Below are 112,579 nucleotides of genomic sequence, written 5' to 3' on the forward strand. Positions count from 1 at the left end.
ACATGGCGGGCTACCTGATGGACAAGTTCGCCTTCGACGACATCATCTTCAACGTGGGGGTCCGGGTGGACCGCTTCGATGCGAACCAGAACACCCTGAAGGACAAGTTCCTCTGGCGCCCGGCGTACACAGCAGGGACCGAGGTTCCTGACAGCGACATCCGCGAGTCTCTGGCCAACGGCCGTCCGAGCAATATCGGGGACGACTATGTGATCTATGTGGACCGGCTGGTCGACCCCACCCGCATCGTGGGCTACCGCGATGGCAATGTGTGGTACAGCGCTACGGGTGAGGAGCTCGCCGACCCCTCGGTGCTGCGCAGTGCGGAAGGCATCGCGCCCTACCTCATCGATTATGAGTCGGACCCCAACGGTGACCTGCCCGGCAGCCGCCTGAAGAAGAGTGCCTTCGAGGACTACCAGCCGGCCGTGAACATCATGCCCCGCGTGGCGTTCAGCTTCCCGATCAGCGACGAGGCCTTGTTCTTTGCGCACTACGACATCCTCACCCAGCGCCCCACCAGTGCCATTCGCCTTGATCTGCCTGGGCTGGCGTACATCGAGACCACGGGGGACATCATGAACAACCCCTCGCTGAAGCCCAGCAAGACCATCGACTACGAGCTCGGCTTCCAGCAGGTCCTGAGCAAGAGCAGTTCCTTGAAGATCGCCGCCTTCTACCGCGAACTGCGGGACATGATCGCCATCCGCAACGTGCAAGAGGCCTGGCCGCGCACCTACCGCACCTACGACAACATCGACTTCGGTACCGTGAAGGGCCTGAGCCTCACCTACGACCTGCGCCGCACCGGCAACATCTGGATGCGCGCCAATTACACGCTGCAGTTCGCCGAAGGCACGGGCAGCGACCCCAACACCTCTCTGGCCCTGATCAATAGCGGCCAGAGCAACCTGCGGGTGATCAACGGTCTGAACTTCGACCAGCGACACCGCATTCAGGTCACCACCGACTTCCGCTATGGTGCCGGCAAGGACTACAACGGTCCGATGCTGTTCGGGAAACCCATCCTGCAGCGCACCGGTGTGAACCTCGTGACGATCTTCGGCAGCGGCACCCCCTACAGCAATTCCGCTCAGATCGTGCAGGAGGGTGCCATTGCCGGTGGTCAGGGCTCCTACCGGCTGGATGGCAGCGTGAACGGTGCCCGCCTGCCCTGGCAGTTCACCGCCGACATGCAGTTGGACCGGGACATTCCGCTGAACATGGGCAAGAAGGAGGGCGACAAGGCCAAGGCGGTGGACCTGAACATCTACCTGCTGATCACCAACCTGTTGAACACGCGCAACATCACCGGGGTGTACCGCGCCACCGGCAGCCCCACCGACGATGGCTACCTGGCCGCTGCCCAGTACCAGAACGACATCGCGCTGCAGACCGACCCGCAGAGCTACGCCGACCTGTACAACGTGAAGGTGAACGACCCCGGCAACTTCGGCGCCCCGCGGACGATCCGCCTCGGTCTGCGCCTCAGCTTCTGAACCGAATTCCTTTCCGCACATGAACCGCACGGACCGCATGACCCCCACCAGGATCCTCGCGCTCGCGTCCCTTTTCCTGTTCGGCACGCTGGCCGCTCCGGCCCGCGAGTCGCAGGACCGTGGCCCCCAGGGCCGCGCCAACGGCCAGGCCGTCCAGGCCAAGGCCGCCGGCTGCTCGCCGTCCACCGCACGCGACGAGCTGGACCTCAACAACGTGCGCGCCCTGATCGAAACGGGCGGCAACATGTGGCAGCGCCGCGATGGTGCAGGAGGCCCGGCCTACGAGGTGCCCAAGACAGAGGACCGCTCCGGCCCGGACGCGCTCTTCGCCGGTTCGCTCTGGCTGGGCGGCGTGTCCCCGGACAACCAGCTCAAGCTGGCCGCCGTGCGCTTCCGCCAGGTGGGGAATGATTACTGGCCCGGACCGCTCACCAACACAGGCGATGCGTCCATCACGCCCGAGGTCTGTACCCAGTTCGACAAGACCTGGAAGACGCTCCGTCAGGATGCCGAGCTGCATCGGGCCTATCACCGCTGCCGTCTGGACCCCGCGTGCGACGAGAACGTGGAGTATCCCAACTACGTGATGCCCACGATCTATGAGGAGTGGCCCGCGCACGGGAACATCGACCTGAACCAGGACTACAACCTGGCACCCTATGCCGACGAGGACGGCAGCGACGACTACAACCCCGAGGAAGGGGATTATCCCGGCTATGACCTGGACGGGGAGATCGATTGCACGGCGCGCAAGCGCGAGGATGCCATTCCCCTGTTCGGCGACCAGAACATCTGGTGGGTGTTCAACGACAAGGGCAACGCGCACACCGAATCCGGTGGTCTGCCCATCGGCATGGAGATCCGCGCGCAGGCCTTCGCCTTCGCCACGAACGACGCGGTGAACAACATGACCTTCTACAACTACGTGCTCATCAACCAGGGCACGCAGACCCTTCTGAACACGTACATGGGCCAGTGGGCGGACGTGGACCTGGGCTGCGCCGATGATGACTATGTGGGATGCGACGTCCAACGCGGTCTGGGCTATGCGTACAACGGCGACAACAACGACGAGAACTGCAACGGTCATCCGGGCTACGGCGTGCAGCCGCCGGCCATGGGCATCGATTTCTTCGAAGGACCCTTCCAGGACTATGATGGTCTGGACAACCCGGGCCCTGCCACCAACGCGGAGATCTACAACTGCCAGAACGCCCGCGATTCGTTGGGCATCCCGTACAAAGGGATCGGCATCGGGTATGGCGACGGCAAAGAGGACAATGAGCGCTACGGCATGCGTGCCTACCTGTACCACAATAATGATGGAACTGTGCGTGGTGATCCTTCCATCGCCATTCACTATTACAACTACCTCAGGGCGATCTGGAAGGACAACTCACCGAACCTGTACGGTGGCACCGGACATCAGGCTGATCCTGATGCCGATCCGAACACCCCGGCGCGGTACATGTTCCCGGGCGACAGTGACCCGACCGGCTGGGGCACGGATTGCGTACCGCAGGCCCCCTGGACCGAGGAAAGTTCGGGCAACCAGCCCTTCGACCGCCGCTTCATCCAGAGCGCGGGTCCCTTCACCCTGGAGCCGGGCGCGTACAACAACGTGACGGTGGGCGTGGTGTGGGCCCGGGCCACCGGCGGGGGGCCGTTCGAGAGCGTGCAGGAAGTGCGCCGCGCGGACGACAAGGCCCAGGCCCTGTTCGACAACTGCTTCCGGATCCTCAATGGTCCGGACGCCCCCGAGTTGGGCATCGTGGAACTGGACCGCCAGTTGATCCTGACGATCGAGAACCTGGAACTGGGCAACAACTTCAACGAGAGCTACAACGAGCTCGATCCCACCATCCCCGAGGACGCCCTGGACCGCGAGTACCATTTCCAAGGGTATCAGGTCTACCAGCTGCGCGACGGGGAGGTGAGCGTGGCCGACCTTGGCGATGTGAACCTGGCCCGCCTGGTCTTCCAGTGCGATGTGGAGGACGGCGTGAAGAACATCGTCAACTACATCGAGAACCCGACCATCGCGCTGCCCGTGCCCACGCTGATGGTGACCGGTGCGGACGAAGGGATCGCCCACTCCTTTTCGATCACGGAGGACAAGTTTGCCCAGGGCGACCCGAAGCTGATCAACTTCAAGACGTACTATTTCATGGCGATCGCCTACGGGTACAACAACTACCAGGACTTCAATCCCGACCCGCAGCTGCTCACCGGTCAGGCGCTTCCCTATCTCGCCGGCCGCAAATCGGCCGCCGGGGCCATCAAGGCCTTCTCGGGCATTCCGCACAAGAACACCCCGGAGAACGGCGGCACGGTGCTGAACGCCGGTTACGGCGACCAGTTCACGCTCACCCGCCTGGAGGGCGTGGGCAACAACGACCAGCCGGTGATGCTGAGCAATAGCACCATCGACCTGATCATGAACGGACAGCCCTGGCGGCAGGACCAGCTCACCTACGCCCAGGACATGGGTCCGGTGAACATCAAGGTCATCGATCCGCTGGCGGTGAAGCCCGGCAACTTCGAACTGTGGTTCACCGACTCGATCACGGACGGCGATCTGGACGACGCGAGCTGGATGCTGGTGTACGTGGACGAGCAGGACACCATCCTGAGCGACCGCACCATCGAGGCCCGCAACGAGCAGCTGATCCCGGAGTACGGCCTGTCCGTCACGGTCCAGCAAGGCTTCTTCAGCGGTCAGGGCTCCCTGTTCACGGACTTCCTGGAGGCGGAGATCACCTACGCCGATCCGTCCATCCCCTGGTTGAGCGGCATCCCCGATGGGGAGGGTGAGGACGCGCTGAACTGGATCCGCGCCGGCCTGGCCGAGGGTGACGAGGTGCTTTATCCGGACCGGGTGAGCAAAGGCGATGTGGACGAACAGTACGAGGGTGTGGTGGTGCAGGTGTTCGATGGGTTCTCCGGCGGTACCTGGGCCCCCTTCGCATTGGTGGGTGATACGGCCTTCCAGCCCGGTGGGCCGAACGTGGCCGCTTCCTTGAGCTTCGCCCAGATCCGGCAGTTGGGCAACACCTTGGTGGTGCTGACCGCGGACCGGAACAAGTGGACGCGGTGCGGGGTGATCGAGATGGAGGACAACCCGGGTCTGGCGGTCGGCAATGTGCAGAAGCACGCCCTGCGAGCCAGCGCAAGCGTGGACAAGTACGGTCGGCGGAGCGGCACAGCAGGCTGCAATGAGGATGAGGCCACCTTGTTCGGTGCCCAGCCCAACGGCATGGGCTGGTTCCCGGGCTATGCCATCGACCTGTTGAGCGGCGAGCGCCTGAACATGGCGTTCGGTGAGGCCAGTTTCTGGGGTGGTGGTTACGGCAAGGACATGATCTGGAACCCGAGCGATACGCTGATCACCGCCTTGGGGTCACCGGTCTTCGGAGGACAGCACTGGATCTTCGTGTTCCGCAACGCGCAGCGCGAAGAGGCCAACCCGGAGCTTCATGCCGCAGTACGACCAGGGGCAGTTCATCTACGACAAGCTGACCTCGGGCACCGTGGCCGACCGCAACCGGGTGTACCGCGCCTGTTCCTGGGTGGGCTCCGCGCTTCGCAACCACGGCTTCCAGTTCCGCTCCATGGACGATGGCCTCATCCCTACGGAGACACGGATCCGTCTGAACGTGGTGAAGCCATACGAGACCTACCGCGAGCCGTTCGCCGGCTACACCCCCACGATCGCTCCGCAGCTCAACGACGGCCTGCCGCTGTACCGCTTCAACACGGGCGAGCGCGCACCGGTGGTGCAGGACGCCGAGGCGGCACAGACCGCCTGCGACATGATCGATGTGGTGCCCAATCCGTACTACGGCTTCAGCAGCTACGAGACGAGCCGCCTGGACAACCGGGTGAAGTTCATCAACCTGCCCCAGCGCTGCGACATCTCCATCTACAACGTGAGCGGCACCCTGGTGCGCCGGTTCAAGAAGGACAACGCGTTGACCTTCCTGGACTGGGACCTGCGCAACCAGGTGAACGTGCCGGTGGCCAGCGGGGTGTACATCTGCCACATCGAGGTGCCCGGCGTGTGTGAGCGCGTGGTGAAGTGGTTCGGCGTGATGCGCCCGACGGATCTGCAGAACTTCTGATCGGTGGAGGTCAACGAAGCGACGAGAACGACATGAAGACGATGATGCAACGAACTACCTCCGCATCCCTCCAGGCTCTGGGGTCCGCGGTGCTGCTCACCCTGTTGGCCCTGCCGGCGCATGCGGGCAATCCGGACCGGGCCGGTTCGGCCGGGGCCGCACAGCTGCTGATCAACCCTTGGGCGCGCAGCGCCGGATGGGGCCTGGCCAATACCGCGGCCCTCCGCGGGGTGGAGAGCATGTTCGGCAACGTGGCGGGCCTGGCCCACACGCGCAAGACAGAAGTGGCCTTCTCCACGAGCCGCTGGCTCGAAGGGTCCGGCGTCACGGTGAACAGCTTCGGCCTGGGGCAGCGCGTGGGCAGCACCGGTGCCTTGGGCATCAGCGTGATGTCCATGGGCTTCGGTGACCTGCCGGTGAACACGACGGACCAGCCCGAAGGCGGACTGGGCACTTTCCGTGTGAGCTACGCCAACATCAGCGTGGCCTACGCGAAGGGCTTCTCCAACAGCATCTATGGCGGCCTGCTGGTGCGGGTGGTTTCCGAGTCCATCGCCGATGCGCGTGCCTCCGGGGTCTGTTTCGATGCCGGAATCAACTACGTCACCGGGGAGCGCGATCAGGTGCGTTTCGCCATCGCCCTGAAGAACGTGGGTCCCACGATGCGCTTCGACGGCGACGGCATGGCCGTGCAGGGGCTCTTGGTGAGCGGAAGCGATCAGCTCACCCTGGCCAACCGGTCGCAGAAGTTCGAGCTGCCCTCCATGTTGTCCATCGGGGGCTCGTACGACTTCAAGCTCGGTGAGATGCACCGCCTGACCCCGGCGTTGAGCTTCTTCTCCAACTCGTTCACCCGCGATCAGTTCGTGCTTGGCCTGGAGTATGCGTTCCGCCGCATCTTCCACCTGCGCGGCGGATACCTGTGGGAGGAGAACATCACCAGCGATGAGGAGCGCGCCACCGTGTTCACCGGGCCTTCGGGGGGCCTCAGTGTGGACCTGCCCTTCGGCAAGGAGAAGCAGAGCGCCATCGCCGTGGACTACGCGTACCGGGCGACCAACCCCTTCAGTGGCGTCCACCAGATCGGCATCCGCGTGAGCCTCTGATCCGGATCGTTTATCTTTGAAGGAAGGGGACCTCTCGGGGTCCTCTTCCATTCTGCAATACCCCATCGACCATGTCAGGTCCGGCCTATTACACCGAGGAGGGCTTCCGCAAGCTCCAGGAAGAGCTGCATCACATGCGCAGCGTGGAGCGCCCCCACATCAGCCAGCAGATCGCCGACGCCCGCGATAAGGGCGACCTCAGCGAGAACGCGGAGTACCACGCCGCCAAGGAGGAGCAGGGCTTGCTGGAAGCGCGCATCGCCAAGCTGGAGGAAGTGCTGGCCAATGCCCGCATCATCGACGCCTCCCAGCTCGACGCGTCAAGGGTGTACATCCACTGCAAAGTGTTGGTCCGCCATGTGGACAATGACTCGCGCCGCGAGTTCATCCTGGTGGCCGAGAGCGAGGCCGACATCAAGCTGGGCAAGATCAGCGTGAGCTCACCCATCGGCAAGGGCCTGTTGGGCAAGAGCAAGGGCGAGGTGGCCGAGATCGTCACCCCGGCCGGCAGCACCCGCTTCGAGATCGTGGAGATCAGCCGTTGAACCCCGGTCGTTCAAACCGTTCCATCTACCCGATGGCCAGCCTCTTCACCCGCATCATCCAAGGCGAGATCCCCTGCCACAGGGTGGGCGAGGACGCGCGGTTCCTCGCCTTCCTGGACATCAACCCTCAGCGCGAGGGCCACACCCTGGTGGTGCCGAAGCTGGAGGTGGACCGCTTCCTTGAGCTTCCGGAGGACCTGCTGTCGGGCATTCTGCCCTTCGCCAGGGAGGTGGGCGCGCGCATCCAGCGGGTGGTGCCCTGCGACCGGATCGGGCTGTGCGTGATCGGCCTGGAGGTGCCGCACGCCCACCTTCACCTGGTGCCTCTGGACCGCATGGCGGACATGGACTTCACGCGGCCCAAGCTGCGACCCACCGCCGAGGAACTGGCGGCGCTGGCCAAGCGGATCCGCGAGGCCTGACCCTCACCCCTTCACCCGCCCCGGGTTGTTACGCACGAACTGCGACCAGCCGGCCCCGCCGCCACCGCGACCTCCACGCGCAGGCACCGGTGCGGCGTGCCCCTGGCTGAACTGATGGCACACCGCCACGGCCAGCGCATCCGTGGCGTCCGTGCTGGCCGGTAGTGCGGACACACCCAGGATGCTGAGCAGCATGGCGGCCACCTGTTCCTTGGTGGCGCCGCCGTGCCCGGTGATGCTCTGCTTGATGCGCGTGGGGGCATACTCCCGCACGGCCACCTCGCGCTGGATCGCGGCTGCGATGGCCACACCCTGGGCGCGGCCGAGCTTCAGCATGCTCTGCACGTTCTTGCCGAAGAACTGGGCTTCGATCGCCAGGTCGTCCGGTAGGTGCCGCTCGATCAGTTCGGTGGTGTGGCGGTGGATGGCCTGCAGCTTCAGGGTGTGATCATCCCCGGCGGCGAACCGGATGCTGCCCGCCTCCACGAGCGTGATCCGCGGGCCTTCGGCCCGGATGACCCCGAAGCCCATGACGGTCGTCCCGGGGTCAATACCAAGAATGATGCGCTCGGCCCGGGCCACCCCGCTATTTTTGGCCGTCTTCAGGCCATGGAGTTCACGATCGTTCGGCATCCGGTGTGGAGGGCATGGGCCCGGTGGGCGGTCTTCGTGGCCACCCTGGGCTGGCTGGCCCATGCCGCGTCCAGCGCCCAAGGTACGCCCTGGGCCGTGGCCGCTGTCAGCCCCTGGGCCTGGCTGATCATGCCTGTCGTGGCCGTGCTGGCCGTGGTCAACTGGTGGCTCGAGTCGGTCAAGTGGCGCCGGCTGATGCGCCCGTTGGTCCGCCTCTCCGGGACCGAGGCGTTCCGTGCCACCCTCAGCGGTACCACCCTGGGCCTGGTGACGCCCAACCGCACCGGAGAGTTCCTGGGCCGCATCGCTCATTTACCAGCCCCCATTCGCACCCACGCCGCGCTCGCCTCCCTGCCCGGCAGCATCGCCCAGTTCACCGTCACCCTGGTGGCCGGAGCACTGGGGCTCATGGTGCTCTGGGGTCCTGCTATCACCGACCTGCCCGTGCATCCGGCCTCGCTGCTGGTGCTGGCGGCCGTCATCGCCGTGCCGTCCATGCTGCTCATGCGGCCGGGGCGCTTGGCCGCGCTCCTGCTGCGTCTGCCCCTTCCGCGTACCTGGCGGAATGGTGCCGGCGCCCTTGGCGAAGGGCAGGGTCGACCCGCTCCGGCCATCCTTGCGCTTAGCGCCGCACGCTACCTCGTCTTTTCCCTGCAGTTCGTGCTCTTGCTTCTGCTGTTCGCCCCCGAGGTGGCCTGGCCCTATGCCTGCGGGGCGGTGCCGGTCATCTTCCTCATCACCACCCTGGTGCCCACCGCAGTGCTCACCGAGCTTGGTGTGCGCGGTTCGGTGGCGGTGGCCGTGCTGGCCCCACTGCAGGTGGAGGCCCTGCCCGTGTTGTCGGCCACCTTCACCCTTTGGCTGGCGAACCTCGCTTTGCCGGCCATCGCGGGCGGGGTGGTGCTGTTGGCGGCCCGGCGGGGCGACCAGGCATGAACGGCTGGCTGCTCTGGTTGCTGGGCTTGCTGGGCCTGGCCTTGTTCTTCGCAGCGCTGATCCGCCAATGGACACAGGTGTTCCGCATGGCGCTGCGCCCGGTCGTCGGCTCCATGGACCCCGTGCGCGTGAGCGTGCTGGTGCCTGCTCGGAACGAGGCCGGACGCATCACCCTCGTGCTCCAGGACCTCGCCGCACAGATGCCCGCACCGCCGGATGAGGTGATCGTGGTGGATGACGCTTCAGAGGACGGCACGCTGGCACAGGCCCGGTCGATGGCCGCTCGATGGCCCGTGTTGCGCGTGTTGGCCCTGCAGGGCGCCCAAGGCAAGAAGGCGGCGCTGGAAGCGGGTATGGCCGAGGCGGGGCATCCGGTCGTGTTGTTCACCGACGCGGACGTCCGCTTCGGACCGGGGCGGGTCGCCGCCTTCGAACGGGCCTGGGCGTCCACGTCCCCCGACCTGCTTCTGGGCCCGGTCTTCTTGCGCGAGGCCCATGGTGCGTGGGGGCGGTTCCAACGGGAGGAGCAGGCCGTTCTGCTGGGCGTGTGCGCCGGCAGCGCCCTCAGCGGAACGGCGGTGCTGGCCAATGGGGCGAACATGGCCGTGCGCCGTTCGGTGTTCGAAGCGATGGGAGGCTACGCAGCGGACCGGCAGTGGGCCAGCGGCGATGACATGTTCCTGTTGCGGCGGGTGCAGCGCGCCGGTGGCCGGGTCGCCTTCGTGGCGGCGCCGGACGCGGCGGTGGAGGTGGAGCCGGCGTCGAACATGCTGGGCTGGCTGCGGCAGCGCCTTCGCTGGGCCGGCAAGCTGCGCGCCTACCCGGCGCCGGGGGCCTTCGCGTTCGGCACCCTGGCCATCGGGTTGCCCTGGGCATTGGCGGCGACCACGCTCGTGAGCCTCGATCGGCGCATCGGAGACGACCTGGGCTGGTCCTGGGCCTTGTTGCTGCTGGGCTGGTCGGCCTGGCTCGGACCCGCACTGGGTCTGATCGAAGTGGCCAAGGAGGCCCAGGGCCTCCGGCACAGGCCGATAGGCACGCTGGTCGCGTTGTTCGGCATGGCGTTCACCGCACCGTTCCTTGCGGCGATCGCCATGGTGGTACGTCCACGGTGGAAAGGGAGGCGGACCTAGGGCCGCTTAGAACGGAAGGTCGTCCTCGTCGCCGGCCGGCATGTCCGCCATGGTGGGCGGCGGTGCGGCCTGGAACCCGCCTCCTGCAGGCGCCGATGGTGCCGCGGCGCCGGTGCGGTCGATCCGGTTGCCGCTCAGGCTCAGGAAGTATTTCGTCACCCCGTCGCGCCCGGTCCATTCGCGGCCGTTCACGTAGCAGGTCACGCTCACTTCATCACCGGGTTTGTACGGATCGAGCAGGCCGGTGCGGTCCTGGGTGAACTCGATGGGGATGTGCTGCGGCCGTTGACCGGACGGTTCGGTGATCACGAGCTCGCGCTTGCGGAAGGAGGGGCTGACCTCCTGCGTCTTGCCGACCACCTTGACGGTGCCGGTGATGGTGACTTGTGCCATGGGACGAAGTTGCGTTATCGGTCGTTGAAGGCCAGCACGGTGAGCAGGGCTTGCTCCACCTGGCCGGCCAGAAGGAGCTGGTGAGCGCGGTGGTGCAGAGCGGTGCGCAGCTCATCGCTGCGACCCTGGTGCTGGATGAAGAGCTCGGCGAGGTCCGTGAGCTTGTGCTCGTTCACCCGGGTCTCATCGGGCAGGGCCAGGACGGAGCCGAGCCGGCCCAGGTCACTGCCGGTGAGGACGGCGCTTTCGCGCACATCCCGGGGCAGTGCGTCCACCCCGATGCCGATCTCGCGGGCGGGCTGGGGCAGTTCGAACAGGGCTTCCCCGTGGGCGCGCACATAGAAGTGGCCGCCCATGCGACCCACCAGGTCGATCCGTCGCTGATCGATCCGGCCGCGGGCGTCCAGCACACGCTCGTCGATGTGGAGGAGCACCACCTCGCAGAGCACCAGGTTGCCGGCTCCGCCGCCCGTGCCTGTCTCGATCACCTGCTTCACCACACATTCGAACTGCACCGGGCTCTCCTTCACCCGGAAGGGGCGCACCTTCTCGGAGGGCAGCATGGTGAAGCCGGCCTTCTCGAATTCGTTCACCCCGGGCGGGTATTCGGTGCTCGCCAGCGAGGCCTGGTGCACCATCGCGTAGGTCACCACGTTGATCACCACCTCGGGACGGGCCTTCACGTTGTGGTAGCTGTCCTTGGTGCTGTTGTCGCGGCCACGGCGGGCGGGACTGAAAATGAGCAGCGGCGGATTGGCCCCGAAGACGTTGAAGAAGCTGAACGGGCTCAGGTTGGGACGGCCTTCGGCATCCACGGTGCTGGCGAAGGCCACGGGACGCGGCCCTACGGCCCCCACGAGGTGGGCGTGCAGGTCGGGCACCGCCAGGTCGGCGGGGTCGAAGCGCTTCATCATGGCGGAGCGCGAAGGTAAGGGTACCCCTGATCGGCTACCTTTGCCGCCCTTTTCGGAACCACGGACGTGGCGGAATTGGTAGACGCGCCAGACTTAGGATCTGGTACCGCAAGGTGTGGGGGTTCGAGTCCCCCCGTCCGTACCTCACCACGCGGCCATCGTACCCGCCAGCGGAACAAAACCCAGTGACCATGCAGATCGAACGCGAAGAGACCGGCACCCTCACCGCCAGCCTGAAGCTCACCCTGAAACCGGAGGACTACACCCCCGGTGTGGAAAAGGCCCTCAAGGAACAACGCAGGACCGCCTCGTGGCCGGGTTTCCGCCCCGGGCAGGTGCCCATGACCATCGTGAAGAAGCGGGTGGGCAAGGCCGTGCTCGTGAACGAGGTCGAGCGCCTGATCGGCGAGCAGCTCAACAGCTACATCCGCGAGAACGGCATCCGGGTGCTGGGCCAGCCGCTGCCCAGCAACGGCGGCATGGAGGGCAACGACTGGGACAACCCCGGCGAGTTCCGGTTCCGCTATGACATGGGTCTGGCGCCCGCGCTGGACGTGGAACTGGACCCCAAGCTGGGCGTGGAGATGCCGGTGGTGGACGTCACGGACGAGCTCGTGGGCCGCGAGGTGGCCGACATGCAGCGGCGCTTCGGAAAGCTGACCACGGTGGACCGGAGCGGCGACAAGGACATGCTCCTGGGCGACCTGATCGAGCTGGATGCCGCCGGCGCCATCGTGCCGGGCGGCCTGATGAACCGCACCACCATCAGCCTGGAGTTCCTCAAGGACGAGGCGGTCCGCGAGTTGCTGACGGGCAAGGCCGTGGGCGACGAGGCCGTGCTAGCGCCAGGGACCATCAGCGATGGCCATGACGACCTGGCGCGCATGTTCAACACCGACCACGAGCGGGTCCACCAGCTGGCCGGCCAGGTCCTGTTCCGCATCGCCGAGATCAAGCGGATGGAACCCTTGCCCCTGAGCGCTGAGCTGTTCGATCGGGTGTACGGCCAGGGCGCGGTGACCGACGAGGCCGCTTTCCGCGCCAAGGTGAAGGAGGGCCTGGAGGCCATGTTCCGCCGGGACAGCGAGCGCCTGTTCAAGCGGTTGGTGATGAAGCGGCTTCAGGACCAGGTCGCCATCGACCTGCCCGATCCGTTCCTGAAGCGCTGGATCATGGAGACCAGCGAGAAGCCCATCACGGCGGAGGAGCTCGAACAGGGCTACACCGGGTACGCGGATGGTCTTAAACGCCAGCTCCTCGAGGACCGGGTGTTGGAGAAGTACGGGCTGGAGGCCAAAGGCGAGGAGCTGGATGCGTTCGCGAAACGGTACATCGCCGACCAGTTCGGTCAATATGGCATGCCCGCCCCAGAGGGAGAGGAGATGCAACGGATGGCCGGCCGTTTGCTGGGCGACCGCGAGCAGCTCAAGCGCATGCGTGATACCATCGTCGACCAGAAGCTGACCGTGCATTTCCGCACCCTCCTCCAGCCCCGGGAGCGGCGTGTCAGCTACGAGGAGTTCGTAACCTTGGCCCGGACGGCATAGCGCACGACGGCTGCCGCACCACCTTCGCTCCGGCACCGATGCATCCACCCGACGAGTTCCTCAAGTACGCCGTGAAGCATCGCGGCATCCCCGGCACCACGCTGGGCGACTACATCACCGCATCCCTCACCCCGTACATCATCGAGGAGCGCAAGCTGAACGTGGCGCAGATGGACGTGTTCAGCCGGCTGATGATGGACCGCATCATCTTCCTGGGCACGGCGGTGGATGACGAGGTGGCCAACATCATCCAGGCACAGCTGCTCTTCCTGGAGAGCGTGGATGCCAAGAAGGACATCCAGATCTACCTGAACAGCCCGGGCGGCGGGGTGTACGCGGGGCTTGGGATCTATGACACGATGCAGTACATCAACCCCGATGTGGCGACCATCTGCACCGGCATGGCCGCCAGCTTCGGGGCCGTGCTGCTGTGCGCCGGCGCCAAGGGCAAGCGCAGCGCCCTGAAGCATGCCCGGGTGATGATCCATCAGCCGCTGGGCGGCACCCAGGGCCAGGCCTCGGACATGGAGATCGCCATCAACGAGGTGCGGAAGGTGAAGAAGGAGCTCTACACGATCATCAGCGAGCACACGGGACAGCCCTATGAGCGCATCGAGAAGGACAGCGACCGCGACCACTGGATGACCTCCGCGGAGGCGAAGGACTACGGGCTCATCGACGAGCTGCTCGTCCGGTCGCGCTGAGCACACGAACGAACCCAACAGAACGCATGTTCCCCAAGGACGAATTCCTCAAGTACGCGGTGAAGCACCGCGGCATCTCCAGCACCACGCTGGGAGGCTACATCACCAGCTCGATGACCCCGTACATCATCGAGGAACGCCAGTTGAACGTGGCGCAGATGGACGTGTTCAGCCGGCTGATGATGGACCGCATCATCTTTCTGGGCACGGCCATCAACGACCAGGTGGCCAACATCATCCAGGCCCAGTTGCTGTTCCTGGAGAGCGTGGACGCCAAGAAGGACATCCAGATCTACCTGAACAGCCCGGGCGGTGGCGTGTATGCCGGGCTGGGCATCTACGATACGATGCAGTACATCAACCCCGATGTGGCCACCATCTGCACGGGCATGGCCGCCAGCATGGGTGCGGTGCTGCTGTGCGCCGGGACCAAGGGCAAGCGCAGCGCGCTGAAGCATGCGCGGGTGATGATCCACCAGCCGATGGGCGGGGCCGAGGGCCAGGCCTCGGACATGGAGATCACCGTGAACGAGATCAAGAAGCTCAAGAAGGAGCTGTACGAGATCATCAGCAATCACAGCGGCCAGCCGTTCGAGAAGGTGGAGAAGGACGGTGACCGCGATTACTGGATGGTCGCCGAGGAGGCCAAAGCCTACGGAATGATCGATGAGCTGCTGGTGAAGCATACGAAGTAAGGCCCTGAGCGGCAGGTACATGCGGCGGCCGGGTGCAACTTCACCCGGCCGCCGACGTATCTTGGCCGGGCTGCCCGCGGGCGTCCCCCCTTCACATGGAGAAGAAAGAGATCAAGTGCTCGTTCTGCGGGCGCGACAAGCAGGACACCAATGTGCTGATCGCCGGCATCACCGGGCACATCTGCGACAGCTGCATCACCCAGGCGCAGAACATCATCAGCGAGGAGCTGAGCCAGCGTTCGCGCACCGAGATCGAAGGCAGCCTCATCCTCCAACGGCCCGCGGACATCAAGCGGATGCTGGACGAGTACGTCATCGGCCAGGACGAGGCCAAGAAGGTGCTGAGCGTGGCGGTGTACAACCATTACAAGCGCTTGCTCCAGAAGCCGGCCGCCGGGCATGACGATGTGGAGATCGAGAAGAGCAACATCATCCTGGTGGGGGAGACGGGCACGGGCAAGACCCTGCTGGCGCGCACCATCGCCCGCATGCTCAACGTGCCCTTCTGCATCGCCGACGCCACGGTGCTCACCGAGGCCGGCTACGTGGGCGAGGACGTGGAGAGCATCCTCAGCCGCCTGCTACAGGCAGCCGACTACGACGTGAGCAAGGCCGAGCGCGGCATCGTGTTCATCGACGAGATCGACAAGATCAGCCGCAAGAGCGACACGCCCAGCATCACCCGTGACGTGAGCGGGGAGGGCGTTCAGCAGGCCTTGCTGAAGCTGCTCGAGGGAAGCACCGTGAGCGTGCCTCCGCAGGGCGGCCGCAAGCACCCAGAGCAGAAGCTCATCCAGGTGGACACCCGTAACATCCTGTTCATCTGCGGAGGTGCCTTCGATGGCATCGCCAAGATCATCGCGCGCCGGGTGAAGAGCACCGCCGTGGGCTACAGCGCCAGCCGCGATAGCGCCCGGGTGAACGACGAGCACCTGCTTCAATACGTGAGCCCGCTGGACCTGCGCAGCTATGGGCTCATTCCCGAGCTCATCGGGCGCTTCCCGGTGCTCACCTACCTCGACCCGCTCGACAAGGAAAGCCTGCGACGCATCCTCACCGAGCCGAAGAACGCGCTCATCAAGCAGTACGTGAAGCTCTTCGAGATGGACAAGGTGAAGCTCAGCTTCGACAAGAAGGTGCTGGACTTCATCGTGGAGAAGGCGATCGATTACAAGCTGGGCGCCCGCGGCCTGCGCAGCATCTGTGAGGCCATCATGACGGATGCGATGTACGAGATGCCCGGTTCGGGCGAGCGCCCCGCCGATCTGCGCATCACCTTGGGTTATGCCCGCGAGAAGTTCGACCGCTCGCGGATGAGCCAGTTGAAGGTGGCCTGAGGACGGGGTGGGCCGGGCGGGCTACCTTCGCCTCTCCCAACGAGAACCCCGTCATGCAACGCATCCTCTCCTTTCTGGCGACGGCCCTGCCGGTCGCGCTCTCCGCTCAACAACTCCCTCAGTCCAGCCCGCCCGGTGAGGTGGAGCAGGTCATCGGCCTCACCGAGGTGGAAGTGGACTACTCGCGCCCGAGCGCGCGCTCGCGCAAGGTCTTCGGGGACCTCGTACCCTTCGGGGAGATCTGGCGGACCGGCGCCAACGCCTGCACACGGGTGGAGCTGGACGGCCCGGTGAACGTGGGCGGCAAGGCCGTGGCCAAGGGCACCTACTGCCTCTTCACCATCCCTGGCGCCAACGAATGGACCTTCATCCTAAATACGGATACGGCCTTGTGGGGCACCGACGGCTACACGGCCGACAAGGACGTGCTGCGGGTGTCGGCCAAGCCGGTGACCACCACGGACCATGTGGAGACCTTCACCATCGGTTTTGAAGGAGTGCGGGATGACAAAGCGATGCTGGAGCTGCGGTGGGAGAACACCCGGGTGGGCATCGAGCTCTCTGCGGACGCCACCGAGCAGGCCCTGGCCAACATCAAGGCCACCATGGCCAAGCCCGACCTGAAGGCCGGCAATTACAACCGCAGCGCACGGTACTGTGTGGACAAGGGCGTGATGCTGCCCGAGGCGCTGGTGTGGGCCGAGAAGGCCGTGTCGATGGACAAGAAGTATTGGACGTTGCACACCCTGGCGCTGTGCCAGGCCGCCAACGGAAAGTACAAGGAGGCGGTGACCACCGCCAACGAGAGCATGACCATGGCCCAGAAGGAGAACGACCCGAGCTACGTGAAGATGAACAAGGCGCGGATCGAGGAGTGGTCAACGAAGTGAGCGCTGCCGGAACGAACGGAAAGGCCCCGCTGCGGCGGGGCTTTTTCATGCGCGCCCTTATAGTCCCAGGCTCAGCAACCCGCCATCAGCCACCAGACAATGCCCGGTGATGAAGGAGGCCTTGGTCATACAGAGGAACGCGATGGCCGAGGCGACCTCGGCAGGTTCACCGACGCGTTTCAGCGGGGTGCGCTGCAGGATCCGCTCCAGGCGCTCGGGCTGCGACAGGACCGGTTCGGTCAGGGGCGTGCGGATGTACCACGGGGCCACGGCGTTCACCCGGATGCCGTCAGGTGCCCACTCCACCGCAAGGCTCCGGGTGAGCTGGAGCAGGGCGGCCTTGCTCATCGCGTACGCGGCGCCACTGCCCACGTCCACGAAGCCGGCCACACTGGCCACGTTCACCACGGCCGGTGCCGAGCCCTTCCTCAGCAGAGGATGCAAGGCCCGCAACAGCTCCGCGGGTCCGAGCAGGTTGGTGCCGACCACGACCTCCTGCTCCCCCGGACCTAGCTGTGACCACGGTTTGCGCACGTTCGTGCCGGCGTTGTTCACCAGGATGTCCAGCGCTCCCCAGCGTTCCCGCACCACCCGCACGATGCGCGGACGGCCCTCCGAGGTGGTGATATCAGCGGCGATGCAGGCCGGGTCGTCCGGGGCGTTGCGGACCGCAAGGATCACGTCGGCGCCCAGGTCCCGCAGCTCCTCCACGGTGGCCGCGCCGATGCCGCGCGTACCTCCGGTCACCAGGGCGCGTTTTCCGTTCAGGTCCCAGCCGGACATGGTGCGAAGCTAGGCGGCCCGGAAACAGAAAGCCCCCGGCTGCGGCCGGGGGCTTTCTCGAAACGGTGTGTGTGGCTTACTGACGGTTCACCAGACGGGTGGTGGAACCGTTGGCATCGCTCACACGGATGGTGTACATGCCGCTGGCGTATGCGCCCAGGTCCACAGTGGTGCGGCCGGTGAAACGGCTGTTCTGCAGGGTCTGGCCCAGCGCATTCAGCACCTCGATGGAGTGGTTCTCCGAGGTGGCGGTGATCACCTGCACCAGACCGTCGTTGGTCGGGTTGGGGAACATGCTGAACTCCGGACCGGCCACTTCGCTGAAGCCGATGGTGGGGTCGAAGATCATACGGATGGCGAAGGCGTTGCCGTTGGTGAAGGAGCCCGGGTCCGTGCCTTGGATGTTGATGAGGCCGACGACGGACGGCTGCGGGACCGTGGCATCATCAACCACGGTCACGTTGGCGGTTCCGCCATTGCTGAACAGCTCCACGCCTGCGTAATACGCACCCGGGGCAAGGGCGACCGGGTTCAGGAACGTGATGCTGACCTCCCCGGCGATGGTGTCGGCAGCGGAAAGGGTGTAGTCCTGGCTGGTGGCGAGGGGGTTGAACACATCATCACTTCCACCCAATGCGTTGGGCAGGATGGCGAGCGAATCGCCATGCACGCTGGCGATCATCAGGGCGCCGGTGCGGCTGTTCGCGCCAATGTCCACGTTCAGACCATAGAGCGTGGTGGGCGCATTGATGCGGAAGTAGTTCAAGCAGAACACGTTGTCCGTCGCATCCGCGAAGGAAGCCGTACCGATCAGGGAGGTCACTTCCGTGCCGCTGTGCACACCAAGGCCGTCCAACGCATACTCCAGGTCGTTCAAGGCGAAGGTCCGCTCAGCGGTATCGTCGCTAGGGTCATCCTCGAGGGCATCCTCACTGGAGGTGACCGTCAAGGTCATCGTGTAGGTGCCTTCGGCGAGGCCGCCCGGAAGGGTGACAGGCTCTTCCATCGTCACCGTGTCGCCAGGGTTCACCGTACCGGCATTCAGCGTGGCGCTGAACGCCGTACCTCCGCCAGGGGCGGTCACCGTGGCGGTCATCACCAGGTTGGTCTGTGGGTTGAGCCCGATGTTGCGCAGCTGACCACCGAGGAAGAACGTGCTGCCCAGCTGGGGACGGGGGATGGTGCCGAACTCCACGCCACCGCCCACATGTGACACGTAGCCGAAGTCGACCACGCGGCCGTAGTCAGGCACATTGCTCAGGGCCAGATCATCAATGGCCCAGAAATACTCCCAACCACCCAGCCACTGGAAGCGCAGGTACACGCTGGACTGGTTGGCGGCCACGGAGGTGATGTCCAAGGCGATGCCTTGCGGGTTGGCGCTCCAACGCGAGCAGGGCGGTTGCGCAGAACCGGTCACCAGGCAGGTGAAGGGAATGAAATCCGTCCATGTGGTCAGGTCAGTGCTGACCTGCACCTTCACGTTCGTATTCGCATTGTAATCGAATACGCCGATCAGGCTTTCGAAGGTGAGCAGCACGGTGGGCTGTCCACTGCAGTTAATGGCAGTAGTGGTGAGCTCCGTGAGGTGGTCCGCACCAGGGGACTGCGAGAGGCCCCGGTCCGAGTTGGCCCAGAGGTACCCGTTCGACGCATCCGAGGCGCCGAACACCGAGGACGGCTGGTAGCCCAGCGCGGCCACACCCACGGCGTTCGGGTCATTGCTCCACACGAAGTACACGCTATCGGTGCCGAGCGGGGTCAGGTTGTCCTCGTTCGTCCAACCGGCGGGCACGGATCCTCCGGAGAAGTCCTCGGTCCAGAACGGCGCCGCGCGGAGCGCTTCAAAGCTCGGGGGCAGGTGACTGGGGGCCGGGGCCGTGTAGGAACCTGCGGGGTGCTGCTTGGTGTAGCCCTTGAAGTCGTGCGTGTTGCCGCCGGCCGATTGGGCCATCACAGCAACGGAGCCGACCATCAGGGGAAAGGAGAGGAAAGTCTTCTTCATCTGAGGTAGGTTAGGGGATTAGCGTCCGTTGAGGCCGAAAGGTAACACCGTCCGCGGAAGATCGAACGATCCGTCCCGCGCCCACTGCGACCAGGAGATCGACCAACCTTGTGTGCCTGTGGAGGTTCGAGCGAGTTCGTCGATCGGATCGCCGGATACGTCGATCAAAAGTCCTCCGGATCAATGTGCCCCGGGGTACCGATCACGGAGTGGATCACCGCCGCCAGCACCACCACGATCGCCGGCGCGATCAAGTTGTACCAGAGGAACGCGATCTCGATGTGCGAGAAATGCAGCGCAAGGATGGTCGCCTGCGCCACCAGTGCCGCGACGAACACCGCCGTGCCGCCCACGCGCTTCAGGAAGAAGGCCACCAGGAAGATGCCCAGGATGGTGCCGTAGAACAGCGAGCCGATGATGTTCACCGCCTGGATGAGGTTCTCGAAGAGCGAGAACAGCGCCGCGAAGGCCAGCGCCAGCAGGCCGAAGAGCACCGTGGCCCATTTCGTCGCCCGCACCTGCTCGCCGTCCGTGCGTTCCTTCTTCACCACATCCACCACGCTGGTGGTGGCCAGCGCGCTCAGTTCCGCGCTAGTGCTGCTCATGCCGGCGCTGAAGATCATGGCCAGCAGCAGCCCGATGATGCCGATGGGCATGTGGTCCATGATGAAGGTGATGAAGATGTAGTCCTTGTCGTTGGCCTCGGCGTCGGGCAGGAGGTGCTTCAAGCGCTCGTGGTATTGAGCTTCCAAATGGATCATCCCATGCTGGTGGATCTGTAGCCTCGTCAGTGCTGAATCGGCGGTTTGCGTGTGCCCTCCTCGAATGGCATCCACCCATGCGTGTGCTGCTTCCGATCGACCTGCGCTCGCTTCCGTGTGCTGAGCTTCCAATGTCTGAGTAAGCTGGATGCCATCCTTTGCTCGCGTCTCTTGCAAGTTCGTCGAGTTCCAGTGGATGGGCGCCGCATTGAACAGATAGAACACGAACACCAGCACACCGGTGAGCAGGATGAAGAACTGCATCGGGATCTTCAGCAGCGCGTTCATCCACAGCCCGCGCTGGGCCTGCTGCACGTTCTGCCCACTGAGGTAGCGCTGCACCTGGCTCTGGTCGGTGCCGAAGTAGGCCAGCTGCAGGAAGAAGCCACCAATGAGACCGCTCCATAGCGTGTACTTGTTGCTCGGGTCGAAGCTGGTGTCGATCACTTCGGTCTTGCCGAGTGCGCTGGCCAGTTGCAGGCTCTCCACGAAGCCGATGTGCTCGCGCAGGTACCACACCACAAGTCCGAAGGCCACGAAGAGCCCGCCGAAGATCACGGCCATCTGCTGTTTGTGCGTCACGCCCACGGCCCTGGCGCCGCCGGTGGTGGTGTAGAGGATCACCAGCGCGCCGATGAACACGCAGGTCCAGCTGAGCGGCCAGTGCAGCACCTTGCTGAGGATGATGCTGGGCGCGTAGATGGTGATGCCGGCCGCCAGTCCGCGCTGGATGAGGAAGAGCCCTGCCGTGAGCAGCCGCGTGCGCGCATCGAAGCGCCTGCCGATGAACTCATAGGCCGTGTACACCTTCCACTTGTAGTAGAGCGGGATGAACACCCGGTTGATCACCAGCATGGCCAGCGGCAGCCCGAAGTAGAACTGCACGAAGCCCAGGCCATCGAGGTAGCCTTGGCCCGGTGTGCTGAGGAAGGTGATCGCGCTGGCCTGCGTGGCCATCACGCTCAGCCCCACCGCCCACCAGCGTTCATCGCTGCCACCGCGCAGGTAATCCGCGCTGGTGTTGCCGGCCCGCGTGCGCCACACCCCGTAGCCCACGATGAAGCCCAGGGTGCCGAGGAGGATGAGCCAGTCTAGCCAGTGCATGTGTCAGGGAGTGAATGGGAGTTGGTGAATGGCGAATGGTGAATACCAGCATTGGAGCCATTCACCATCGACCATTCGCCATTCACTTTGCATTAGTCCCTCTCGGCGAGATCAGATTCGCGAACAGCCGATACGCGCCCGGCACTCCCGCTGGCAATTGCCGGAAGAAGCTGATGCCCGTGTAGATGAAGCGCCCTTGGCCATGGTCGCAGGTGATGAGGCCGCCGGTGAGCGGTTGTTCGCCGGGATCGTTCCACGCGATGAGCGGTGTGTACTTATCGCCAAGCTCGCTGGCGAAGTAGAGGCCGCGTTCCTGCACCCAGCCCTCGAAGTCCTTCGCGGTGATGGTGTTCGGTGTTGTGAGCAGCGGATGCTTCGGGTCGAGGAAGGTGGGCGGCGCTTCCTCCACGGTCACGCGGTCGCGGGTGATCTTGAAGGGGTGGGGGCCGAGCGTGGCGGGATCGATCTGGAAATCCTCCACCCCGGAGACCGAGAAGCGCGGCGTGGTGTTGTACTGCACGACGAGCGTACCGCCCTGCTCCACGTATTGCAGCAGCAGCGGGTGCAGCTCCTTCATGCCCTTGGTGGTGTTGTAAGCACGGATGCCGGTGACGATCGCGTCGTAATTCCGGAGACTTTCCAAGCTCGCCGTGGCTGGATCCACGATTTCGACCTTCACCCCAAGCTGTTCGATGGCCTGTGGCACCTCATCGCCAGCTCCCTTGATACAGCCGACGGTCTTCGCGGTGGTCTTCACATCCAGCGGTACCAGCTTCACCTCGGCCGGCGTGTAGTACACCTGCGGCATGATGTGCGGGTAGTCGATCTCGTGCAGGGTGCGGTCAGCCTTTCCCTTCGGACCGGTGAACTCGAACTTCACGGCACCTGCTTTCGTGTTATCGCTGGGAATGATCTGATAGGTGAAGCTCTGCCGATCGTTGCGCTTGGCGATGTTCACCAGCTTCAGGTCCTTGGTGGTGGCCCAACCCTCGGGCAGCGTCACGTTCAGTTGACCGGTGAGGCTGTCGGTGAGCGCTTCCACCTCCACGGTGATGGTCTGCGGACCACCGCGAGCGATGAGCACATCGGTCTTGGGGATCACCGAGGCCACGGGGGTAACGTACACCGGGCGGATGCGCTCGCCAGCCACACGGTCGACCCATTTGTGCATGATTCCTCCGCTAACGCGGAAGTGCAAATGATCAGTTGTATCCAATTCTGGGCTGAAGGCTACCGCTACATACGGTTCAGGTATCATAACGGGAATGATGTTGGCGTTTCCTGATGGAGTTTGATACAGGTTCCCATGCGGACGCTCCAGCCAGAAGGGTTCATTGACGGTCTGATGAACCACACGGAGAGTAGTGTCGATCCGATCAGTGAGACGTATGTCTTTCGAACCGAATGAACGTCGATCCCAATCAACACCGGAACTCCAGCCATAAGTACTTAGGTAGAGTTCTCTTCGGATGCGCGGAAAGCCAGTGACCTTGACTTCTACGGTATCAATAGTGCTCGAGTAACTCTTGTTGCTCAAGGCATCAAAGGACACTCCTAAACATGCTGATGCGAGATCATTTAGCGCCTCTGATTTGATCTGGCCCCACCGCCACTGGTCATGTGTTGGCTTGTTGTCATTCACCCATGAGGCTATGGTCCGTTCAAGAGATTGAATTTTAGCGAAGCTCTTTTCCGGTGCACTGACATCAAAGCTTGTGACCAGTTCTGCGCTCTTGATACCTATGCTACTCGGAGCCTTCACCCGCCCCCAAGTCATATCGATCCCCTCAAAAATGTCCTTCGTCTTGGGCCGGTCACCCTTCACCAACTTGAGGTACTCCAGCATCTCCCCCCGCGTTTCCGCCGCGCCGAAGCCCTGGCTCTTGTGCATGCTGCGGCTGCGCCCGGCGATCTCCGTGTAGCTCAGGCCCAGCAGCGGGTCGTAGCCGCCCACATCCACACTGAACCAGTCGGGGTCGTTCTTCGCGATGTCGGCCAGGTCCTTCTTCCACCAGGTGCTGCCGTTGAAGAAGAGGCGGCGCGGCTGCCACACCTCCAGCCCTTGCTGCAATTGCTCAGGAAACGCCTTGGGGTCGCCGGCCAGGTCGAAGGCTTCTTCGGCAAGGATGGCGCTGGCCTCGTGGTGACCGTGCCCTGCACTGCGGTCAGGGGCGAACCGCGTGATGATGATGTCCGGCCGGAACATCCGGATGACGCGCACCACATCGCTGAGCACCTCCTGCTTGCCCCACTTCGCAAAGCTCTCCGCGGCGTTCTTGCTGTAGCCGAAGTCCACCGCGCGGGTGAAGAACTGCTCGCCACCATCGATGCGGCGCGCCTCCAGCAGCTCCTGTGTGCGGATGATGCCGAGCGCATCGCCCAGTTCGGGACCGATGAGGTTCTGTCCGCCGTCGCCGCGCGTGAGGCTGAGGTTGCCGGTGCGCACCTTCTTGCCGTTGGCGAGCCAGGCGATCAGACGCGTGTTCTCGTCATCGGGATGCGCCACGATGTAGAGCACGCTGCCCAACACGTTGAGCTTCTGCATGCGGTGCAGGATCTCGGCGGCGTGGGGCTGTGCGGGAGGACGTTGAGCGAAGGAGAGGGTCGAAATACCAAGGAACGCACCGAGGATAAGCCCTGCGCGGAAGGAACGAATGTGCATGCGTCGAAGGTAGAACGCGCGCCTCAGGCTTCAGGCCACAAGCTGCAGGCTTGTATACGGGGGGTAGCAAGCTTGAAGCTTGAGGCTCGCAGCCTTTTCAACTCTTCGTTCCCTCCCACGCGCTCGTATCCACGCCCAACTTCTTCAGGCATTTCAACGAGTTCGCTTTCACACCTTCCGGCGGGTTCATGCTCAGGCTCTTCTTGAAGGCCTTGATCGCGGCTTCCTTGTTGCCGGCCATCATATAGCCCTCGCCCAGGCTGTCATGGACGTTCGGGTCTTCCGGATGTCGCTTCGCGTTCAACTGGAACATCTTCAACGCATCCTCGACCCTGCCATCACTCATCAGCCTGTAGGCCATGGTGTTCAACTGGGCATTGGTGGCCTCGTCGATCATCTTCTTGCGCAATGCGGCAGCTTCTTCGGCCTTGCCGCTTTCTTCGAGCAACTTGGCCTTGAGCGTCTGGTTCTCGAAGTTGGCGCCGCGGGCGATGCTCATGTCCACCCACTGCATGGCACGTTCCGGTTCGATCCCTTCTTGATGGCAGTAGTGAGCGGCCTCGTACCACACCTCCCAGGCGAACGACTTCAGGCCGTGCAGGTGCTCATCCAGGTAGGCCAGCACGGCCGCCTGCGTGTTCACCGAGATGCGGATGGGCACTTCGAGCTTCTCCCAGCGCATCACCAAGGTGCCGCCGTCCTTGCCCACGTCCATGAGGTCATAGGTGAGCTGTTCGCTCATGGCGCCGGCGTGTGGTGTCACCTCCACGCGCAGGGCTTCGTTCGCCGGCTTGTGGAAGAACGATCCCCAGGCCGTGTGGTCCGTGCTGAAGATGATGGTCCACTTCCCCGGGCCGGGGATGGCATGCACGCCGTACGTGCCGGCGGCAAGCGCCTGGCCTTCCACGGTGATGTCGTGCGTGCAGGAGAAGATCGTGTTCTCGTTCGCGCCCATCCGCCACACTTCCCCGTAGGGTACCACCTCACCCCAGATCACGCGGCCCTTCACGCTGGGGCGGCTGTAGTTCACCGAGAGGTCGGTGACCCCGATACGCTGCGTGACCGTGGCCATCTGGCTCTCGCGGGGCAGGTCGAGCTGTGAGTATTGGGCTTCGGTGGCGAAGGGGTGCAGGACGACGAGCAGTCCGCACAGGCCGGGCAGGATGGTGTGGCGCATGACAAGGGGGTTGGTCCGCATGAAGCTAGGGCCTTCACGGCCTGCCGGGATAGGCGTGCGGCCGGACCGTTCGGTGCGGGACCGACCGCAGGCCTACACCACCTGCTCGGCCAGCACCTTGGCGATCTGCTCCTTGTAGCTGCGGCCGCTCACGATGCGTTCGTTGTTCGCCATCGTGAAGATGAACTCGTTGTTGCCGCTGTACCGGCTGTTGCGCACGTGGGCCATGTTGACGATGTAGCTGCGGTGGATGCGCAGGAAACGACCGGGGTCCAGCTCGGTCTCCACGGCGTTCATCGTCATGCGATGCAGGAAGTGCCGGTCCTTGAGCTGTAGGCAGAGGTAGTTGCCCTCGGCGCGCATGTACACCACGTCGGCCACGTTCACCTTGTGCTCGCGCCCCTTCTCCTTGATGGTGAAGTGCTCGATGAACTCGCTGTTGGCGTGCATGTGCTCGCGCACCAGGTCCATCAGCTTGCCGGTGAGGCGGCTGTTGACGTTCATGTCCAGGTGGCGCTTGGCGCGCTCCAGCGAGGTGAAGAAGCGCTCGTCGTCGTAGGGTTTCAGCAGGTAGTCCACGGCGTTGACGTCGAAGGCCTTGAGCGCGTACTGGTCGTGGGCGGTGACGAAGACCACGAAGGGGAGGCGTTCGCGCGGGATCTGCTGCACCACCTCGAAGCCGTTCATCTGGGGCATTTGGACATCGAGGAACAGCAGGTCGGGGCGGTGCTTGGCGACGGACTCCAGGGCTTCGTGGCCGTTGCGGCATTCGCCCACCAGCTCGATCTCAGGGTCCTGGGCGAGCAGGCGTGCAAGGCGCGCGCGGGCGATGGGTTCATCGTCCACGATGAGGGTGCGGATGTGTTTCATGACGCGGGGTCGTTGCGCTTGAACGGGAGGGAGAGGTGCACGGTGAAGCCTTGACCGCCGGGGGAGGACACCTGCATGTCCGCCGCATCGCCATAGAGCAGCCGAAGCCGTTCACGGACGTTGCGCAGGCCGATGCCGCTGCCTGCCACCGCACGTTCGACGTCGGGGCAGCCCCGGCCGTTGTCCCGCACGGCGATGTGCAGGCTGCCGTTCCGGCGTTCGGCGCTGACGGCGATGTCGACGCGCTCGCTGGTGAAGCCGGGGCCGTGCTTGATCGCGTTCTCCACGAGCGGCTGAAGGATCATGCTGGGCACCTCGGCGTCCGCGCAGGAAGCGGGGATGTCGTAGTCCACGTGCAGGCGGTCCTGGAAGCGCACGGCCTCGATGCCGAGGTAGTGTCCGATGTGATCGATCTCCCGCGCCAGCGGCACACGTTCGCGTTGTTCCTTGTCGAGCGTGATCCGGAGCAGCTGGCCCAACCGGCTCAGTACGGTTCGGGCCCTGTCGGTGTCCTGGTCCATCAGGGCGCTCACCGTGTTCAGCGTGTTGAACAGGAAATGCGGTTGCAGCTGCTTCTTGAGGGCGTTGAGCTGGCTCTTCTGCAGCTCGTTCTGCAGCTTCATCAGCTGGGTCTGTTTCTCGCGCATCTTGCGCGCGTTGTCCAGGGCCACGAGCACGCCCATCAGCACGCCGTACTCCATGAAGCGGCTGAGGATGGCGGGGGGCAGCGCGCTGAGGGCCCAGCTGCGCATGCCGGGGTCGCCGAAGTCGAACTCGCCGCGCCAGTGCAGGATGCCGTAGTAGATGCAGGAGGTGGAGGCCTCATGGACCGCGGCGATCAGCAGGGCCAGGCCGAGGTGCAGAAGCACCACCGGCCCCCAGGGCCGGCCGCTGAAGGGCCAGCGCTTCAGGATGGTGTACACCAGCGGGGTGAGCAGCGCCCAGAACAGGAAGTTGAGGTAGGGCACGGGGGCTTCCCGCCACCACCGGAATTCGCCCATGTCCTTGAGCTCGGCATACACATAGTGGTGCATATAGGCCTGCAACAGGAACAGGGTGGCCATCACCAGGGCGCTGCCCAGCACGATGCGATAACTGATCGGCGTACGCTTGAAGTAGTTCATCGGGTCGGCCGGGGAGGCGGCGCTCACAGGATGCGCGTGCCGTTCATCGGAAGGCCAAGCTATCCCCGTGCACAGGCCGCACCAACCCGAACGTGATGAACGGCGCCCGAAGGGACGGACAGGGACGAACGGTTGGATGGCCGGAGAACAAGGAAGGCCCCGAAGGGCCTTCCACACTTCCGGGAGAGGTGGCGCGCTAGCCGAAGGTGAAGGTGAACCCGTTCACGGTCACGGTCACCGTGCCGTCGCAGGAACCGTTGCCGAAGTCGACGTAGCGCGTGGCCAGGCCCTGCGGGGTGATCTCCAACTTGCCGCTCACCACGTGCCAGCAGCCCACCTCCACGCGCAGGGCCTGGGTGATGGTGAGCGTGTAGGGCACGCCATTGCGGTTGGTGCCGCTGCCGTTGCCGGTGATGAGGTACACGTCGTCCCACGGCGTCAGCGTCTCCTCGCCCTGGATCCAGGTGCGCACGCGGCTCGCGGTGTGGGTGCTGGTCCACGCGTTGTTCGGCGCGGTGATGGTGCCGTTGACGGCGATGGCGAACTGGGTATGGCCATCGTTGTTGGGGCCCAGGTTCGTCACCGTCTTGCTGCCCTCCACCTTGTGGTCGTTCACGTAGTAGTCCTGCGGGGTGATGGTGATCACGGTGCCCACGGCGCGGTAGGGACCGGTGAAGGTCACCAGGATGCTGCCGCGGCGTGCACGGCCGTCCTGCCCGGTGCAGTTCACCGAGCCGAAGTCGATCAGCATGGTGCGGGGCATCACGGTGGTGTCGATGACGATGGTGTCGATGCAGGCGTCCATCATGCCGCGCACGCCGCCCTCCTCGGCGGCCTGATCGGCCTGCTTCAGCATGTCATTGAACATCGATTCGCCGAAGCTGTTGTCCACAGCGGAGGTGTAGTCGTTGTTCACCGGGTCGGTGGTCTCCTTACGGCAGGCCGTGAGGGCCAATAGGGCAAGGGCGGAGGTGGCGAGCAGGTGGCGCTTCATGTCGGTGTGGTTGGTTCGTCCTTAGGACGGTATAACGGGATCTTGGTTTGATCCGTTCATGCCGGCTGTTCTTCCCGCTCGAGCCGCAGGAAGGTGAAGGGGTGGGCATGGTGGTGGTCGGCCGGGTGCTCCTCCCGCCATACCTCGCGCCAGCCAGCGTCCAACATGGGGAAATGGGTATCGCCCTCGATCTCGGCATGCACCCGGGTGAGGTAGATGCGGTGCACCAGTTCCTTGGCCAGGGCCTCGCGGTACAGCTGGCCACCGCCGATGATGAAGGCCTCGGGTTCGCCCAACGCGCGTGCATGGTCCAGTGCGGCCTCCAGGCTGTCCACCACCACGGCGCCGGGCGCGTTGTAGGCGGGGTTGCGGGTCACCACGATGTTGGTGCGGTGCTTCAGGGGGCGGTAGCGCACGGGGATGCTCTCCCAGTTCAGGCGTCCGGTGATGACACAGTGGCCGCGCGTGGTGCGCTGGAAGAAGGCCATGTCATCCGGCAGGTGCCAGGGCAGGTCACCATCCCGGCCGATGACCCCGTTCGCGCTGACGGCGGCGATGGCGCTGACGATCATACGGCGACCTCGGCCTTGATGTGCGGGTGCGGGTCGTAGTCCTTCAGCGTGAAGTGCTCGAAGCGGAAGGCGAAGAGGTCGGTCACGGCGGGGTCCAGCTCCATGCGGGGCAGGGCGCGCGGTTCGCGTGAGAGCTGCAGCCGGGCCTGTTCCAGGTGGTTGGTGTAGAGGTGCACGTCGCCGAAGCTGTGCACGAACTCGCCGGGCTTCAGCCCGCACACCTGCGCTACCATCAGGGTGAGCAGGGCATAGCTGGCGATGTTGAAGGGCACACCGAGGAAGACGTCGGCACTGCGCTGGTAGAGCTGGCAGCTGAGGCGGCCTTCGGCCACATAGAACTGGAACATGGTGTGGCAGGGCGGAAGGGCCATGCGGTCAACGTCGGCAGGGTTCCAGGCGGTGACGATCAGTCGGCGGCTGTCGGGGTTGCGCTTGATCTGCTCCACCACGTTGGCGATCTGGTCGATCACACGGCCATCGGGCGTATGCCAGCTGCGCCACTGGTAGCCGTACACCGGTCCGAGGTCGCCGTTGGCATCGGCCCATTCGTCCCAGATGCGCACCCCGTTGTCGCGCAGGTACTGCACGTTGGTGTCGCCGGCCAGGAACCAGAGCAGTTCGTGGATGATGCTTTTGACGTGCAGCTTCTTGGTGGTGACGAGGGGGAAGCCGTCGGCGAGGTCGAAGCGCATCTGGTGGCCGAAGCAACTGAGGGTGCCGGTGCCGGTGCGGTCGTGCTTCCCGACGCCGTGGTCCAGGATGCGCTGCAGGAGATCGTGGTAGGGCTTCATCGGGTCATGGACGGCTGGGCCGGTGGTCCGGGTCGCCGCGAAGTTAGCCCAGGCCATAGCCCGGTGTGGGCGACGGGGGCTCTTCGTCATGCGGGTCGTGCTCCGGCGGCCGTTTGGAGCCGTTGCGCGCGGGCCGGTCGCCGACCGGTTCCCTTCCGCTGTTGCCGGGAAGGGCGGCCAGCAGGCGCAGCTTCATGCGTTCGTAGTAGCTGCGCTTGTCGATGCCGTGGCTGATCAGGTAGGCCACCATGGCCGCGTACATCAGTTGGAAGATCACGCTGTGGCGGTCGGTCATCTCCAGCACCAGGATGGCGCTGGTGAACGGTGAGCGGGACACACCGGTGAGGAAGGCGGTCATGCCGGCGAGCACCAGCACGTTGAACTCGCCGCGGCTGGGCTCGAACCACTGGGCGATCCAGCCGCCCACGGCCGCGCCACTGGCCAGGCTGGGGGCGAAGATGCCTCCGGCACCGCCCGCGCTGAAGCTGAACAGGGGACCGAGGATGCGGGCCGCGATGTCGCGCCAGCCGGGATCCACCGTGGCATCGAAGAGGTAGCTCTCCAGCAGGTGCTTGCCGCTGCCCAGGGCGAAGGTGCCGGTGAGCTTCACGGTGACGGCGAAGGCCAGTGCGCAGCCCACGGCGAAGAAGGCCTGGGCGATGTTGCCCTTGAGGGTGCGTCGCCATTTGTCGAGCAGCAGCACCGCCTTGCAGAAGAGGGCACCGGCGGCACCGGCGCACAGGCCGATGGCGAGCACCTTGTACATGAAGCTGAAGCCGACGGGCTCCAGCTTGGGATAGCCCAGGAAGAGGTAGGGGCCGAGCAGGAGCTGGGCCGTCATGCCGGCCAGGATCACGGCGGTGAGGACGGCGGTGCGGAACTGGGCGATGTGGGTGCGGGTGAGCTCCTCCACGGCGAAGACGATGCCGCCGAGCGGGGTGTTGAAGGCGGCGCTGAGACCGGCGGCACCGCCGGTCACCATCATCACCTTGCGGCTCACCTGGGGCCAGAAGGGGGGCAGCAGCTTGTGCACGGTGCGGTACACGCTGCCGGCGATCTGCAGGGTGGGCCCCTCGCGGCCCACGGCGCCGCCGCCCACCACCATGGCCAGGCTGCTGGCGATCTTCACCAGGATGATCCGCACGTTGAGGAAGCGCCAGCTGCGGTCCGTGGCCTTGTCGTTGGCCACCTCGATGGCGGCCATGAGCTGCGGGATGCCGCTGCCGCCCGCCATCGGCGCGAAGCGCCGCACCAGCCACCAGCTGAGCAGGAAGGCCAGCGGGGCGCTGACGAAGATCCAATCGGGGTGGAGGCCGATGACCCAGGCGTGGACCTCCTCCACCAGTCCGAAGAGCTTCGCGTAGCCCACGGCGATGAGGGCGGTGATCACCGCGGCCACCTGGTAGGGCAGCGTCAGGAGCGTGAGCTCCTTCATGCGGCTGTTCATCACCTTGCGGCCCAGCCAGGCGAGGGCCGAGGTCACCTGCCGCTGCAGGCGCTCGATCAGGCGGGACGGGGCCGGGGGCGGTGTGGGCGGCACGGGGCAAAGTTGCCCTGCCGATCCGCCGCGCCGGTCCTGTGCGCCGGTGCGCTACCAACAACGCGGCATGGACAGCGGCTCACTCGGCGCCCACGCGCTCCAGGTCCACCAGCACATAGCGGTAGGTGGTGCCCCGGTCATAGGCCTTCAGCAGGGCCTGCGCACCGGAGGAGTTGAACACGGCGGTCATCGGGCAGGCCACCAGGCCGCCCTCGGGCATCCACGCCGTGCCCTGGCGCGCCACCTGCCCGGCGCGGTCGATGCGCATGGTCTTCAGCACGCCGGGTTCGGCCAGCGGCGCCTTGCCGTCGCCTTCGCCGCCGCTGGCCAGGATGCCCGCAAGGCCCTTGGGGGTGTGGCCGTAGAGCAGAGTGAGCCCGTCGTTGTCCATCCGGAGGCCGGCCGTCTCGTAGGCCTGCCCGGCAGTGGTGAGGTAGGCCCGGTCGATGGTGCGTTGCCAGCGCACGGTGTCGGTGGCATCCAGGTAGCTGGCGCGCAGCATGCCGCAGAAGTGGCGCATGGCGATGGCGTCGCCCACCGGCAGCTGGAACTCGTTGTCGACGAAGGCTTCCACCAGCACGGTGCCGCCGTCCCACGCGGGCAGCAGGGTCACCACCTCGTCAGGCAGCTTGGCCCGCACGGAGGCCGCTTTGTTCGGGTCCCCGTCCACGCTGCCGAAGCCGGTGAGCTTCACCTTGCGCACGCCGGCCAGGCGTTGATCCACCAGCGGGGTGGGCTTCAGCTTGGGGTCCTGCGGATCGAAGGTGACCACCTGGCCGGGGATGCCCGTGAGGGCGCCGTAGCGCAGGGCCAGGGTGATGCGGCCGTCGGGGCGTTCGCAGAAGCGGGCGGTGCTCACGAAGTCCTTGTCCACGAGCACATCCTTCACGGTGCGGCCCTTGTCGCTGATGGTGGTGAAGTGCAGCTCGTGGCAGTTCTTGTCGCCCATCTGGGCCTGTTCACAGCGGAACACGTAGACGAGCAGCAGCACGCGGCCATCGTTGGTGAGCTGCATCTGGTGGATGCGGGCCTGCCCGGCGGGCCAGGGCAGGGTGGCCAGCGCGCTCCATTCCTCGCGCAGGTCGCGGTCCAGGCAGGTCATCCATAGCTGCTTGCCGTCCTTGCCCTTGCTGTCGTACATGTTCAGCAGGTGTCGGCCGCCGTCCGGCGAGGTCAACAGGCGTTCGGTGTAGGCGCTGGTGAGGCCGAGGCTGAAGAGGATGGGATCGGGCAGCGGACGCCGCGCCAGGCTGCTGGCGGCATCCACGGCCCAGGCATGGCCGAAGGAGGCGATGCGGCGGAAGCCGGAGAGCGCGAGCGGCGAACCTCCCACGGTGGCCAGGCCGAGGTCGGCGCCCTTTTTGCCCGGGCTCACCAGCAGGACGTCCATCGCGTCACCGCGCAGAAGCGGCATCACGCCGTTCCACTTCACACCGTCCAGCAGCACGTCCTTCAGCACCACCTCCTCGGCGGGCTTCAGCTGGGCGTCCAGCCGCACCACTTTGTGCGCGGGCCCTTCCTCCACGTAGAGCAGGGCGCGGCCATCGGCGGGCAGCAGCCCGTCCACCACGGCGTGCTGGTCGCCCTGGGCGTTCTTGAAGCTGCGGGTGAAGGGTTCGCCGACGCGTGCGGCGGGCTGACCGTGCGCGGCGGAGGTGAGCAAGGCCGTGGCGACCAGGAGGAGGAGGCGGGTCATGGGCAATGGACGAAGGCGGGGGCGATGGGTGGCCGCGGGATCAGATCATCATGCCCACGATGGTGGCGCTGAGCAGGCTGGCCAGGGTGCCGCCGAGCAGGGCGCGGAAGCCGAATTCGCTGAGCCATTGGCGTCGGCCGGGCGCCAGCGAGCCGATGCCGCCGATCTGGATGCCGATGCTGGCGAAGTTGGCGAAGCCGCACAGCATGTAGGTGGCCATCACGATGCTGCGTTGGTAGGCGAACGCGCCGGTCGATTTCAGTTGGGCAAGGCTCTCGTAACCGACGAACTCACTGGCGATGAGCTTCTCCCCCACCAGCCGTCCGGTCAGGGTGATGTCCTCCCCGGCCACGCCCATCAGCCACATCAGCGGGGCGAAGGTGTAGCCGAGGATGAACTCCAGGGAGAGCGACCTGAAGTTGCCGTGCGACACGGAGGCGACCCAGGTGTTGAGGCCGGTGGCATCGCCGATGCGCAGGAACACATAGTTGAACAGGGCGATGAACGAGAAGAACACCAGCAGCATGGCGGCCACGTTGGCGGCGAGCTTCAGGCCCTCGGTGGTGCCGTTGGCCATGGCGTCGAGGAAGTTGCTGCCCACCTGGTCCATGCCCACGCGCAGCTCGGAGTCGAAGGCCTCGGTCTGCGGATAGAGGACCTTCGCCACCACCACGGCGCCGGGTGCGGCCATCACGCTGGCGGTGAGCAGGTGCTTGGCGAAGAAGAGCCGCTGCACGGGGTCATCGCCGCCCAGGAAGCCCACATAGGCCGCCAGCACGCCGCCCGCCACGGTGGCCATGCCGGCCACCATCACCAGGAAGATCTCCGAGCGGTTCATCTTGTCCAGATAGGCCTTCACCATCAGGGGGGCTTCGGTCTGACCCAGGAAGATGTTGCCCGCGGTGCTCAGGCTCTCCGCGCCGCTGAGCTTCATGCTCTTGTTGAGCGCCCAGGCCAGGGCGTACACCACCTTCTGGATGATGCCCAGGTAGAACAGCACGCTGGTGAGCGCGCTGAAGAAGATGATGGTGGGCAGGATCTGCAGGGCGAAGATGAAGCCGAAGCTCTGCACGTCCATCAGGTCGCGGAAGAGGAAGGTGCTGCCGGCCTTGGTGAAGTCGAGGACCTTCACGAACATGCGGCCCACGATGTCGAAGCCGGCCTGCACGAAGGGCACGTAGAGCACGCCGAGGGCCAGCACGAGCTGGAAGGCGAGGCCGATGCCGACCACCTTCCAGTTGACGTGAGCACGCCGCGCGCTGAAGGCCCAGGCGATGGCGATGAGGGCGGCCATGCCGAGCAGGCCGCGGCCGATGCCCATGGCGCTGGGCCCGGTGAGCGGTGCGGGCCCTCCGCTCTGCGCGGCCAGGGGCAGGGCGGTGATCAGCAGGAGCACGGTCACGGCCAGGAGGCGTGCGGGGGAGAGGGAGCGGATCATGGGTCGGGAGGTGGTCATGCGCCTTTGCCCAGGTGCAGCAGGTTGCGGCGGATCCAGCGCGGCAGCAGGATGGCGCCGGCCAGGATGTAGGGGTAGTAGCTGATGAGGCGCCACAGCAGGGCCAGCGCGGGGGCCAGGCCGAGCGGGATGAACATGCCCAGCAGGTCGTTGAAGAGGAACTCCGCCAGTCCGCTGCCGCCGGGGGTGGGGCTCACCAGCACGAGGATGCCCATGATCACCTGCTTGCCGAAGAGCAGCAGGTCGTCCACCGGCTGGCCGTCGCGGAAGGCATGCACCAGGCAGTTGACGATGCTGTAGCGGGCGGTCCAGCTGGCGAAGGTGGCCAGCAGGGCGGGCCACCAGTAGCTCCAGCGCTTGCTGCGCAGGCCGGTGGCGGCGGTGATCAGCTGGTCGCCGGTGGTGACCGCATTGCGGCGCCAGCGCTTCAGGACGGGGATGCTGAAGAGGCCCACCAGCCAGCGCTTCACGATCACCGGGTTGATGAAGAGGGCGTAGGCCACGAAGAGCTTGTAGGCCAGGATGATGATGTACACCGCCCAGAAGGCCACGAACACGCTGCTGCCCCAGAGGCTGGAGCCCACGCCCACGCCGCTGAAGAGCGCGTCCTGCCCCAGCAGCAGCACCATCAACGGCGCCATCACCGCCAGGAAGATCCCGTCCAGGAAGCTGGTGAAGGTGATGACGGTGATGCTGCGACCGGCGTCGACGCCCTCGCGGTTGAGGATGAAGATGGCGAAGAGGAAGCCACCACCGATGAGCCCGGGGGCCAGCGCCGAGCTGAACTCCCAGAGCATGATCACCACGAAGCTGCGCCACCAGGTGAGGGAACGCTCGGTGAGGTGTCGGATCCGCACCATGTACGCGTAGTCGCGCACCACCACACTGCCGAAGGCCAGGCCGATCCACAGCGTGCTGGCCCAGGTCCAATGCACGCCATCGAGGGCGCTGAGGTCGCTGCCGCGGAAGATGAGCACGGCCGTGATGCCCAGGCCGATGAAGACCGGCAGCAGCACCTTGCCCAGGCTGAAGGAGCGGAGGAAGGAGCGGACGTCGTCCGACATGCGGTGGGCTTGGGGACGGCGATGGTCGGCCTACGGCTCGGGGTCGTTGTCGCTGAAGCTGTCCGGCTCGGGCTTGGGAGGCGTGGTCAGCACGCGGTAGAAGAAGTACAGCGTGAAGCCTGTGACGGTGAGCACGGAGGACAGCATCAGCACAAGGGCGGAGGTGTTCATGGTGCGTGCGGATCAGACCATCCCGTGGGCGTGGCGTTTGCGTTTCAGGTAGGCCTTGCGCACCAGCAGGGCGATGCCCAGGTACAGGGCCAGCAACAACAGGCGCGAGGCATGAAGGTAAGGGCTGGCCGGGGCGGTGATCTTCTCCCAGATACCGGGCAGGGAGGCCAGGAAGACCACGGCCAGGATCACGGGGGTGATGTACTTGATGATGAACCGGTAGATGGTCGGTGGGCGCAGGTCGGCACCGAGGTTGATCTCCGCCCAGCCCTTGTCCATGCCGAACACCCAGGCGAAGAGGATCACCTCGAAGAGGGCGAACACCACCAGGCTCACGGTGCCGGCCCAATAGTCGTACTCGTCGAACACGCCATGGTGGAAGAAGAGCACCGTGGGCAGCCCGAGCACCAGCACCACCAGGCCGAACATCCAGGCCGAGGGTCCACGTTTCCAGCCGAACTCGTCCTGCAGGAAGCCCATCACCGGTGTGCCCATGGCCAGGCTGCTGGTGATGCCGGCGAAGAACAGCAGGCCGAACCAGCACACCCCGGCGATCGCCGACAACCAGGGCCCCCACTGCGTGAACAGGTAGGGCAACGTCTTGAAGCCGAGGCCCAGGCCACCGGTGGCGGTGAGCTCCTTCACCTTGTCGATGCCCAGGTAGCCGATGGCGATGGGGATGATGATGGCGCCGCCGAGCACCACCTCCACGAACTCGTTCATCCACCCGGCGCTCATGGCGTTCAGGGCGATGTCGTCCTTCTTGCGGACGTAGCTGGCGTAGCACTGGATGCTGCCCATGCCCACGCTGAGGGTGAAGAAGATCTGCCCCGCGGCGGCGAGCCACACGCTGGGTTTCCAGATGCTGCCGTAGTCCGGCGTCCATAGGAAGTTGAGGCCCACGGTGCCGTCGTGGATCGCACCATGCTCACCGGCCTTCAGGGTCACGCCGCGGATGGCGAGGAACAGGCCGAAGAGGATCAGGAGCGGCATGCCCACCTTGGCCGCTTTCTCCACACCGCCGCTCAGCCCCCTGCTCAGGATCCACGTGTTCAGCAGCAGGCAGAGCAGCCAGAACCAGATGGCCTCGTAGGGGATGCCCGTGGTGCTGACGCCGATGTCGATGTAGCTGCTGAAGAAGGCCGCGACCCCATCAGCGCCCATGTCCAGGAAGGTGCCGGAGATGCTGTGCCAGATGTAGCTCAGCGTCCAGCTCTCCAGATAGCAGTAGTAGGCCGCCACGGCGATGTTGGTGAAGATGCCGAACACGCCCACATACTTCCACAGAGCCCGCTTGGGGTCCATGTTGTGCAGGATGAACGGTGTGCTGTGGTGGCCCGAACGCCCGCCGAAGCGCCCCATGCTCCACTCGATCCACAGCAGCGGAATGCCCATCAGCAGGAAGCAGACCAGGTAGGGGATGATGAAGGCACCCCCGCCGTTCTGGATGGCCTGCACCGGGAAGCGGAGGAAGTTGCCCAGCCCCACGGCGTTGCCCGCCATGGCCAGGATGAGCCCCACGCGCGATCCCCACGATTCGGTCTTGGACATGCGGTCGTGTTTCGTGGGCGACAAGATAGAAGTTCGGTCGAACGGCGGACGGTGCCGGCCGGAGGCCGATCACGCGGCCCCGGCGCCTTCGTCCGCTCTTGGTCTAGTTGGTCTGCTCGCGCCGCTTGATCTCGTCGCGGATCTTGCTGGCGCGCTCGTAGTCCTCGTCGTGCAGCGCCTTCTCGAGCAGTTCCTTCAGCTCCTCGATGCTGCTGCCCTTGATGCCCTTGGCGGGTTTGCCGCGCTCCACGGGTTCGGCCGCGCCTTCCTCCTTGCCCTCTTCGCCCTCCTCCACCTTCAGCCCGGCCGCGCCCATGATGAACTCGTAGGTGTGGATGGGGCATTGGAAGCGCAGCGCCAGCGCGATGGCGTCGCTGCTGCGGGCGTCGATCTCCACTTCGTGCCCGTTCTGCTCCAGCACCAGCTTGGCGTGGAAGATGCCCTCCACCAGGTCGTTGATGATCACCTCCTTGAGACCCACCCCGAGGGTGTCGCTCAGGTTCTTGAACAGATCGTGCGTGAGGGGACGCGCCGGCTTGATGTTCTCCACCTGGATGGCGATGGCCTGGGCCTCCACCCCGCCGATGATGATGGGCAGGCGGCGTTCGCCGTGGGCCTCCGCCAGAATGAGCGCGTAGGCACCGGCGTGCGTGTGGCTGTACGTGATGCGCAGGAACTTCAGCTCGACCTTGTCCATCCTCTCCGTGCGGGGCCGTGAAGATAGGCAGCGGCCGCGAGTTGCTCGCCGTGCCGGATGTCCGGTGCGTTACCGCTCGGCGTTCAGCTTCTTCGCTGCGGCGATCAGTTGGGGCAGCACCTCGAAGGCATCGCCCACGATCCCGTAGTCCGCGGCCTTGAAGAAGGGCGCCTCGGGGTCCTTGTTGATCACGCAGATCACCTTGCTCTGGTTCACCCCGGCCAGGTGCTGGATGGCGCCGCTGATGCCGATGGCGATGTAGAGGTTCGGGCGGATGGCCACCCCGGTCTGTCCCACGTGCTCGTGGTGCGGGCGCCAGTGATCGTCGGCCACCGGACGGCTGCAGGCGGTGGCGGCGCCCAGTTCGCGGGCCAGCTCCTCGATGGGCCCCCAGTTCTCCGCGCCCTTCATGCCGCGGCCGCCGCTCACCACGCGCTCGGCCTCGGGCAGGGGGATGCCGGCTCCGGCCTTCCGAAGCTCCTTCACGGTCACGCGCGAAGTGCCGAGGTCACCGGCGAACTCCTCCACCGATGCAGGGGCGCCGCCCGTGGTGATGGGCACGCTGTTGGGGCTGAGGCTCACCACGCGCATGGGGCTGCTCACCTCCACGAAGGCGCGGGCCTTGCCGCTGAACACGTTGCGGCGGAAGCGGCCGCCCTCGGGCAGGCCGGTGGCACCGGCCACATGGCCGGCCTTCAGCCGCGCCGCGACGCGCGGAGCCACGGCCTTGCCGGTGGCGTCGGACACGCACACGATGGTGGTGGCACCGGTCGCCTCGACCACGGAGCTGACCAGCTTGGTGAGCTGCTGGCTGTCCACGGTCTTCACAGCACGGGCCACCACCACCTTGGCCGCGCCGTTGGCGCCCAGGGCCTCGAGCCCCTGCGCATCGCCGAAGGTGACGGCGGTCACGGGGCCGCCGGCCAGCTGGCTGGCGTAGGTCACGGCCTCCTGGGCCGCCTTGGGGAGCTTCTCACCCCGGGTGTCGATGAAGACGATGGTGCTCATCTGGGTTCTTCGTATGGAGGGCCTGCCACAGGGGCCGGCTTCAAGTTCATTTCTTCAGTTGCGCTCTGCGCCTTTGCGGCCTCGTTCGCTCAGATCACCTTGGCTTCGGTGTGCAGCAGTTCGATCAGGGTGCCGGCCTGGTCGGCGGGGATGAGCTTCACCGCGCCCTTGGCCGGCGGCAGCTCGAAGCGCACCGTGGCGGCCAAGGGCCCCTGCCCGGAGGCGGGCACCACCTGCAGCGGCTTGGTGCGGGCGGCCATGATGCCGCGCATGTTGGGGATGCGCTGCTCGGCCATGCCCTTGGCGGCCCCCAGCACACAGGGCAGGGCCACCTCCAGCACTTCCACGCCGCTGGGCACATCGCGCTCCATGGTGGCGGTGGTGCCGCTGACGTCCAGTTTGCTCACGAGGGGTACATAGGGCAGGTCCAGCAGTTCGGCCAGCATGGCGCCCACCTGGCCGCCATTGTGGTCGATGGTCTCCTTGCCGGCCAGGATCAGGGTGAAGCCCTTGTCCTTGGCGTAGGCGGCCACTTCAGCGGCCACCTGGAAGGCGTCCTCCGGCCGGGCGTCCACGCGCACGGCCTCATCGGCGCCGATGGCCAGGGCCTTGCGGATGGTGGCCTCGGTGTCGGCCGGGCCCACGGTGATGGTGGTGACGCTGCCGGCCCCTGCAGCCTCCTTCAGTTCCAAGGCACGGACAAGGGCATACCACTCATCGTAGGGGTTCACGATGAAGGTGACGCCGTTGCCGTCGTACTGGGTGTTGTCCGCCGTGAAGGCGATGCGCGCCGTGGTGTCGGGCACCTGGCTGATCAGGACGAGGATCTTCATGGTCGGGGAACGTTGCCGCAGCGGGATGGTTCGTGGGGTCCGGCAGCGGGGCGCGAAAATAAGGGGTGGTCCGATAGCCCAAGGGGCGGTTACCTTACCGCCTCCTGATCCCGAACCTCATGCGAACCCTCTGCCTATCCGCGATCGCCCTGTGCCTGCCCCTGCTGGCGCCGGCCCAACTGTTCGTGAACAACGCCCTCGACCTGGACGGGCTCGACGACCAGGCCCAGCTGGCCAATGCCTCCGCGTTGGTGGCCGGCGCCCCGGGCATGACGCTGGCCTGCCGGGTGAAGCCGCGCAACACGGCGCCCGCCTTCCCCGACCTGGACGGCTTCTGCGGCATCCGCAACAACGTGGACGCCGATCTTTATTTCATCCAGGTGGGGCCGCAGGCGCTGGAAGGGCGCTTCCGCAACAGCGTCGGCACTGACTTCACCATCACCGCGCCGGTGCTGGAGGTGGGAGCGTGGCAGTCCCTCGCGCTCACCTACGACGGCGACACGCTGCGCATGTACCACGACGGCGTTGAGGTCGGCAGCATCGCTGCTTCGGGCACCATCACCAACACGGTTGAACCGCTCCACTTGGGCACCCTGCCGTTCCAGTTCACCGACTTTCTGCTCAATGGCGTGCTGGATGAGGTGATGCTCTGGGAGCGGGCGCTCTCCGCCGACGAGGTGCGCTGTTTGGTCAGCGGCGTCATCGATGGCGGCGACCTGACCTTGAAGGTGCATTTCGACATGGACCAAGGCACGCCCGGAGGCAACAACACGGCCATCACGGCGGCGATCGATGTGGTGGCCGGGGCCCAGGCGCCGCTCACGGGCTTCGCGCTCAACGGGCCGGGAAGCAACTTCGTGGCCGGCGCGGAATGGGGCTATGTCCAGGAGCTCACCCTGTGCCAGGGCGAGACCTTCGACTTCGGTGGAACGCTGATCGATACGGCCGGCACCTGGGTGAACGCGCTGCAGGGGGCCATTTGCGACAGTCTGATCACCCTCATCGTCGACCTGACCCCGGTGAACGTTACAGTGGTGCAGTTGAACGCGAACCTCTTCGCACAGGCCACCAACGCCACCTTCCAGTGGCTCGACTGCGGCAACGGGTTCGCGCAGATCCCGGGGGCGGTGGGGGCCCAGTTCACCGCCACGGCCAACGGCCAGTTCGCGGTGGAGGTGACGCAGAGCGGATGCACGGACACCTCGGCCTGCTTCACGGTCACGGGCGTGGGCATCGGGGAGCAGGCGGTGCCAGGAGGCCTGCGGTTGGAAGGCGACCCGGCGTCCGGCCAGCTAGTGGTGCTCAACGGCCGGTCGGGCACGGCGGCGTTCCGGCTGGTGGATGCCGCGGGCCGGGTCCTGAGGCAGGGGCGGCTCGCCGGCACGCGCACCGTGGTCCCGGTGGAGGGCCTGGCCACCGGACCGTATGTGCTCGTGGTGGAGCTGCCGGAACGACCGGTGGCCCTGCGCTTCACCCGGCCCTGACCGACGCCTGCCCGCGCCACCTACTTTTGGGGCCCATTTCCACGCCCATGCGCACCATTCAGTACCGCGAGGCCCTCAACGAGGCGATGTCCGAGGAGATGCGCCGTGACCCGTCCGTCTTCCTCATGGGCGAGGAGGTGGCCGAGTACGACGGCGCCTACAAGGTGAGCAAGGGCATGCTCGCGGAGTTCGGTCCGCAGCGGATCATCGACACGCCCATCAGCGAACTGGGCTTCACGGCCATCGGCGTGGGCGCCGCCATGAACGGCCTGCGTCCCATCGTGGAGTTCATGACCTGGAACTTCGCCATCCTGGCCAGTGACCAGATCATCAACCACGCGGCCAAGATGCTGCAGATGAGCGGTGGCCAGTTCCACATCCCCATCGTGTTCCGTGGGGGCAACGGCAGCGCCGGTCAGCTGGCCGCCACCCACAGCCAGAGCTTCGAGGCCTTCTACGCCAACATCCCCGGCCTCAAGGTGGTGACGCCCAGCAACCCCTACGATGCCAAGGGCCTGCTCAAGAGCGCCATCCGCGACGATGATCCCGTGCTGGTGATGGAGAGCGAGCGCATGTACGGCGACAAGGGCGAGATCCCCGACGGCGAGTACCTCGTGCCCATCGGCCTGGCCCACGTGGCGCGCAAGGGGACCGACGTCACCATCGTGAGCTTCGGCAAGATGATGAAGGTGGCTCTGGCCGCTGCGGAAGAGCTGCAGAAGGAGGGGGTGAACGCCGAGGTCATCGACCTGCGCACCATCCGCCCGCTGGATACCGCCACCATCCTGGCCAGCGTGAAGAAGACCAACCGCCTGGTGGTGGTCGACGAGAACTTCCCGATGGTGAGCATCGCCAGCGAGGTGGCCTACCGCGTGCAGAAGGACGCCTTCGACTTCCTCGACGCGCCCGTGCTCCGCATCAACCAGGCCGACACCCCGCTGCCCTTCAGCCCGCCGCTGATCGAGGCCAGCCTCCCCAACCCCACCCGCGTCATCGCCGCCGTGAAGGAGGTGATGTACCTGCGGAAGTGAGGGGAGCGGCGAGCAGCGAGTGCCCGCGCACAGGACCTGCGTACTGAGTGGCGAGTGGCTGCGCGCAAGACCATACGCGCCGAGTGGCGAGTGAATGCCGCCCGGACCGACCACGGTCGTGGTGCTGGGATTCACTCGCCACTCGTTCCTCGCCACTCACCGCTCAGCACTCCGTCAGGACTTTTCTATTTTCGCGGCCCTCTTCCGTCCGATGGGGGTGGAAGGCGCTGAAGGACAAGACCATACACAACACAGAACGAGATGGGAGTTGAACTGATGTATTACCTGCCCGTGCTGGGCGTGGTGGGCCTGGTGGTCATGGTGGCCAAGGCCATGTGGGTGAGCAAGCAGGACGCCGGCGATGCCAACATGCAGGAGCTGGCCGGCTACATCGCCAAGGGGGCCAGCGCCTTCCTGAAGGCCGAGTGGAGGGTCCTCATCATTTTCGCAGCGATCGCGGCAGTCCTTCTCGCGTGGAGCGCCGAGCTTGAACGGGTACAGGACCACACCGACTGGGTGATCGCCGTCGCCTTTCTGATCGGGGCCTTCTTCAGCGCGTTCGCGGGCTGGATCGGGATGAACATCGCCACCAAGGCCAACGTGCGCACCACACAGGCGGCCCGCACCAGTTTGGCCAAGGGCCTGCAGGTGAGCTTCAACGGAGGTACGGTGATGGGCCTTGGGGTGAGCGGCCTGGCCGTGGTGGGCCTCAGCGTGCTCTTCATCGTGTTCTACAAGATGTATGTCAACGGCGCCAGCCCCAATGGCGAGGAGATGATGAAGGCCCTCGAGGTGCTCGCGGGCTTCAGCCTGGGTGCCGAGAGCATCGCGCTCTTCGCCCGCGTGGGCGGTGGCATCTACACCAAGGCCGCCGATGTGGGCGCCGACCTGGTGGGCAAGGTGGAGGCCGGCATCCCCGAGGACGATCCGCGCAACCCCGCCACCGTGGCCGACAACGTGGGCGACAACGTGGGCGATGTGGCCGGCATGGGCGCCGACCTCTTCGGCAGTTACGTGGCCACCATCCTCAGCACCATGGTGCTGGGCCGCGAGGTGGTGAGCGCCGACAACTTCGGTGGCATGGCCCCGATCCTGCTGCCCATCCTCATCGCCGGCCTCGGCATCCTGTTCAGCATCATCGGCACCTTCTTCGTACGCATCAGCAAGGACACGGACAGCGTGATGGCCGCCCTCAACAAGGGCAACATCGGCTCCATCCTTCTTACGGCCATCGCCAGCTTCTTCGTCATCGGCTGGATGCTGCCGGAGACCATGACCTTCCAGCGCGGCGAGGTGGTGCTGCAGATCGAGCGCATGAACGTGTTCTATGCCATCGTGCTCGGCCTGGTGGTGGGCTTCCTGATGAGTTACATCACCGAGTACTACACGGCCATGGGCCGCAAGCCGGTGGACAGCATCGTGCAGAAGAGCGGCACGGGGCACGCCACCAACGTCATCGGCGGTCTGGCGGTGGGCATGGAAAGCACCTTCCTGCCGATCCTCGTGCTGGCCGCGGGCATCTTCGGCGCGTTCCAGCTGGCCGGTCTCTACGGGGTGGCCATCGCCGCTGCGGGCATGATGGCCACCACCGCCATGCAGCTCGCGATCGACGCCTTCGGTCCCATCAGCGACAACGCGGGCGGCATCGCCGAGATGAGCGGCCTGCCCAAGGAGGTGCGTGAGCGCACCGACATCCTCGACGCCACCGGCAACACCACGGCCGCCACGGGCAAGGGCTTCGCCATCGCCTCGGCCGCCCTCACCGCCCTGGCGCTCTTCGCCGCCTATGTGGGCCTCGCCGGCATCACGGCCATCGACATCTACAAGGCCGATGTGCTGGCCATGCTCTTCGTGGGCGGCATGATCCCCTTCCTGTTCAGCAGCATGGCCATCAGCGCGGTGGGCAAGGCGGCCATGGACATGGTGAAGGAAGTGCGCCGTCAGTTCCGGGAGATCCCCGGCATCATGGAAGGCAAGGCCAAGCCCGAGTACGAGAAGTGCGTGGCCATCAGCACCCAGGCCTCGATCCGCGAGATGATCCTGCCCGGCGCCCTGGCGCTGCTCAGCCCGGTGATCGTCGGTTTCGCCTTCGGCCCCGAGGCGCTCGGCGGCCTGCTGGCCGGCATCACCGTCAGCGGGGTGCTCATGGGCATCTTCCAGAACAACGCGGGCGGTGCGTGGGACAACGCCAAGAAGAGCTTCGAGAAGGGTGTGCTGATCGACGGGCAGACCTACAAGAAGGGCAGCGACCCCCACAAGGCGGCCGTGACCGGCGACACCGTGGGCGACCCCTTCAAGGACACCAGCGGCCCCTCGATGAACATCCTCATCAAGCTGACCTCGATCGTAGCGCTGATCATCGCGCCGCACATCGCGGAGACCGGTCATCACGCTGCCACACCGGCGCCGGTGATGCAGAACATGCCGGCCGGCAGCAGCGATGCCAGCCTGCCCGAGGCGCCTGCGACGGACCGCGTGACCGCCGCATTGGACCTCGGCGACCGGTTCTGAACGAGGGGCCCCGAACGGAGAACGCCGCGCTCTTGAGCGCGGCGTTCTCCGTTGATAGCAGCATGTGCTCCGAACGCCTGTTCAGGTGATCAGTGCAACGGCCGCAACGAGAAGTAGCAGGACCAACGCACCCACCCGCCTGTTCCAGCTACCGCGTAATGCTGAGCGGTAGGTCAGCTTGGGGATGAGCAGGCTACGCACCCAAGCACCCAGCCTGCGCACCAGGCCCAGCAGTCCTTCCAAAGCACCCTGTGCGAACACTTCCGCGATGAACTCCGCGATCGCTTCGCCAACGGGCATTCTCAGCGCTTTTTCGCGGTCGCCTTGGCCGGCGCTTTGGTGGTTGCCTTCGCGGGTTTGGCGTGGCCGTTGGTGGAGGGTGTCTCCGTCGGGAACAGGCCGTGGATCTCCGCGTCGATGGACTGGATGATCCTGCCCAGGTCGTCGGGCTTCACGTGGAACGCATTGTCGTCCACATCGATGATGAGCAGTTTGCCCTTGTCGTAGGTGCTGATCCAGGCCTCGTAGCGCTCGTTGAGGCGCTTGAGGTAGTCGATGCTGATGCCGTTCTCGTACTCCCGGCCGCGCTCGGCGATCTGCTTCACCAGGTTGGGCACGCTGGCGCGCAGATAGATCAGCAGGTCGGGCGGCATGATCGCGCTGTCCATGTTCTGGAACAGGCGGAAGTAGTTCTCGAAATCGCGCGTGGTCATCAGCCCCATCGCGTGCAGGTTGGGAGCGAAGATGAAGGCGTCCTCGTAGATGGTGCGGTCCTGGATGACGCTGCGCCCGCTGCGGCGGATCTCCAGCAACTGCTCGAACCTGCTGTTGAGGAAGAAGATCTGGAGGTTGAAGCTCCAGCGCTGCATGTCCTTGTAGAAGTCGAAGAGGTACGGGTTGTTGTCCACGGCCTCCTGCAGCTGGTCCCACTTGTAGTGCTTGGCCAGGAGCTGTGTGAGGGTGGTCTTGCCTGAACCGATGTTGCCGGCGATCGCGATGTGCATGGTGGCGGTGCTGAAGCGGGATGGCGAAGATATCCGCCGCCCGACGCGCCGTGCGCCGTTGTGGAAAAGTCAGGGCGAAGGCAGCCGGGCGATGACGATGCGGTCGGGCAGGAGCAGCATCATGCGGCCCTGCTCCACGCGGGCGTCGCGCAGCACCTCGCCCTCGCGCAGTGCAGGGAGCGGCAGGGGCGAACTGTCCAGTGCACGCAGGTCGAACCGCTCGAACCGTCCCTCGCGCACCAGGTACAGCGAACGGTGGCGCACCTCGAACCGTTCCACCCCGGTGAGGGGTATGGTGCGGGCGTAGGTGCCGAAGATGTCGAACACCAGGATGCCATGCTTCGGCGAGTTCACGTACAGCCAGTTGTCCAGTTCCTGCATCTGCACGGGCTCGGGGGTGAGGCCGATGAGCTGGTCGATGCGGCCGGTGGCCGCCACCGGCCGCAGTTGCGCGTCCACGCGGATCAGCTCACCCTCGCGCTGGTCGAAGAACCAGAAGTGGTTCTGCACGCTGGCGCAGGCCAGCACCACCTGCGGGAAACCGCTGCGCGGCAGGTTGATCACGCTGCCCTGCAGGCTGAGGGTGTTGTCCAGCATGGCCAACTGACCCTGTTCGGCGCTGAAGAGCAGGGGCTTCAGGCTGTAGAACGCATCGAGGACGGCGATGCGGCCGAAGGTCTTCACGCTGTTGCGCAGCCAGCTCTCCCCGCGCGGGTTGAACAGGGCGAGCTCGTCGCCGCGTAGGGCATACACGTTGCCCAGCTCATCGGTGGTGAAGGCGTCGTAGCGCCCCTCGATCACCGCCTCCACCACGGGCAGGCTCTGGGGTGTGACCTGCAGTGCGGCCAAAAGGGCGAAGGCGGAAATGGTGCGCAGCATCACGGCACCGCTTGTGGCAACAACTGTTCCAGATAGCTGCGGTCGTTGGCCAGGCGCGGCACCTTGTGCTGGCCACCGAGCTTGCCGCGCTGCTTCATCCATTCGTGGAAGGTGCCCGACGGCACGGCATGCACCAGGGGCCGGGCAAGGATGCGATCCCCGGTGCGCTTGGCATCGTAGTCCGAGTTCACCTCACGCAGCGTGCCGTCCATGATGGCGGTGAACGCGTGAAGGTCCTGCGGCGCGCGCTCGAACTCGATGAGCCACTCGTGCCCCCCGCGTCCGGTCGCGCTCTGGTAGATGGGCCCGGCGGTGTACTCGCGCACCACGGCGCCGTGCGCACGGCAGGCGGCCTCGATGGCCCGATCGGCGTTCTCCACGATGAGCTCCTCGCCGAAGGCGTTGATGAAGCTGCGGGTGCGACCGCTCACCTGGATGCGGTAGGGGCGCACGCTGGTGAAGCGCACGGTGTCGCCGGGCACGTAACGCCAGAGGCCGGCATTGGTGCTCGCCACCAGGGCGTACTGCCGCCCGACCTCCACCTCGTGCAGCAGCTTGGTCTCCGGCCGTTCGCGCCCCACCTGGTCCAGCGGCATGAACTCGAAGAAGATGCCGTAGTCCAGCATCAGGAGCAGGTCGTCCGCACCGTGCCGGTCCTGGATGGCGAAATAGCCCTCGCTGGCGTTGTAGCTCTCCAGGTAGTTCATGGTGGGTGAGGGGAACAACGCGGCGAACTGGTCGCGGTAAGGCCGGAAGCTCACCCCACCGTGCATGAACAGTTCCAGGTTGGGCCACACCTCCAGCATGTGGCTCTTGCCGGTGAGCTCCAGGATCCGGCGCAGGATCACCAGGGTCCAGCTGGGCACACCGGCGATGCAGCGCACATCCTCGCGCATGGTCTCGCGCGCCATCTGCTCGATCTTCTCCTCCCACTTGTCCAACAGCGCCACCTCGATCGCGGGTGTGCGCCGGAACTCCACCCAGATGGGCAGGTTGCGGATGATGATGGCCGACAGGTCGCCGGCATAGGCGTCCGGTCGCAGCCGTTCGATGGTGCTGCTGCCGCCCACCACCATGCTCATGCCCATGAACAGCTTGCTCTGCGGGAACTGCTCGTAGTGGAGCGCGATCAGGTCCTTGCCGCCCTTGTAGTGGCAGTCCTCCAGCGCTTCGCGCGTCACGGGGATGAACTTGCTGCGGTCCTGCGTGGTGCCGCTGCTCTTGGCGAACCACTTCACGTCCGTGGGCCAGAGCAGGTTCTGCTCGCCCTGCCGCATGCGCTCCACATAGGGACGCACGTCGTTGTAGTCCTGCAGGGGCACCCGCTCGCGGAACACATCGGGGTCGCGCACGCTGCCGTATTCATGGCGCTTGCCCCATTCGGTATGGCGGGCGCTGCGCACCAGGTGGTGGAACACCTCCAGCTGGGCCTCGTGCGGGTTGTCGCGGAAGAGGTTGATCTGCTGCAACCGCTTCTTGATCAGGAACGAGAACAGCGCGTTGACGGGCATGTCGGGGTCGGGTGGGGACCGTTGGCGCGGCTATCTTGTGCCGAAAAGGTAAGGACCCGCCGCCGACATGCACGCCGGACCCCTCCGCAAGCTCAGCGCCGCCTTGGTCACCGGCACCTCCCCGCACACCGGCGAGGTGCGCTACGCCATGCGCTTGGACGGGTCCACGGTGGACCTCAACGCGCGTGTGGGAACCCCGCTGACGGTACGCGCCACGGGCGCCAAGACCTGTGTGGTCTGCGGGCGGAGCGTGACGAAGTTCTTCGGCCAGGGCTTCTGCTTCCCCTGCTTCCGCGATGCGCCGGAGGCTTCCGAGTGCATCGTCCGGCCCGAACTGTGCCGGGCCCATCTGGGCGAGGGGCGCGACCCGGCATGGGAGCGCGAACATCACGATCAGGAGCACATCGTCTACCTCAGCTGGACCGGCGGGGTGAAGGTGGGCGTCACCCGCAGCACGCAGGTGCCGGTGCGTTGGATCGACCAGGGCGCGGTGCTGGCCCTGCCCATCGCGCGCACGCCCTACCGCCAGCTCGCAGGCCTGATCGAAGTGGCCCTCAAGCGCGTGCTCGCGGACCGCACGGACTGGCGGGCCATGCTGCGCCCGATGGATCCCGCGCCCGATGCGCTGATCGCCGAACGGCCCCGGGCCTTGGGCGCCTTGCCGCAGGAGTTGATGGCACACGCCCTGCCCGATGACGCGGTGTGGGTGCTGCGCTATCCCGTGGACCACCTGCCGCCCAAGGTGAAGAGCATCAACCTGGACAAGGAAGCGGAGGTATCGGGTACGCTGGCCGCCATCAAGGGCCAATACCTGGTGTGGGCGGACGGCCGTGTGCTCAACGTCCGGAACCACAGCGGGTTCCACGTCGAACTGGTCTGAGGACCGGATTTTTTTTCCTGCGCACTGCAACCTGCCGCCCGGGGTCGCCGTACCAACCTCAGGTTTTGGTCAGTGGACCGATCGTTAGGGCAGTCGAGGGGTCGTTCTTCGGAACGGCCCTTCGCTGTTTCAGGACGGGTCAGTGCACCTCGATGCTGAACGGCATGCGGGCCTGGATGCCGGTGGCCTGCTTCACCCGTTGCAGCTCGCGGGCCTGACGCACCACATCGGGGTCAAGCCCCAGCACCTCGCGTTCCACATAGGTCGAGGCCTGGGTGTTCAGGCTTTTCATCAGGCTCTTGAAGAGGTCCTCCTGTTCGGGATAGCCCACGGTGCGGTAGCTCTCCAGCCCGGCCATGTGGGCGGCGGCGGTGATGGCGTCCTCCAGCCCGCCCAGTTCATCGACCAGACCGACACGCTTGGCGTCCGTTCCGGTCCACACCCGGCCACGACCCACGCTGTCGACCTGGGCCACGGTCATCTTGCGACCTTCGGCCACGCGGGCCTTGAAGTTCTCGTAGAACCGGTCCACCAGCTCCTGGATCAGGGTCCGTTCATCGGCACGCAGGGGACGCGACACGTCGAACAGGTCGGCGTAGTGGTTGGTCTTCACCCCGTCCACCGTCACCCCGAGGTGCTCGTTCAGCAGCTCCTGCATGTTGGGGATGATGCCGAACACGCCGATGCTGCCGGTGATGGTGTTGGGCTCCGCGTAGATGGTGTTGGCGTTGCAGCTGATGTAGTATCCGCCGCTGGCGGCCACATCGCCCATGCTCACCACCACGGGCTTGGCCGCGCGGGCCAGCTCCATCTCGCGCCAGATCACATCGCTGGCCAGGCCGCTGCCACCGGGGCTGTTCACACGCAGCACGATGGCCTTCACGGTGCTGTCCTCACGCGCCGTGCGGATGGCCTCCGAGAGGGTCTCGCTGCCGATGCTCTCCTCGTCGCCCTTGCCGCTGCTGATGCCGCCGGTGGCGTACACCACGGCCACCTTCGCCTTGGCGGTCGCCGTGCCCGTGATCACGTCGTCGCCCTTCACCCTGGCGCGCTTGTAGGTGCCCAGGGTCACGAGCTCCAGGTCGTGGCCTTCCTCCACGCCGAAGCGCTTCTTCATCAGCGCGAGCACCTCGTCGCGGTAAAGGACGCCGTCCACCAGTCCGAGGCGATGGGCATCGGCCGCCTGGCGGATCTCAAGGCTGTCGGCGATGCGGTCGAGCCGGGCCTTGTCGAGGTGGCGCGAGGCGGCGATGGCCTCCAGGTACTGGTCCCAGATGCCGTCGATCAGCGCGCCGAGCTGCTCCTCGTTGGCCGGGGTCATCTCCGTCTCGGTGTACGACTCCCCGAAGCTCTTGTACCTGTTGTTGCTGCCCTTGATGAACTGGATGTCCACCCCGGCCTTGTCGAACAGGCCTTTGAAGAAGGTGAGCTGCGCCTGCAAGCCTCGGAAGTCGAGGTCGCCTTCCGGCACCACGAACACTGAATCGGCCGCGCTGGCCAGGAAGTAGGTGCCCTGGGTGAGGAACTCCGAATGGGCGTAGATGGGCTTGCCGCTGGTGGTGCGGAACTCCATCAGCTTGCGGCGGATCTCCTGGGCGGTGGCGCTGCCGGTGTTCAGCATCGTGGGCTCCAGGAAGATGCCGCTGATGCGTTCATCGCGGCCGGCCTTGTCGATGCTCTCCAGCAGCTCGTCGAGCCCGGTGCGCCCGGCACCTTGGAAGGGGCCGAAGTCCAGCTCCAGGTCGTCCTTGCGGCCGCGGTCCACGATCTGGTCGTTGAGGCGGAGATGCAGCACCGAACCCTTCTTCACCGTGGGCGCCTTGTCGCCGAAGGAGGCGCCCGCAGCGGCCACGATGCCGAGCAGCAGGACGAAGAGCAGCACGCACACCAGCAGAAAGCCCAGCATGGAGGCGAAGACGTACTTGAGGAACTGGCCCATGGTCAGGAGGTCGTTTCGTTCGGAGGCCGAAAGTACCCGAGCCCGCAAGTGGTGCGCGTCCGCGATCACACCAGCGGTGGGCGGGGGGGATGGAAGGTGCCGGATACCTTCGCCGCATGGGGGCCGAGGTGTTGTTGTTGCTGGGTGCCGACCAGGGCGATGTGCGGGCCACCTTCGCCCGGGCCGAAGAGGCCATCGCCGCACGCTGCGGCCCGGTGCTGGCCCGCAGCCGCGACCACTGGACCGAGCCGTGGGGCTTCGCCGGTACCGCCCTCTTCCTCAACCGCGCGCTGCTCATCGGCACGGAGCTCGCTCCGGAGGAGCTGATGCACCGGCTGCTGGGCATCGAGCGCGAGCTGGGACGGGTGCGCGGCGTCGAAGGCTACACCTCGCGCCCCATCGACATCGACATCCTGTTGTGGGGCGCCGAGCGCATCGACCGGCCCGGGGTGCAGGTGCCGCACCCACGCCTGCATGAGCGCGCCTTCGCGCTGGCCCCGGCCGCCGACCTGCTACCGCTGGCCGTACCCCCCGGCCGGGACCGCACCCTGCTGCAGGTGCTGGACGACCTGCGGCGCTGATCGCCCAACTTCGCGGCGCCATGCACCACGGCTACATCGCGCTGGAGGGCCTGATCGGCGCGGGCAAGACCACCCTTGCACGGCGGCTGGCCGAACGCTGGGGCGCCCGCCTGGTGCTGGAGGAGTTCGACGACAACCCCTTCCTGCCGCGCTTCTATGCCGACCCGCAGCGGTACGCGTTCGCCGTGGAGTTGAGCTTCCTGGCGCAGCGCTACCACCAGCTGAAACGGGCCAGCGAGCAGGACCTGTTCGCGCCGCGCACCGTGGCCGACTACTCCATCGGCAAATCGCTCGTGTTCGCCAGCGCCACCCTGAACCCCGAGGAGAACACGCTCTTCCGCGACCTGTACCGCATCATGTTCGGCTCGCTGCCACGCCCCGACCTCATCGTGTACCTCCATCTGCCGCTGGAGCGGGTGCGCGACCGCATCCGCGAGCGGGGCCGCAGCTACGAGCAGGACATCCGGCCGGACTACCTGGAGCGCCTCCGCGAGCTGTACATGGACCACCTGCAGAAGACCGACGGCTCGCAGGTGCTCGTGGTGGACCTGGGCGGGCACGACCTGCTGCGGGACCAAGGCGCGTACGAAGCCCTGTGTACCCGGCTGGAGGGCCCGCAGGTCAAGCCGTTCGACGTCGTGCAGCTCTGATCCACAGGGCGCCGTGGAGAATTGGCCGGATCATCCCGGTCCGCCCACGGGGGCGTTGTTATGTTTGCGCCCGGAACCTCCTGACCATCAGCATCCCGAACGCATGAAACACGTCCCCCTGCGCGGCATGGCCTTCCTGGCCTGCTCAGCCCTCCTTCTGGCCGGCTGCGGCGGATTGGGCAAAATGACCAAGTACGCCGAGACCATCAAGTACACGGTCGACCCCAACCCCCTCATCGTCCAAGGCGACAGTGTGGCCGTGAACATCCGAGGCAACTTCCCCGGCAAGTACTTCTACAAGAAGGCCCAGGTGGAGCTGACCCCCGCCATCACCTATGCCGGGGGCGAGACCCCGCTGAAGATGGCCGGGTTCCAGGGCGAGGGCGCCGCGGGCAACTACACCGTGATCCCCTACGAGAGCGGCAAGGACTTCAACTACACCGACAAGGTGGCGTACGCGCCGAGCATGGAGACCAGCGAGCTGATGATCAAGATCCTCGGCAAGCAGGGCAAGAAGGAGAAGCCCTTCGACCCGGTGAAGATCGCCGACGGCGTCATCACCACGCCGTACCTGGTGAAGAGCGACGACAAGGTGATCATGGCCAAGGATGCCTTCCAGCGCATCACCCAGCACAGCCAGGACCTGCAGCTCAACTACAACGTGGCCAGCGATGGGCCGGTGAACGGGGACATGAAGGATGCCGATGTGAAGGCCATGCAGGACTTCCTGAAGGCCAACGCCAAGAACCCGAACGTGGTGATCAAGGGCGTCCGCATCGATGCGTACGCGTCGCCGGAAGGGGAGGTGGACATGAACGAGGGCCTCGCCAACAAGCGGGACAAGCATGCCATGCGCTGGCTGCAGGCCGAACTGGGCCGCAACAAGCTGGCCAAGGGCGACTCGCTGTTCACCAGCACGAGCCACGGTGAGGATTGGGACGGCTTCGAGCGGGAGATGAAGGCGAGCAGCTTCGCGGACAAGGACCTGGTGCTGCGTGTGCTGGGCATGTACCCCGATGTGAACAAGCGCGAGAGCGAGATCAAGAACATGGCGGCCACCTACACGGAGATCCGCGAGAGCATCCTGCCGAAGCTGCGCCGCAGCGAGGTGAAGCTGAACTACGAGCGCGTGGGCAAGACCGATGAACAGCTCACGGCCATGAGCCGCACCATGCCGGACAGCCTCACCATCGAGGAACTGCTCTTCTCCGCCACGCTCACCACGGACATGAACGAGCAGCTCCGCATCTATAAGGAAGCCGAGCGCATCCACCCCACGGACTACCGCGGGGCCAACAACGTGGGCTACATCCACTTCCAGCAGAACCGCCTGGCCGAGGCCGAGGCGCAGTTCCAGAGGGCCAACAGCATCCAGGACAACCCCATCAGCACCAACAACCTGGGGGCCTGCGCCCGCCTGAAGGGCGACCGCAAGAAGGCCATGGAGCTCTACAAGAAGTCCACCGCCGCCGGTCCGGAGGTGAGCTACAACATGGGCATCGTGCACATCCAGAACGGCGACTACGGCAGCGCCAACAGCAGCTTCAGCGGGGTGAACGACTTCAACAGCGCCCTGGCCAAGCTGCTCAGCGGCGATGCCGCCGCCGCGCAGCGCATGCTGGAGGGCAGCCCGGACAAGGACAGCGCCGAAGGCCACTACCTGATGGCCATCTGCGGCGCCCGCCAGAACAACGGCGACATGGTGCGCAACAACCTCGCTTTGGCCGTGCAGAAGGACGCCAAGCTGGCCGACAAGGCCCGCAAGGACCTCGAGTTCCGCGCCTTCAAGGACAACCTGGGCATCTAAGCCCGGACGCGATCGATCGAAAGCCCTCGGCCACCGGCCGGGGGCTTTTTTCGTTAGCTTCGGGTATGCGGTCTACGGGGCGATGCCAGGACTATGAGCCCTTCGGATCACTGATGCCCGGGAGGCACTGGCCGGGGGACCTCGCCGGTTACAGGTTCGGGTTCAACGGCAAAGAGAACGACAACGAGGTCCACGGCGCCACGGGTACGTTCCAGGACTACGGGATGCGGGCCTACGACACGCGCGTGGGCAGGTTCTTCAGTGTGGATCCGATTGCAGCTGAGTACCCTTGGTATACACCCTATCAATTCGCGGGGAACACACCAATCATGGCTGTTGACCTTGATGGCAAAGAGCCAGACGTAATCGTCGGTGAGAAGTTCGAGGTCAGAGATGGCCCCAAAGTGTACACGTATTACAAACTACTGAGCCGGTGGTGAAGATCCGGTTTCATGCGGCATATCGAACATCGGGGTGACCGAAGTAGCTTTTGATGTGCTTGGGCTTCTTGGACACGCTTCGGTAATGGGCCAAGATGTTCTCAACGAGTTGCTCCTCGGTGCGCGGCGGCGGAGCGCTGGTCACGTTCTTCTTCAGGTCGGCATTGGCCACCTCCACGGGGTTGAGTTCGGGTGAGTAGCCCGGCATGAAGAACAGTTCGATGCGCTCCTTGTGCTTTTCCAGCCATGGGCGCAGGACTTTGGCATGATGCACCGGCAGGTTGTCCAGGATGAGGAACACCTTGCGCTTTGCCCCTTTGATCAAACGTGCGAGGAAATCCTGGAAGATCTCCGCATCAAGGGCGCCCTTGAAGACCATCCACCGCATCTGGCCGCGATTGGTGATGGTGGAGATGATCGAACGGCCGAAGCGCTTGTTCAGCACACGCACCACCGGCGTCTTGCCACGCTTGGCGAAGCTCCGTCCACGCACATCATCATTGCGCAGGCCGGTCTCATCCCCCAATGGATGTCCGCGCCCTCCAATTCGGCCCTGCGCTTGATCGCCGGATAGACCTCTTCACGCCACTTGCGCACCAGTTCGGGCCGCTGTTCTGCTGCGCGGCGCATCGGCTTCTGTGCGCTGAAGCCCCAACGGCTCAAGTAGTCGGTCATCGTGCGTTCGGGCAGCACTACGCCGAAGCGTTCTTTGATCAACAGCGCGATGGCCTTGCGTGACCACAGCGCATAGGGCAACTTCAATTGATCGGGCATCTTGTCAGCGATCAGCCGAAGTGTCTGCTTCTGCTGCTCTTGCGTCAGGATCATGCCGCTGCCTTGCGGCCGCCCGCTGCGGCATACCTCAACGGCTCTCCATCCCCCGCGCTGATAGCGTTGCCAAGCATCATTGGCCGCCGTCAGCCCAAGGCTGCACAGCGCGGAAGACTCTTTCAGCCCGCAACCTTGCAAGCGGCAGCGCACCGCCTGCCGCAATCGTTCGTTCAGCGCCTCATCGCTGAGGCTTCGCGCATCTGTTCGCTTCATGTCAAGCTCGATCCACAGATCGTGCCGATCGACCGCTTCTTTGTCACCGTCTCAGTAAGTGCAGCAGCAATTGAAGTTCTGCACTTGTCAACTGGTGTGCCTCGAGAGACGCTCCAGAACACCCTAGTCATGGTCAATCAGGAGTTACATAACAACGTGACCGGTTTCTCAGACCGCGATGCTGGTGGTGGTGCGATAACCTTGGGGCTATACATCTTCTTCACTGGAAACTATGGTGATCCACAGAAGCAAGGAGATGACGTTGCTGCTTGGATGGACTTGCTCTCCCATGAAATCGGACACCGAGTACAAGCTGATCGAATGGGCCCCTGGGTATACCCTGCTCAATATGGTCTGGAAGTATTGGAGCAGGCCAAAGAGATTGGCTCATTGGATAGTGAAAAGCTCAAACAACGGCATGACGACATGCCGATGGAGAAAGAGGCAGAAGGCCTGCGAACCAAGTATCGAAAGTTCATGAAACTGTTTGACTACGAGGGCATCGACAGAAGTGAGCGGAATGCGATGTTGGATATTCTTGGCAGTGAGTGGCCGGATAGTGAGAAGCCACTTTTCATTCAGGATGCATACCAACAGGAAACATCACCGACGAGACCATGACCCATCGTGGCCGAAGTACATTCTTCGCTTTGTCACTTCTCTTCGTCATCGCGGGTTGCATCTATGGCGAAAACGTACTTGTATACGACGCACACCAAGGCATAATCAGGGATGATACAGGTATTGGCATTGTTAGCCTGTCTATCTATGAGGTTACCGAATCAGGTGCCAAGAAGCGGCTCATATGCGAATTCACCCTTGATGAAAAGACAGATGCACAATCTGAAATTCACTTGCGTGGCCCCAATCCGGACTATGTCGTGACATGCACCGACTCGACCCGTATTGGACACAGGTATCAAGCTGTAAGCTCACACATGGACAGTCGTTCCAGCTTAGAGTTCACCCCGCTCTGGCGCGGGTCTTCCCCTGATCTCTGGCGCGGGAGTTAGGCGCGGGCGGGCTGGTGCGGGCAGGGGCCGTCCTCCCGTGCCATGTCGTTGGCCGACCGGACGTCCACAGGTCCGTACTAGCTTGCTCAAGTGAGCCGCAAGTACACGATGCACGATCCGGAAGGCCTGTACTTCCTGTCGTTCGCCACGGTAGGCTGGATCGACGTGTTCACGCGTCGCGAGTACAAGGATGTCGTGGTGGAGAGCCTGCGGTTCTGCCAGGAGAAGAAAGGCCCTCATTGTCGCAAGTCTTCCGCGCGTGCGGGGCTGAGCGAGAGCAGGCGGGCGACTTGTGCGGAGGATCTCAACGGACAGGTCTCCGGCCTGTTTCCCTTGGCTGCCGAAGCCTTGGCGAAGGCGCGGAACTGGCCACCACGGCCTATATTTCCCTCTGATGAACCCGGTCCTGTTCTCCGAGCGGACGATCCCGGACAGCGGTGGGCGAAGTCACAGACTTCGCGAGGCTCGTCGGCGGCTGGCCGACAGGCATCCTCCGCACAAGTCGCCCCGCGCGAACCCAGGGCGCGGGAAGACTTGCGCGATTTGGGGGGGCAAGAGATCTGCGGATGTTGGGACATCTGGAATAGCCCCGCTAGCGCGGATTTAGCTGGTTCGGATCTGCGATCCGGACCGCTCACTTCTTCTCCGCGAGCACGTTGATCAACGCCCGCTCTGGCGCGGGTCTTCCCCTGATCTCTGGCGCGGGAGTTAGGCGCGGGCGGGCTGGTGCGGGCAGGGGCCGTCCTCCCGTGCCATGTCGTTGGCCGACCGGACGTCCACAGGTCCGTACTAGCTTGCTCAAGTGAGCCGCAAGTACACGATGCACGATCCGGAAGGCCTGTACTTCCTGTCGTTCGCCACGGTAGGCTGGATCGACGTGCTGACGCGTCGCGAGTACAAGGATGTCGTGGTGGAGAGCCTGCGGTTCTGCCAGGAGCAGAAAGGTCTGGACCTGTTCGAGTGGGTGATCATGACCAACCATGTGCATCTGTTGGCACGTGCCAAGCCGGGATCCGCGTTGTCGGATATCATCCGTGATCTGAAGAAGTACACGTCCGGCACTATCCACCGGATGATCGAACAGAGCGCGACCGAGAGCCGGAAAGCGTGGATGCTCGACCTGCTGCACGCAGCCGGCGAGTCCAACGGCGGGAACTCGGGGTTCCAGCTTTGGCAGCAGCACAACAAGCCATTGCTGATGGATACGCCCGAGGCGATCGACCGGGTGGTGGCTTACATTCGTGAGAATCCGGTGAAAGAGGGGTTTGTGGCCAAGGCGGAGGACCATGTGTACGGTTCAGCGCATGAACCCGGGCTGTTGGAACTGGAGAAGGAATGACGGCGCAGAGGCCAGGCTGGATCTTCGGGGGCACAGTGCCGAAGGCACGGGAGGACGGCCTTCCCGCCCGTGGGCCCATGCGCGCCTAACTCCCGCGCCAGGGTGGTGAGGGACCGCGCGAAGGCCAGGTCGGATCTTCGGGGGCACAGTGCCGAAGGCACGGGAGGACGGCCTTCCCGCCTGTGGGCCCATGCGCGCCTAACTCCCGCGGAAGGGTGGTGAGGGACCGCGCAGAGGCCAGGTTGGATCTACGGGGGCACAGTGCCGAAGACACGGGAGGACGGCCATCCCGCCCGTGGGCCCATGCGCGCCTAACTCCCGCGGAAGGGTGGTGAGGGACCGCGCAGAGGCCAGGTTGGATCTTCGGGGGCACAGTGCCGAAGGCATGGGAGGACGGTCTTCCCGCCCGTGGGCCCATGCGCGCCTAACTCCTGCGCCAGGGTGGGCGATCTTGGGTAGACGATCCGTGGCATAGCTGCGGACCAGCAAAGGGCATAGCTGCGGACCAACACCAAGATGCGCGGCACAGCCGCAGGCTCGGCTCAGAAGATGATCTTCTGGCGGCGGATGCGGGTGCGGTACTTCTTGCTGCCGCTCTTGTACTTGTACAGCTTGTGGTGCACCTGCAGCTTGATGAAGAGGTAGGCGTCCTTGTCGCTGCTGTCGCCGCGCTGCTGGCCGGGGCTGGTGGTCAGCTCGTTCACGTTGTCGCCCACGCCCAGGCTGGGGTCGGCCATGTACACGCCCACATCGCCGCTCACCGCGCGGATGGCCTCGGGGTCGTAGTACACGGTGCTCACATCGTCGATGTAGTCGGTGAAGGTGGTGGTGTGCTGCAGCTCCAGGCCCACGCTCCACTGCTTGGTGAGCGCCTTGCGGATGCCGAAGCCCATGGGCACGCAGAAGCCGAAGTTGCTGTACTCCTGCGCCCCGCCCGGCAGGCCCTGTCCTTCGGTGCGCAGCGGCTTCAGGCGCACCCAGCTGTTGTTGAACTTGCCCCGCGGGTCGAAGTAGAAGCCGCCGACGCCGATGAAGCCGTACAGCCCCACCCGGCTCGCCTTCTGGCCCTTCACCCCGCGCAGGTCGTAGATGTGGCCGAGCTCCTCCTTGAAGGCGTGCAGCTCATACACCACGCTGAACTCGAACACATCGCTGCGGAAGTTGAGGTTCCGGTTGCGGCGGAAGGTCTCGGCGGTGAGGTTATCGTTGCCTGCGAGCACCCCATAGGTGAGGGAGGTGCGCAGGGCCATCTTCTCGCGGAGGTAGTAGCGCCAGCCCAGGCTGAACGCCGGGCGTGTCTGGCTCACCTCCAGGTCCCAGATGAAGCTGGTGCCGATCTGGTCGCGGCCGCCCAGCTCGCCCAGGAAGTTGGACGCGCCGAGCCCGATGGTGATCTCGTTGCGGTTGGTCTTCCAGTAGTTCGACTTGCGGAAGTACTGGGCATGAAGGCCGGTGCCTCCCACGAGGCCCACCAGCAGCAGGACAGTGATGCGTAGCGCGTAGCGTCCCTTCATGCGTGCACCCGGTTTCCGTTCAAATGTATCCGCTGGGGCGGAACGGCCAAGTGACCGGAGGCCGTCCTATCCCCATAGACCTGTTGAAGGGCCAAAGGTTGCCTTTGTACGCGGGTCCGGCGGCCGGGTTCGGGCCCCTCAACGCCCTGCGAACCACCAGAGCACCACGCCGGCGCAGACCGAGACGTTGAGGGAGTGCTTGGCGCCGTGCTGGGGGATCACCAGGCAGCCGTCACAGGCTTCGATCACCGCGTCGCTCACCCCGTGCAGTTCGTTGCCGAACACCAGGGCCAGCGGGGCGTCGGACGGATGAGCCACCTCCGTCAAGGGCACCGCCCGAAGCGTCTGCTCCACGGCCAGCACCCGGTAGCCACGGGCCTGCAGGCGCCGAACGGCCTGGGCGGCATCGGGGGCATGCTCCCAGGGCACGGTGGCCGTGGCGCCCAGCGCGGTCTTCTCGATCTCGCGGTGGGGCGGCAGCGGGGTGAATCCACAGAGCGTGAGGCCCTCCAGGGCGAAGGCGTCGGCCGTGCGGAACACCGAGCCCACGTTGTGGCGGCTCCGCACATCGTCCAGCACCACGCGCACCGGCCTTCGTGGAGCGGCGCGGACCTGCTCCGGGCTGAGCCGGCCCAGCTCGTCGATGGCCAGTTTTCGGTCGTCCGTGGGCATGGATCGTGGATAACCGGAGGGGTGAGGGACGGCGGACGGGCCGTACTTTTCCGGGCTGGCGAAAATAGGCGGCCGGCACGGTCACCATGAGCAGGGCGGGGCGCGGCGAAACGCCGCTGATGCAGCAATACCAACGCATCAAGGGGCAATACCCCGATGCGGTGCTGCTGTTCCGCGTGGGCGATTTCTACGAGACCTTCGCCGACGATGCGGTGCGGGCGTCGCAGGTGCTGGGCATCACCCTCACGCGCCGCAACAACGGCGCCGCCGGTGAAGTACCGCTGGCAGGCTTCCCCCACCACGCGCTGGAGACGTACCTGCCCCGCCTGGTGCGGGCGGGCCACCGGGTGGCCGTGTGCGACCAGTTGGAGGACCCCAAGCTGGCCAAGACCGTGGTGGAGCGCGGGGTCACCGAGGTGGTGACACCCGGTGTGGCCTTCAGCGACCGGGTGGTGGACCACAGGAGCAACAACTGGCTGGCCGCCGTCTGCGCGCTCCGCGGACGCTACGGGGTGGCCTTCCTCGACATCACCACCGGCGAGTTCCTGGTGGGCGAGGAAGAGGGCGACGGCCTGCGCAAGTTCATGGAGGGCCATGCCCCCAGCGAGCTGCTGTATCCGCGTGGCGCCGACGACCCGTTGGTGCAGGAGCTCACAGCAGGCCAGTACAGCTATGCCCTGGAGGATTGGGTCTTCACGGACGACCTGTCCCGTGAACGCTTATTGCGGCAGTTCGGCACCACCAGCCTCAAGGGCTTCGGGGTGGAGGAGCTGCAGTTGGGCCAGCGGGCCGCGGGCGCGGTGCTGCACTACCTGGGCGACACCCGGCACGAGCGGCTGGCGCACATCACCACCCTGGCGCGCCTTCAGCCCGAGGCCCACGTGGGGCTCGACCGGTTCACGCTGCGCAACCTGGAGGTGGTGGCGCCCGTGAACGAAGGGGCCCGCACCCTGTGCGGTGTCCTGGACCGCTGCGCCACCCCGATGGGCTCGCGCCTGCTGAAACGCTGGCTCACCTTCCCGCTGGTGGACCGCGCCGCGATCGACGCCCGGCACGCCGTGGTCGGCCAGGGAGTCGGCGACCAGCCGCTGCTGGAGCGTTGTGGTCCGCATCTACAGGCCATCGGCGATCTGGAACGGCTCGCCGGCAAGGCCGCCGCCGGGCGCATCAGCCCACGTGAGCTGAACCAGGTGCGGCTGGCCCTGGAGGCCGCCCAGGCGCTGCGCGATGAGCTGTCCAGGGCGGGCGGGGCCATGGCCACGGTCGCCGAAGGCATCGATGCCGACACCGCCCTGAGCGAGCAGTTGGCCCGCACCTTGGAGGCCGAGGCGCCTGCGGCCCTGGGCAAGGGCGGGGTCATCCGCGCCGGCATCGATGCCGAGCTCGATGAGCTGCGGCACGTGAGCGGCCACGCGAAGGACCTGCTGTTGGAAGCGCAGCAGCGCGAGAGCGAACGCACCGGCATTTCCTCCCTGAAGGTGGGCTTCAACAACGTGTTCGGCTACTACCTGGAGGTGCGCAACGCCCACAAGGCCAAGGTGCCGCCCGAATGGGTGCGCAAGCAGACGCTGGTGGGCGCCGAGCGCTACATCACCGACGAGCTGAAGGCGCTCGAGGAGCGGATCCTGGGCGCCGATGAGCGCATCCTTGACCTGGAGGCGCGGCGCTTCGCCGAGCTGGTTGAGGCGGTGTGCGTGCGGATCCGTTCGGTGCAGGCCACCGCCTCGGCGGTGGCGGCCTTCGATGTGCTGCGCGGCTTCGCGCTCACCGCGGTGCGCTGGGGCTATGCGCGTCCCGTGCTCGATGATGGCCGCACGATCGACCTGCGGGACGCGCGCCATCCGGTGATCGAACAGCAGCTTCCGCCCGGCGAGGCGTATGTGGCCAACGACCTGCTGTTGGACCCCGAAGAGCGCCAGCTGGTGGTGATCACCGGTCCCAACATGAGCGGGAAATCGGCGCTTCTGCGGCAGACGGCGCTCATCGTGCTGATGGCCCAGGCGGGCAGCTTCGTGCCGGCGTCGGCCGCGCGCATCGGTGTGGTGGACCGCATCTTCACGCGGGTGGGGGCGAGCGACAACCTGAGCACCGGGGAGAGCACCTTCATGGTGGAGATGAACGAGACGGCGAGCATCCTCAGCAACCTCACGGCGCGGAGCCTTGTGGTGCTCGACGAGATCGGCCGCGGCACCAGCACCTACGACGGCATCTCCATCGCCTGGGCCATCGCCGAGCATCTGCACGAGCACCCGGGCCGGCCACGCACGCTGTTCGCCACGCACTACCACGAGCTGAACGAGATGGCGGCGACCTATCCGCGGATCCGCAATGCCAGCGTGGCGGTGCGCGAGGTGGACGGACGGGTGCTCTTCCTGCGCAAGCTGGTGCCGGGTGGCAGCGACCGCAGCTTCGGCATCCATGTGGCGCGCATGGCGGGCATGCCGCAGAGCGTGGTGCGGCGCGCGGAGAAGGTGCTGGCCCACCTGGAGCGCAGCCACTCGGGCGACCTCGGTGAACGGGAGGGCGGACTGCCTGTAGCTCCCGGCCGGCGGGCTGTGGACGGGCTGGACCGCGACCTGCAGCTGAGCTTCTTCCAGCTGGACGATCCGGCGTTGGAAGGCATCCGCGGGCAGTTGGAGGCGCTCGACATCGACACGCTGACGCCGGTGGAGGCCCTGCTGAAGCTCAGCGAGATCAAGCGGATGGCCGGTGCACGGTCGACGCAGCTGCGCAAGGCCTGATCCGCGCATTGCATGGATCGAAGGACCGCCTATATTTGCACCCCCGTCCGGCCGTGGACGGGTTTCAAGCGAGAGTAGCTCAGTTGGTAGAGCACGACCTTGCCAAGGTCGGGGTCGCGGGTTCGAGTCCCGTTTCTCGCTCACGATGCCTTCGCCACCTGGCGGGGGCATCGCTATTTTCGGGAGTTCCCTTCCGCCGGCGCCGCGCCGGCGGTATGCTGGCAACGCGGTGAACTTCCTGCTCACCGACCGCCTGGCCCGGCGCGCCGGAGCCAGCCTGCGCCTGCGCATCGACGACCTCGATGCCGAACGGGAGCGCCCGACCTATGTGCAGGACATCTTCGAAGGCCTGGCGTGGCTGGGCATCCGTCCGGACGTGGGCCCGCGCGATGCCGAGGACCACCGCCTGCACGGGTCGCAACAGCTCCGGATCCCGCGCTACCGGGAGCTGGCCGATGCCCTGCGGTCCGCAGGTGAGGTGTACGCGTGCGGTTGTTCGCGCCAGCAACGGGCGACCCTGTTGGCGGCGGGTGTCACCACCTGCGGCTGCCGCACCGCCGGGTCCGACCTGGATGATGGGACCCTGGCATGGCGGGTGCGGATCCCTGAGGACGCCGAGGTGACCGTCCACGGCCTGTTCGGTCCGGCCCGCAGCGAGCGGCCGTTCGCGTGGCTGCCGGACCCGGTGGTGATGCTGCGGGCACAGGATGGGCGCCCCCGCCGACCAGCGTATCAGCTAGCCTCCCTGGCGGATGACGTGGACCACGACATCACGTTCATCGTGCGTGGCGAGGACCTCTTCCCCAGCACCTTGGTGCAGCTCCATCTGGCGCGCGTGTTGGGGCTGTCCGCGTTCGCGGCCGTACGGTTCCTGCACCACCCGCTGCTCACGGACGACCGCGGGGCCAAGCTCAGCAAATCGGAAGGGGCGACCAGCCTGCGCGCCATGCGCCTCGCGGGTCACGGACCGCAGACCCTGATCGCTGAGGCTGACGCGATGCTCAGGCAGCTTGCCGCCGGGGCCTGACCTCGCTAAAGGGCACGGCGGCCGGCCGAAGCCGGATGATCCGCAGGCCGTTCAGCACCCGGATGATGGGCCAGGTGGGGTCGAACTCCCACCACTTGGCCGCGAAGTTGGCCCGTCCGCTCTGCGCATGGTGATTGTTGTGCAGGCCTTCGCCCATCACGAGCACTTCCACGGGCCACATGTTGCGGCTGGTGTCGCTCACCTCGTAGTTGCGGTACCCGTACTTGTGGGCGTACCAGTTGATGATGGCTCCATGCAGCGGGCCCATCACGTAGTGCAGCGGCAGCAGCGGATACCACCACAGGCTGGGGGCGAAGACCACATAGAAGGCCGTGTAGCATAGGATCCAGGCGATGCGGGTGGGCCACGCGTCGGCGAACACCTCGAACGCGCGCCATTGGGGCACCCCTTTGGTGAAGCGTTCCTCCACCGACATCGACCGGTCGAACAGTTGGTGGTAGATGGTCTTGGTGCGCCACATCATGCTGAACAGGCTGGGGTCGTACTTCGGGGAGTGCGGGTCCTGCTCGGTGTCCGCGTAGGCGTGGTGAAGCCGGTGCAGCACTCCGTAGGCGTATGGGCTCAGGTAGCTGCTGCCCTGGGCGATGAAGGTGAGCACGTGGAACGCCTTCTCCCAGAAGGGGCTCATCGTGAACATGTGGTGCGCGGCATAGCGGTGCAGGTAGAAGGTCTGCACGAAGAGGCTCAGGTACCAGTGGAGGATGAAGAAGAGGAGGATCGCGGTCATGGTCGGCGCGAAGGTAGCCGTGCGCGATGGGGCCCCGTGTGAGGGGCGTCAGTCGACGGAGGGCGGCTCAGGGAAGGTGGGTCCGGTCGGGCAGTCGATGGCCTTCCGGGCCGGGCAGCAGTTCCTGATGCTCGACCACCGGGAAGCCGAACAGCCCGTCGTGGAAGGTGGTGCGGAGCCGGTGGGCGGACCATACGGCCGGGTCGAGGGGGGCCATGCGCAGCTTGTGCGGGAAGTCGGCATACGCACCGCCTTCGAGGTGCAGGAGCAGGCCATCAATGTCAGCGCGTCGCTCGACGCCCAGGATGCGGAGCTCTTCCACCCGTTCGCGACCCACCATGCGATTGAGGCTGAGCACCAGAAGGCCCAGCAGGGGCAGCCCGCCGAAGAGCCCGGCGATGAAAGAGGCCCAGGGTCCGAAGCGGTGGCGGCGGTCCAGCAGGAGGGCCACCACGGCGATGAGTGCCACGAGCGCACCGAGCAAGCGCAGCCAGCCGTCGGTGGTCAGCAGGGTGGGAGCGGCCAGCACGAACACACAGGGCACACCGATGAACCAGATGGGGATGAGGTGGCCCCAACGGAGCCGGTGGAGGGGCGAGGGCGATGCTGTCGAGCGCAGTGCGGTGGCTCCTCCGGCCGTGGTCGACGAGCGGGGCTTGGGACGATGCGCGGGCAGCATGGGGCCGAAGCAAGATAGGCACCGGCCTCGCCCGCTCAGTGGCCGAACATCTCCCGCACGCGCTCGAAGAAGCCCTTGTCCTTGGCGGTGGGCCGCGGTTGGAAACCGGGGCTTTGCCGCAGCTTCTCCAAGGCGTCGCGCTCGGCCTTGGTGAGGTCCGTGGGCGTCCACACGGCCACATGCACCAGGAGGTCGCCGGGGCCATGGCCGTTGAGGCCGGGCAGTCCCTTGCCGCGCAGGCGCAAGGTGTGGTTGCTCTGGGTGCCGGGTTCGATCTTCACCTTGGCGCGGCCCTGCACCAAGGGCACCTCGATGGTGGTGCCGAGCGCGGCGTCGGGCATGCTGATGAAGGCTTCATGGTGCAGGTGCAGGCCATCGCGCTTCAGGTCGGGATGGGCCTCTTCCTCGATCACCACCAGGAGGTCGCCCGGCACACCGCCGGCCGGGGCTTCGTTGCCCATGCCGCTGATGTTGAGCTGCATGCCCTCCTCCACGCCGGCGGGGATCCGGATGGGCACCACCACCTCCTCGCGCACAAGGCCGTGCTCGTCGCTGCCCGGGGCCCGCTTGCTCACGGTCTGGCCGATGCCGCCGCAGGCCGGGCAGGTGCTCACGGTCTGCATGGCGCCCAGGAAGGTGCTCTGCACGCGCGTCACCTGGCCGGTGCCTTTGCAGGTGCCGCAGACGCCGTACTCGCTGCCCTTGCCGCGCACCAGCTTGGTCACCTTGATCTTCTTCTCCGCGCCGAGGGCGATCTCCTCCAGGGTGAGCTTCAAACGCACCCGGAGGTTGCTGCCCTTGATGACCCGGCCACCACGCCCGCGTCCGCCTCCGAAGCCTCCGAAGGCACCGCCGCCGAAGGCCTCACCGAAGATGTCGCCGAAGTGGCTGAAGATGTCGTCCATCGACATGCCACCGGCATGGCCGCCGCCTCCGAAGCCGCCCGGGGCCTGATGGCCGAAGCGGTCGTAGCGGGCCTTCTTCTCGGGGTCGCTGAGGATCTCGTAGGCCTCGGCGGCCTCCTTGAACTTCTCCTCGGCGGCTTTGTCGCCCGGGTTCTTGTCCGGGTGGAACTTGATGGCCTGCTTGCGGTAGGCCTTCTTGATCTCGTCGGCGCTCGCGGTGCGGGCCACGCCCAGGACCTCGTAGGGATCGCGCTTGCTCATGTCGTCATTTCATCTCGGTCTCGCCTGGGCGGATGATGAGGCGCCCTTACTCGCCGACCACCACCTTGGCATAGCGGATCACCTTGTCGTGCAGGGTGTAGCCGTTCTCCACCACATCCAGCACCCGGCCCTTCAGCTCGGGGCTCGGGGCCGGGGCCTTGGTGATGGCCTCGTGGCGGTCCACATCGAACGGCTGGCCCTTCACCTCGGACATCGGCTTCACGCCCTGGCTGCCGAGGATGTGCAGCAACTTGTTCTGGATGAGGTGGAAGCCCTCTTTCACCACGGCCAGGTCCTCGGTGCGTACGTTGTTGGCGATGGCGCGCTCCATGTCGTCCAGCACGGGAAGCACGTTCTTCAGGGCGTTCTCGGCCGCGAACTGGATCAGGTCGAGGCGTTCACGGGCCGTGCGCTTGCGGAAGTTGTCGAAGTCGGCATTGAGCCGCAGCCACTTGTCCTTCAGGTCGGCCGCTTCGGCCATGGCCTGGTCCAGTTCGGCCTGGAGGGTGTTGATGTCCTCGCGGCCGTCGGCCTCCGCATCGTGCATCACATGCTCGGCGGCGGCTTCCGATGCAGCGGTCAACGCATCCTTGCGCGCCTCATCGGCCGCATCGGCGGGCAGTGCGTGTGTGGTCGGTTTGGCAGGATGTTCTGCCTCGGCGGCGGCTTGAGGGCGGTCCGTCATGGGTTTCCGGGCTTTTCCGAAGATGCGGCGCATGGGTCAAGGACGATGCCGAGGGTGGGACTGGGGACAAAATGACAGGAGGGCCGGCAACGAAAGAGCCCCGCCATGGCGGGGCCCTTCAGGGTCGTTCACGAGGCTCAAAGGCTTTTGACGTACTTGTCCAGCTCCTGATGCAGGGCCATGCCCCGCAGGTTCTTGCCGATGATCACCCCGTTGGGGTCCACCAGGAAGCTCATGGGGATGCCGGAGACCCCGTAGAGACGGGAGGCTTCAGAGGCCCAGTACTTCAGGTCGCTGACGTGGTACTTCCAGCTGAGCTTGTCCTGTTCGATGGCACGGCGCCAGGCATCTCGGCTCTTGTCCAGGCTCACGCTGTAGATCTCGAAGCCCTTTCCGTCCTTGAACTTGGCCGCGCTGTATTTCTGATAGGCCGCCACCACGTTGGGGTTCTCGCGACGGCACGGGCCGCACCAGCTGGCCCAGAAGTCGATGAGGACGTATTTGCCGCGCAGCTCCGAGAGCTTGAGGACCTTGGTGCTGTCCACGTTCATGTACGCGAGCTCGGGCGCCTGATCGCCGATGTTGGTGCCCACCTTGGCTCCCTTGGCGGCCTTCTGGTCCAGGCGTTCGGTGAAGCCGTAGATGGCCAGCAGGGCCACGGCCGAGAGGATGAGCACGCGCAGCTTTTTCGTCGCGGGGCGGAGGTTCATGGGACGAAGGTAGGGGATGGGTGCGGCGTGGTCAGCCAAGACCGTGCCGGGGACCGGAAAGCCCATGGACCAGGTGCCCCATTGCCCAGGTGACCATGTGCACATCCGCTCATTCACATCAGTGCATGTCCCCCTGGAGCGGACAGGACGTGCGCCTGGCTCACACCACTTCGATCCGCGCCCCGATGGCGTTCAGGCGGCCCTCAATGTCCTGGTAGCCGCGGCGGATCTGCTCGATGTTGTCGATGGTGCTTACGCCATCGGCGCTCAGTGCGGCGATCAGTAGCGACACGCCTGCACGGATGTCGGGGCTGGTCATGCGGATGCCGCGCAACGACATGCCGAAGTCATGGCCGATCACCAGCGCGCGGTGCGGGTCGCACAGGGTGATCTGCGCGCCCATCTCGATCAGCTTGTCCACGAAGAACAGGCGGCTCTCGAACATCTTCTGGTGGATGAGCACGCTGCCCTTGGCCTGGATGGCGGTGACGAGCACGATGCTGAGCAGGTCGGGTGTGAAGCCGGGCCAGGGCGCGTCCGCCACGATCATCTGGCTGCCATCGATGAACTTGGTGATGGTGTAATGCTCCTGCGCCGGCACATGGATGTCGTCGCCATTGCGCACCACGGCGATGCCGAGCCGTCGGAACACGTCGGGGATCAAGCCCAGGTGGTCGTAGCCCGTGTCCTTGATGGTGATCTCGCTGCGCGTCATGGCGGCGAGGCCGATGAAGGAGCCGATCTCGATCATGTCGGGCAGCATGCGGTGCTCGGTCCCGCCGAGCTCCTTCACGCCATCGATGTGGAGCAGGTTGCTGCCGATGCCGCCGATCCGCGCGCCCATCCGGACCAGCATGTTGCACAGCTGCTGGATGTAGGGCTCGCAGGCGGCGTTGAAGATGGTGGTGCGCCCCTCGGCGAGCACGGCGGCCATGATGATGTTGGCCGTGCCGGTGACGCTGGCCTCGTCGAGCAGCATGTAGCAGCCCTTGAGCTGCCTGGCTTCCGCGCGGTAGAAGCCCTCCTTGGCGTCGTACTTGATCTCGGCGCCGAGGCGCTCGAAGCCGATGAAGTGGGTGTCCATGCGGCGGCGGCCGATCTTGTCGCCACCGGGGCTGGGGATGTAGCCACGGCCGAAGCGCGCCAGGGCCGGGCCCGCCACCATCACACTGCCGCGCAGGCTGCCGCCCATGCGCTTGTACTCGGGGTCCAGGAAGAACTCGAGGTTCACGGTCTTCGCGGTGAAGCGGTAGGAACCGGGGCCCAGGCCCACCACCTCGACGCCCATGGCGCGCAGCAGGTCGATGAGCTTGTTCACGTCCACGATGTCGGGCACGTTGTGGATGGTGACCGGCTCGCTGGTGAGCAGCACGGCGCAGAGGATCTGGAGGGCTTCGTTCTTGGCGCCCTGCGGCACCAGGTCGCCCTTCAGGCGGCGCCCCCCTTCAATGCGGAAACTTCCCATGGCATGGCACTTCGTGGTGCGAAGCAAGCGCCGATGCGGGCCTGTGCGCTGCGCGCGCAAGGCGGGCTGCTAACAAAAGGGGACTGACAACGCGACGACCGCCCGTTCTAGTAGCGCCCGCCCTTCTTGTTGCGGTTGCGGTGGCGCTTCTTCCCGCGCTTGCGCACCTCGGCCTCGTTGCGCGGGCCACTGCGCTGGGCCTGCAGCAGCGCGTCGGTGCTGGCGAGCTGCTGGTCCTCCTTGAGCTTCACCCGGCCCTTGCTCAGGTCGTTCAGGTCCTTCAGGATCACCCCATCGGGCACCGTGTCCCGGTTCCAGGTCAGGAACTGGCGCTTCATCAGGTTGGCGATGAGGTGGGCGTAGGCATCGCGCTTCTCGCCGGCCTCGAGGGCGGCGCATTGCTCGATCATGCGCTCCACGAGCTTGCCGTAGTGGCCGAAGCGGATCGGTGTCTGCGGGTAGGGTACGCGCTCCGGTTTCGTCTCCAGCTCCTCCGGCGATGGCTTGGGGAAGGGGCCGTCCACCTCAAGCTTGAACTCGCTCATGATGTACAGGTGGTCCCAAAGGGTACGGTCGGCGTTCTCGCTGTTGCGCAGCTGCGGGTTCAGGCGGCCGATCACCTGGATGATGGCCTTGGCCAGTCGGGTGCGTTCAGCTCGATCATCCACGGCCATGCAGTGCTCCACCATGCGTTGCACATGGCGGCCGTATTCGGGGATGATCAGGCGCGGACGGCGCGTGTTGTAGTCGTAGGCGACGGCGTTCATCGGTCGGGGAGGGCGGGACCGCGCCGGGCGGGTCGCACCGGGGTCCGGCTCAAAGGTAGGCGAAGGCATCCACCAGGGCGTCATGGGCCGCTCACCGGCCAAAGGCCGTTCCCAGGCACCACCAAGGCCCGGTGCTGCCGCTTGCCATCATATTCGGCCACGACATGGTATAGTCCTGGACCAAGGCCCAAGGCGTCGCGCCAGATGGGGAGGACCATGCGGCCCTCCGGTCGCGGCCCGTCCGCCAGGACGGACTTCAGCCGCCCGTGTTGATCGTGGATCGCCACATGAACGGTCCCCACCGGCCGCTCCAGGTCGAAGAACACGAAACAGCGGTCGGGCATCGGGTTCGGGTGCACTTCGAAATACCCGGACGACCGTTCGTGGGCGCTCACCGGATGCGCGAAATACGCTTCGAAGGTCAGGTTGTCGATCATCCATCCATCGCGCGTCTCGGGGATGCTGTCGCTGTGGAAGCCGAACCGGACGTAGATGGTATCGGTCTGCACTAAGCCGGTGTTCGTCCAGCAGAAGGAGGTGAAGCACCAATCCACCCCCGTGGCGGCGCTGCCGCTGCGCCCGCTGAAACCCATCTGGCCGTTGCTGAGCGTGTCGGCCTGTAGCGGTTGCCAACCGGGGCCGAAGAATTCAACCTCCAAGGGCATCAACCAGTCGTCAAAGGCGTTCGTCCAGGTGGCGCCATGGTCCCAGCTCACTTCCACATAGCCTCCATCGTTCAGCGTGTCCGTGTCGAACGCCTGATAGAAGCTCATGAAGAACACCGGGCTCCATAAGAGCTCCTGAGTGGAAGCCTTCACCAACACGCTGCTCTGCGCGTTCGCGGGGTATGGAGCAAGGGTATCCGTCACGAGCACGTTCGGGGCGGAGTACGGGCTGGAAAAGAAGGCCTTCTGCGGTGGACCCACCTGCCACACGTTGCCTTGTGCGGTGTCCAGCTCCCAGAGCACATCGTCCTGCCCACCTGGGTCGAAGTCCGTGTACACGAACTGTGCGCCCGAGAGCAGGGGCGCGACCAGGAGCAGGGAGGTGAGCGTGCTGCGCATGAGCAGGGCTTTATGGGGTGGACAGGCTTCCAACCCCATCCGCTGCCTGTGAACCGAGCGGTCCGTTCGGATGTTACCTTGGACATTCAGAATCCCAAGCCCATGATCCGCACGCTCTTCACCCTAGGACTCGCCACCATCGCCCTGCATGTGGGCGCGCAGGAGTTTGCCCACACCTTCGGGTCCACCAAGGCCGTGCCCGAGTCGTTCAGCCTGGACAAGTCCGGTTGCCGCGACAACAGTGCGCTGGCGGCGGGCTTCCGCTACACGCGACCGCTCGGTGAGCGGTTCGGATTGGGCTTCGGTCTGGCGCATGAATGGCGCCGGGCCAGCGCCGAGCAGGAGACGGCTGACGGCACCGTGCCCCTCAACGAGGTGGACGGCCGCGGCGTGCTGGTGCAGGTGATGGGGCAGTACAAGTTGTTCACCTGCTCAAGCCGATGTGGAGGCACCTTCGGGGTCATGATGGGCGCCGACGTGTCGCTGCCCTATCGCACCAATGCCCTGCGCTTTGATGCGAGCGGGTCCGAACTGTCGAGCGGCCGCGTGGATGCGGCGTTCCAGGCCGGGTTGGCGCTGCGCGCGGGAGTCCGGTACTCCATCCCGCTCTGCCACAGCATGGGCTTCTTCATGGAGCCGCAGGTGGTGTACAAGGCGGTCCTGGACCGCACGGACGAGGCCTTCGTGGAGGGTCGCGGCGGCAGCAGGGTCGGTGATCGCCTCGGCATGGGCATGCAGGGCGGGGTCTACCTGTCGCTGGTCGACGGTTGCCCGATGACCAAGGGCCGATAAGCGGCCGTGTCGGTCCGCGTTCGGAAGGTCATCCTTCCACCACCCGGAGCTTCGCGAAGCGCAGCAGCAGTTGTTTCTGCCCGGCACTGGGGAAGAACACCGTGGCCTTCAGGTCCGGTGCGCGCCCCTCGATCTTGAGCACCTTGCCGCGGCCGAAGCGTTCGTGCTCCACGGTCATGCCCTCGGCGAGGTCGGGTGATGGACCGCCCAGGCTGGTGGTGGCCTCCAGCGGGGCACCGCCATCGGTGATGCGTTTGAGGCTCTTGCGCGGCGGTGCGGCCGGGGGCGGTGGGCCGGATGGCGCCGGCCGGGCCGACGGGGCCGACCGCTCGCGACCGGGCACAGGCCGGGCGCCCGCCTCTGAGGCGGGCCGGTCGAAGGCTCCGGCGCGGCTGGCCCAGGGCGGGGTGATGGACCGGCGCTCGCTGAAGCCTGGTCCGGAGCGGGTGTTCGCCGTGGGCAGTTCGAGGTACTTCGGATCGATCTCATCGATGAAGCGGCTCGGCTCGCCGGCGGTGAGCTGCCCCCATTTGTAGCGGCTCATGGCGTAGCTCAAGGTGGCGCGGATACGAGCCCGGGTGAGGGCCACGTAGAAAAGCCGGCGCTCCTCCTCCAGGTCGGCACGGGTGGTCACGCTCATCTGGTTGGGGAACAGCTCCTCCTCCAGGCCTACGATGTGCACATAAGAGAACTCCAGGCCCTTGGCACTGTGGATGGTCATGAGGCTCACCCGGTCCGTGTCGTTCGGATCCTCGTTGTCCGCATCGGTCAGCAGCGCCACGTCGATGAGGAAGTCGGACAGGGTGCGGGGGGCGTCGGTGCCCTCCTGTGCATCGCTGAAGGCCTTCATGCCGGCCAGCAGTTCCTGGATGTTCTCGTAGCGGCTCACGCCCTCGGGCGTCTTGTCGGCGAAGAGGTCGCTGAGGAGGCCGGTGGTGCGGGCGATGTACTCCCCGAGCGCATGCGCGCTCTGGTCCTCGAGCATGGTGCGGAAGCTGCGCACCATCAGCACGAACTCCGCCAGGCGCTTGCGCATGCCGTCGTGCACATCGAGCTCGCCGAGGTGGGCGTTCAGCAGGTCCCACACGCTGATGGAGCGTTCGCCGGCGGCCACCATCAGCTTCTCCACGGTGGTCTGCCCGATGCCGCGGGCGGGGTAGTTGATGATGCGCTTGAGCGCCTCCTCATCGTTGGGGTTGCAGGTGAGGCGGAAGTAGGCCAGCAGGTCCTTGATCTCCTTGCGCTGGTAGAAGCTGAGGCCGCCGTGGATGCGGTAGGGGATGTTGAGCTTGCGCAGGGCTTCCTCCATGCTGCGGCTCTGCGCGTTGGTGCGGTACAGGATCGCGAATTCCTTGTTGGCCACCTGGCGCTGCATCCGCATTTCGAAGATGCTGTGCGCCACGAAGGTCCCCTCTTCGTTGTCGCTCATGGCCCGGTGTACGAGGATGCGCTCACCCTCCGGGTTGTCCGTCCAGACCGTCTTGCGGATCTGGTCTCGGTTCTTGTCGATCACCGAGTTGGCGGCGCCGACGATGACCTTGGTGCTCCGGTAGTTCTGTTCGAGCTTGAAGAGCACATGGTCGGGGTAGTCCTTCCGGAAGTTGAGGATGTTCTGGATGTTGGCCCCGCGAAAGGCATAGATGCTCTGGCTGTCGTCGCCCACCACTGTGAGGTTCTCGTGCCGCGCGGCGAGGGTGCGCACGATATTGTACTGGGCGAGGTTCGTGTCCTGGTACTCGTCCACCAGGATGTATTGGAACCGCTGCTGGTACTTCAGCATGGCGTCCGGGTGGTCGCGGAAGAGCAGGTTGGTGTTGAACAGGAGGTCGTCGAAGTCCATGGCACCGGCGCGGAAGCAACGTTCGGCGTAGGCCTTGTAGAGCTCACCGAGCCTGGGCCGCAGCGCGGCGGCATCGGCGGCCATCAGCTCGGCGTTGTTCAGGTACTCCAGTGGGCCGATGAGGTTGTTCTTGGCGATGCTGATGCGGCCGTGCACCTGATTGGGCTTGTACAGCTTGTCGTCCAGCTGCCACTCCTTGAGGATGGTCTTGATCAGCGAGCGGCTGTCGTCGGTGTCGTAGATGGTGAAGTCCTTGGGGTACCCGAGCTTGTCGGCCTCGGTGCGAAGGATGCGGGCGAAGACGCTGTGGAAGGTGCCCATCCACAGGTTGGCGGCCTCGCTCCGGCCCACCACATGGGCGATGCGCTCCTTCATCTCGCGGGCCGCCTTGTTGGTGAAGGTGAGGGCGAGCACCCGGAAGGCATCGATGCCCTTCACGGCGAGCAGGTGGGCGATGCGGACGGTGAGCACACGGGTCTTGCCCGAACCGGCGCCGGCGATCACGAGGTTGGGGCCGTCGGTGTGCACCACCGCGGCATGCTGCGCCTCATTGAGGCCCTTGAGGTGTTCGTACTGCACGGGCTTGGGCGTGCGCGCCGGTGCACCCGCACGGCACGTCCGCGAAGGTAGGCGCATGGGGCGGGCCTTCCGGCCGTGATTTTCAACAGGGACGAGGAACCGGCATGAACAGGGAAGGGCCTCCCGATGGAGGCCCTTCCCCGCGGGGACATGCCGTCCGTCAGCGGTTCACGATGAGCTTGCGCTTCACGATGCCGGTGGCGGTCTGTCCCGAGATCACGTAGGTGCCCGATGCGAGGTCGGTCAGCTGCACCGGAGCCTGGGTGCCGGTGATCGTGAAGGAGCGCACCAGCACACCCTGTTCATTGAGCAGGTAGTAGGTGCCCGGGCTGCTGGCCTTCACGGTGCACTCCCCGGCGCTGGGGTTCGGGAACACGTCCAGTGTCTCCATGCGCACGGCGGACACCTCCTGGGGCGGAGCATCGGCGACCACCACCGGCGCCAGGGTGCCCGTGACGTTCAGCGTATAATCCTCCACCTCGCCGTAGGTGGAGGTGCCGCAGGGAGTGAGGTTCGCCCCGGCCGCTGCGTCCGTGAGGCGGATCCGCATGCGCACGGCGCCCGTCGTGGTGCCGGTCGGAGCGGTGATGCTGGTGGTGAACGGTCCCACGCCCTGGGGAGAGGCGTACACGGCCTCACCGGCATCGGTGAGCGTGCCGTTGCGGTTCCAGTCGCACCAGATGAGCACGCGGTCCGTGGAATACGGGTTGCCGATGGTGACGGTGATGGACTGGGCCACGCCCACGCTGACGGTCGTGCTCAGGTTGGTGAAGTTGGAGTAGGAGGAGGCCCCGCTCGGATTGTTGATGCTGCCCATGCTCACGTTGGTGATGCGCTCGTAGGCGGTGTTCGAGGTGCCTGCCGTGCAATAGGTGACCACCGTGTTCACCGTCATGGTGATGGAGTTGCTGGTGGCCGTGGTGGGCGAGGCGCAGGGCGAGTTCGAGGTCATCACGCAACCGACCACGGCACCATTGGTGAGCGTGGTGGTGGTGTAGGTGGCGCTGTTCGTGCCCACGTTCGCGCCGTTCACGCGCCACTGGTAGCCGGGGCTGGTGCCTCCATTGGTGGGCGTGGCCGTGAAGGTCACACTGCTGCCGGAATTGGTCGGGTTGCTCCCGGCCGTGATGGCGATGCTCACCGCAGGGGTCACCGTGCCGCTCACCGTCATGGTGATCGCGTTGCTGGTGGCCGGGTTGCCCGTCACCCCGGCGAGGTTGGAGGTCATCACACAGGATACCACCGCCCCGTTCGTCAGTGTGGTGGAGGTGAAGGTGGGCGAGTTGGTGCCCACGTTCGCGCCGTTCACGCGCCATTGGTAGCTGGGGCTGGTGCCTCCGTTGGTGGGCGTGGCCGTGAAGGTGACGCCCGCCCCGGTGCAGGTGGGGTTGGTGCCGCCCGTGAGCGCGATGCTGACACCGGCGGCGTTGCTGCACGGGGTGATCTGGTAGGAGAAGATGCGTGTGCGTGCGGCGCTGGCCCCGCTGGTACCGCCCATGTACTCGCTGGTGCTCCAGAACGTCACACCGTCGGGGTCCAGGCACTGGTGCGCGTAATCGCCCACCCGATTGGTGCCGGTCTGGTGACCCGTGCCCGCCACCACGAGCGATTCGGTCAGCGGCAGCGTGCCGAGCGGATCGCACGAGCGGCGGCCGGTCCAGTAGAGGCTGGGGTACATGCTGGTGGAGTTCGAGCGCAGGTAAGAGAGGCCGATCGATCCGTTGTTGTCCATGCAGATCGAGCCCATCCAGCGGGTGTCCGTGCCGGGGGCGTAGATGCCCTCCTGGTACATGCTCCACGCACCGGTGCTCTGGTTCTGCCGCAGTTCGCACCACTTGATGCCGCGCTGGGTGCTGTTGATGCGCACGGCCCAATTGAGCATCACGGTGTTGTATCCGTTCCACGATCTCCACTGCGCGCGGTACATCATGGCACCACCGATGCCGTCCAGCTTCTGGGTCGTGCCCGGTTGCGGACAGTCGTTCCAACTGGCATTGTACGAGCCGTCGAACGCCGCGGCGGTGATGTTGGTGGCCAGGGCGATGGAGGCCGTGGGCGTGGCGGGCACCCAGTTCACCGTCATGTTGTACACGTTCACGCGGTCGAAGAACCCGGTGCCCCAGCCATTGTCGGAGTAGGAGAAGATGGGACAGGGGCCGCTCGCGGGCAGGGTGCCGTCGGCGGCGCAACCGGGCAGGGGTACGAAGAAGCCGGCCTTGGGCGGCGAGTAGTTCACGTAGACCGCGCGGGCGCCCGGGGTGCCGGCCACCATGGCCGCACGTTCGAAGGCGAAGACCTTCTGCGTGCTCTGATTGGAGGTCATGTAATACCCGTCATGCCACACGCTGAATTTCAGATAGTCCGGGAACTGGGGCGAGGTGTAGGTGTACGTGTAGTACGAGCCGGTGGGATCGGACGTGGTGCTCACCGCGATGTAGATGCGCCGGTCCGTGCTTGTGCCGAACTGGGCGAGCATCCAGCGGTTGGCCGGTTTGTCGTACAGCACGATGGGATCGCCGCTGTTGCCGGTCGGCGGGTTCCACAGGTTGCCTAACGTACCGGTAAGCAGCAGCGCACCGGTGCTCTTGTTGTAGATCCGGAACGTGGTCGAATTGATCATCTGCACATAGTGGCTCGGCCCTGCCGCGCCCGAGGGATCGTAAGGCCGGAAGCCGCTGGCGGTGCCGCCGTTGAAGCTGATCTTCATGCCGCCTGCCCCGCGCTCATCGCCCTCGGCGCGCTGTAGGGTGGCCTCGTCGTTGGCATAGGGTGGCCCGTCCTCTCCTGTGAACTCGTATTTCGGGGGTTCCCGATGAAGGCGGTCCTTGGACTCCCCCCGAACGGGCGAGAAGTCCTGCGGGACGGGGTTCTCGGAGAAGATCTCGCTCAGGGGGCGCGTGATGTGGAAACCGGTGGCGACGATGGCCCCGCTTTCCTGCGAGGCTTCCTGGGCGAACGCGCTGAACGAAGCCGCGCAGAACACAATGGCGAGCGTTGTTCTCATGGAGGGTGGGTTGGGTGTTGGGCTGAACGAATGTGCGGTTTTTCCCGCTCCCTCCCACGGGCTTCGATTGAACGATGCCCGACGTCGCCGGATCGCGGTCCAGGGAAGACCGTTACCGCCGGATGAGGAAGGCGACGTCGAGGGCGTAGAGCGTGGTGCTTCGCAGGGCCGTGAGGTCCACGCCATGCAGCCACATGAGGCCGGTGCCCCACTGGCCGCGCGCGCTCAGGTCCACCCGCTTGCCGATGCGGAAGCCCGCCTGTAGGCCCGCGGAGGCGCGCAGGTAGGTGCACGCACGCACGGGCACACTGCGGTCCAGGAAGGTGGTCTCGGTGGCGCTTCCGTTCACCTCGTCGGTGCGGATGCCGGTGGCCGTCAGGGAACCCGATCCCGCGTGCCCCAGTTCGGCGAGCAGGCCCGGCCGTAGGAAAAAGCTGTTGCTGAGGAACAGCGTCCAGTACGGTCCACCGCCCACGGCGATCTCCAGTTGCGAGATGGAGTAGAAGTACTCGATCGTGCGAGCCGTATCGCCCTGCAGGCTGTCGGTGTGGAAGAAGAGGGTGAAGACCCGGGGTTGAAGGGCGAGGTGCATCGTCCAACCGTGCTCACTGTTGCGTCCATCGCGCAGGCGGGCCAGGGCGAAGCGCGGGCCGAAGCTCCCTCCGATGGCCGTGCTGGAATAACCGAAGTAGTAGTCGGAGGGCTTGCCGGCCATCGGTGGAGGGGCTTCGCGGGAGAACTGTGCGAACCGGTCGAAGCCCATGGGCCCATGGTTCTCCAGCGTCACGCCCACGATGCCACCGATGGCCCGCAGTTTCAGCGGACCCTTCGCGGGCTGATGCCAGTAGGCGGAGTCGGCCGGGTCCTGCGCACCCGCCATGCCCTGGCCCAGCAGGACAGCGAGCAGGAAGAACGATGCACGCGGCATGGAGCGGCCCGGCGGGGCTCCTGCGAAGGTAGCCGGTCAGCGGCCGAAGCGAATGGCCCTGCCCGGGTAGCGGCCGCTCTTGCTCAACTGCTCCTCGATGCGCAGCAGTTGGTTGTACTTCGCGATCCGGTCGCTCCGGCTGGCGCTTCCGGTCTTGATCATGCCGCAGTTGGTGGCCACGGCCAGGTCGGCGATCGTGGTGTCCTCCGTTTCCCCGCTGCGGTGGCTCATCACGGCGGAGTAGCCGGCGCGGTGCGCCATCTCCACGGCCTCCAGGGTCTCGGTCAGCGTGCCGATCTGGTTCACCTTCACCAGGATGCTGTTGGCGATGCCCTTGTCGATGCCTTCGGCCAGCCGCGCGGTGTTGGTCACGAACAGGTCGTCGCCCACCAGTTGGATGGTGGACCCCACGGCCTCGGTGAGCTTCTTCCAGCCGGCCCAGTCGTCCTCGGCCATGCCGTCCTCGATGCTCACGATGGGGTAGCGCTTGCACCAGTCCTTCCAGAAGGCCACCATCTCGTCGCTGGTGAGGCTGTCGCCTGTGCTTTCCAGCACGTAGCGTTTCTTCTTGGCGTCGTAGAACTCCGTGCTGGCGCAATCGAGGGCGAGCACGATGTCCTCTCCCGGCCTGTAACCCGCCTTCTCGATGGCCTGCATCACCACCTTGAGGGCCTCCTCGTTGCTGGGCAGGTCGGGTGCGAACCCGCCTTCGTCACCCACGTTGGTGCCGAGGCCGCGGCCTTTCAGCACGGCCTTCAGGTGGTGGAAGACCTCGGCGCCCATGCGCAGGCCCTGCGCGAAGCTGGTGGCGCCCACGGGCATGATCATGAATTCCTGGACATCCACCTTGTTGTCGGCGTGCGCACCACCGTTGAGGATGTTCATCAAGGGCACCGGCAGGGTGGAGGCGTTGGCGCCGCCCACATAGCGGTAGAGCGGCAACCCGGCCTGGCTGGCGGCGGCCTTGGCCACGGCGAGGCTCACGCCCAGGATGGCGTTCGCGCCCAGGTTGCTCTTGTTCGGGGTGCCGTCCAGTCCCATCATCGCCTTGTCGATCAAGGCCTGCTGATCCACGGGTGCCCCGTGCAGCTCATCGTTCAGGGTCGTGTTCACATGCTCCACGGCCTTGGTGACGCCCTTGCCGAGGTAGCGCTTCTTGTCGCCGTCGCGCAGCTCCATGGCCTCGTGGGCGCCGGTGCTAGCGCCGCTGGGGACGGCGGCACGGCCCATGTCGCCCTCATCGGTGAACACGTCCACTTCGATGGTGGGGTTGCCGCGGGAATCCAGGATCTCGCGGGCTTGGATCTTGGCGATCAGGCTCATGGGGAATGCTGGGGGGGGAGGCGGAAAGCTGAAAGTGGGAAACTGGAACGGCCCTTCTCGCCGGTCATGCGTTCTGGTGAAGGGGCTTTGGTACGGCGGTGTGCGCCTTCATGTTCTCCACGAAGTCGTCAAAGAGATAGCGCGCATCGTTGGGGCCGGGACCCGCTTCGGGATGGTGCTGTACGCTGAACACGGGCCGCCCCTTGAGGCGCAGCCCGGCGATGCTGCCGTCGTTGAGGTGCACGTGGGTGATCTCCACATCGGCATGGGCTTCGGCCTGGGCGCGGCGGGCCACGAATCCATGGTTCTGGCTGGTGATCTCGTCGTGCCCGGTCACCAGGTTCTTCACCGGGTGATTGATCCCGCGATGGCCGTGGTGCATCTTCTCGGTGCCGATGCCGAGGCTCTCGGCCAGGAGCTGATGCCCCAGGCAGATGCCGAACACGGGCAGGCCGGTGGATCGGATGGCGGTCACCAGCGCCACGCTGGCGGGCATGGCGGCCGGGTCGCCCGGGCCGTTGCTGAGCAGGAAGCCGCTGGGCCGCCAGGAGAGGATGTCCTCCAAGGGGGTGTGCATGGGGAACACGCGCACCAGGCATCCGCGCTCGGTGAGGCAGCGCAGGATGTTGGTCTTCACACCGAAATCCACCAAGGCCACGCGATGGGGGGAGCCGGGGTCGCCCGCTTCAAAGGCGGTGGCGGCGGTCACACGGCTGCTCAGTTCCAGCCCGGCCATGGAGGGCACGGCGAGCAGGCGTTCGCGCAGGCGCGTTGGATCCAGCTCGGTGCTGCTGATGACCGCGTTCTGCGCACCATGGTCACGGATATGGCGCACCAGTCGACGCGTGTCCACCTCGCTGATGCCCACGGTACCGGCCTGTCTCAGGTGATCCTCCAGGGACCCCGTGCCACCGGGCCGGCTCCACACGTCGCTGAACTTTTTCACCACGAGCCCGGCGATGGTCACGCGGGCGCTCTCCTCCTCACCGGCCTTGACGCCATAGTTGCCGATGTGGGGCGAGGCCATCACCATGAGCTGGCCGGTGTAGCTGGGGTCGGAGAAGATCTCCTGGTACCCGGTCATCCCCGTATTGAAGCAGATCTCGCCCGTGGCGATGCCCGTTGCGCCGATGGCGCGGCCCTCGAACAAGGTGCCGTCCGCGAGCAACAGGACGGCCTTGGGGCGTTGGCTGACCAACATCGGGCGCCAAAGATACCCGGTGGGCCCATCGGCGCCGGGCCCAGTTGTCCACAGCTGTGGGATCGGCCGGGTCAGGGCAGCTGTTCCAGGCGCACGGCCGTGGGGGTCGCGCCACCGATGGTCACCAGCACCAGATCGCGGTCGTTGCGCGAGCCGGTGTACTTCACCAGGCCGTCCAGGTTCACATCGGCCTGCAGGTATCCGCTGCTCACCGCCGTGGGAGGCGTTCCGCCGATCGACACCAGCACCGCATCCCGGTCGTTGGTCGCGCCCACGTAGCTCACCTTGCCGTCCAAGGTGGCGTTGCCGGTCCACAGCGTGCGCAGGTTGCCGCGTTCGCGGCGTGGCTCGCTACCGTAACAGGCCGTCGACGGATCGCGCAGGTCCAGCGACAGCGTCGAGCTGCCCAGGTCGAGCGGCGCGGCCGACATCGCGGCCAGGTGGTTGCGGTGCCGCACGGCCACATGGGCGAAGCGCGCAGGCGCCGTCATGATCAGCGGTGACACGCCGTCCAGCGAGACCACCTGACCGTTGCGCTGAAGAAGCGCCGGAGCACGGTCGATGAGCACGTTGGGATCGGTCGCATCCCGCAGTTCGATCAGGACCCAGTCCACCACGGCTTCCGGTCCGCCGTTGTTCAGCGCGCCCGGTGTCAATGTGGCCCCGGGTCCGGCGGTGGGGGTGAGGCCCAGGGCGGAATAGGGCTCCACATCGGGGATCAGACCCTGCACGCGCAATTCGTCGCGCATCCAGCCGAGCAGCGGTTCGAAAGGACCGTCGAGGAGCACGTCCACGTTCATCTCCACCTCGTGCGGCAGCACGGTGATGGGGATGCTCGCGCACACCACGGTGTCCAGCGCGTTGGCCACCTGCAGTTCGGCGAAGAAGGTGCCGGGGCCGGTGAAGGTGTGCTGCACGTTGGGCCCGCTGGCGGCCGGGGCGCCATCGGACCACGACCAGGTGTAGGTCGGGTTGCCGCCGAGGGGGTCCACGGCCTGCGCGCTGAAGGAGACCGTCAGCTGGGGACCGACACCGAAGGAGAGGTCGGCCTCGGCGTTCACGCACTGGGGCCCCGAGCTGGGCACGTGGACCACGCGTTTCACGGCACCCGTGAAGGCGGGCAGGTCGTAGTAGGACAGGTAGAACAGGTCGCCACCGGGGCCGGTGAGGAACTGGGTACAGAAGTTCGCCTGTGTTCCCCCATAGTGCGTGGTGTCCATGAAGGTCCCCTCGGCCACCACACTCCCCAAGGCGTCCAGCTGGGCCCACTTCACCCAGCCGCGGATGAAGTCGCCGTAGAAGTAACGGCCGTTCCAGATGCCGGGATAGTTGCTGCCGCGGTAGGTCACTCCGCCCGTGACGGCCGCGCCCAGGCCGAGGTGTGGGTAGGTGATCAGCGGATCGGTGAAGGCGGGGTCGTCACAGGTGCCGTCCGGGAGCCGGCCCAGTTCGCCACAGATCGGCCAGCCGAAGTTGGCGCCCGGTGCCGCCAGATGCACGTCCTCCCAGGCCAGGGCGTGGTTGTTCGCACCCACCGTGCCGATCAAGAACCGGTCGGTCTGCGGGTCGAAATGACCACGAAAGGGGTTGCGCAGGCCGCTGCAGTAGATGGTCTTCAGCACACCATTGGCGTTCAACGGCCCCGGTGTGGCGTCGGCGAAGGGGTTGTCATCGGGCGCACTGCCGTCCCACCGGAAGCGGTGAAGCTTGCCGAAGGCGCTGGCCATGTCCTGCGCGTTCGCAGGGGTGTGGTCATCGCCGACGGCGAGCAGGATGGTGGTGTCCGGCAGGAACGCGAAGGCCCCGCCGGTGTGGCAGCAGCCTGTGTAGACCGGGGTCTCCCAGATCAGCGTTTCGCTGCTGGGGAGCGCACTGCTGCCCAGGTGTTTGAAGGTCGACAGCCGGTTGCGCTGCCCGTCGGTGGAACGGTAGACGAACACGGCCGAGTCGGTGGCGAAATAGGGGCTGATCCAGAGGCCCACCAGGCCATGCTCGGCGCTGTTATCCACCGGCAGCACCATGTAGGTCGCCAGGGTCACCGGGGCCTGGGCCACCGGGGTGGTGGAGATGCGGATGAGGCCGTCCTTCTGGCCCACCAGGATGCGTCCGTCCGGCAGGAACGCGGCGGTCGTGGGGGCATTGATCCCGCTGGCGATGGTGGTGACGGTGAAGTCGGGGGGTTGGGCGACAGCGGCAAGGGCACCCAGTAGGGCCGGCAGCAGCATGGAACGAAGGATGCGCATGGTGAAAGCAGAGGGCGGCAAATGTATCCCGCAGGCGATGGATCCCCGACGCGATCGGGTGGGGCGCTGCGCCACCGGCGGCGCACGATCGTGGAACCTCCCGTAGGTTCGGGCTCCCGGCGATGCGGCCCTCCCGATCCCATATCCCAGCCCTCGACGGCCTTCGCGGACTTGCTGCGCTGTTCGTGCTCTTCGGGCATTTTCCGGCCATCGAGCATTTCACCGTCCTGCGCAGGGCCTTCACCTGGTTCGATTCCGCGGCGCTGGGGGTCGACGTGTTCTTCGCCCTGAGCGGATTCCTCATCACGCGCATCATCCTCGCCGACAAGGCTGCGGATGCCTTCGGTCTCCGCACCTTCTACCTCCGCCGCGCCTTGCGCATCATGCCGATCTACTACCTCACCATCCTCGTGGTCGGGTTCCTCATCACCTGGGAACACGCCGGATGGTCGGCGCTCTACCTCGGCAATTTCACCTTCGCCTTCGATCCGGCACAGCATCCCCTTCGGCACGTGTGGTCCTTGGCGGTCGAAGAGCACTTCTACCTGGTGTGGCCGCTCGTGCTTGCGAAGGTGAGCGTGCGGACGGCGCGGCGGCTGGCCTTTCCCGTCCTCCCCGGGTTGGCCATCGGGCTGGCCGCCATCACGTGCCAGCTGATGCCGGCGGCGGACGTCGATGCGCTGATCATCCGGGGGTCGATGTACCGGATGCTCTCGATCTGCCTGGGGGCGTGGGTGGCCTTTGAGGAGGAGCGTTCCAGAAGGCTTTCGCTCCCCATCGTCATCGGAATGGCGGTGCTGGCGTTGCTCCTCCCGCATTTCACGATACACAGCCTCGAGCAGCGATGGGGAAGTCTCTTTGTATCGAACTACACGATCAAGTTGATGGTGCTCGCCTGTGCATCACTGTGCTGGCTTCTTGTGGCGTTGAACCTTGACCAACTGGCCGCGCGGTATCCGGTCATGGGTATTCCACGGGCCATGCTGGTCCACCCGGTGCTCCGGTCCATCGGTCTGATCAGCTACGGGCTGTACCTCTACCATTACCCGATCCTGTTCCGCACCGGGTCCATGGAGGAGGTGCTCCTCGGGCCTGGGCGCGCGGTGATGGAACTGGCCTTGGTGTTCACCGTGCCGGTCCTGTCCTGGTTCCTGATCGAGCGGCCGCTGCTCGCGTTCAAGGACAGGATCGGTCGGGCGACGGGTTGATGGGCGGCACGGGTCGTGCGTTGGTGCGAGGCGGGACACCGTTAGGCCGCACTGGTGCACGGATCCTCCGACCCAGGCGTTGTGGCGGTCTTCGCGCTCGCTCTGCTCTACGATGGCCTCAACCGCGTGCGCAAGAGCGTCCTACCCGAGGATGTGGACCAGAAGTGTACGGCACGATGCAGGCCTGCGACCGGGCGGGGAGCTATGTTCGGTGCGTCGGCCAACTCCGTCTGCCGCTCCCCCGGAACGTAGGAAGGGCGCCACGAGGCGCCCTTCCTACGTTCCGGGTTGTTCCATCCTTACTCGGTGGCGCCTTCTCCACCTTCGGCCTTCGGGGCCTTGGGAGCGGCGGTCTTTTCGCCGGCGGGGCGGCGGCTGCGGCGCGTGCGCTTCACCTCGGCACCGGCGGTCTTCTCCGTGGTGTACACGGTGTTGAAGTCCACCAGTTCGATCATGGCCATCTCGCTCGCATCTCCCAAACGGTTGCCCAGCTTGATGATGCGCGTGTAGCCTCCCGGACGAGCGGCCACCTTCGGCGCCACATCGCGGAACAGGGCGGCGGTGGCCTCCTTGTTCTGCAGGTAGGTGAACACCGTGCGGCGGTTGTGCATGCTGTCGTCCTTGCTGCGCGTGATCAGGGGCTCCACGTAACGGCGCAGCGCACGGGCCTTGGCCAGCGTGGTGTTGATGCGCTTGTGTGCGATCAGCGAGCAGGCCAGGTTGCTCAGCAGGGCGTCGCGGTGGGCCTTCTTGCGGCTCAGCGCGTTGTTCTTGTTGCCGTGTCTCATGACTCTGTTCTCTTGGTGGTGCTGCAGCGCGCCATGGGGCCGCCGCAGCTACCTCACTCCTTGTCCAGTTTGTACTTGCTCACGTTCATGCCGAAGCTCAGGCCCTTGTTCTCCACCAGGTCCTCCAGCTCGGTGAGGCTCTTCTTGCCGAAGTTGCGGAACTTCAACAGGTCGTTCTTGTTGTAGCTCACCAGGTCGCCCAGGGTCTCGATGTCGGCGGCCTTCAGGCAGTTGAGGGCGCGCACGCTCAGGTCCATGTCCACCAGCTTGGTCTTCAGCAGCTGACGCATGTGCAGGCTGGTCTCGTCGAACTCCTCCTCCTGCACGCGCTCCTCGATCTCCAGGCTGATGCGCTCGTCGCTGAACAGCATGAAGTGGTGGATGAGGATCTTGGCGGCCTCCTGGAGGGCGTTCTTCGGGGTGATGGAGCCGTCGGTGACCACCTCGATGGTGAGTTTCTCGTAGTCGGTCTTCTGCTCCACGCGGGTGTTCTCCACGGTGTACTTCACGTTCTTGATGGGCGTGAAGACGCTGTCGATGAAGATGGTGCCCACGGGCGCGGTGCCGGTCTTGTTCTCATCGGCGGGCACGTAGCCGCGGCCTTTGCCGATGGTGAGCTCGATGGTGAGCTTCACGGAGGGTTCCATGTGGCAGATGACGTGCTCGGGGTTGAGCACCTGGAAGCCGGTGGTGTGCTTGCCGATGTCGCCTGCTGTGAAGGCCTCCTTGCCGGTGATGGTGAAGGACACCTTCTCGGTGCTGACGTCCTCCAGCTGGCGGCGGAAGCGCACCTGCTTGAGGTTGAGGACGATCTCGGTGACGTCCTCAATGACGCCCTTGATGGTGCTGAACTCGTGCTCGACGCCGTCGACGCGAATGGCCGTGATGGCGTGTCCTTCGAGGCTGCTGAGCAGGATGCGGCGCAGGGCGTTACCGATGGTGATGCCGTAGCCGGGCTCCAGGGGGCGGAACTCGAAGGAACCGCGCTGGTCGTCACTTTCGATCATCACGACCTTGTCGGGCCGCTGGAAATCAAGGATGGGCATGGTGTGTCCGTTCGGTTTTGGGGAGGTTCTTACTTGGAGTACAGTTCCACGATGAGCTGTTCGCGGATGTTCTCCGGGATCTGGGCGCGCTCAGGCATGGCGATAAGCTTGCCGGACAGGGTGGAGGGGTTCCACTCGAGCCAGTCGAAGCGTTTGTGGGTGGAGGACACGCTGTTGGCGATGGCCTCCAGGCTGCGGCTCTTCTCGCGCACGGCCACGCTCTGGCCGGGGCGCAGGGAGTAGCTGGGCACGTTCACCACCTGCTGGTCCACCGTGATGTGGCCGTGGCTCACCAGCTGGCGGGCGGCGCGGCGGGTGGGGGCGATGCCCAGGCGGTAGACGGTGTTGTCCAGGCGGGCTTCGCAGAGCTGAAGGAGGGTCTCACCGGTGATCCCCTTCTTGCTGGCGGCCACCCCGAACATCTTCTGGAACTGGCGTTCCAGGATGCCGTAGGTGTACTTGGCCTTCTGCTTTTCGGCGAGCTGGAGGGAGTATTCGCTCTCCTTCTTGCGGCGCTTGTTCGGCCCATGCTGCCCGGGGCTGTACGGCTTGCGCTCCATCCACTTGTCCTCACCGTAGATGGGTTCCTTGAACTTGCGCGCGATCTTGGTCTGAGGTCCGGTATAACGTGCCATTTTTTTTGTTTTGGGTGCGGCCTTGGTATTCCCGCACCAACACCGGGGCGCCCGTCCGCGCCCCTACAGGTTGTGGTTATCGATCAAACACGGCGTTTCTTGGGCGGACGGCAGCCGTTGTGGGGCATGGGGGTGATGTCCACGATCTCGGTGACCTCCACGCCGCTGTTGTGCAGGGCACGGATGGCGCTTTCGCGACCACCACCTGGGCCCTTCACGAACACCTTCACCTTGCGAAGGCCGAGCTCGAAGGCCTCGCGTGCGGCCTCCTCTGCGCTCACCTGGCCGGCGTAGGGGGTGTTCTTCTTGCTGCCACGGAAGCCCTGCTTGCCGGCGCTCGACCAACTGATCACCTCGCCCTTGTTGTTGGTGAGGCTCACGATGATGTTGTTGAACGTGGCGTGGATGTGGGCCTGTCCGAAGGCCTCCACATGCACGTTCTTCTTCTTCTTCTTGCCGGCGGCGGCGCCTTTGTCCTGCTGCTTTGCCATTGTCGTTGTCTATTGGTCGGGGTACTGACCATCATCGCCCAAGCAGGGCGAGGCATGCCTCGCCCCTACTTGGTCGCTTTCTTCTTGTTGGCCACGGTCTTGCGCTTGCCCTTGCGGGTGCGGCTGTTGGTGCGGGTGCGCTGGCCGCGCACGGGCAGGCCGCTGCGGTGGCGCAAACCCCGGTAGCTGCCGATGTCCATCAGGCGCTTGATGCTGAGCTGCACCTCACTGCGCAGCGCACCCTCCACCTTGATGTTGTCGTTGATGAACTGGCGGATGCGCGACTGCTCGTCGTCGTTCCATTCCTCCACCTGCTTGTCGGGGTCCACCTCCGCGTTGCGGAGGATCTCCAGCGCGCGGCTGCGGCCGATGCCGTAGATGTAGGTGAGCCCGATGGCCCCGCGTTTGTGCTTGGGTAGGTCGATGCCTGCGATACGTGCCATGGTGGTGCGGTTATCAGCCCTGACGTTGCTTGAACTTCGGGTTCTTCTTGTTGATCACATACAGGCGCCCCTTGCGGCGGACGATCTTGCAGTCCGCCGAGCGCTTCTTGAGGGAGGTCCTGACCTTCATCGGGTGGGTGCTTAGCTCTTGTAACGGAAGGTGATCCGGCCCTTGGACAGGTCGTAGGGGCTCATCTCCACCTTGACCTTGTCGCCCGGGAGGATCCGGATGTAGTGCATGCGCATCTTGCCGCTGATGTGGGCCGTGATCACGTGGCCGTTCTCCAGCTCCACACGGAACATGGCATTGCTCAGCGCCTCCTTGATGACGCCATCCTGCTCGATGTTCCCGGTCTTGCTCATGCCTTCGTCCGTTCTTCCGTTCCCTGTTCTCTATGTCGTTGGTTCGTCTTCTCGTTCTATCCGTTCACCATCGCCTCGTCCATCTTCACGTACTGATCACCCTTGGCCTCCAGCACCGCTTCGATGGCGCTGAAACTGGAGAGGACCTCCGCCTGCCCGGGCCTCACGGCCACGGTGTGTTCGAAGTGGGCGCTGGGCCGTCCGTCCTGGGTGACGATCGTCCAGCCATCATCCAACTGGTGCACCTCCTTGGTGCCCATGTTGATCATCGGTTCGATGGCGATCACCATACCGGCGCGCAGCTGCACGCCGTGGCCACGGCGCCCGTAGTTGGGCACTTCCGGGGCTTCGTGCAGCTTCTCGCCCACGCCGTGGCCCACCAGTTCGCGCACCACGCCGTAGCCGTTGGTCTCGGCGTGGTGCTGGATGGCGTATCCGAGGTCGCCGGTGCGGCGGCCGTCCACCGCCTGGGCGATGCCCAGCCGGAGGCACTCCTGGGTGACGCGCAGCAACCGCATAGCGGCGGGGTCCACCTCGCCGATGGCGAAGGTGTAGGCGCTGTCGCCGTAGAAGCCGTTCATGAGCACGCCGCAGTCCACGCTGGCGAGGTCGCCCTCGCGCAGCACGCGGTCGCCGGGCAGTCCGTGCACCACCTCCTGATTCACGCTGATGAGCAGCGTGCTGGGGCAGCCGTACAGGCCTTTGAAGCCGGGCACGGCGCCGTGGTCGCGGATGAAGGTCTCCGCAAGCCGGTCCAGATCGCCGGTGCGGACCCCCGGTCCGATGTTCCTGGCCACTTCGGCCAAGGTCCTCCCAACAAGCAAAGAACTCTCCCTTACCAGTGCGATCTCGGCATCGCTGCGATGGTTCACGGTCTTCGCCATGCCCTATCCCGCCATGCCGTAAGCCGCGTTCGTCCGTCCCTTGATGCGGCCCGTCTTCATCAGGCCGTCGTAATGCCTCATCAGCAGGTGGCTCTCGATCTGTTGGAGGGTGTCCAGCAGCACGCCCACCATGATCAGCAGCGAGGTGCCGCCGAAGAACTGCGCGAAGCCCTGTTTCACGCCGGCCATCTGCGCGAAGGCGGGCAGGATGGCCACCAGGCCCAGGAAGATGGCGCCGGGAAGGGTGATGCGGCTGAGCAGTTCGTCGATGTGGTCGGCCGTCTGCTTGCCGGGCTTCACCCCGGGGATGAAACCGCCGTTGCGCTTCATGTCATCGGCGAGCTGCACGGGGTTCACGGTGATGGCGGTGTAGAAGTAGGTGAACATCACCACCATGAACATGAGCATCAGGTTGTAGAAGAGGCCCTGGGCATTGGCGATGGAGATCAACCACTGGGGCGGTTCCTCGAAGGCCTGGGCCATGTACATGGGGATGAGCACGATGGCCTGGGCGAAGATGATGGGCATCACGCCCGCGGCGTTCACCTTGAGGGGGATGTAGTTGCGCACCCCGCCGTACTGCTTGTTGCCCTGCACACGCTTGGCGAATTGCACGGGGATGCGCCGGGTGCCCTGCACGAGCAGGATACAGCCGGCGATGATGAGCACCCAGATGACCACCTCCACGAGGAGCAGCACGAGGCCACCGCCACCGGGGCCCATCCAGCCCACCACTTCCTGGGCGAAGCTCTGCGGGAACTCGGCCAGGATGCCGATCATGATGATGAGGGAGATGCCGTTGCCCAGGCCGCGTTCGGTGATGCGCTCACCGAGCCACATCACGAAGAGGGTGCTGCAGGTGAGGATGACGATGCTGGTGAAGAGCCAGAACTGGCTGTCGGGCCGCGCATCGGCATCGATGGTGGCGTAGATGTAGCCGGGGGCCTGGAAGATGCAGATGAGGATGGTGAGGTAGCGGGTGTACTGGTTGAGGCGCCGACGGCCGCTCTCCTCGCGCTGCATCTTCTGCACGGCGGGCACCGCGATGCCCATGAGCTGCATGATGATGCTGGCGCTGATGTAGGGCATGATGCCCAGGGCGAAGATGCTGGCCCGGGTGAAGGCGCCGCCAGTGAAGATCGACAGGATCTCCACGATGCCGCCGCCGCCGGTCGAGGCCGAGGCCATCTTCAGGCTGTCCACACCGGGCAACACGATGTAACTGCCGATGCGGTAGACCAACAGCAGCCCCAGGGTGATGAGGATGCGCGTGCGCAGTTCCTCGATCCGCCAGATGTTCTTGATCGTGTCGACCAGGTTCTTCATCGCTTATGCCTGCTTCTCCTTCCGCTCGATGATGGTGACCTTGCCGCCGATGGCCTCGATGGCGGCGCGTGCGCTGGCGCTGAACGCGTGGGCGGTGACATCGAGGGCACCCTTGAGCGCGCCACGGCCGAGCACCTTCAGCTTGTCGTTCTTGGCGATGAGGCCGTTGGTGTACAGCACCTGCGGGTCGATCGCCTTCAGGCCCTGGGTCTCCACGAGCATCTGGAGGGCGTCCAGGTTGATGCCCTTGTACTCCACACGGGTGGGGTTGGTGAAGCCGAACTTGGGCACGCGGCGCACCAGGGGCATCTGGCCACCCTCGAAGCCGCGCTTGCGGCTGTAGCCGGCTCGGCTCTGGGCGCCCTTGTGGCCCTTGGTGGAGGTGCCGCCGCCCTTGCTGCCTTCGCCGCGGCCGATGCGCTTCTCCTGCTTGGTGGCCCCTTTGGCGGGCTTCAATTGACTGAGGTCCATGGTGTCTCTCGGGTTCGTTCGGTTCAGGCCTTTTCCTCGACCGTCACCAGGTGGTTCACTTTCGCCACCATGCCGCGGATCTGCGGGGTGGCCTCCAGTTCGGCGCGCTTGCCGATGCGGCCCAGGCCGAGGGCCTTGAGGGTGGCCTTCTGGCGGGCGGGGCACTTGATCTGGCTGCCGGTCTGGATGATGATGATCTTGCTCATGGGGGTCGCCCGGGGCGTTCGTTATCCGTTGAACACTTTCTCGACCTTCACCCCGCGCATCTGCGCCACGGTGTTGGCGTCGCGCATGTCGGTGAGGGCCTTGATGGTGGCCTTCACCACGTTGTGGGGGTTGCTGGAGCCCTTGCTCTTGGCCAGCACGTCGGTGATGCCCACGCTCTCAAGCACGGCGCGCATGGCGCCGCCGGCGATCACACCGGTACCGTGAGCGGCGGGCTTCAACAGCACCTCCGCGCCGGCGAACTTTCCTTCCTGGGTGTGAGGGATGGTCCCTTTGCGGACGGGTACCTTCACCAGGTTCTTCTTGGCGTCATCGATGCCCTTGGCGATGGCCTCCTGCACCTCCTTGGCCTTGCCCAGGCCGTGGCCCACCACACCGTTCTCGTTGCCCACCACGACGATGGCGGCGAAGGTGAAGGTGCGGCCACCCTTGGTCACCTTGGTCACGCGGTTCAGCGCCACGAGCCGGTCCTTCAGCTCCAGGTCGCTGCTGCGCACTTTCTTGACGTTAGCTCCTTCCATCGATGATCAGAATTGGAGACCGGCCTCGCGGGCGGCTTCGGCCAGGGCTTTCACCCGGCCATGGTACAAGTATCCGTTGCGGTCGAATACGACCTGGGAGATGCCGGCGGCCTTGGCCTTCTCGGCGATGGCGGTACCCACCAGGCGGGCCTGCTCCACGCCTGCGGCGCCATGGGCCTTCTTGTCCTTGAGGGAGGAGGCACTGACCAGGGTGCGGCCGGCCTCGTCGCTGATGATCTGGGCATAGATGTCCACGTTGCTGCGGAACACCGACAGGCGGGGGCGGGCGTCGGTGCCGCGCACCTTGCGGCGCACGCGTTCGCGGATGTGGGCCCTTCGTTCGTTGCGTTGGTATGCCATGGCTCTGCTTATTTGCCTGCGGCTTTACCGGCCTTGCGGCGGACCTCCTCGCCCACGAAGCGCACGCCCTTGCCCTTGTAGGGTTCCGGCTTGCGCAGCGAGCGGATCTTGGCGGCCACCTGACCGATGAGCTGTTTGTCCGCGCTCTCCAGGCGGATGATGGGGTTCTTGCCCTTCTCCTGGGCGGCGCTCACCTTTACCTCGGCGGGCAGTTCGAAGGTCACCTGGTGGCTGAAGCCCAACGCGAGCTGGAGCTGCTGCCCCTTGGCGGTGGCGCGGTAGCCCACACCGACCAGTTCCTGTTCGATCACGTAGCCCTCGCTCACGCCCTTCACCATGTTGGCGATGAGCGCGCGGTAGAGGCCGTGCTTGGCGCGGTGGGGCTTGGCATCGCTGGGGCGCGCCAGGGTCACCGTGCCGTTGTCATTCTTCACGGCGATGGCCGGATCGACCACCTGCTCGAGGGTGCCCTTGGGACCCTTGACGATGATCCTGTTCTTGTCGCTGATGCTGATCTCCACCCCCTTGGGCAGGCTGATCGGCGCTTTTCCGATGCGTGACATGGCTTCTCGGGGGGATTAGCTCACGGTGCAGATCACCTCACCGCCCACGCCCAGGTTGCGGGCCTCCTTGTCGGTGACCACACCCTTGCTGGTGCTGATGATGGCCACGCCGAGGCCGTTCATCACGCGGGGCAGCTCCTCCACGTGGGCGTATTGGCGCAAGCCCGGGCTGCTCACGCGGCGGAGCTCCTGGATGGCGTTCTGGCGCGTCTGCGGGTTGTACTTGAGGGCGATCTTGATGATGCCCTGCTTGCCGTCGTCCTCCAGCTTGTAGGACAGGATGTAGCCCTTGTCGTAGAGGATGCGCGTGATGTCCTTCTTGAGGCCGGACGCGGGCACCTCCACCACTTTCTTGCGCGCCAGGATGGCGTTGCGCAGACGGGTCAGGTAATCGGCGATGGGATCGGTGGTCATGGTCGGTCGATGCGTTGACTTACCAGCTGGACTTGGTGACGCCGGGGATCTTGCCCTCCAGGGCCATCATGCGCAGCATGTAGCGCGAGATGCCGAAGAGGCGGACATAGCCCTTGGGGCGGCCGGTGATCTGGCAGCGGTTGTGCATGCGCACGTAGCTGGAGTTGGCGGGCAGCTGCTGGAGCTTGTCCCATTCGCCGGCGGCCTTGAGGGCGGCGCGCTTGGCGGCGTACTTCTCCACCATGCGCTTGCGCTTGCGCTCGCGGGCCTTCATGCTTTCCTTGGCCATGGTCTGTTCGGTGTCTGGTCGGTTATTTCTTGTCGGCGAACGGGAACCCGAACTCGCGCAGGAGGGCCTTGGCCTCGGCGTCGGTGCGGGCGGTGGTCACGAACGTGATGTCCATGCCGCGGATCTTGGCCACCTTGTCGATGTCGATCTCCGGGAAGATGATCTGCTCCTTCACCCCGAAGGTGAAGTTGCCGCGGCCGTCGAAGCCCTTGGCGGGCACGCCGCGGAAGTCGCGGGTGCGGGGCAGGGCCACGGCGATCAACCGGTCGAGGAACTCGTACATCTTATCGCCGCGCAGGGTGACGCGGGCGCCGATGGGCATGCCGCGGCGCAGCTTGAAGTTGCTGATGTCCTTCTTGGAGACGGTGGGCACGGCCTTCTGGCCGCTGATGGTGGTCATCTCCACCACGGCGTTGTCCACGATCTTCTTGTCGCCGACCGCATCGCCCAGGCCCTGGTTGAGGTTGATCTTCACCAGGCGGGGCACCTGCATGGAGCTCTTGTAGTTGAACTCCTTCTGCAGGGCGGGGGCCACCTCCTTGACGTACTTGGCTTTGAGCCGGGGGCTGTAGGTGCTCATCACTTGGCGGCTGATCTCTTGGTCTTCACGTAGCGTTCCAGCTTGCCCTCCTTGCCGAGGCGGCGCCCCACACGGCCCGGGAGGCCGCTCTTGGCGTCGATGAGCATGAGGTTGCTCAGGTGGATCGGGCCCTCCTTGTCCACGATGCCGCCCTGGGGGTTGGCGGTGGTGGGCTTGGAGTGCTTCTTGTTGATGTTGAGGCCTTCCACGAGGGCGGCGTTGCGCTCGCGCATCACCTCCAGCACGCGGCCCTCCTTGCCGCGATCCTCGCCGGCGATCACCTTCACCAGGTCGCCCTTCTTGATGTGTGTCTTCTTCTGCATGGCGCGGTGTGGGTCAGAGCACCTCGGGTGCCAGGGAGATGATCTTCATGAACTTCTTCTCGCGCAGCTCCTTGGCCACGGGGCCGAAGATGCGGGTGCCCTTCATCTCGCCGGCGGCGTCCAGCAGCACCACCGCATTGTCGTCGAAGCGGATGTAGCTGCCGTCCTTGCGGCGCATTTCCTTGCGGGTGCGCACCACCACCGCTTTGTGCACGGTGCCCTTCTTGGCGCTGCCGTTGGGCAGGGCGTCCTTGATGGACACCACCACGGTGTCACCGATGCGCGCATAGCGGCGGGCCGTGCCACCGAGCACGCGGATCACGAGCACCTCCTTGGCGCCGCTGTTGTCGGCCACGTTGAGCCGGGATTCCTGTTGGATCATCGTTCGGGTGCGTTACTTGGCGCGTTCGACCACCTCCACCACACGCCAGCACTTGTTCTTGCTGATGGGGCGGGTCTCCATGATGCGCACGGTGTCGCCGATGTGGGCCTCCTGCTTCTCGTCGTGCGCCATGAACTTGCTGCTGCGCTTGACGAACTTGCCGTACTTGGGGTGCATCACGCGGCGCTCGACGGTCACCACCACGCTCTTGTCCATCTTGTCGCTGGTGACGATGCCGATGCGTTCCTTCCTGAGGTTGCGTTCCATGGCTTAGTTCGATTTGACGTTCAGTTCGCGGGCGCGGAGCTCGGTGAGCACACGGGCCACCTCGCGACGACGGCTGCGCAGGAGCACGGGGTTCTCCACGGGGCTCACGGCGTGGTCGAAGCGGAGCTTGGCCAGCGCGCTGCGTTCCTCCTGCAGCTTGTCCTGCAGTTCCTGGACGGTGAGGTCCTTGAGGGTGGTGCCTTTCTTCTTCATGGCTTCGCTTATTGGCCGTCGTAGTCCTCGCGAACGACGAACTTGGTCTTGATGGGCAGTTTCTGGGCCGCCAGGCGCAGGGCCTCCTTGGCGGTGGCCATCGGCACCCCATCGGCCTCGAATATGATCCGGCCGGCATGCACCACGGCCACCCAGTGGTCCAGGGCTCCCTTGCCCTTACCCATGCGCACCTCGGCGGGCTTGGCGGTCACCGGCTTGTCCGGGAACACCTTGATCCATACCTGGCCTTCGCGCTTCATGTAGCGCGTGAGGGCCACACGGGCCGCTTCGATCTGGCGGCTGGTGAGCCACACGCTCTCCATGGCCTTCAGTCCGAAGGATCCCAGGCTCACGCGGTGTCCGCGCTGGGCCACGCCCTTCATGCGGCCCTTGTGCATATTGCGGCGCTTGCTGCGCTTCGGTTGCAACATGGCGATCAGTTATTGCTGCGGTTACCTCCTCCACGACGATCTCCGCCCGGGCGACGATCTCCGCCGCCACCGCGACGTTCACCACCACCACCGGGGCGGCGCTCACTGCCGGCGCGACGCTCGCCCATGGGGCGGGGTCCGCCGGGGCCCTTGGCGCCCTTCTGCTGGCCCACGTTCGGGCTCAGGTCGCGCTTGCCGAACACCTCGCCGCGGCAGATCCAGCACTTCACCCCGATGCGGCCCATCTTGGTGTGGGCCTCGCTGATGGCGAAGTCGATGTCCGCGCGCAGGGTGTGCAGGGGCACACGGCCTTCGCGGTAGCTCTCGGTGCGCGCGATCTCCGCCCCGTTGAGGCGGCCGGCCACGGTGAGCTTGATGCCTTCGGCACCCATGCGCATGGAGCTGGCCACGGCCATCTTCATGGCGCGGCGGAAGCTGATGCGGCCCTCGAGCTGACGGGCGATGCTGTCGGCCACGAGCTTGGCGTCCAGCTCGGGGCGCTTGATCTCGAAGATGTTGAGCTGGACATCCTTGCCGGTGAACTTCTTGAGCTCCTCGCGCAGCTTGTCCACCTCGGCGCCGCCCTTCCCGATGATCACGCCGGGGCGGGCGGTGTTGATGGTGACGGTGACGAGCTTCAGGGTGCGCTCGATGATGATCTTGCTCACGCTGGCCTTCTTCAGGCGGGCGATGAGGTACTGGCGGATGCGCTCATCCTCGACGATCTTGTCGACGTAGTTGTCGCCGCCGTACCAATTGCTGTCCCAGCCCTTGATGTAGCCGAGGCGCGAGCCGGTCGGGTGTGCTTTCTGTCCCATGGTCCGAGGGTACGGGTCTTAGTTGTTGGCGGTGTCGACGATGAGCGTGACGTGGTTCGAGCGCTTCTTCATCCGGTAGGCTCGGCCCTGTGGGGCGGGCAGCATGCGCTTCAGGCCACGGGCCTCGTCCACCATGACGCTGCGCACGATCAGCCCGGCCTCGTCGGCGCGCTGGCCCTCGTGCTTGGCCTCCCAGTTGGCGATGGCGCTGCGCAGCAGCTTGTACATCGGTTTGCTGGCGTGGCGGGTGCTGAACTGCAGGATGCTCAGGGCCTTCTCCACACCGAGGCCGCGGATGTTGTCCGCCACCTGCCGCATGCGGCGGGGGCTGGTGGGCACGTTCCGCAGGCGGGCGATGGCCACTTCCTTCATGGCCTCCTTGCGCTTCTCGGCGCTCAGTTTCTTACGCTGTCCCATGGGCTATCACTGCTTCTTGTTGCCGGAGTGGCCGCGGAACGTGCGGGTGGGGGCGAACTCGCCCAGCTTGTGGCCCACCATGTTCTCGGTCACGTACACGGGGATGAACTTGTTGCCGTTGTGCACCGCGAGCGTCAGGCCGACGAACTCGGGGGTGATGGTGCTGGCGCGCGACCAGGTCTTCAGCACGGCCTTCTTGCCGGACTTCTGCATGTCGGTGACGCGCTTCGCCAGCTTGTAGTGGACGAACGGCGGTTTCTTGAGGGAGCGGCTCATGACTGGCTATCAGATCGAGGCGGCCTTGCTGTTGCGGCGCGCGATGATGAACTTGCTCGTGGTGCGCTTGGGGTGGCGCGTCTTCTTGCCCTTGGCCAGCAGGCCCTTGCGGCTGCGGGGGTGACCGCCGGAGGCGCGTCCCTCACCACCGCCCATGGGGTGGTCCACCGGGTTCATGGCCACCGCACGGGTGCGGGGGCGACGGCCCTGCCAGCGGCTGCGGCCGGCCTTGCCGCTCTTTTGCAGCATGTGCTCGGCATTGCTCACGCTGCCCACGGTGGCCAGGCAGTCGCACAGCACCATGCGGAGCTCTCCGCTGGGCATCTTCAGGGTGGCATAGCGGCCTTCGCGAGCGCTCAGCTGGGCGAAGGTGCCGGCGCTACGGGCGAGGGCGCCGCCCTTGCCGGGCTGCAGCTCCACGTTATGCACCAGGGTGCCCAACGGGATCTCGGCCAGCGGAAGGGTGTTGCCCACCTCGGGGGCCACGCCCTTGCCGCTCAGCACCTCCTGGCCCACCTTCAGGCCGGTGGGGGCGAGCATGTAGCGCTTCTCGCCGTCGGCGTAGACCAGCAGGGCGATGCGGGCGCTGCGGTTGGGGTCGTACTCGATGGTGCGCACCGTGGCGGGGATGCCGTGCTTGTTGCGCTTGAGGTCGACCGTGCGGAAGCGCTGCTTGTGACCACCGCCGATGTAGCGCATGGTCATCTTGCCCTGGTTGTTACGGCCGCCGCTCTTGGTGCGGCCCGTGGTCAGGCTGGGCTCGGGAACGTTCGTGGTGACGCCCTCGAAGTCGGTGATCACCCGGTGGCGCGTGCCGGGGGTGACGGGGTTCAGCTTGCGGATGCCCATGGGTCGTTCGGTGCTGCGGGTCAGATGCTGCTGTACAGGTCGATGGTCTCGCCCGCCTTGAGGGTGACGATGGCCTTCTTGTAGGAGGCGCTGGACCCGCGCAGGATGTTCGTCTTGGTATAGCGGGTGCGGCGCTTGCCACGCACGATCATGGTGCGCACGCTGTCCACCTCCACGCCGTACTGCTTCTTCACCGCGTCGCGGATCTGCAGCTTGTTGCTCTCCCGGGCCACCACGAAACCGTAGCGGTTCTCCTTCTCGCCTTGGGCGGTCATCTTCTCCGTGATGATCGGTCGGATGAGGATCTGGCTCATGGCTTACTTGGTGAGGGTGGCCTCCAGGGCGGCGATCGCGTCCTTCACGATCAGCACCTTGTTGGCGTTCATGATGTCGTAGGTGTTCACCTCACTGGCGATGACCACGCGGGCACCCTGGATGTTGCGCGCGCTGAGCAGCACGTTCTCATCCTTGGCGGGCAGCACCACGAGGGCCTTGCGGTCGTTGAGGCTGAAGGCCTTGAGCATGCCGGCGAAGGCGCTGGTCTTGGGGGCCTTGATGCCGGTGCCCTCGAGCACGGCGATGGCGCCGTCCTTGGCCTTGTAGGTAAGGGCGCTGCGGCGGGCCAGGTCCTTCACCTTCTTGTTGAGCTTGAAGGAATAGTCGCGCGGCTTGGGGCCGAACACGCGTGCACCGCCCTTGAACAGCGGGCTCTTGATGGAACCCTTACGGCTGCCACCGGTGCCCTTCTGGCGATGCAAGCTGCCTTTGGCACCGGGGACGGCACCGCGCAGCACGAGGAGGTTCTTATCCTTGTCGATCTTCACCACCTTGAGGTTCTCGGTGGTGTACTGTTCACCGCCCTTGCGGCCGGCCATGCGCAGGCCCTTGAACACGCGGGCGGGGTAGGAGCTTCCGCCCAGCGACCCCGGGGCTCGGCTCCGGTCGTGTTGACCATGGGTGGTCTCACCAACGCCGTTGAAGCCGTGGCGCTTCACCACACCCTGGAAGCCCTTGCCTTTGCTGTTTCCGGTCACGGTCACGAAGGAGCCTTCCTCGAAGAGGCCGACGCCGACGGTGTCGCCGGGTTTCAGGTCCTGCTCGAACTCCTTGAACTCATGGGCCTTCACCTTGGGGGTGGTGCCCGCCTTCCTGTAGTGGCCGGCGAGGGCCTTGGTGGCGTTCTTCTCACCACGCTCCCCGTAGGCGAGCTGCACGGCCTCGTAGCCGTCCTTCTCGGTGGTACGCACCTGGGTCACCACACAGGGACCGGCCTCGATCACGGTGCAGCCCACAAGCTGCCCGTCCGTGTCGTACAGGCTGGTCATTCCGATCTTCTTGCCGATCAATCCGCTCATGGCTTCTGTGTCTTTTGTCGGGGCGACGTTGACGTCGCCCTTACCCTATCCGTCAGACCTTGATCTCCACGTCCACGCCGCTGGGGAGCTCCAGCTTCATCAGGGCATCGATCGTCTTGCTGGACGAGCTGTAGATGTCCATCAGGCGTTTGTAGCTGCAGAGCTGGAACTGTTCGCGCGCCTTCTTGTTGACGTGCGGGCTGCGCAGCACGGTGAAGATGCGTTTGTGGGTGGGCAGGGGGATGGGACCGCTCACCACGGCGCCCGTGCTCTTCACGGTCTTCACGATCTTCTCGGCGCTCTTGTCGACGAGGTTGTGATCGTAGGACCTCAGCTTGATGCGGATCTTTTGGGTCATCGCAGTAGGGGGTCAGGCGGAGACTTTGCCACGCACCTTGGCCAGGACGGCCTCAGCGACGTTGTTGGGGGCTTGCTGGTAGTGGCTGAACTCCATGGTGCTGCTTGCACGACCGGAGCTCAGGGTGCGGAGGCTGGTGACGTAGCCGAACATCTCGCTCAGGGGCACGGTGCCCTTGATGGCTTTGGCACCGGAGCGGTCCTCCATCCCCTGGATGGTGCCGCGGCGGCGGTTGAGGTCGCCCACGATGTCGCCCATGTTCTCCTCGGGCGTCACCACCTCGATCTTCATGATGGGCTCCATCAGCACCGGCTTGCACTTGGGCACGGCCTCGCGGAAGGCGCTCTTGGCGCAGATCTCGAAGCTCAGCGCGTCGGAGTCCACGTTGTGGAACGAGCCATCGTACAGGGTCACCTTCAGGCTCTCCATCGGGTAACCGGCGAGCACGCCGTTCTGCAGGCTGGCCTTGAAGCCCTTCTCCACAGCGGGGATGAACTCCTTGGGGATGGAACCGCCCTTGATCTCGTCCACGAACTCAAGCCCCTCCTTGGTGATGTCGGTCTGGGGCTCGATGCGTACGTGGATGTCGGCGAACTTGCCGCGACCGCCGGTCTGCTTCTTGTAGACCTCCCGGTGTTCGACGGAGCCGCTGATGGCCTCCTTGTACTTCACCTGGGGCGCACCCTGGTTGCACTCCACCTTGAACTCGCGCTTCATGCGGTCAACGATAATCTCCAGGTGCAGCTCGCCCATGCCGCTGATCACGGTCTGGCCGGTCTCGTCGTCCGTGTGCACACGGAACGTGGGATCCTCCTCGGCCAGCTTGTAGAGGGCGGTGCCCATCTTGTCCATGTCGGCCTGGCTCTTGGGCTCCACGGCGATGCCGATCACCGGCTCCGGGAAGCTCATGCTCTCCAGCACGATCTGCTTGTTCTCGTCGCACAGGGTGTCGCCGGTGCGGATGTCCTTGAAGCCGACAGCCGCGCCGATGTCGCCCGCCTCGATCACCTCCACGGGGTTCTGCTTGTTGGCGTGCATCTGGAAGATGCGGCTGATGCGCTCCTTGTTGCCCGTGCGCATGTTCTTCACGTAGCTGCCAGCGGGCACCGCACCGCTGTAGCAGCGGAAGAAGGCCAGGCGGCCCACATAGGGGTCGGTGGCGATCTTGAAGGCCAGGCTGGCCATGGGCTCCTTGGCGTCGGGGCGGCGCATCAGCTCCTCACCCGTGTCGGGGTCGGTGCCGGTGACGGCGGCGATGTCCATCGGGCTGGGCAGATAGGCCATCACAGCGTCGAGCATGGTCTGCACGCCCTTGTTCTTGAAGGCGCTGCCGCAGAGCACCGGAGTGATGCTCATGTTGATGGTGCTGATGCGCACCGCGTTCATGATCTCGGCCTCGGTGAGGCTGTCGGGATCGGCGAAGTACTTCTCCATCAACTTGTCGTCGCTTTCGGCGACGGCTTCGATGAGCTTGTCACGCCACTCCTTCACGGTGTCGACGAGGTCGGCGGGAATGGGCACTTCGCTCCAGGTCATGCCCTGGTCGGTCTCGTTCCACACCATGCCGCGGTTGTTGATCAGGTCCACCACCCCTTTGAAGTCCGCCTCGGCGCCGATGGGCACCTGCAGGGGCACGGGATTGGCGCCGAGGCGCTCGCGGATCTGTTTCACCACGTTGAAGAAGTCCGCACCGCTGCGGTCCATCTTGTTGACGAAGGCCAGGCGGGGCACCTGGTACTTGTTGGCCTGGCGCCAAACGGTCTCGCTCTGGGGCTCCACGCCGCCCACGGCGCAGAAGAGTGCCACGGCACCGTCCAGCACACGCAGGCTGCGCTCCACCTCCACGGTGAAGTCCACGTGGCCGGGCGTGTCGATCAGGTTGATCTTGTACTTCTCGCCGCGGTAGTCCCAGCTGGTGGTGGTGGCGGCACTGGTGATGGTGATGCCGCGCTCCTGCTCCTGCTCCATCCAGTCCATGGTGGCGGCCCCGTCATGCACCTCGCCGATCTTGTGGACCAGGCCGGTGTAGTACAGGATGCGCTCGGACGTGGTGGTCTTGCCGGCATCGATGTGCGCCATGATGCCGATGTTGCGCGTGTATTTGAGGTCGCGGGCCATGTGGCTGTGCTCGTTGGCTTAGAAGCGGAAGTGGCTGAAGGCCTTGTTCGCTTCGGCCATTTTGTGGACTTCTTCTTTCTTCTTGAAGGCGGCGCCCTCCTCTTTGCTGGCGGCGAGGATCTCGTTGGCGAGCTTTTGGGCCATGCTGCGTTCGTTGCGGCCGCGGCTGTAACCGATGAGCCACTTCATGGCCAGGCTGCGCTTGCGGTCATCGCGCACCGGCTGGGGGATCTGGAAGTTGGCACCGCCCACGCGACGCGTGCGCACCTCCACCTGGGGCGTCACGTTCTGCAGGGCTTTGCGCCACACCTCAAGGCCGTCCTCACCGCTCTTCTCGCCCACGATGTCGATCGCGTCGTAGAAGATGTCGAAGGCCTTGCTCTTCTTGCCCGAGTACATCAGGTTGTTCACGAACTTGGTCACCAGCACATCGCCGAACTTGGGGTCGGGCAGGGTGGTGACGTACCGGTTGGTCGTGGTCTTGCGCATGACGGCTTACTTCTTGGCGGCGGGCTTGGCGCCGGGCTTGGGACGTTTGGTGCCGTACTTGGAACGGCGCTGGTTGCGGCCCTCTACGCCGGCGGTGTCGAGCACCCCGCGCACGATGTGGTACTTCACACCTGGTAGGTCCTTCACGCGACCGCCGCGCACCAGCACGATGCTGTGCTCCTGCAGGTTGTGGCCTTCACCGCCGATGTAGGCGATGACCTCGTACCCGTTCACCAGGCGCACCTTCGCCACCTTGCGGAGGGCCGAGTTGGGCTTCTTCGGGGTGGTGGTGTACACCTTGGTGCACACGCCACGGCGCTGGGGGCAGCTGGTCAGTGCGACCGACTTGCTCTTGTACTGCGCCTTTTCGCGCCCCTTGCGGATGAGCTGCTGGATGGTTGGCATCGGCTCGTTTTCTCTTGTCTTTCAGTCGTTTCCGCCCAGTTTGGGCGCGAAAAACGGGCTGCAAAGGTAGATATCCCGGCCTTTCAACCAACTCCTGTTGAAGGAATTTTCCGCCCAGGGCGGGCGCCAGGGCCCAAAGCGGTCCTTGGACCGATCGGTCAAGGTGGTTTCAATGCGCTGAAGGCCAGGCGAGTGGAGGATGCCCATGTCCGGGGTTCAGCTCGGGGCCACGGGGCGGTTTTGGGGTAGGCCCACGACGCGCACCGGAACGTTGATCTACTTTCGCATAGTATCAAATGATCTGATCATGATTTCGTCGGCCTACACGTTCTACACGTTCCACAGCCGGATGCTGAACCTGTTGACGACCATCCATCACCGGTTGGGGGAGGTGCAGGCCAGACACCTGCACACACCGCTCCCCGAGCTGTCCAAGGCCTACCGGGTGAGCGCGGTGCACGCGATGTTGGCCTTGGAGGGCGGCGCCCTGGACCCTCTTCCCGTGGCGGAGCTGGTGAGCCGCCCGCTGGCCGGCGCCGATCAGGCTGCCCTGGAGGTGCTGAACACGCACCGTGCGCTGGAGCTGCTCCCCGGGTTGGATCCGCATGCGATCGGCGACCTCCGACAGGCGCACGGGGTGCTGATGCATGGGCTAGCGCTGGATGCGGGGCAGTTCCGAACAGGTCCCATGGATGTCCTGTACGGAGACCCGCCGCCCCTCCGGCGCGCACCGGCCGACGACCTTCCGGTGCAAGTGGCCGAGCTGCTCCACATCGTGGAGAACGACGACACGCCGCCCGTGATCGTGAGCTGCATGCTGCACTTCGCGCTGGTCTACCTCCGCCCCTTCAGTGCCGGGAACGGTCGCCTCGCGCGGCTGTGGCAGCGACGGGTGCTGATGCGATACTGGCCGGTCTTCGCCTATCTGCCGGTGGAGGCCTTCATTCACCGCACGCAGCCGGCCTACCATGCGGCCTTGGAGTACGCGGACCGCCAGGGTGACTGCGGGGGCTTCATCACCTACATGCTGGAACGGATCGATGAGGCCCTGGCCGAGCTGCTGGCCATGCCCGATCCGGTGCGCGGTGGTACCGAGCGCGTGGCCGGCTTCCTACAACTGGCGCCCCGGCGCTGGTTCCACCGGAAGGACTACCGCGCTCGATATCCCGAGCTGAGCACCGCGACGGCCAGCCGCGACCTGCGCGATGCAGTGGCGCAGGGACGCCTGGTGCGGGAAGGCGGGGGCAGGAACGCGCGGTACATGCCGACAGGCTGACCGGCCTCAGCGCACGATCGTACCACGACCGATCCCGCGTTCCAGGCCATCGGCCCCTACGGCGGTCACGTGCACCGCCTGTGCTGGCAGGTCGTCCACCGGAATGCGGGTCAGCGGCTGCACCAAGGCCACCTCCCGGAGCAGGCGTCCGGCCTGGTCGCGCAGGCGCACCACGGTGCCGGTCGGTGGATCGGTCGGCCAGGCCACCATCAGGTGATCGGTGGCGGGATCGGGCCAGGTGCGCACCCCTAGGAGCGCCAGGCTCGGCGACAGGCCCACGGCGCTGGTGCGACGCGCCAAAGCATAGTCGCCGGGCTGAAGGCCATCGGCCTCGATGCGACCGGTGCGGTCCGTCGGGCTGTTCAGGATGGTGCGGGTCTGCTGGGGCCACAGGCTCCAAGGGAAGTGGGCGTTCGGCCGGTGGAGCAGCACCAGGCTGTCCTCGTGGAAGGTCAGGCCGGGCAGGTCCTCCATCAGGCCCACATCCAGACCGCCTGCGCTGTTGGCCCGGCCATCATAGCCGAAGCGGGCGCGGATCTGCGTACCGGGCGCGAAGCTGCCATGCACCCGCCACCAACGGTCGGGCGAGGGCATGTACAGGAACGGCTGATCCGTCCAGACATCCGCCGCCGTCCAGTACTCCTCAGCGCGCACAGGGGTCGGTGAGGGAACGCTCTGGGCGATCAGCATCATGTCGGCCTGCTGGAGGTTCACGGTACCCGGTCCGGTCAGCGTGTCCTCCACGGCGGTCACCGCCTGGCTGATGCGATCATCCGCGTTGAGCAGCACGTCCACCGCAGGGAAGGGAACGTCCACGGTGAACGTCGTCAGGGCACCGCCCAAGGGCACGGGGTCGTTCGGGCTCCAGCGATCGCCAGTGGCGCTCACGAAGGTCACCGACATGGGCACATCGGTGCAGAGGTGCTGCGCGGCCCGGAGCTTCTGCTCGGCATGCACGGTGGTGGCGTACTGGCCGCCTTGTGGCGCCACCGCAAAGGAGTCCACTTCGAAACCCGCCCAACCGGGCTGCAGGATCCAGTCGTCGAAGAAGGCCGTGAGGTCCTGGCCGGTGGCGGCGGAGAGGTGGTCCCGCAGTTGTGCGGTGGTCACCGGCTGGAAGGCGTAGGCGTCCAGGAAGCTGGAGAGCCCGTTGCAGAAGGCCGCTTCGCCCAGGTAGCTCCGGAGCGTGTGCAGCACGTCCGCCCCCTTGTTGTAGCTATGCTCCCCGTACGTGTGGTCCTGGGGCACATCGGCCAGCGCGTAGTGCTCGCCACCGTCCTCCCAGTGGCAGCGGCGCAGCATGGCGTAGTGGTTGGCCCGCACGGTGCTGCGGTAGCGGCCGGGTCCATGCACGGCCTCGAGGAACAGGTAGCTCAGGTATTCGGCGAAGCCCTCGTTGATGTACATCTCCTCGGCCCGCGCGCAGGTGACCAGGTCGCCGAACCACTGGTGGGCGAGCTCGTGGGCCATGGTGGCCTCGTACTGTGTGGAGCCGTCGGCGATGAAGTCCGGATAGGTGATGTTGGTGCTGTGCTCCATGGCGCCGCGGCTGGCCAAGTGATAGCCGATCCTGTTCCAGCGGTAGGCCCCGAAGCACGATTCGAAGCGGTCGAAGGCATCCTGAAGATGGATGAACGAAGCGCGGAGCTGGGCGGTGTCGCCGGGCAGGGCGGCGAGGTCGACGGGGATGGTGTCGCCGTCGATGCTCGTGAAGCGGAGGTGAACGTTGCGGTAGTTGGCGGCGGCCACCGAGGCCAGGTAGCTGGGGATGGTCTCCTGGAGCTCCCACTCGGTGCGCACGGTATCCCCGCCCAGCGCGGAGGTGCCCAGCAGGTTCCCGTTGCACCACACAGTGCGCCCACCGGTGGTGGTGACGTGGAAGCTGAAGGCGGACCGTTCCACGAAGTTGTCGAAACAGGGGAACCAGCTTCTGCCGTAGCTGTGGGGCTGGCTGGTGAAGGCCACCCCCAGGTTGTAGAGGTACTGGCTCTCCAGGTAGAAACCGCCGAAGTTGCTGGGGTCGGTGGCGGGTTCACCCTGGTAATGCACGGCGATCTCGACCTCGTCACCGGGTCCGTAGGGTTGGCCAAGGTCCACGAGCAGGGTGCCGGCGGTGTGGGTGAAGGCGAGGTCGAGGCCGTTGGCGTCGAGCACCGAGTCCACGGTGAGGTCGATGAGGTCGAGCCGGATGGCCTCCACGGCAGGCACCAGCGGGGCGAAGCGCAGCACCGCATGCGCCGAGATCCGATCGTTCGCCCAGTCGGTGAGGTCGAGGTGGAGGGTGGTATGCAGGATGTCGATGCTGTCGCTGCGCTGGTCCTGCAGGCCGCTGCGCTGAAGCGGACCTGCATGGGTCCGCTTGGACTCCAGGCAGGTGGTCTGAGCGAAGGTGGTGTTCAGGCCGAAGGCGGCGACGAGCAGCAGCAGGGGGCGCATGGAGGTGGGGTGCGAACGAAGGGCGGGGTCGGGCTGTTCCATCCGAGGTCCCGGGTCGTTCGTCACCGCCCAAAGCTAACCGGGCGAAAGCCGACGATCGCATGACCGTTGAAGGCTGACAGGATCCCTACATTTGAGAACATGCGTTGTGATCCCACGGAGGAATGAAGCCCAGCACCGAACTGCACGACCTGGTCCGCTCCCTCACCAAGAGCGAGAAGCGCTTCTTCAAGCTGCACAGCACCCTCCAGTCGGGCGACAAGAACTACCTGCGGATCTTCGATGCGGTGGACAAGCAGCGCACCTACGATGAGGAGGCGCTCAAGCGGCAGTTCGCCAAGGAGACCTTCATCCGGCACTTCCCCTCGGAGAAGAACCACCTGTACAAGCTGATCCTGAAGGCGCTGCGGGCCTACCATGCGGAGAGCACCATCAGCGGCATCCTCAAGCAGGAGATCAAGAACATCGAGATCCTGTACGACAAGGCCCTGTACAAGGAGTGCAACAAGCTGCTGCACAGGGCCAAGCGCATCGCTCGGGAGAACGAGAAGTTCTACTACCTCTTCGAGCTGCTCAACTGGGAGAAGATGCTTCTGGAGGAGGCTTACGAGAGCGGGTTACGTGTTCCGCAGCGGCGGCTATGTGCGCACCGAGGAGGAGCATGCCATGGTGGAGGAGATCAGCGAGCACCCGCTGATCAAGGGCAAGAACACGGCGCTCTCCCGCCGCGCGGCCACCATCTGCTACTACACCCAAGGCTTCTGCCAGTGGGCCAAGCGCGATTGGCGGACCAGCCTCACCAAGTTCATGCGGGTGAAGGAGATCCTGGACAAGGAGAAGGCCCTGCGCGCCGACCTGGCCAAGCGCTACATCCGGACGCTGCATTACATCATCAACGCACAGATCGAGCTGGGCGAGTTCAAGAGCGCTCGGGAGCACATCAAGCTCATGCGGGCCATGACCGATGAACCGGCCTTCGGGGGCATCCAGATCGCGGTGCAGGTGTTCAATGCGAGCTACCTCAGCGAACTGCGGTTGCTCGACCGCATGGGTGAGCACGCTAAGGCACTGGAGCTCGTTCCGGCCGTACTGACCGGCCTGGAGGAGGAGGGTCCGCGCCTGCATAAGGAACACGAACTTGAGTTCTGGTGGGCCCTGAGCTGCGCCTATTTCGGCGCGGGGGAGATGAACAAGGCCTTGTTCTGGCTGAACAAGTTGCTGAACGACACCGAGCCCACGCTGCGTCAGGACCTCTTCACCTATGCGCGCCTATTCAACCTCGTGGTGCACTATGAGCTTGGCAATTTCGACCTGCTGGAGTACATCGTGCGCAGCACCCATCGGTTCCTCAGCAAGCGGCATCGTGCGAACGAGACCGAGACGGTGTTGATCGATCACGTGAAGCGTCTGGCGCGTGCCACGCAACCCGGTGCCCGTCGTGATCTGCACCGCAGCCTTCACGAGCGCCTTAGTGAGCTGATGGAGGACCCCCAGGAGCGCCTCGCGTTGAAGTACTTCGACTTCATGGCATGGAGCCTGTCGAAGGTCGAAGGCATCACATACAGCGAGGCGGTCATCCAGCGCGGGAGCAAGAAGGTGCAGACCTGAGGCCGCCCTGTGGCCGCCTGCCATCGCCGCACGGGCCGGCCCATCGACGAGCTGTTCCTACACCGTTCGGACGTGCATTCGGAGACCTCCCGGTGGGGGCTTGCTCGGTCGATAGCTTCTGATAGCTTTGATCGGCCGGTTCCCCTGCCGGCACCGTTCCTTCTGTACTGACCGAACCCCTTTCAACATGCCACGCTCCATCATCACCAAGGCCTTGGTGATCGCCTGTACCACACTGCCTGGACCCCTGTCCGCGCAGTTCAGGAACACGTATATCCATACCATGTCGGATGACCACACGGCCATGGAGAAGTCGATCCTGGGGTTGCATTACATCCAAGTCAGTACCACGCTGGGTGCCACCAAGGACATACACCTGGTGAAGCTCGACGCTTCGGGCAACGTGGTGCTGGACAAGATCTTCTTCTCACCCACCGGGGATGAGGTGGCGCTGGACATCTGCCGAGGCAACGGCCATTCGTACGTGATCTGCGGATACGAGACGCTGGGCGCGTTGGACCTGGGCTTCGTGCTGCGCGTGGACACCAATTTCAACTTCATCAACAAGGTGAACATCCAGGTGCAGAGCCTGAACCGCCACACGCCGGCGTTGAACATCATCAACAGCGCGTTCTACGAGACGCCGTCGGGCAGCCCACCCTACTTCCCGCCCGACCCCAACGGGGGCTACCTCGTCACCGGCTTCGAAGCCGTGGGATATGCACCGACGGACGCCAAGAGCGGCTATGCGCTGAAGCTGACCAACGCGCTCGCCTTCCAGTGGGTGGCCAAGTATGACTCGCCGATCCCGGCCGGCACGCCCGACTGGGACATGTGCTCACATGGCACGTACATGTGGGCAGGTGCGCAGGGTTATTTCGTGGGTGGCTCCGGCTCTTCGCCAACGGGTGAACAGGTGGCCCTCGCCGGTGAGTTGAACCTTGGTGGAACGGCGCTCTGGACCAAGCGATACAGCGATACCACAACACCTGGCAGTAGCACCGTGGCCGTGGATGCGGCATTCGACGATGCGCCTTTGGAGCTGTACCAGTTGACGAACCACTCCAGCAGCCAGGGCGGAGGCTTCATTACGTTCGAGCAGGGTACCGGGATCATCGATCCCTTCCTGTGCAGCCGGTTCCTGGCGAACAGTCCGCAGTACTTCGTCTACGAGTTCGGGGCCACGTGCAACAGTGCCATCCTGATCATTTCCGGGTACGGCCACAATCAGACGGCTGGTACGATCTCAGGCCTGTTCCCGTTCTCGTTCCGATATGACAAGGGTACCAACCCATTGCCATTCCCTTCTCCACCTGCCGTTGACCCCTCATTCAGCAAGTACGCCTATCCGGTCCAATCAGTGGGCTACTCGCCGAACACAACGATCTTCGACAAGTACACCACCGGCACCCACTCGCGGATCTACCACCCGAAGATGTTCGCCCAGCTTGGTGTGAACGAGGTGACACTGGCCGCCTTCGAGGATGTCGGCACGGATGAGGAGAACCACATCGTGCATCCATACTTCAGTGGTGTGGACTCCTGCTCGTACATCGATCCCGGCTTTGCCCGCGTGCCGATACCGCTCACTGAGTGGAACGGACCTGTGCCGCAAGCGCCTACATATGTGATCACACCGGGCACCTACGCCAGTAGCACGCAGACCCCGAATACGCAGCAGTGCCAGAACTGCACAGTGGACCTCACTTACACCACCACGGTGGGGCCGAACTGCACCTGGACCCTGACGGCCAACAACCCTGGCTTCTGTCCCTTCTTCACCATCACCGACATCGCGAACACGGTGCTCTTCAGCGGCCCGGGTGCGTCGGTGAACTTCACCTTCCCCCTTACCGGCACCTACACCATCTGCTATGCCGACTGCGGCCTCGGCACCAACGGTGTGGTCTGTCGCGAGGAGAGCTGCACCACGATCCAGGTGAACTGTCCGCCCCCGTGCCCATTGGACGCCGACTTCAACTTCACGGTGAGCGGGTGCTGCGTGAACTTCAATGACCTCACGCCAGAGGGCAACCCCAACGGCTGTGAGCGTTGGGTGTTCGGCAATGTGGCCACAGTGAACGCCGGTGACGTCACCTCGTTCTGCTTCCCAGGCCCCGGCACCTATACGGTGTGCCACATCGACTGCTGCATGGGCTCCAACGGCACCATGACCTACCACCAGGTCTGCAAACAAGTAACGGTGAACTGCGCACCGCCGTGCTGCCTGCCCACTGGGATCAATGTCTCGGTGAACAACTGTTGCATCACCGCCACGGCGAACCTGCCCGTCGGTTGTACCGCGCCCACGAAATGGGTCTGGTCCTTCGGCGACGGCAACCTCTCGTTCAACCAGACCGCAACACATTGTTACAAAGGGTCAGGCTATTACGCGGTGTGCCTAACGGCCATTTGCAGCAAGACGCAGAAGGTGAAGTTCTGCAAGACGGTGAAGGTGCTGTGCGCCGTACCACCTCCGCCGCCGAACGGGGGAAGTGGTACGGCCAAGTTCAGCTTCAGCTCCTCGGGCACCTCGATCTCGTTGACACCCGCACCGGCGCCACCCGGCATGGCGGTCAACGCACGCACCTGGTCCTTCGGCGATGGACAGACCTCCACCGCGACCGCGCCATTCCATTATTACCCGCTGAGCGGTACATACGACATCGTTCATACCGTGGAAGGCACGGACCTGGGGACCGGTGTGCCGTTCATCGAAACCGACACCGTACCGGTGACGCTGGTGCTGGCCCCCTCCTGCGGCTGTGTGCCACCGCCGGTGGGAGGGCATGCGGCCACGTCGCTCACCTGCGCTGCCAACGACCCGGTGCTGCTGCGGTTGATCGACCTGGAGAGCGAGTCGGACATCGAGCACCAGTGGATGGTCTCCACCTGCGGCTCTTCCGGTTGCCCGACAGCGGACTTCGCACCGGTGCCCGGTGCGGTGGGTCAGCACGTATGGGTCGATAACACAGGTGGCACCGCGTACTACCGATGCCGCAGTACGTCGCCCCTTGGATTCGTGCGTTGGTCGGAGGAGGTGGAGGTGACCCAGGGCGGATTCACCGTGCAGATCTCGGGTCCGGCCGGACCGGTGTGCCCGGCGGACAGCGTGCCCCTCGTAGCCACCGGCGCGGTGGACTATGCCTGGAGCAACGGAGCCACCGGGTCCAGCGTTCTGACCAGGCCGCCGGTGACCACGACCTACTCCGTGGATGGAACGAACACCGCGGGTTGCATGGACGGAGCGGAGGTGACGGTGACCGTGGATGGCACTGGGTGTGCCGCGGACGTGCAGGTGCGGGTGCTCTTGGAAGGCCCGATGGATGTGGGGATCGGACTGATGAACGATGCGCTGCGTGCGGCGGGGCTTGTACCTCTGGTTGAGCCATACACGGCCCTGGGCTATGCCTGGCCTGCCGGAAGCGGCGGAAGTTCGACCGCGGCTCTGGTCCTGTCTGTCACCGGGAATGACGCAGTGGTGGACTGGGTGCTCGTAGAACTGCGTGACCCGGCGCAGCCGGAGGTGGTGCTGGCGGCTAGGAGCGCCTTGCTGCAACGCGACGGTGATATCGTGGACGTGGATGGCACCTCTGCGCTTCGCTTCGCAGTGGGCGAGGGCGGCTATCAGGTGGCAGTGCTACACCGCAACCACCTGGGCGTTATGACCGCTTCCCCGGCCACGCTGGGGTGGACGTCGGCTGGTGTGGACCTCACTTCCGCGGGGGTGCCCACATTCGGGACGAACGCCCGAAAGACGGTCGGTACCGCTCCTGCTTTCCTGGTGCTGTGGGCGGGTGATGTGACCTTCAACAGCCAGGTGAAGTACACTGGTGGAGGGAACGATCGCGATCCCATCCTTCAGGCGATCGGAGGCACTGTACCGACGGCCACGGTGACCGGGCAATACCGTCGCGAGGACGTGAACATGAACGGTCAGGTGAAATACACCGGCAGTGCCAACGACCGGGATATCATCCTGCAGAACATCGGGGGCACGGTACCCACCGCCACGCGCAACGCGCAGGTGCCGTAAGTGCGGTCCTTCCGGGAGCGCGATGGGGCGGCTGTTCTCACGCTCGTGCAGTGAGGTCACCGCGCAAGTGGACCGCAGCTCGCGTCGTGCCGCCAACTACCCTGTCGCTCCTCGGTCCGCACGCCTCAGTTCCTCCCAATAGCGGTGGTGGATGCGCCGCGCGAGGTCCAGCAGGTCGTTCTGTGCGATACGCGCACCATGCAGCTGGATGGGCCGCTTCTCCTCGAACACCCGCCCTTCCTCATCCACGGTGTACACCCCGGCATAGGGGGGTAGCGCGATGGGATGTGGCTTGCGGTACACATCGCAGGGCATGGCGAAGCAGAAGTAGTTGGGCCGGCGACAGGTGGCCTCACCGCGCCCACGTCGCTCCAGTTCAAGGGCCTCGGACCGTGTGGGCAGCACATCCTCCGGCTTCACCTGAAAGGATCCGTTCAGCAGCATGCCTTGGCTGTGCTTGGGCTTCAGGAGGTCGTTGCGCAGGTCGTTGCGGCTCACCTTGATCTCCACCTCGCAGATGTACCCGTCCCGGGTCACGGTCAACAGGTCGCTCTCCCAGGCGTAGTAGGTCACGTTGGGCGTGATCCACTGATGCCCGAGACCTTGGGCGAACAGGCGCATGTGCCAGGCGATGTCGGCAGCGTTCAGCACGTCCCACAAGGCTACGAACACCGTCCGGTCCGATGCTGCCACCTACCTTTTCGCCATGCGCCGCCCGTATCTCCTCCTTGGGCTGGTTCTGGCCTGGGCTCACGGGCCCACACTGGCGCAGCCCGTGGATGTGGTCGTGAATGAGGTGGACACCCTGAGCAGGGGCGTCGAGGTGGTATCGCTCCGCCAGCTGCGGGAGCACATGACCGTGGTGCCCGGTGTGGGCCATGAAGTGCCCGGCATGGACCTGATGGCGGAGTGCGGACCGG

The 112,579-nt window shown here is 65.4% G+C and carries 108 protein-coding genes, 2 tRNA genes and 1 pseudogene (2 of these 111 running past the window's edge); 32 read left to right on the forward strand and 79 right to left on the reverse strand.

From position 1 onward, the window contains the following. The 5 genes from IPJ87_17410 to IPJ87_17430 form a co-directional block, all read left to right on the forward strand. Window positions 1–1,499: the 3' end of a carboxypeptidase regulatory-like domain-containing protein gene (locus tag IPJ87_17410; GenBank protein MBK7943624.1), read on the forward strand. Its footprint begins 2,278 nt before the window's first position; 1,499 of the gene's 3,777 nt are visible here — the last part of the coding sequence; its start codon lies beyond the left edge, outside the window; it ends in the stop codon at window positions 1,497–1,499. 19 nt (window positions 1,500–1,518) lie between these two features. Further along, window positions 1,519–5,565: a T9SS C-terminal target domain-containing protein gene (locus IPJ87_17415; GenBank protein ID MBK7943625.1), complete on the forward strand. Its 4,047-nt coding sequence runs from the start codon at window positions 1,519–1,521 to the stop codon at window positions 5,563–5,565. Window positions 5,566–5,661: 96 nt separating this feature from the next. Next, window positions 5,662–6,726, forward strand: a complete 1,065-nt coding sequence (locus IPJ87_17420) for a PorV/PorQ family protein (GenBank protein MBK7943626.1) — start codon at window positions 5,662–5,664, stop codon at window positions 6,724–6,726. Between the two features lie 71 nt (window positions 6,727–6,797). Next, a complete protein-coding gene (gene greA / locus IPJ87_17425) occupies window positions 6,798–7,271 on the forward strand; it encodes a transcription elongation factor GreA (protein MBK7943627.1) in 474 nt (157 codons plus the stop codon). 32 nt (window positions 7,272–7,303) lie between these two features. Beyond that, on the forward strand, window positions 7,304–7,693 hold the full coding sequence (locus tag IPJ87_17430) for an HIT family protein (protein ID MBK7943628.1): 390 nt from the start codon (window positions 7,304–7,306) through the stop codon (window positions 7,691–7,693). Window positions 7,694–7,696: 3 nt separating this feature from the next. Here IPJ87_17430 and ruvC read toward each other — a convergent pair whose 3' ends face one another. Next, window positions 7,697–8,326, reverse strand: coding sequence for a crossover junction endodeoxyribonuclease RuvC (gene ruvC, locus IPJ87_17435; protein MBK7943629.1), 630 nt, complete (start codon window positions 8,324–8,326; stop codon window positions 7,697–7,699). Between ruvC and IPJ87_17440 the strand changes: the two genes are divergently transcribed. Both IPJ87_17440 and IPJ87_17445 read left to right on the forward strand, forming a co-directional pair. Beyond that, the gene (locus IPJ87_17440; GenBank protein MBK7943630.1) at window positions 8,303–9,262 is read left to right on the forward strand and encodes a hypothetical protein; all 960 of its coding nucleotides are present in this window, start codon (window positions 8,303–8,305) and stop codon (window positions 9,260–9,262) included. The two genes, ruvC and IPJ87_17440, sit on opposite strands and share 24 nt — an antisense overlap. Then, complete coding sequence (locus IPJ87_17445) at window positions 9,259–10,395, forward strand: glycosyltransferase (GenBank protein MBK7943631.1); 1,137 nt, start codon at window positions 9,259–9,261, stop codon at window positions 10,393–10,395. The genes IPJ87_17440 and IPJ87_17445 overlap by 4 nt, the downstream gene beginning before the upstream one ends. A gap of 6 nt (window positions 10,396–10,401) precedes the next feature. On the opposite strand, the gene IPJ87_17450 is transcribed toward IPJ87_17445, so the two are convergent. Together IPJ87_17450 and IPJ87_17455 are read right to left on the reverse strand one after the other, a co-directional pair. Further along, complete coding sequence (locus IPJ87_17450; protein MBK7943632.1) at window positions 10,402–10,788, reverse strand: DUF3127 domain-containing protein; 387 nt, start codon at window positions 10,786–10,788, stop codon at window positions 10,402–10,404. Window positions 10,789–10,802: 14 nt separating this feature from the next. Beyond that, complete coding sequence (locus tag IPJ87_17455) at window positions 10,803–11,699, reverse strand: flavin reductase family protein (protein MBK7943633.1); 897 nt, start codon at window positions 11,697–11,699, stop codon at window positions 10,803–10,805. A gap of 63 nt (window positions 11,700–11,762) precedes the next feature. Here IPJ87_17455 and IPJ87_17460 point away from each other — a divergent pair. From IPJ87_17460 to IPJ87_17485, 6 genes are all read left to right on the forward strand, one after another. After that, window positions 11,763–11,844 (forward strand) — tRNA-Leu (locus IPJ87_17460). Between the two features lie 49 nt (window positions 11,845–11,893). Next, window positions 11,894–13,249: a hypothetical protein gene (locus IPJ87_17465; GenBank protein MBK7943634.1), complete on the forward strand. Its 1,356-nt coding sequence runs from the start codon at window positions 11,894–11,896 to the stop codon at window positions 13,247–13,249. 38 nt (window positions 13,250–13,287) lie between these two features. Next, window positions 13,288–13,953 carry an ATP-dependent Clp endopeptidase proteolytic subunit ClpP gene (gene clpP, locus IPJ87_17470; protein MBK7943635.1) on the forward strand — a complete coding sequence of 222 codons (666 nt, stop codon included), beginning with the start codon at window positions 13,288–13,290 and terminating at the stop codon, window positions 13,951–13,953. Between the two features lie 26 nt (window positions 13,954–13,979). Further along, window positions 13,980–14,648 (forward strand): ATP-dependent Clp endopeptidase proteolytic subunit ClpP, encoded by a 669-nt coding sequence (clpP, locus tag IPJ87_17475; GenBank protein MBK7943636.1) that lies wholly within the window; start codon window positions 13,980–13,982, stop codon window positions 14,646–14,648. Between the two features lie 95 nt (window positions 14,649–14,743). Further along, window positions 14,744–15,985, forward strand: a complete 1,242-nt coding sequence (gene clpX, locus IPJ87_17480) for an ATP-dependent Clp protease ATP-binding subunit ClpX (GenBank protein ID MBK7943637.1) — start codon at window positions 14,744–14,746, stop codon at window positions 15,983–15,985. Between the two features lie 53 nt (window positions 15,986–16,038). Next, complete coding sequence (locus IPJ87_17485; GenBank protein ID MBK7943638.1) at window positions 16,039–16,875, forward strand: DUF2911 domain-containing protein; 837 nt, start codon at window positions 16,039–16,041, stop codon at window positions 16,873–16,875. Window positions 16,876–16,932: 57 nt separating this feature from the next. Here the strand turns inward: IPJ87_17485 and IPJ87_17490 are convergent, their stop codons facing one another. The 19 genes from IPJ87_17490 to IPJ87_17580 all read right to left on the reverse strand — a co-directional run bounded on the left by IPJ87_17490 (window position 16,933) and on the right by IPJ87_17580 (window position 39,734). Further along, the gene (locus IPJ87_17490; protein MBK7943639.1) at window positions 16,933–17,658 is read right to left on the reverse strand and encodes an SDR family oxidoreductase; all 726 of its coding nucleotides are present in this window, start codon (window positions 17,656–17,658) and stop codon (window positions 16,933–16,935) included. Between the two features lie 76 nt (window positions 17,659–17,734). Beyond that, window positions 17,735–19,663, reverse strand: coding sequence for a T9SS type A sorting domain-containing protein (locus IPJ87_17495; GenBank protein ID MBK7943640.1), 1,929 nt, complete (start codon window positions 19,661–19,663; stop codon window positions 17,735–17,737). Between the two features lie 164 nt (window positions 19,664–19,827). Next, window positions 19,828–21,528 (reverse strand): sodium:solute symporter, encoded by a 1,701-nt coding sequence (locus IPJ87_17500; protein MBK7943641.1) that lies wholly within the window; start codon window positions 21,526–21,528, stop codon window positions 19,828–19,830. 82 nt (window positions 21,529–21,610) lie between these two features. Beyond that, window positions 21,611–24,190, reverse strand: coding sequence for a PIG-L family deacetylase (locus IPJ87_17505; GenBank protein MBK7943642.1), 2,580 nt, complete (start codon window positions 24,188–24,190; stop codon window positions 21,611–21,613). A gap of 97 nt (window positions 24,191–24,287) precedes the next feature. Beyond that, complete coding sequence (locus IPJ87_17510; protein ID MBK7943643.1) at window positions 24,288–25,367, reverse strand: DUF2911 domain-containing protein; 1,080 nt, start codon at window positions 25,365–25,367, stop codon at window positions 24,288–24,290. 93 nt (window positions 25,368–25,460) lie between these two features. Next, on the reverse strand, window positions 25,461–26,237 hold the full coding sequence (locus IPJ87_17515) for a response regulator transcription factor (protein ID MBK7943644.1): 777 nt from the start codon (window positions 26,235–26,237) through the stop codon (window positions 25,461–25,463). Next, the gene (locus tag IPJ87_17520) at window positions 26,234–27,388 is read right to left on the reverse strand and encodes a histidine kinase (protein MBK7943645.1); all 1,155 of its coding nucleotides are present in this window, start codon (window positions 27,386–27,388) and stop codon (window positions 26,234–26,236) included. The genes IPJ87_17515 and IPJ87_17520 overlap by 4 nt, the downstream gene beginning before the upstream one ends. A gap of 169 nt (window positions 27,389–27,557) precedes the next feature. Further along, window positions 27,558–28,355, reverse strand: coding sequence for a hypothetical protein (locus IPJ87_17525; protein MBK7943646.1), 798 nt, complete (start codon window positions 28,353–28,355; stop codon window positions 27,558–27,560). A 56-nt stretch (window positions 28,356–28,411) separates the two neighbouring features. Continuing rightward, a complete protein-coding gene (locus tag IPJ87_17530; protein MBK7943647.1) occupies window positions 28,412–28,927 on the reverse strand; it encodes a dihydrofolate reductase in 516 nt (171 codons plus the stop codon). Then, complete coding sequence (locus tag IPJ87_17535; GenBank protein MBK7943648.1) at window positions 28,924–29,718, reverse strand: thymidylate synthase; 795 nt, start codon at window positions 29,716–29,718, stop codon at window positions 28,924–28,926. Before IPJ87_17535 ends, IPJ87_17530 begins: the two co-directional genes overlap by 4 nt. A 43-nt stretch (window positions 29,719–29,761) precedes the next feature. Beyond that, entirely contained in the window at window positions 29,762–31,258 is a 1,497-nt protein-coding gene (locus IPJ87_17540) for a chloride channel protein (GenBank protein MBK7943649.1), read from the reverse strand. 79 nt (window positions 31,259–31,337) lie between these two features. Next, complete coding sequence (locus tag IPJ87_17545; protein MBK7943650.1) at window positions 31,338–32,954, reverse strand: hypothetical protein; 1,617 nt, start codon at window positions 32,952–32,954, stop codon at window positions 31,338–31,340. A 40-nt stretch (window positions 32,955–32,994) separates the two neighbouring features. Continuing rightward, complete coding sequence (locus IPJ87_17550) at window positions 32,995–34,392, reverse strand: Na+ dependent nucleoside transporter (protein MBK7943651.1); 1,398 nt, start codon at window positions 34,390–34,392, stop codon at window positions 32,995–32,997. A 14-nt stretch (window positions 34,393–34,406) separates the two neighbouring features. After that, complete coding sequence (locus IPJ87_17555; GenBank protein ID MBK7943652.1) at window positions 34,407–35,474, reverse strand: flippase-like domain-containing protein; 1,068 nt, start codon at window positions 35,472–35,474, stop codon at window positions 34,407–34,409. A gap of 30 nt (window positions 35,475–35,504) precedes the next feature. Next, on the reverse strand, window positions 35,505–35,645 hold the full coding sequence (locus tag IPJ87_17560) for a hypothetical protein (GenBank protein ID MBK7943653.1): 141 nt from the start codon (window positions 35,643–35,645) through the stop codon (window positions 35,505–35,507). A gap of 12 nt (window positions 35,646–35,657) precedes the next feature. After that, complete coding sequence (locus tag IPJ87_17565) at window positions 35,658–37,196, reverse strand: sodium-dependent transporter (protein MBK7943654.1); 1,539 nt, start codon at window positions 37,194–37,196, stop codon at window positions 35,658–35,660. A gap of 103 nt (window positions 37,197–37,299) precedes the next feature. After that, window positions 37,300–37,893: a bifunctional nuclease family protein gene (locus IPJ87_17570; protein MBK7943655.1), complete on the reverse strand. Its 594-nt coding sequence runs from the start codon at window positions 37,891–37,893 to the stop codon at window positions 37,300–37,302. A 69-nt stretch (window positions 37,894–37,962) separates the two neighbouring features. Then, window positions 37,963–38,901, reverse strand: a complete 939-nt coding sequence (locus IPJ87_17575; protein ID MBK7943656.1) for an electron transfer flavoprotein subunit alpha/FixB family protein — start codon at window positions 38,899–38,901, stop codon at window positions 37,963–37,965. Between the two features lie 89 nt (window positions 38,902–38,990). After that, window positions 38,991–39,734 carry an electron transfer flavoprotein subunit beta/FixA family protein gene (locus tag IPJ87_17580; protein ID MBK7943657.1) on the reverse strand — a complete coding sequence of 248 codons (744 nt, stop codon included), beginning with the start codon at window positions 39,732–39,734 and terminating at the stop codon, window positions 38,991–38,993. 119 nt (window positions 39,735–39,853) lie between these two features. Here IPJ87_17580 and IPJ87_17585 point away from each other — a divergent pair, with 119 nt between their 5' ends. The 3 genes from IPJ87_17585 to IPJ87_17595 all read left to right on the forward strand — a co-directional run bounded on the left by IPJ87_17585 (window position 39,854) and on the right by IPJ87_17595 (window position 44,760). Next, a complete protein-coding gene (locus IPJ87_17585; protein MBK7943658.1) occupies window positions 39,854–41,218 on the forward strand; it encodes a LamG domain-containing protein in 1,365 nt (454 codons plus the stop codon). Between the two features lie 47 nt (window positions 41,219–41,265). Then, window positions 41,266–42,249, forward strand: coding sequence for a pyruvate dehydrogenase complex E1 component subunit beta (locus tag IPJ87_17590; protein MBK7943659.1), 984 nt, complete (start codon window positions 41,266–41,268; stop codon window positions 42,247–42,249). Window positions 42,250–42,510: 261 nt separating this feature from the next. Further along, window positions 42,511–44,760: a sodium-translocating pyrophosphatase gene (locus IPJ87_17595; GenBank protein ID MBK7943660.1), complete on the forward strand. Its 2,250-nt coding sequence runs from the start codon at window positions 42,511–42,513 to the stop codon at window positions 44,758–44,760. An 81-nt stretch (window positions 44,761–44,841) separates the two neighbouring features. Here IPJ87_17595 and IPJ87_17600 read toward each other — a convergent pair whose 3' ends face one another. The 4 genes from IPJ87_17600 to IPJ87_17615 form a co-directional block, all read right to left on the reverse strand. Beyond that, window positions 44,842–45,060, reverse strand: a complete 219-nt coding sequence (locus IPJ87_17600; protein MBK7943661.1) for a hypothetical protein — start codon at window positions 45,058–45,060, stop codon at window positions 44,842–44,844. Between the two features lie 2 nt (window positions 45,061–45,062). Further along, a complete protein-coding gene (locus tag IPJ87_17605) occupies window positions 45,063–45,764 on the reverse strand; it encodes a deoxynucleoside kinase (GenBank protein ID MBK7943662.1) in 702 nt (233 codons plus the stop codon). Between the two features lie 69 nt (window positions 45,765–45,833). Further along, window positions 45,834–46,643, reverse strand: a complete 810-nt coding sequence (locus IPJ87_17610; protein ID MBK7943663.1) for a hypothetical protein — start codon at window positions 46,641–46,643, stop codon at window positions 45,834–45,836. Then, entirely contained in the window at window positions 46,643–48,154 is a 1,512-nt protein-coding gene (locus IPJ87_17615; GenBank protein MBK7943664.1) for a GH3 auxin-responsive promoter family protein, read from the reverse strand. The genes IPJ87_17610 and IPJ87_17615 overlap by 1 nt, the downstream gene beginning before the upstream one ends. A 67-nt stretch (window positions 48,155–48,221) precedes the next feature. Between IPJ87_17615 and IPJ87_17620 the strand changes: the two genes are divergently transcribed. Further along, window positions 48,222–49,034, forward strand: a complete 813-nt coding sequence (locus IPJ87_17620) for a DUF2797 domain-containing protein (protein ID MBK7943665.1) — start codon at window positions 48,222–48,224, stop codon at window positions 49,032–49,034. A 139-nt stretch (window positions 49,035–49,173) separates the two neighbouring features. Here IPJ87_17620 and sppA read toward each other — a convergent pair whose 3' ends face one another. Next, complete coding sequence (gene sppA / locus IPJ87_17625) at window positions 49,174–50,973, reverse strand: signal peptide peptidase SppA (protein MBK7943666.1); 1,800 nt, start codon at window positions 50,971–50,973, stop codon at window positions 49,174–49,176. Between the two features lie 116 nt (window positions 50,974–51,089). On the opposite strand from sppA, the gene folK reads away from it, so the two are divergent. The 4 genes from folK (at window position 51,090) to IPJ87_17645 (ending at window position 54,451) form a co-directional block, all read left to right on the forward strand. Continuing rightward, a complete protein-coding gene (folK, locus tag IPJ87_17630) occupies window positions 51,090–51,554 on the forward strand; it encodes a 2-amino-4-hydroxy-6-hydroxymethyldihydropteridine diphosphokinase (GenBank protein ID MBK7943667.1) in 465 nt (154 codons plus the stop codon). A 20-nt stretch (window positions 51,555–51,574) separates the two neighbouring features. After that, window positions 51,575–52,204 carry a deoxynucleoside kinase gene (locus IPJ87_17635; GenBank protein MBK7943668.1) on the forward strand — a complete coding sequence of 210 codons (630 nt, stop codon included), beginning with the start codon at window positions 51,575–51,577 and terminating at the stop codon, window positions 52,202–52,204. A 103-nt stretch (window positions 52,205–52,307) separates the two neighbouring features. Beyond that, window positions 52,308–54,011, forward strand: coding sequence for a hypothetical protein (locus IPJ87_17640; protein MBK7943669.1), 1,704 nt, complete (start codon window positions 52,308–52,310; stop codon window positions 54,009–54,011). A 113-nt stretch (window positions 54,012–54,124) separates the two neighbouring features. Further along, window positions 54,125–54,451, forward strand: coding sequence for a hypothetical protein (locus IPJ87_17645; protein ID MBK7943670.1), 327 nt, complete (start codon window positions 54,125–54,127; stop codon window positions 54,449–54,451). A gap of 10 nt (window positions 54,452–54,461) precedes the next feature. Here IPJ87_17645 and IPJ87_17650 read toward each other — a convergent pair. After that, window positions 54,462–55,495, reverse strand: a pseudogene (locus tag IPJ87_17650) (IS630 family transposase). 21 nt (window positions 55,496–55,516) lie between these two features. On the opposite strand from IPJ87_17650, the gene IPJ87_17655 reads away from it, so the two are divergent. Together IPJ87_17655 and IPJ87_17660 are read left to right on the forward strand one after the other, a co-directional pair. Beyond that, entirely contained in the window at window positions 55,517–56,116 is a 600-nt protein-coding gene (locus IPJ87_17655; protein ID MBK7943671.1) for a hypothetical protein, read from the forward strand. A gap of 1,194 nt (window positions 56,117–57,310) precedes the next feature. Next, window positions 57,311–57,847: a transposase gene (locus tag IPJ87_17660; protein ID MBK7943672.1), complete on the forward strand. Its 537-nt coding sequence runs from the start codon at window positions 57,311–57,313 to the stop codon at window positions 57,845–57,847. Window positions 57,848–58,389: 542 nt separating this feature from the next. On the opposite strand, the gene IPJ87_17665 is transcribed toward IPJ87_17660, so the two are convergent. Beyond that, window positions 58,390–59,361 (reverse strand): hypothetical protein, encoded by a 972-nt coding sequence (locus IPJ87_17665; GenBank protein ID MBK7943673.1) that lies wholly within the window; start codon window positions 59,359–59,361, stop codon window positions 58,390–58,392. A gap of 138 nt (window positions 59,362–59,499) precedes the next feature. Further along, window positions 59,500–60,033, reverse strand: coding sequence for an RNA methyltransferase (locus IPJ87_17670; GenBank protein MBK7943674.1), 534 nt, complete (start codon window positions 60,031–60,033; stop codon window positions 59,500–59,502). A gap of 86 nt (window positions 60,034–60,119) precedes the next feature. Here IPJ87_17670 and mutS point away from each other — a divergent pair, with 86 nt between their 5' ends. The 3 genes from mutS (at window position 60,120) to IPJ87_17685 (ending at window position 63,801) form a co-directional block, all read left to right on the forward strand. Continuing rightward, complete coding sequence (gene mutS, locus IPJ87_17675) at window positions 60,120–62,774, forward strand: DNA mismatch repair protein MutS (protein ID MBK7943675.1); 2,655 nt, start codon at window positions 60,120–60,122, stop codon at window positions 62,772–62,774. Window positions 62,775–62,842: 68 nt separating this feature from the next. Next, window positions 62,843–62,915 (forward strand) — tRNA-Gly (locus tag IPJ87_17680). 88 nt (window positions 62,916–63,003) lie between these two features. Then, entirely contained in the window at window positions 63,004–63,801 is a 798-nt protein-coding gene (locus tag IPJ87_17685; protein ID MBK7943676.1) for a tRNA glutamyl-Q synthetase, read from the forward strand. On the opposite strand, the gene IPJ87_17690 is transcribed toward IPJ87_17685, so the two are convergent. The 8 genes from IPJ87_17690 to IPJ87_17725 form a co-directional block, all read right to left on the reverse strand. Further along, window positions 63,776–64,549, reverse strand: a complete 774-nt coding sequence (locus IPJ87_17690) for an acyl-CoA desaturase (GenBank protein MBK7943677.1) — start codon at window positions 64,547–64,549, stop codon at window positions 63,776–63,778. The genes IPJ87_17685 and IPJ87_17690 overlap by 26 nt on opposite strands. 67 nt (window positions 64,550–64,616) lie before the next feature. Beyond that, on the reverse strand, window positions 64,617–65,228 hold the full coding sequence (locus IPJ87_17695) for a hypothetical protein (protein MBK7943678.1): 612 nt from the start codon (window positions 65,226–65,228) through the stop codon (window positions 64,617–64,619). 35 nt (window positions 65,229–65,263) lie between these two features. Continuing rightward, window positions 65,264–66,394 (reverse strand): molecular chaperone DnaJ, encoded by a 1,131-nt coding sequence (dnaJ, locus tag IPJ87_17700; protein ID MBK7943679.1) that lies wholly within the window; start codon window positions 66,392–66,394, stop codon window positions 65,264–65,266. Between the two features lie 46 nt (window positions 66,395–66,440). Then, window positions 66,441–67,112: a nucleotide exchange factor GrpE gene (locus IPJ87_17705; protein ID MBK7943680.1), complete on the reverse strand. Its 672-nt coding sequence runs from the start codon at window positions 67,110–67,112 to the stop codon at window positions 66,441–66,443. 104 nt (window positions 67,113–67,216) lie between these two features. Further along, entirely contained in the window at window positions 67,217–67,894 is a 678-nt protein-coding gene (locus IPJ87_17710; GenBank protein MBK7943681.1) for a TlpA family protein disulfide reductase, read from the reverse strand. Window positions 67,895–67,949: 55 nt separating this feature from the next. Then, window positions 67,950–69,254 (reverse strand): UDP-N-acetylglucosamine 1-carboxyvinyltransferase, encoded by a 1,305-nt coding sequence (gene murA, locus IPJ87_17715; protein ID MBK7943682.1) that lies wholly within the window; start codon window positions 69,252–69,254, stop codon window positions 67,950–67,952. A 107-nt stretch (window positions 69,255–69,361) separates the two neighbouring features. Further along, entirely contained in the window at window positions 69,362–70,021 is a 660-nt protein-coding gene (locus IPJ87_17720; protein MBK7943683.1) for a DUF4290 domain-containing protein, read from the reverse strand. Window positions 70,022–70,101: 80 nt separating this feature from the next. Further along, window positions 70,102–71,085 (reverse strand): hypothetical protein, encoded by a 984-nt coding sequence (locus tag IPJ87_17725; protein MBK7943684.1) that lies wholly within the window; start codon window positions 71,083–71,085, stop codon window positions 70,102–70,104. Between the two features lie 102 nt (window positions 71,086–71,187). Between IPJ87_17725 and IPJ87_17730 the strand changes: the two genes are divergently transcribed. Further along, on the forward strand, window positions 71,188–71,877 hold the full coding sequence (locus IPJ87_17730; protein ID MBK7943685.1) for a hypothetical protein: 690 nt from the start codon (window positions 71,188–71,190) through the stop codon (window positions 71,875–71,877). Between the two features lie 28 nt (window positions 71,878–71,905). Here the strand turns inward: IPJ87_17730 and IPJ87_17735 are convergent, their stop codons facing one another. From IPJ87_17735 to IPJ87_17760, 6 genes are all read right to left on the reverse strand, one after another. Then, window positions 71,906–74,353, reverse strand: coding sequence for a UvrD-helicase domain-containing protein (locus IPJ87_17735; protein MBK7943686.1), 2,448 nt, complete (start codon window positions 74,351–74,353; stop codon window positions 71,906–71,908). 103 nt (window positions 74,354–74,456) lie between these two features. Further along, complete coding sequence (locus tag IPJ87_17740; protein ID MBK7943687.1) at window positions 74,457–77,300, reverse strand: T9SS type A sorting domain-containing protein; 2,844 nt, start codon at window positions 77,298–77,300, stop codon at window positions 74,457–74,459. A gap of 112 nt (window positions 77,301–77,412) precedes the next feature. Continuing rightward, complete coding sequence (locus IPJ87_17745; protein ID MBK7943688.1) at window positions 77,413–78,228, reverse strand: hypothetical protein; 816 nt, start codon at window positions 78,226–78,228, stop codon at window positions 77,413–77,415. Between the two features lie 36 nt (window positions 78,229–78,264). Continuing rightward, window positions 78,265–79,551, reverse strand: coding sequence for a phosphopyruvate hydratase (gene eno / locus IPJ87_17750; protein MBK7943689.1), 1,287 nt, complete (start codon window positions 79,549–79,551; stop codon window positions 78,265–78,267). A gap of 64 nt (window positions 79,552–79,615) precedes the next feature. Next, window positions 79,616–80,752, reverse strand: coding sequence for a glutamine-hydrolyzing carbamoyl-phosphate synthase small subunit (gene carA / locus IPJ87_17755; GenBank protein ID MBK7943690.1), 1,137 nt, complete (start codon window positions 80,750–80,752; stop codon window positions 79,616–79,618). 71 nt (window positions 80,753–80,823) lie between these two features. Continuing rightward, a complete protein-coding gene (locus IPJ87_17760; protein MBK7943691.1) occupies window positions 80,824–82,977 on the reverse strand; it encodes a PQQ-dependent sugar dehydrogenase in 2,154 nt (717 codons plus the stop codon). Between the two features lie 140 nt (window positions 82,978–83,117). On the opposite strand from IPJ87_17760, the gene IPJ87_17765 reads away from it, so the two are divergent. Continuing rightward, window positions 83,118–84,203, forward strand: a complete 1,086-nt coding sequence (locus tag IPJ87_17765) for an acyltransferase (protein MBK7943692.1) — start codon at window positions 83,118–83,120, stop codon at window positions 84,201–84,203. A 299-nt stretch (window positions 84,204–84,502) separates the two neighbouring features. Here IPJ87_17765 and rplQ read toward each other — a convergent pair whose 3' ends face one another. The 32 genes from rplQ to IPJ87_17925 form a co-directional block, all read right to left on the reverse strand. Continuing rightward, entirely contained in the window at window positions 84,503–84,991 is a 489-nt protein-coding gene (gene rplQ / locus IPJ87_17770) for a 50S ribosomal protein L17 (GenBank protein MBK7943693.1), read from the reverse strand. A gap of 53 nt (window positions 84,992–85,044) precedes the next feature. Then, on the reverse strand, window positions 85,045–86,037 hold the full coding sequence (locus tag IPJ87_17775; protein MBK7943694.1) for a DNA-directed RNA polymerase subunit alpha: 993 nt from the start codon (window positions 86,035–86,037) through the stop codon (window positions 85,045–85,047). Between the two features lie 29 nt (window positions 86,038–86,066). Then, on the reverse strand, window positions 86,067–86,672 hold the full coding sequence (gene rpsD / locus IPJ87_17780) for a 30S ribosomal protein S4 (protein MBK7943695.1): 606 nt from the start codon (window positions 86,670–86,672) through the stop codon (window positions 86,067–86,069). Between the two features lie 83 nt (window positions 86,673–86,755). Next, complete coding sequence (gene rpsK / locus IPJ87_17785; protein MBK7943696.1) at window positions 86,756–87,163, reverse strand: 30S ribosomal protein S11; 408 nt, start codon at window positions 87,161–87,163, stop codon at window positions 86,756–86,758. A 65-nt stretch (window positions 87,164–87,228) separates the two neighbouring features. Next, entirely contained in the window at window positions 87,229–87,606 is a 378-nt protein-coding gene (gene rpsM, locus IPJ87_17790; GenBank protein ID MBK7943697.1) for a 30S ribosomal protein S13, read from the reverse strand. Window positions 87,607–87,619: 13 nt separating this feature from the next. Next, window positions 87,620–87,736: a 50S ribosomal protein L36 gene (gene rpmJ / locus IPJ87_17795; GenBank protein MBK7943698.1), complete on the reverse strand. Its 117-nt coding sequence runs from the start codon at window positions 87,734–87,736 to the stop codon at window positions 87,620–87,622. An 11-nt stretch (window positions 87,737–87,747) separates the two neighbouring features. Further along, window positions 87,748–87,969: a translation initiation factor IF-1 gene (gene infA, locus IPJ87_17800; protein MBK7943699.1), complete on the reverse strand. Its 222-nt coding sequence runs from the start codon at window positions 87,967–87,969 to the stop codon at window positions 87,748–87,750. Between the two features lie 56 nt (window positions 87,970–88,025). Further along, window positions 88,026–88,853: a type I methionyl aminopeptidase gene (gene map / locus IPJ87_17805; protein ID MBK7943700.1), complete on the reverse strand. Its 828-nt coding sequence runs from the start codon at window positions 88,851–88,853 to the stop codon at window positions 88,026–88,028. A 3-nt stretch (window positions 88,854–88,856) separates the two neighbouring features. Beyond that, a complete protein-coding gene (gene secY / locus IPJ87_17810; GenBank protein MBK7943701.1) occupies window positions 88,857–90,179 on the reverse strand; it encodes a preprotein translocase subunit SecY in 1,323 nt (440 codons plus the stop codon). Between the two features lie 3 nt (window positions 90,180–90,182). After that, window positions 90,183–90,650, reverse strand: a complete 468-nt coding sequence (gene rplO, locus IPJ87_17815; protein ID MBK7943702.1) for a 50S ribosomal protein L15 — start codon at window positions 90,648–90,650, stop codon at window positions 90,183–90,185. A gap of 23 nt (window positions 90,651–90,673) precedes the next feature. Next, the gene (rpmD, locus tag IPJ87_17820; protein ID MBK7943703.1) at window positions 90,674–90,856 is read right to left on the reverse strand and encodes a 50S ribosomal protein L30; all 183 of its coding nucleotides are present in this window, start codon (window positions 90,854–90,856) and stop codon (window positions 90,674–90,676) included. Window positions 90,857–90,877: 21 nt separating this feature from the next. After that, window positions 90,878–91,396, reverse strand: coding sequence for a 30S ribosomal protein S5 (rpsE, locus tag IPJ87_17825; GenBank protein MBK7943704.1), 519 nt, complete (start codon window positions 91,394–91,396; stop codon window positions 90,878–90,880). Window positions 91,397–91,402: 6 nt separating this feature from the next. Next, window positions 91,403–91,756: a 50S ribosomal protein L18 gene (locus IPJ87_17830; protein MBK7943705.1), complete on the reverse strand. Its 354-nt coding sequence runs from the start codon at window positions 91,754–91,756 to the stop codon at window positions 91,403–91,405. 8 nt (window positions 91,757–91,764) lie between these two features. Continuing rightward, complete coding sequence (gene rplF, locus IPJ87_17835) at window positions 91,765–92,319, reverse strand: 50S ribosomal protein L6 (GenBank protein MBK7943706.1); 555 nt, start codon at window positions 92,317–92,319, stop codon at window positions 91,765–91,767. Between the two features lie 15 nt (window positions 92,320–92,334). Continuing rightward, a complete protein-coding gene (gene rpsH / locus IPJ87_17840) occupies window positions 92,335–92,733 on the reverse strand; it encodes a 30S ribosomal protein S8 (protein ID MBK7943707.1) in 399 nt (132 codons plus the stop codon). Window positions 92,734–92,752: 19 nt separating this feature from the next. Then, entirely contained in the window at window positions 92,753–93,022 is a 270-nt protein-coding gene (gene rpsN / locus IPJ87_17845) for a 30S ribosomal protein S14 (protein MBK7943708.1), read from the reverse strand. Window positions 93,023–93,044: 22 nt separating this feature from the next. Further along, window positions 93,045–93,602 carry a 50S ribosomal protein L5 gene (gene rplE / locus IPJ87_17850; GenBank protein MBK7943709.1) on the reverse strand — a complete coding sequence of 186 codons (558 nt, stop codon included), beginning with the start codon at window positions 93,600–93,602 and terminating at the stop codon, window positions 93,045–93,047. Further along, on the reverse strand, window positions 93,602–93,925 hold the full coding sequence (gene rplX, locus IPJ87_17855) for a 50S ribosomal protein L24 (protein ID MBK7943710.1): 324 nt from the start codon (window positions 93,923–93,925) through the stop codon (window positions 93,602–93,604). Before rplX ends, rplE begins: the two co-directional genes overlap by 1 nt. Before the next feature lie 13 nt (window positions 93,926–93,938). Beyond that, window positions 93,939–94,307: a 50S ribosomal protein L14 gene (rplN, locus tag IPJ87_17860; GenBank protein ID MBK7943711.1), complete on the reverse strand. Its 369-nt coding sequence runs from the start codon at window positions 94,305–94,307 to the stop codon at window positions 93,939–93,941. Window positions 94,308–94,319: 12 nt separating this feature from the next. Then, window positions 94,320–94,574 carry a 30S ribosomal protein S17 gene (gene rpsQ / locus IPJ87_17865; GenBank protein MBK7943712.1) on the reverse strand — a complete coding sequence of 85 codons (255 nt, stop codon included), beginning with the start codon at window positions 94,572–94,574 and terminating at the stop codon, window positions 94,320–94,322. Window positions 94,575–94,577: 3 nt separating this feature from the next. After that, complete coding sequence (gene rpmC / locus IPJ87_17870) at window positions 94,578–94,787, reverse strand: 50S ribosomal protein L29 (GenBank protein MBK7943713.1); 210 nt, start codon at window positions 94,785–94,787, stop codon at window positions 94,578–94,580. Between the two features lie 8 nt (window positions 94,788–94,795). Beyond that, a complete protein-coding gene (gene rplP, locus IPJ87_17875) occupies window positions 94,796–95,218 on the reverse strand; it encodes a 50S ribosomal protein L16 (protein MBK7943714.1) in 423 nt (140 codons plus the stop codon). Window positions 95,219–95,223: 5 nt separating this feature from the next. Beyond that, the gene (gene rpsC / locus IPJ87_17880; GenBank protein MBK7943715.1) at window positions 95,224–96,036 is read right to left on the reverse strand and encodes a 30S ribosomal protein S3; all 813 of its coding nucleotides are present in this window, start codon (window positions 96,034–96,036) and stop codon (window positions 95,224–95,226) included. A gap of 18 nt (window positions 96,037–96,054) precedes the next feature. Beyond that, entirely contained in the window at window positions 96,055–96,453 is a 399-nt protein-coding gene (rplV, locus tag IPJ87_17885; GenBank protein ID MBK7943716.1) for a 50S ribosomal protein L22, read from the reverse strand. Between the two features lie 6 nt (window positions 96,454–96,459). Continuing rightward, a complete protein-coding gene (rpsS, locus tag IPJ87_17890) occupies window positions 96,460–96,729 on the reverse strand; it encodes a 30S ribosomal protein S19 (GenBank protein ID MBK7943717.1) in 270 nt (89 codons plus the stop codon). 9 nt (window positions 96,730–96,738) lie between these two features. Beyond that, window positions 96,739–97,578: a 50S ribosomal protein L2 gene (gene rplB, locus IPJ87_17895; protein ID MBK7943718.1), complete on the reverse strand. Its 840-nt coding sequence runs from the start codon at window positions 97,576–97,578 to the stop codon at window positions 96,739–96,741. 20 nt (window positions 97,579–97,598) lie between these two features. Further along, window positions 97,599–97,892, reverse strand: coding sequence for a 50S ribosomal protein L23 (gene rplW, locus IPJ87_17900; GenBank protein MBK7943719.1), 294 nt, complete (start codon window positions 97,890–97,892; stop codon window positions 97,599–97,601). Between the two features lie 3 nt (window positions 97,893–97,895). Then, window positions 97,896–98,933, reverse strand: a complete 1,038-nt coding sequence (gene rplC, locus IPJ87_17905) for a 50S ribosomal protein L3 (protein MBK7943720.1) — start codon at window positions 98,931–98,933, stop codon at window positions 97,896–97,898. Window positions 98,934–98,985: 52 nt separating this feature from the next. Next, window positions 98,986–99,291: a 30S ribosomal protein S10 gene (rpsJ, locus tag IPJ87_17910; GenBank protein ID MBK7943721.1), complete on the reverse strand. Its 306-nt coding sequence runs from the start codon at window positions 99,289–99,291 to the stop codon at window positions 98,986–98,988. A 12-nt stretch (window positions 99,292–99,303) separates the two neighbouring features. Beyond that, the gene (gene fusA, locus IPJ87_17915) at window positions 99,304–101,409 is read right to left on the reverse strand and encodes an elongation factor G (protein ID MBK7943722.1); all 2,106 of its coding nucleotides are present in this window, start codon (window positions 101,407–101,409) and stop codon (window positions 99,304–99,306) included. 18 nt (window positions 101,410–101,427) lie between these two features. Beyond that, the gene (gene rpsG, locus IPJ87_17920; protein MBK7943723.1) at window positions 101,428–101,898 is read right to left on the reverse strand and encodes a 30S ribosomal protein S7; all 471 of its coding nucleotides are present in this window, start codon (window positions 101,896–101,898) and stop codon (window positions 101,428–101,430) included. Between the two features lie 6 nt (window positions 101,899–101,904). Then, a complete protein-coding gene (locus IPJ87_17925) occupies window positions 101,905–102,303 on the reverse strand; it encodes a 30S ribosomal protein S12 (protein ID MBK7943724.1) in 399 nt (132 codons plus the stop codon). A 307-nt stretch (window positions 102,304–102,610) separates the two neighbouring features. On the opposite strand from IPJ87_17925, the gene IPJ87_17930 reads away from it, so the two are divergent. After that, window positions 102,611–103,579 carry a Fic family protein gene (locus IPJ87_17930; protein ID MBK7943725.1) on the forward strand — a complete coding sequence of 323 codons (969 nt, stop codon included), beginning with the start codon at window positions 102,611–102,613 and terminating at the stop codon, window positions 103,577–103,579. A gap of 6 nt (window positions 103,580–103,585) precedes the next feature. On the opposite strand, the gene IPJ87_17935 is transcribed toward IPJ87_17930, so the two are convergent. Together IPJ87_17935 and IPJ87_17940 are read right to left on the reverse strand one after the other, a co-directional pair. Next, complete coding sequence (locus IPJ87_17935) at window positions 103,586–106,015, reverse strand: M1 family metallopeptidase (GenBank protein MBK7943726.1); 2,430 nt, start codon at window positions 106,013–106,015, stop codon at window positions 103,586–103,588. A gap of 62 nt (window positions 106,016–106,077) precedes the next feature. Further along, window positions 106,078–106,533, reverse strand: a complete 456-nt coding sequence (locus IPJ87_17940; protein ID MBK7943727.1) for a hypothetical protein — start codon at window positions 106,531–106,533, stop codon at window positions 106,078–106,080. A gap of 103 nt (window positions 106,534–106,636) precedes the next feature. Between IPJ87_17940 and IPJ87_17945 the strand changes: the two genes are divergently transcribed. Together IPJ87_17945 and IPJ87_17950 are read left to right on the forward strand one after the other, a co-directional pair. After that, on the forward strand, window positions 106,637–107,623 hold the full coding sequence (locus tag IPJ87_17945) for a hypothetical protein (GenBank protein ID MBK7943728.1): 987 nt from the start codon (window positions 106,637–106,639) through the stop codon (window positions 107,621–107,623). A gap of 187 nt (window positions 107,624–107,810) precedes the next feature. After that, window positions 107,811–111,659, forward strand: coding sequence for a hypothetical protein (locus tag IPJ87_17950; protein ID MBK7943729.1), 3,849 nt, complete (start codon window positions 107,811–107,813; stop codon window positions 111,657–111,659). 96 nt (window positions 111,660–111,755) lie between these two features. Here IPJ87_17950 and IPJ87_17955 read toward each other — a convergent pair whose 3' ends face one another. Then, a complete protein-coding gene (locus IPJ87_17955) occupies window positions 111,756–112,310 on the reverse strand; it encodes a hypothetical protein (GenBank protein ID MBK7943730.1) in 555 nt (184 codons plus the stop codon). Between the two features lie 55 nt (window positions 112,311–112,365). Between IPJ87_17955 and IPJ87_17960 the strand changes: the two genes are divergently transcribed. Further along, on the forward strand, window positions 112,366–112,579 hold the start of the coding sequence (locus tag IPJ87_17960; GenBank protein ID MBK7943731.1) for a hypothetical protein. 1,946 nt of this gene lie beyond the right edge of the window; 214 of the gene's 2,160 nt are visible here — the first part of the coding sequence; its start codon is at window positions 112,366–112,368; its stop codon lies beyond the right edge, outside the window.

The sequence above is a fragment of the Flavobacteriales bacterium genome, from assembly GCA_016713875.1.
In the GTDB taxonomy this organism is placed as follows: Bacteria; Bacteroidota; Bacteroidia; order Flavobacteriales_F; family PHOS-HE28; genus PHOS-HE28.

What these genes read in the sequence shown, in the direction of transcription:
- IPJ87_17445 (MBK7943631.1), top strand. Translation starts at nt 9,259, where the DNA reads ATGAACGGCTGGCTGCTCTGGTTGCTGGGCTTGCTGGGCCTGGCCTTG.
- IPJ87_17640 (MBK7943669.1), top strand. Translation starts at nt 52,308, where the DNA reads ATGAAACACGTCCCCCTGCGCGGCATGGCCTTCCTGGCCTGCTCAGCC.
- IPJ87_17525 (MBK7943646.1), bottom strand. Translation starts at nt 28,355, where the DNA reads ATGAAGCGCCACCTGCTCGCCACCTCCGCCCTTGCCCTATTGGCCCTC.
- clpP (MBK7943636.1), top strand. Translation starts at nt 13,980, where the DNA reads ATGTTCCCCAAGGACGAATTCCTCAAGTACGCGGTGAAGCACCGCGGC.
- rplX (MBK7943710.1), bottom strand. Translation starts at nt 93,925, where the DNA reads ATGCAGAAGAAGACACACATCAAGAAGGGCGACCTGGTGAAGGTGATC.
- rpsD (MBK7943695.1), bottom strand. Translation starts at nt 86,672, where the DNA reads ATGGCACGTTATACCGGACCTCAGACCAAGATCGCGCGCAAGTTCAAG.
- rplE (MBK7943709.1), bottom strand. Translation starts at nt 93,602, where the DNA reads ATGAGCACCTACAGCCCCCGGCTCAAAGCCAAGTACGTCAAGGAGGTG.
- eno (MBK7943689.1), bottom strand. Translation starts at nt 79,551, where the DNA reads ATGAGCCTGATCGCCAAGATCCAAGCCCGCGAGATCCTGGATTCCCGC.
- IPJ87_17720 (MBK7943683.1), bottom strand. Translation starts at nt 70,021, where the DNA reads ATGAACGCCGTCGCCTACGACTACAACACGCGCCGTCCGCGCCTGATC.
- clpP (MBK7943635.1), top strand. Translation starts at nt 13,288, where the DNA reads ATGCATCCACCCGACGAGTTCCTCAAGTACGCCGTGAAGCATCGCGGC.
- folK (MBK7943667.1), top strand. Translation starts at nt 51,090, where the DNA reads ATGGGGGCCGAGGTGTTGTTGTTGCTGGGTGCCGACCAGGGCGATGTG.
- rpmD (MBK7943703.1), bottom strand. Translation starts at nt 90,856, where the DNA reads ATGAGCAAGATCATCATCATCCAGACCGGCAGCCAGATCAAGTGCCCC.
- IPJ87_17775 (MBK7943694.1), bottom strand. Translation starts at nt 86,037, where the DNA reads ATGCCCATCCTTGATTTCCAGCGGCCCGACAAGGTCGTGATGATCGAA.
- IPJ87_17710 (MBK7943681.1), bottom strand. Translation starts at nt 67,894, where the DNA reads ATGTGCACATGGTCACCTGGGCAATGGGGCACCTGGTCCATGGGCTTT.
- IPJ87_17695 (MBK7943678.1), bottom strand. Translation starts at nt 65,228, where the DNA reads ATGCTGCCCGCGCATCGTCCCAAGCCCCGCTCGTCGACCACGGCCGGA.
- ruvC (MBK7943629.1), bottom strand. Translation starts at nt 8,326, where the DNA reads ATGCCGAACGATCGTGAACTCCATGGCCTGAAGACGGCCAAAAATAGC.
- IPJ87_17530 (MBK7943647.1), bottom strand. Translation starts at nt 28,927, where the DNA reads ATGATCGTCAGCGCCATCGCCGCCGTCAGCGCGAACGGGGTCATCGGC.
- rplC (MBK7943720.1), bottom strand. Translation starts at nt 98,933, where the DNA reads ATGAGCGGATTGATCGGCAAGAAGATCGGAATGACCAGCCTGTACGAC.
- IPJ87_17550 (MBK7943651.1), bottom strand. Translation starts at nt 34,392, where the DNA reads ATGATCCGCTCCCTCTCCCCCGCACGCCTCCTGGCCGTGACCGTGCTC.
- rpmJ (MBK7943698.1), bottom strand. Translation starts at nt 87,736, where the DNA reads ATGAAGGTCAGGACCTCCCTCAAGAAGCGCTCGGCGGACTGCAAGATC.
- rpmC (MBK7943713.1), bottom strand. Translation starts at nt 94,787, where the DNA reads ATGAAGAAGAAAGGCACCACCCTCAAGGACCTCACCGTCCAGGAACTG.
- rpsQ (MBK7943712.1), bottom strand. Translation starts at nt 94,574, where the DNA reads ATGGAACGCAACCTCAGGAAGGAACGCATCGGCATCGTCACCAGCGAC.
- map (MBK7943700.1), bottom strand. Translation starts at nt 88,853, where the DNA reads ATGGCGAAGACCGTGAACCATCGCAGCGATGCCGAGATCGCACTGGTA.
- murA (MBK7943682.1), bottom strand. Translation starts at nt 69,254, where the DNA reads ATGGGAAGTTTCCGCATTGAAGGGGGGCGCCGCCTGAAGGGCGACCTG.
- IPJ87_17620 (MBK7943665.1), top strand. Translation starts at nt 48,222, where the DNA reads ATGCACGCCGGACCCCTCCGCAAGCTCAGCGCCGCCTTGGTCACCGGC.
- IPJ87_17765 (MBK7943692.1), top strand. Translation starts at nt 83,118, where the DNA reads ATGCGGCCCTCCCGATCCCATATCCCAGCCCTCGACGGCCTTCGCGGA.
- rpsK (MBK7943696.1), bottom strand. Translation starts at nt 87,163, where the DNA reads ATGGCAAAGCAGCAGGACAAAGGCGCCGCCGCCGGCAAGAAGAAGAAG.
- IPJ87_17575 (MBK7943656.1), bottom strand. Translation starts at nt 38,901, where the DNA reads ATGAGCACCATCGTCTTCATCGACACCCGGGGTGAGAAGCTCCCCAAG.
- IPJ87_17635 (MBK7943668.1), top strand. Translation starts at nt 51,575, where the DNA reads ATGCACCACGGCTACATCGCGCTGGAGGGCCTGATCGGCGCGGGCAAG.
- IPJ87_17545 (MBK7943650.1), bottom strand. Translation starts at nt 32,954, where the DNA reads ATGACCCGCCTCCTCCTCCTGGTCGCCACGGCCTTGCTCACCTCCGCC.
- rplQ (MBK7943693.1), bottom strand. Translation starts at nt 84,991, where the DNA reads ATGAGACACGGCAACAAGAACAACGCGCTGAGCCGCAAGAAGGCCCAC.
- rpsN (MBK7943708.1), bottom strand. Translation starts at nt 93,022, where the DNA reads ATGGCCAAGGAAAGCATGAAGGCCCGCGAGCGCAAGCGCAAGCGCATG.
- infA (MBK7943699.1), bottom strand. Translation starts at nt 87,969, where the DNA reads ATGAGCAAGACCGGGAACATCGAGCAGGATGGCGTCATCAAGGAGGCG.
- IPJ87_17580 (MBK7943657.1), bottom strand. Translation starts at nt 39,734, where the DNA reads ATGAAGATCCTCGTCCTGATCAGCCAGGTGCCCGACACCACGGCGCGC.
- rpsJ (MBK7943721.1), bottom strand. Translation starts at nt 99,291, where the DNA reads ATGACCCAAAAGATCCGCATCAAGCTGAGGTCCTACGATCACAACCTC.
- rpsS (MBK7943717.1), bottom strand. Translation starts at nt 96,729, where the DNA reads ATGAGCCGCTCCCTCAAGAAACCGCCGTTCGTCCACTACAAGCTGGCG.
- rplB (MBK7943718.1), bottom strand. Translation starts at nt 97,578, where the DNA reads ATGGGCATCCGCAAGCTGAACCCCGTCACCCCCGGCACGCGCCACCGG.
- rplO (MBK7943702.1), bottom strand. Translation starts at nt 90,650, where the DNA reads ATGGACCTCAGTCAATTGAAGCCCGCCAAAGGGGCCACCAAGCAGGAG.
- IPJ87_17670 (MBK7943674.1), bottom strand. Translation starts at nt 60,033, where the DNA reads ATGCCCACGGACGACCGAAAACTGGCCATCGACGAGCTGGGCCGGCTC.
- IPJ87_17465 (MBK7943634.1), top strand. Translation starts at nt 11,894, where the DNA reads ATGCAGATCGAACGCGAAGAGACCGGCACCCTCACCGCCAGCCTGAAG.
- IPJ87_17935 (MBK7943726.1), bottom strand. Translation starts at nt 106,015, where the DNA reads ATGCGCCCCCTGCTGCTGCTCGTCGCCGCCTTCGGCCTGAACACCACC.
- IPJ87_17570 (MBK7943655.1), bottom strand. Translation starts at nt 37,893, where the DNA reads ATGGACAAGGTCGAGCTGAAGTTCCTGCGCATCACGTACAGCCACACG.
- IPJ87_17615 (MBK7943664.1), bottom strand. Translation starts at nt 48,154, where the DNA reads ATGCCCGTCAACGCGCTGTTCTCGTTCCTGATCAAGAAGCGGTTGCAG.
- sppA (MBK7943666.1), bottom strand. Translation starts at nt 50,973, where the DNA reads ATGGGCCAGTTCCTCAAGTACGTCTTCGCCTCCATGCTGGGCTTTCTG.
- IPJ87_17485 (MBK7943638.1), top strand. Translation starts at nt 16,039, where the DNA reads ATGCAACGCATCCTCTCCTTTCTGGCGACGGCCCTGCCGGTCGCGCTC.
- IPJ87_17510 (MBK7943643.1), bottom strand. Translation starts at nt 25,367, where the DNA reads ATGCGCCACACCATCCTGCCCGGCCTGTGCGGACTGCTCGTCGTCCTG.
- IPJ87_17740 (MBK7943687.1), bottom strand. Translation starts at nt 77,300, where the DNA reads ATGAGAACAACGCTCGCCATTGTGTTCTGCGCGGCTTCGTTCAGCGCG.
- IPJ87_17555 (MBK7943652.1), bottom strand. Translation starts at nt 35,474, where the DNA reads ATGTCGGACGACGTCCGCTCCTTCCTCCGCTCCTTCAGCCTGGGCAAG.
- fusA (MBK7943722.1), bottom strand. Translation starts at nt 101,409, where the DNA reads ATGGCCCGCGACCTCAAATACACGCGCAACATCGGCATCATGGCGCAC.
- IPJ87_17735 (MBK7943686.1), bottom strand. Translation starts at nt 74,353, where the DNA reads ATGCGCCTACCTTCGCGGACGTGCCGTGCGGGTGCACCGGCGCGCACG.
- IPJ87_17585 (MBK7943658.1), top strand. Translation starts at nt 39,854, where the DNA reads ATGCGAACCCTCTGCCTATCCGCGATCGCCCTGTGCCTGCCCCTGCTG.
- rplW (MBK7943719.1), bottom strand. Translation starts at nt 97,892, where the DNA reads ATGAGCCAGATCCTCATCCGACCGATCATCACGGAGAAGATGACCGCC.
- IPJ87_17515 (MBK7943644.1), bottom strand. Translation starts at nt 26,237, where the DNA reads ATGAAACACATCCGCACCCTCATCGTGGACGATGAACCCATCGCCCGC.
- rpsC (MBK7943715.1), bottom strand. Translation starts at nt 96,036, where the DNA reads ATGGGACAGAAAGCACACCCGACCGGCTCGCGCCTCGGCTACATCAAG.
- IPJ87_17930 (MBK7943725.1), top strand. Translation starts at nt 102,611, where the DNA reads ATGATTTCGTCGGCCTACACGTTCTACACGTTCCACAGCCGGATGCTG.
- IPJ87_17490 (MBK7943639.1), bottom strand. Translation starts at nt 17,658, where the DNA reads ATGTCCGGCTGGGACCTGAACGGAAAACGCGCCCTGGTGACCGGAGGT.
- rpsM (MBK7943697.1), bottom strand. Translation starts at nt 87,606, where the DNA reads ATGGCACGTATCGCAGGCATCGACCTACCCAAGCACAAACGCGGGGCC.
- IPJ87_17595 (MBK7943660.1), top strand. Translation starts at nt 42,511, where the DNA reads ATGGGAGTTGAACTGATGTATTACCTGCCCGTGCTGGGCGTGGTGGGC.
- dnaJ (MBK7943679.1), bottom strand. Translation starts at nt 66,394, where the DNA reads ATGAGCAAGCGCGATCCCTACGAGGTCCTGGGCGTGGCCCGCACCGCG.
- IPJ87_17950 (MBK7943729.1), top strand. Translation starts at nt 107,811, where the DNA reads ATGCCACGCTCCATCATCACCAAGGCCTTGGTGATCGCCTGTACCACA.
- IPJ87_17605 (MBK7943662.1), bottom strand. Translation starts at nt 45,764, where the DNA reads ATGCACATCGCGATCGCCGGCAACATCGGTTCAGGCAAGACCACCCTC.
- rpsE (MBK7943704.1), bottom strand. Translation starts at nt 91,396, where the DNA reads ATGGAAGGAGCTAACGTCAAGAAAGTGCGCAGCAGCGACCTGGAGCTG.
- IPJ87_17455 (MBK7943633.1), bottom strand. Translation starts at nt 11,699, where the DNA reads ATGAAGCGCTTCGACCCCGCCGACCTGGCGGTGCCCGACCTGCACGCC.
- carA (MBK7943690.1), bottom strand. Translation starts at nt 80,752, where the DNA reads ATGTTGGTCAGCCAACGCCCCAAGGCCGTCCTGTTGCTCGCGGACGGC.
- IPJ87_17610 (MBK7943663.1), bottom strand. Translation starts at nt 46,643, where the DNA reads ATGCTGCGCACCATTTCCGCCTTCGCCCTTTTGGCCGCACTGCAGGTC.
- IPJ87_17505 (MBK7943642.1), bottom strand. Translation starts at nt 24,190, where the DNA reads ATGCACATTCGTTCCTTCCGCGCAGGGCTTATCCTCGGTGCGTTCCTT.
- IPJ87_17450 (MBK7943632.1), bottom strand. Translation starts at nt 10,788, where the DNA reads ATGGCACAAGTCACCATCACCGGCACCGTCAAGGTGGTCGGCAAGACG.
- IPJ87_17745 (MBK7943688.1), bottom strand. Translation starts at nt 78,228, where the DNA reads ATGCCGCGTGCATCGTTCTTCCTGCTCGCTGTCCTGCTGGGCCAGGGC.
- IPJ87_17565 (MBK7943654.1), bottom strand. Translation starts at nt 37,196, where the DNA reads ATGTCCAAGACCGAATCGTGGGGATCGCGCGTGGGGCTCATCCTGGCC.
- greA (MBK7943627.1), top strand. Translation starts at nt 6,798, where the DNA reads ATGTCAGGTCCGGCCTATTACACCGAGGAGGGCTTCCGCAAGCTCCAG.
- rplN (MBK7943711.1), bottom strand. Translation starts at nt 94,307, where the DNA reads ATGATCCAACAGGAATCCCGGCTCAACGTGGCCGACAACAGCGGCGCC.
- rpsG (MBK7943723.1), bottom strand. Translation starts at nt 101,898, where the DNA reads ATGCGCAAGACCACGACCAACCGGTACGTCACCACCCTGCCCGACCCC.
- IPJ87_17760 (MBK7943691.1), bottom strand. Translation starts at nt 82,977, where the DNA reads ATGCTGCTGCCGGCCCTACTGGGTGCCCTTGCCGCTGTCGCCCAACCC.
- IPJ87_17925 (MBK7943724.1), bottom strand. Translation starts at nt 102,303, where the DNA reads ATGCCAACCATCCAGCAGCTCATCCGCAAGGGGCGCGAAAAGGCGCAG.
- IPJ87_17500 (MBK7943641.1), bottom strand. Translation starts at nt 21,528, where the DNA reads ATGCACTGGCTAGACTGGCTCATCCTCCTCGGCACCCTGGGCTTCATC.
- rplP (MBK7943714.1), bottom strand. Translation starts at nt 95,218, where the DNA reads ATGTTGCAACCGAAGCGCAGCAAGCGCCGCAATATGCACAAGGGCCGC.
- IPJ87_17495 (MBK7943640.1), bottom strand. Translation starts at nt 19,663, where the DNA reads ATGAAGAAGACTTTCCTCTCCTTTCCCCTGATGGTCGGCTCCGTTGCT.
- IPJ87_17590 (MBK7943659.1), top strand. Translation starts at nt 41,266, where the DNA reads ATGCGCACCATTCAGTACCGCGAGGCCCTCAACGAGGCGATGTCCGAG.
- rplV (MBK7943716.1), bottom strand. Translation starts at nt 96,453, where the DNA reads ATGGGACAGCGTAAGAAACTGAGCGCCGAGAAGCGCAAGGAGGCCATG.
- IPJ87_17430 (MBK7943628.1), top strand. Translation starts at nt 7,304, where the DNA reads ATGGCCAGCCTCTTCACCCGCATCATCCAAGGCGAGATCCCCTGCCAC.
- IPJ87_17560 (MBK7943653.1), bottom strand. Translation starts at nt 35,645, where the DNA reads ATGAACACCTCCGCCCTTGTGCTGATGCTGTCCTCCGTGCTCACCGTC.
- mutS (MBK7943675.1), top strand. Translation starts at nt 60,120, where the DNA reads ATGAGCAGGGCGGGGCGCGGCGAAACGCCGCTGATGCAGCAATACCAA.
- IPJ87_17535 (MBK7943648.1), bottom strand. Translation starts at nt 29,718, where the DNA reads ATGAAGCCCTACCACGATCTCCTGCAGCGCATCCTGGACCACGGCGTC.
- IPJ87_17690 (MBK7943677.1), bottom strand. Translation starts at nt 64,549, where the DNA reads ATGACCGCGATCCTCCTCTTCTTCATCCTCCACTGGTACCTGAGCCTC.
- IPJ87_17600 (MBK7943661.1), bottom strand. Translation starts at nt 45,060, where the DNA reads ATGCCCGTTGGCGAAGCGATCGCGGAGTTCATCGCGGAAGTGTTCGCA.
- IPJ87_17645 (MBK7943670.1), top strand. Translation starts at nt 54,125, where the DNA reads ATGCCCGGGAGGCACTGGCCGGGGGACCTCGCCGGTTACAGGTTCGGG.
- IPJ87_17830 (MBK7943705.1), bottom strand. Translation starts at nt 91,756, where the DNA reads ATGGCATACCAACGCAACGAACGAAGGGCCCACATCCGCGAACGCGTG.
- IPJ87_17420 (MBK7943626.1), top strand. Translation starts at nt 5,662, where the DNA reads ATGATGCAACGAACTACCTCCGCATCCCTCCAGGCTCTGGGGTCCGCG.
- rpsH (MBK7943707.1), bottom strand. Translation starts at nt 92,733, where the DNA reads ATGACCACCGATCCCATCGCCGATTACCTGACCCGTCTGCGCAACGCC.
- IPJ87_17665 (MBK7943673.1), bottom strand. Translation starts at nt 59,361, where the DNA reads ATGAAGGGACGCTACGCGCTACGCATCACTGTCCTGCTGCTGGTGGGC.
- clpX (MBK7943637.1), top strand. Translation starts at nt 14,744, where the DNA reads ATGGAGAAGAAAGAGATCAAGTGCTCGTTCTGCGGGCGCGACAAGCAG.
- rplF (MBK7943706.1), bottom strand. Translation starts at nt 92,319, where the DNA reads ATGTCACGCATCGGAAAAGCGCCGATCAGCCTGCCCAAGGGGGTGGAG.
- IPJ87_17705 (MBK7943680.1), bottom strand. Translation starts at nt 67,112, where the DNA reads ATGCGCCGCATCTTCGGAAAAGCCCGGAAACCCATGACGGACCGCCCT.
- IPJ87_17415 (MBK7943625.1), top strand. Translation starts at nt 1,519, where the DNA reads ATGAACCGCACGGACCGCATGACCCCCACCAGGATCCTCGCGCTCGCG.
- IPJ87_17725 (MBK7943684.1), bottom strand. Translation starts at nt 71,085, where the DNA reads ATGCGCAGCACGCTCACCTCCCTGCTCCTGGTCGCGCCCCTGCTCTCG.
- secY (MBK7943701.1), bottom strand. Translation starts at nt 90,179, where the DNA reads ATGAAGAACCTGGTCGACACGATCAAGAACATCTGGCGGATCGAGGAA.
- IPJ87_17730 (MBK7943685.1), top strand. Translation starts at nt 71,188, where the DNA reads ATGATCCGCACGCTCTTCACCCTAGGACTCGCCACCATCGCCCTGCAT.
- IPJ87_17440 (MBK7943630.1), top strand. Translation starts at nt 8,303, where the DNA reads ATGGAGTTCACGATCGTTCGGCATCCGGTGTGGAGGGCATGGGCCCGG.